Origin of the sequence: Flavobacterium procerum (assembly GCF_042431625.1) — a bacterium.
GTDB classification, from domain to species: Bacteria; Bacteroidota; Bacteroidia; order Flavobacteriales; family Flavobacteriaceae; genus Flavobacterium; species Flavobacterium procerum.
Genome location: NZ_JBHLYW010000007.1, coordinates 115343 through 230685 on the forward strand (window position 1 = coordinate 115343; position 115343 = coordinate 230685).

Annotated in this window: 124 protein-coding genes and 2 pseudogenes (2 of these 126 running past the window's edge); 51 read left to right on the forward strand and 75 right to left on the reverse strand. The window is 34.5% G+C overall.

The window, feature by feature from the left end; translation table 11 throughout:
* Both ACFFLS_RS05995 and ACFFLS_RS06000 read right to left on the reverse strand, forming a co-directional pair.
* Positions 1-365, reverse strand: partial view of an amidohydrolase family protein gene (locus tag ACFFLS_RS05995; RefSeq protein ID WP_379685635.1) — the beginning only. It extends 943 nt beyond the left edge of the window; only the first 365 of its 1308 coding nucleotides appear in the window; the start codon lies at positions 363-365; its stop codon lies beyond the left edge, outside the window.
* A 37-nt stretch (positions 366-402) separates the two neighbouring features.
* On the reverse strand, positions 403-3399 hold the full coding sequence (locus ACFFLS_RS06000) for an amidohydrolase family protein (protein WP_379685636.1): 2997 nt from the start codon (positions 3397-3399) through the stop codon (positions 403-405).
* A gap of 131 nt (positions 3400-3530) precedes the next feature.
* Between ACFFLS_RS06000 and ACFFLS_RS06005 the strand changes: the two genes are divergently transcribed.
* From ACFFLS_RS06005 to ACFFLS_RS06015, 3 genes and pseudogenes are all read left to right on the forward strand, one after another.
* On the forward strand, positions 3531-4505 hold the full coding sequence (locus ACFFLS_RS06005) for a Gfo/Idh/MocA family protein (RefSeq protein WP_379685637.1): 975 nt from the start codon (positions 3531-3533) through the stop codon (positions 4503-4505).
* Positions 4506-4582: 77 nt separating this feature from the next.
* A pseudogene (locus ACFFLS_RS06010) lies at positions 4583-5431 on the forward strand (YifB family Mg chelatase-like AAA ATPase); the annotation flags it as partial.
* A gap of 167 nt (positions 5432-5598) precedes the next feature.
* Positions 5599-6069 (forward strand): hypothetical protein, encoded by a 471-nt coding sequence (locus ACFFLS_RS06015; RefSeq protein ID WP_379685638.1) that lies wholly within the window; start codon positions 5599-5601, stop codon positions 6067-6069.
* 140 nt (positions 6070-6209) lie between these two features.
* Here ACFFLS_RS06015 and ACFFLS_RS06020 read toward each other — a convergent pair whose 3' ends face one another.
* Positions 6210-7187 carry a restriction endonuclease gene (locus ACFFLS_RS06020; protein WP_379685639.1) on the reverse strand — a complete coding sequence of 326 codons (978 nt, stop codon included), beginning with the start codon at positions 7185-7187 and terminating at the stop codon, positions 6210-6212.
* Positions 7188-7270: 83 nt separating this feature from the next.
* Here ACFFLS_RS06020 and ACFFLS_RS06025 point away from each other — a divergent pair, with 83 nt between their 5' ends.
* From ACFFLS_RS06025 to ACFFLS_RS06130, 22 genes are all read left to right on the forward strand, one after another.
* Positions 7271-7930 (forward strand): sigma-70 family RNA polymerase sigma factor, encoded by a 660-nt coding sequence (locus tag ACFFLS_RS06025; protein ID WP_379685640.1) that lies wholly within the window; start codon positions 7271-7273, stop codon positions 7928-7930.
* An 82-nt stretch (positions 7931-8012) separates the two neighbouring features.
* Entirely contained in the window at positions 8013-8432 is a 420-nt protein-coding gene (locus ACFFLS_RS06030) for a terminase small subunit-like protein (RefSeq protein ID WP_379685641.1), read from the forward strand.
* Positions 8407-9612, forward strand: coding sequence for a phage terminase large subunit (locus tag ACFFLS_RS06035; protein WP_379685642.1), 1206 nt, complete (start codon positions 8407-8409; stop codon positions 9610-9612). Before ACFFLS_RS06030 ends, ACFFLS_RS06035 begins: the two co-directional genes overlap by 26 nt.
* A gap of 14 nt (positions 9613-9626) precedes the next feature.
* Positions 9627-9866, forward strand: a complete 240-nt coding sequence (locus ACFFLS_RS06040; RefSeq protein ID WP_379685643.1) for a hypothetical protein — start codon at positions 9627-9629, stop codon at positions 9864-9866.
* Positions 9867-10250, forward strand: coding sequence for a hypothetical protein (locus ACFFLS_RS06045; RefSeq protein WP_379685644.1), 384 nt, complete (start codon positions 9867-9869; stop codon positions 10248-10250).
* A 50-nt stretch (positions 10251-10300) separates the two neighbouring features.
* Entirely contained in the window at positions 10301-10507 is a 207-nt protein-coding gene (locus tag ACFFLS_RS06050) for a hypothetical protein (protein WP_379685645.1), read from the forward strand.
* A gap of 19 nt (positions 10508-10526) precedes the next feature.
* Positions 10527-10979 (forward strand): hypothetical protein, encoded by a 453-nt coding sequence (locus tag ACFFLS_RS06055; RefSeq protein WP_379685646.1) that lies wholly within the window; start codon positions 10527-10529, stop codon positions 10977-10979.
* Positions 10973-11395: an HK97 gp10 family phage protein gene (locus ACFFLS_RS06060; protein ID WP_379685647.1), complete on the forward strand. Its 423-nt coding sequence runs from the start codon at positions 10973-10975 to the stop codon at positions 11393-11395. Before ACFFLS_RS06055 ends, ACFFLS_RS06060 begins: the two co-directional genes overlap by 7 nt.
* Positions 11367-11744 (forward strand): hypothetical protein, encoded by a 378-nt coding sequence (locus ACFFLS_RS06065; protein ID WP_379685648.1) that lies wholly within the window; start codon positions 11367-11369, stop codon positions 11742-11744. Before ACFFLS_RS06060 ends, ACFFLS_RS06065 begins: the two co-directional genes overlap by 29 nt.
* Entirely contained in the window at positions 11737-12942 is a 1206-nt protein-coding gene (locus ACFFLS_RS06070; RefSeq protein WP_379685649.1) for a hypothetical protein, read from the forward strand. Before ACFFLS_RS06065 ends, ACFFLS_RS06070 begins: the two co-directional genes overlap by 8 nt.
* Positions 12942-15434, forward strand: coding sequence for a hypothetical protein (locus ACFFLS_RS06075; protein ID WP_379685650.1), 2493 nt, complete (start codon positions 12942-12944; stop codon positions 15432-15434). Before ACFFLS_RS06070 ends, ACFFLS_RS06075 begins: the two co-directional genes overlap by 1 nt.
* A gap of 29 nt (positions 15435-15463) precedes the next feature.
* Entirely contained in the window at positions 15464-15985 is a 522-nt protein-coding gene (locus tag ACFFLS_RS06080) for a hypothetical protein (RefSeq protein WP_180856508.1), read from the forward strand.
* A gap of 2 nt (positions 15986-15987) precedes the next feature.
* A complete protein-coding gene (locus ACFFLS_RS06085; protein ID WP_379685651.1) occupies positions 15988-18315 on the forward strand; it encodes a coiled-coil domain-containing protein in 2328 nt (775 codons plus the stop codon).
* Between the two features lie 54 nt (positions 18316-18369).
* The gene (locus tag ACFFLS_RS06090) at positions 18370-19494 is read left to right on the forward strand and encodes an XkdF-like putative serine protease domain-containing protein (protein ID WP_379685652.1); all 1125 of its coding nucleotides are present in this window, start codon (positions 18370-18372) and stop codon (positions 19492-19494) included.
* Positions 19495-19507: 13 nt separating this feature from the next.
* Positions 19508-20524 carry a hypothetical protein gene (locus ACFFLS_RS06095; RefSeq protein ID WP_180856505.1) on the forward strand — a complete coding sequence of 339 codons (1017 nt, stop codon included), beginning with the start codon at positions 19508-19510 and terminating at the stop codon, positions 20522-20524.
* 70 nt (positions 20525-20594) lie between these two features.
* Entirely contained in the window at positions 20595-21146 is a 552-nt protein-coding gene (locus ACFFLS_RS06100; RefSeq protein WP_379685653.1) for a hypothetical protein, read from the forward strand.
* A gap of 69 nt (positions 21147-21215) precedes the next feature.
* Positions 21216-21554: a hypothetical protein gene (locus ACFFLS_RS06105; RefSeq protein ID WP_379685654.1), complete on the forward strand. Its 339-nt coding sequence runs from the start codon at positions 21216-21218 to the stop codon at positions 21552-21554.
* Positions 21514-22716, forward strand: a complete 1203-nt coding sequence (locus tag ACFFLS_RS06110) for a hypothetical protein (RefSeq protein WP_379685655.1) — start codon at positions 21514-21516, stop codon at positions 22714-22716. Before ACFFLS_RS06105 ends, ACFFLS_RS06110 begins: the two co-directional genes overlap by 41 nt.
* Complete coding sequence (locus ACFFLS_RS06115) at positions 22716-23198, forward strand: DUF6712 family protein (protein WP_379685656.1); 483 nt, start codon at positions 22716-22718, stop codon at positions 23196-23198. The genes ACFFLS_RS06110 and ACFFLS_RS06115 overlap by 1 nt, the downstream gene beginning before the upstream one ends.
* A 6-nt stretch (positions 23199-23204) precedes the next feature.
* Positions 23205-26234, forward strand: coding sequence for a beta strand repeat-containing protein (locus ACFFLS_RS06120; protein WP_379685657.1), 3030 nt, complete (start codon positions 23205-23207; stop codon positions 26232-26234).
* 74 nt (positions 26235-26308) lie between these two features.
* A complete protein-coding gene (locus ACFFLS_RS06125) occupies positions 26309-26563 on the forward strand; it encodes a hypothetical protein (protein ID WP_379685658.1) in 255 nt (84 codons plus the stop codon).
* Positions 26563-26772 (forward strand): hypothetical protein, encoded by a 210-nt coding sequence (locus ACFFLS_RS06130; RefSeq protein ID WP_180856499.1) that lies wholly within the window; start codon positions 26563-26565, stop codon positions 26770-26772. Before ACFFLS_RS06125 ends, ACFFLS_RS06130 begins: the two co-directional genes overlap by 1 nt.
* Before the next feature lie 206 nt (positions 26773-26978).
* Here the strand turns inward: ACFFLS_RS06130 and ACFFLS_RS06135 are convergent, their stop codons facing one another.
* Genes ACFFLS_RS06135 through ACFFLS_RS06145 form a run of 3 tightly spaced genes read right to left on the reverse strand, consistent with a single transcriptional unit; the run spans position 26979 to position 28303 of the window.
* Complete coding sequence (locus tag ACFFLS_RS06135) at positions 26979-27419, reverse strand: hypothetical protein (protein WP_379685659.1); 441 nt, start codon at positions 27417-27419, stop codon at positions 26979-26981.
* A 60-nt stretch (positions 27420-27479) separates the two neighbouring features.
* A complete protein-coding gene (locus tag ACFFLS_RS06140) occupies positions 27480-28109 on the reverse strand; it encodes a hypothetical protein (RefSeq protein ID WP_180856497.1) in 630 nt (209 codons plus the stop codon).
* A 44-nt stretch (positions 28110-28153) separates the two neighbouring features.
* The gene (locus ACFFLS_RS06145) at positions 28154-28303 is read right to left on the reverse strand and encodes a hypothetical protein (protein WP_180856496.1); all 150 of its coding nucleotides are present in this window, start codon (positions 28301-28303) and stop codon (positions 28154-28156) included.
* Positions 28304-28445: 142 nt separating this feature from the next.
* Here ACFFLS_RS06145 and ACFFLS_RS06150 point away from each other — a divergent pair, with 142 nt between their 5' ends.
* Positions 28446-29162, forward strand: coding sequence for a hypothetical protein (locus tag ACFFLS_RS06150; RefSeq protein WP_379685660.1), 717 nt, complete (start codon positions 28446-28448; stop codon positions 29160-29162).
* Here ACFFLS_RS06150 and ACFFLS_RS06155 read toward each other — a convergent pair.
* The 4 genes from ACFFLS_RS06155 to ACFFLS_RS06170 all read right to left on the reverse strand — a co-directional run bounded on the left by ACFFLS_RS06155 (position 29159) and on the right by ACFFLS_RS06170 (position 31543).
* The gene (locus ACFFLS_RS06155; protein ID WP_379685661.1) at positions 29159-29743 is read right to left on the reverse strand and encodes a glycoside hydrolase family 19 protein; all 585 of its coding nucleotides are present in this window, start codon (positions 29741-29743) and stop codon (positions 29159-29161) included. The two genes, ACFFLS_RS06150 and ACFFLS_RS06155, sit on opposite strands and share 4 nt — an antisense overlap.
* Before the next feature lie 6 nt (positions 29744-29749).
* The gene (locus tag ACFFLS_RS06160; protein ID WP_379685662.1) at positions 29750-30229 is read right to left on the reverse strand and encodes a hypothetical protein; all 480 of its coding nucleotides are present in this window, start codon (positions 30227-30229) and stop codon (positions 29750-29752) included.
* A gap of 116 nt (positions 30230-30345) precedes the next feature.
* The gene (locus tag ACFFLS_RS06165) at positions 30346-30789 is read right to left on the reverse strand and encodes a hypothetical protein (protein WP_379685663.1); all 444 of its coding nucleotides are present in this window, start codon (positions 30787-30789) and stop codon (positions 30346-30348) included.
* 22 nt (positions 30790-30811) lie between these two features.
* Positions 30812-31543 carry a hypothetical protein gene (locus ACFFLS_RS06170; protein WP_379685664.1) on the reverse strand — a complete coding sequence of 244 codons (732 nt, stop codon included), beginning with the start codon at positions 31541-31543 and terminating at the stop codon, positions 30812-30814.
* Positions 31544-32064: 521 nt separating this feature from the next.
* Here ACFFLS_RS06170 and ACFFLS_RS06175 point away from each other — a divergent pair.
* The 3 genes from ACFFLS_RS06175 to ACFFLS_RS06185 all read left to right on the forward strand — a co-directional run bounded on the left by ACFFLS_RS06175 (position 32065) and on the right by ACFFLS_RS06185 (position 34489).
* Positions 32065-32952, forward strand: coding sequence for a DNA cytosine methyltransferase (locus ACFFLS_RS06175; RefSeq protein WP_379685665.1), 888 nt, complete (start codon positions 32065-32067; stop codon positions 32950-32952).
* 182 nt (positions 32953-33134) lie between these two features.
* Positions 33135-33551 (forward strand): hypothetical protein, encoded by a 417-nt coding sequence (locus tag ACFFLS_RS06180; RefSeq protein ID WP_180856489.1) that lies wholly within the window; start codon positions 33135-33137, stop codon positions 33549-33551.
* Between the two features lie 83 nt (positions 33552-33634).
* Positions 33635-34489, forward strand: a complete 855-nt coding sequence (locus ACFFLS_RS06185; protein ID WP_379685666.1) for a DUF5131 family protein — start codon at positions 33635-33637, stop codon at positions 34487-34489.
* A gap of 184 nt (positions 34490-34673) precedes the next feature.
* Here ACFFLS_RS06185 and ACFFLS_RS06190 read toward each other — a convergent pair whose 3' ends face one another.
* On the reverse strand, positions 34674-34979 hold the full coding sequence (locus tag ACFFLS_RS06190) for a hypothetical protein (RefSeq protein ID WP_379685667.1): 306 nt from the start codon (positions 34977-34979) through the stop codon (positions 34674-34676).
* Between the two features lie 118 nt (positions 34980-35097).
* Here ACFFLS_RS06190 and ACFFLS_RS06195 point away from each other — a divergent pair, with 118 nt between their 5' ends.
* Both ACFFLS_RS06195 and ACFFLS_RS06200 read left to right on the forward strand, forming a co-directional pair.
* Positions 35098-35739, forward strand: a complete 642-nt coding sequence (locus ACFFLS_RS06195; protein WP_379685668.1) for a hypothetical protein — start codon at positions 35098-35100, stop codon at positions 35737-35739.
* A 325-nt stretch (positions 35740-36064) separates the two neighbouring features.
* Positions 36065-36715, forward strand: a complete 651-nt coding sequence (locus ACFFLS_RS06200; RefSeq protein ID WP_379685669.1) for a recombinase family protein — start codon at positions 36065-36067, stop codon at positions 36713-36715.
* Between the two features lie 148 nt (positions 36716-36863).
* Here the strand turns inward: ACFFLS_RS06200 and ACFFLS_RS06205 are convergent, their stop codons facing one another.
* Both ACFFLS_RS06205 and ACFFLS_RS06210 read right to left on the reverse strand, forming a co-directional pair.
* Positions 36864-37865, reverse strand: a complete 1002-nt coding sequence (locus ACFFLS_RS06205) for a hypothetical protein (protein WP_379685670.1) — start codon at positions 37863-37865, stop codon at positions 36864-36866.
* A gap of 14 nt (positions 37866-37879) precedes the next feature.
* Positions 37880-38539, reverse strand: a complete 660-nt coding sequence (locus ACFFLS_RS06210) for a hypothetical protein (RefSeq protein ID WP_379685671.1) — start codon at positions 38537-38539, stop codon at positions 37880-37882.
* A 309-nt stretch (positions 38540-38848) separates the two neighbouring features.
* Between ACFFLS_RS06210 and ACFFLS_RS06215 the strand changes: the two genes are divergently transcribed.
* Positions 38849-39415 (forward strand): hypothetical protein, encoded by a 567-nt coding sequence (locus ACFFLS_RS06215; protein WP_379685672.1) that lies wholly within the window; start codon positions 38849-38851, stop codon positions 39413-39415.
* Positions 39416-39555: 140 nt separating this feature from the next.
* Here ACFFLS_RS06215 and ACFFLS_RS06220 read toward each other — a convergent pair whose 3' ends face one another.
* Positions 39556-41337 carry a recombinase family protein gene (locus ACFFLS_RS06220; protein ID WP_379685673.1) on the reverse strand — a complete coding sequence of 594 codons (1782 nt, stop codon included), beginning with the start codon at positions 41335-41337 and terminating at the stop codon, positions 39556-39558.
* Positions 41338-41387: 50 nt separating this feature from the next.
* Between ACFFLS_RS06220 and ACFFLS_RS06225 the strand changes: the two are divergent.
* Positions 41388-42092 (forward strand): annotated as a pseudogene (locus ACFFLS_RS06225) (YifB family Mg chelatase-like AAA ATPase); the annotation flags it as partial.
* A gap of 10 nt (positions 42093-42102) precedes the next feature.
* On the opposite strand, the gene ACFFLS_RS06230 reads toward ACFFLS_RS06225, so the two are convergent.
* The 30 genes from ACFFLS_RS06230 to gltB form a co-directional block, all read right to left on the reverse strand.
* Entirely contained in the window at positions 42103-42228 is a 126-nt protein-coding gene (locus ACFFLS_RS06230) for a hypothetical protein (protein WP_379685674.1), read from the reverse strand.
* Positions 42229-42533: 305 nt separating this feature from the next.
* A complete protein-coding gene (locus ACFFLS_RS06235; RefSeq protein ID WP_379689247.1) occupies positions 42534-42830 on the reverse strand; it encodes a hypothetical protein in 297 nt (98 codons plus the stop codon).
* Between the two features lie 153 nt (positions 42831-42983).
* Entirely contained in the window at positions 42984-43343 is a 360-nt protein-coding gene (locus ACFFLS_RS06240) for a hypothetical protein (protein WP_379685676.1), read from the reverse strand.
* A gap of 31 nt (positions 43344-43374) precedes the next feature.
* The gene (locus ACFFLS_RS06245; protein WP_379685677.1) at positions 43375-43584 is read right to left on the reverse strand and encodes a hypothetical protein; all 210 of its coding nucleotides are present in this window, start codon (positions 43582-43584) and stop codon (positions 43375-43377) included.
* A 492-nt stretch (positions 43585-44076) separates the two neighbouring features.
* Positions 44077-44595, reverse strand: coding sequence for a hypothetical protein (locus ACFFLS_RS06250; protein WP_379685678.1), 519 nt, complete (start codon positions 44593-44595; stop codon positions 44077-44079).
* Between the two features lie 54 nt (positions 44596-44649).
* Complete coding sequence (locus ACFFLS_RS06255) at positions 44650-45516, reverse strand: alpha/beta hydrolase (protein ID WP_379685679.1); 867 nt, start codon at positions 45514-45516, stop codon at positions 44650-44652.
* A 130-nt stretch (positions 45517-45646) separates the two neighbouring features.
* Positions 45647-46150, reverse strand: coding sequence for an SRPBCC family protein (locus tag ACFFLS_RS06260; RefSeq protein ID WP_379685680.1), 504 nt, complete (start codon positions 46148-46150; stop codon positions 45647-45649).
* 30 nt (positions 46151-46180) lie between these two features.
* On the reverse strand, positions 46181-46684 hold the full coding sequence (locus ACFFLS_RS06265) for an SRPBCC family protein (protein ID WP_379685681.1): 504 nt from the start codon (positions 46682-46684) through the stop codon (positions 46181-46183).
* On the reverse strand, positions 46674-47000 hold the full coding sequence (locus ACFFLS_RS06270) for an ArsR/SmtB family transcription factor (RefSeq protein WP_379685682.1): 327 nt from the start codon (positions 46998-47000) through the stop codon (positions 46674-46676). The genes ACFFLS_RS06265 and ACFFLS_RS06270 overlap by 11 nt, the downstream gene beginning before the upstream one ends.
* Before the next feature lie 253 nt (positions 47001-47253).
* Entirely contained in the window at positions 47254-48438 is a 1185-nt protein-coding gene (locus ACFFLS_RS06275; RefSeq protein ID WP_379685683.1) for a hypothetical protein, read from the reverse strand.
* Between the two features lie 200 nt (positions 48439-48638).
* Complete coding sequence (locus ACFFLS_RS06280) at positions 48639-49367, reverse strand: hypothetical protein (RefSeq protein ID WP_379685684.1); 729 nt, start codon at positions 49365-49367, stop codon at positions 48639-48641.
* A 30-nt stretch (positions 49368-49397) separates the two neighbouring features.
* Positions 49398-49763, reverse strand: a complete 366-nt coding sequence (locus ACFFLS_RS06285) for a hypothetical protein (RefSeq protein WP_379685685.1) — start codon at positions 49761-49763, stop codon at positions 49398-49400.
* A gap of 91 nt (positions 49764-49854) precedes the next feature.
* Positions 49855-50322 carry a DinB family protein gene (locus ACFFLS_RS06290; protein WP_379685686.1) on the reverse strand — a complete coding sequence of 156 codons (468 nt, stop codon included), beginning with the start codon at positions 50320-50322 and terminating at the stop codon, positions 49855-49857.
* Between the two features lie 30 nt (positions 50323-50352).
* Positions 50353-50910 carry a hypothetical protein gene (locus tag ACFFLS_RS06295; protein ID WP_379685687.1) on the reverse strand — a complete coding sequence of 186 codons (558 nt, stop codon included), beginning with the start codon at positions 50908-50910 and terminating at the stop codon, positions 50353-50355.
* Between the two features lie 70 nt (positions 50911-50980).
* On the reverse strand, positions 50981-51466 hold the full coding sequence (locus tag ACFFLS_RS06300; RefSeq protein ID WP_379685688.1) for a hypothetical protein: 486 nt from the start codon (positions 51464-51466) through the stop codon (positions 50981-50983).
* On the reverse strand, positions 51463-51873 hold the full coding sequence (locus tag ACFFLS_RS06305; protein WP_379685689.1) for a hypothetical protein: 411 nt from the start codon (positions 51871-51873) through the stop codon (positions 51463-51465). The genes ACFFLS_RS06300 and ACFFLS_RS06305 overlap by 4 nt, the downstream gene beginning before the upstream one ends.
* Positions 51866-52279: a hypothetical protein gene (locus ACFFLS_RS06310; protein ID WP_379685690.1), complete on the reverse strand. Its 414-nt coding sequence runs from the start codon at positions 52277-52279 to the stop codon at positions 51866-51868. The genes ACFFLS_RS06305 and ACFFLS_RS06310 overlap by 8 nt, the downstream gene beginning before the upstream one ends.
* Before the next feature lie 10 nt (positions 52280-52289).
* Complete coding sequence (locus ACFFLS_RS06315; RefSeq protein WP_379685691.1) at positions 52290-53195, reverse strand: hypothetical protein; 906 nt, start codon at positions 53193-53195, stop codon at positions 52290-52292.
* Between the two features lie 21 nt (positions 53196-53216).
* Positions 53217-53681 (reverse strand): hypothetical protein, encoded by a 465-nt coding sequence (locus ACFFLS_RS06320; RefSeq protein ID WP_379685692.1) that lies wholly within the window; start codon positions 53679-53681, stop codon positions 53217-53219.
* Positions 53682-53689: 8 nt separating this feature from the next.
* Positions 53690-54322, reverse strand: a complete 633-nt coding sequence (locus ACFFLS_RS06325) for a hypothetical protein (protein WP_379685693.1) — start codon at positions 54320-54322, stop codon at positions 53690-53692.
* A complete protein-coding gene (locus ACFFLS_RS06330) occupies positions 54319-54681 on the reverse strand; it encodes a hypothetical protein (protein WP_379685694.1) in 363 nt (120 codons plus the stop codon). The genes ACFFLS_RS06325 and ACFFLS_RS06330 overlap by 4 nt, the downstream gene beginning before the upstream one ends.
* A gap of 82 nt (positions 54682-54763) precedes the next feature.
* Positions 54764-55294 (reverse strand): hypothetical protein, encoded by a 531-nt coding sequence (locus ACFFLS_RS06335; protein ID WP_379685695.1) that lies wholly within the window; start codon positions 55292-55294, stop codon positions 54764-54766.
* Positions 55295-55354: 60 nt separating this feature from the next.
* A complete protein-coding gene (locus tag ACFFLS_RS06340) occupies positions 55355-55804 on the reverse strand; it encodes a hypothetical protein (RefSeq protein ID WP_379685696.1) in 450 nt (149 codons plus the stop codon).
* 38 nt (positions 55805-55842) lie between these two features.
* Positions 55843-56655 carry a hypothetical protein gene (locus ACFFLS_RS06345; protein WP_379685697.1) on the reverse strand — a complete coding sequence of 271 codons (813 nt, stop codon included), beginning with the start codon at positions 56653-56655 and terminating at the stop codon, positions 55843-55845.
* A gap of 182 nt (positions 56656-56837) precedes the next feature.
* Positions 56838-57785, reverse strand: coding sequence for a phosphatase PAP2 family protein (locus ACFFLS_RS06350; RefSeq protein ID WP_379685698.1), 948 nt, complete (start codon positions 57783-57785; stop codon positions 56838-56840).
* A gap of 425 nt (positions 57786-58210) precedes the next feature.
* A complete protein-coding gene (locus ACFFLS_RS06355; RefSeq protein ID WP_379685699.1) occupies positions 58211-59122 on the reverse strand; it encodes a hypothetical protein in 912 nt (303 codons plus the stop codon).
* A gap of 130 nt (positions 59123-59252) precedes the next feature.
* The gene (gene dgt / locus ACFFLS_RS06360; protein ID WP_379686376.1) at positions 59253-60626 is read right to left on the reverse strand and encodes a dGTP triphosphohydrolase; all 1374 of its coding nucleotides are present in this window, start codon (positions 60624-60626) and stop codon (positions 59253-59255) included.
* A 231-nt stretch (positions 60627-60857) separates the two neighbouring features.
* Entirely contained in the window at positions 60858-62135 is a 1278-nt protein-coding gene (gene lysA / locus ACFFLS_RS06365) for a diaminopimelate decarboxylase (protein WP_379686378.1), read from the reverse strand.
* A gap of 757 nt (positions 62136-62892) precedes the next feature.
* Positions 62893-64347, reverse strand: coding sequence for a glutamate synthase subunit beta (locus ACFFLS_RS06370; protein WP_379685700.1), 1455 nt, complete (start codon positions 64345-64347; stop codon positions 62893-62895).
* Between the two features lie 123 nt (positions 64348-64470).
* Positions 64471-68988 (reverse strand): glutamate synthase large subunit, encoded by a 4518-nt coding sequence (gltB, locus tag ACFFLS_RS06375; RefSeq protein WP_379685701.1) that lies wholly within the window; start codon positions 68986-68988, stop codon positions 64471-64473.
* A 416-nt stretch (positions 68989-69404) separates the two neighbouring features.
* Between gltB and sucC the strand changes: the two genes are divergently transcribed.
* Positions 69405-70598: an ADP-forming succinate--CoA ligase subunit beta gene (gene sucC / locus ACFFLS_RS06380; protein WP_379685702.1), complete on the forward strand. Its 1194-nt coding sequence runs from the start codon at positions 69405-69407 to the stop codon at positions 70596-70598.
* A gap of 512 nt (positions 70599-71110) precedes the next feature.
* Here sucC and ACFFLS_RS06385 read toward each other — a convergent pair.
* The gene (locus tag ACFFLS_RS06385) at positions 71111-71908 is read right to left on the reverse strand and encodes a DUF5694 domain-containing protein (protein ID WP_379685703.1); all 798 of its coding nucleotides are present in this window, start codon (positions 71906-71908) and stop codon (positions 71111-71113) included.
* 221 nt (positions 71909-72129) lie between these two features.
* Between ACFFLS_RS06385 and ACFFLS_RS06390 the strand changes: the two genes are divergently transcribed.
* Both ACFFLS_RS06390 and ACFFLS_RS06395 read left to right on the forward strand, forming a co-directional pair.
* On the forward strand, positions 72130-73170 hold the full coding sequence (locus ACFFLS_RS06390) for a sensor histidine kinase (protein WP_379685704.1): 1041 nt from the start codon (positions 72130-72132) through the stop codon (positions 73168-73170).
* A 3-nt stretch (positions 73171-73173) separates the two neighbouring features.
* Positions 73174-73881, forward strand: a complete 708-nt coding sequence (locus ACFFLS_RS06395) for a LytR/AlgR family response regulator transcription factor (RefSeq protein ID WP_379685705.1) — start codon at positions 73174-73176, stop codon at positions 73879-73881.
* 287 nt (positions 73882-74168) lie between these two features.
* Here ACFFLS_RS06395 and ACFFLS_RS06400 read toward each other — a convergent pair whose 3' ends face one another.
* Complete coding sequence (locus ACFFLS_RS06400) at positions 74169-74633, reverse strand: DUF1456 family protein (protein ID WP_379685706.1); 465 nt, start codon at positions 74631-74633, stop codon at positions 74169-74171.
* A gap of 114 nt (positions 74634-74747) precedes the next feature.
* Positions 74748-75758 (reverse strand): dipeptide epimerase, encoded by a 1011-nt coding sequence (locus tag ACFFLS_RS06405; protein ID WP_379685707.1) that lies wholly within the window; start codon positions 75756-75758, stop codon positions 74748-74750.
* Between the two features lie 162 nt (positions 75759-75920).
* On the opposite strand from ACFFLS_RS06405, the gene ACFFLS_RS06410 reads away from it, so the two are divergent.
* Positions 75921-76331 carry a TerB family tellurite resistance protein gene (locus ACFFLS_RS06410; RefSeq protein ID WP_379685708.1) on the forward strand — a complete coding sequence of 137 codons (411 nt, stop codon included), beginning with the start codon at positions 75921-75923 and terminating at the stop codon, positions 76329-76331.
* Here the strand turns inward: ACFFLS_RS06410 and uvrB are convergent.
* The 14 genes from uvrB to trmD all read right to left on the reverse strand — a co-directional run bounded on the left by uvrB (position 76328) and on the right by trmD (position 90250).
* A complete protein-coding gene (gene uvrB / locus ACFFLS_RS06415) occupies positions 76328-78319 on the reverse strand; it encodes an excinuclease ABC subunit UvrB (protein WP_379685709.1) in 1992 nt (663 codons plus the stop codon). The genes ACFFLS_RS06410 and uvrB overlap by 4 nt on opposite strands.
* A gap of 15 nt (positions 78320-78334) precedes the next feature.
* Positions 78335-79303 (reverse strand): alpha/beta fold hydrolase, encoded by a 969-nt coding sequence (locus ACFFLS_RS06420; RefSeq protein ID WP_379685710.1) that lies wholly within the window; start codon positions 79301-79303, stop codon positions 78335-78337.
* A 158-nt stretch (positions 79304-79461) separates the two neighbouring features.
* Positions 79462-79629, reverse strand: a complete 168-nt coding sequence (locus ACFFLS_RS06425; protein ID WP_379685711.1) for a uroporphyrinogen decarboxylase — start codon at positions 79627-79629, stop codon at positions 79462-79464.
* Between the two features lie 94 nt (positions 79630-79723).
* Positions 79724-80026, reverse strand: coding sequence for a type II toxin-antitoxin system RelE/ParE family toxin (locus tag ACFFLS_RS06430; RefSeq protein WP_379685712.1), 303 nt, complete (start codon positions 80024-80026; stop codon positions 79724-79726).
* On the reverse strand, positions 80011-80241 hold the full coding sequence (locus tag ACFFLS_RS06435; protein ID WP_379685713.1) for a hypothetical protein: 231 nt from the start codon (positions 80239-80241) through the stop codon (positions 80011-80013). Before ACFFLS_RS06435 ends, ACFFLS_RS06430 begins: the two co-directional genes overlap by 16 nt.
* A gap of 57 nt (positions 80242-80298) precedes the next feature.
* Positions 80299-81249 carry a 23S rRNA (adenine(1618)-N(6))-methyltransferase RlmF gene (gene rlmF, locus ACFFLS_RS06440; protein ID WP_379685714.1) on the reverse strand — a complete coding sequence of 317 codons (951 nt, stop codon included), beginning with the start codon at positions 81247-81249 and terminating at the stop codon, positions 80299-80301.
* 101 nt (positions 81250-81350) lie between these two features.
* Positions 81351-82013: a thiamine diphosphokinase gene (locus ACFFLS_RS06445; RefSeq protein WP_379685715.1), complete on the reverse strand. Its 663-nt coding sequence runs from the start codon at positions 82011-82013 to the stop codon at positions 81351-81353.
* 136 nt (positions 82014-82149) lie between these two features.
* Positions 82150-82596 (reverse strand): DinB family protein, encoded by a 447-nt coding sequence (locus tag ACFFLS_RS06450; RefSeq protein WP_379685716.1) that lies wholly within the window; start codon positions 82594-82596, stop codon positions 82150-82152.
* 2 nt (positions 82597-82598) lie between these two features.
* Positions 82599-83081, reverse strand: a complete 483-nt coding sequence (locus ACFFLS_RS06455) for a GyrI-like domain-containing protein (RefSeq protein ID WP_379685717.1) — start codon at positions 83079-83081, stop codon at positions 82599-82601.
* Between the two features lie 2 nt (positions 83082-83083).
* A complete protein-coding gene (locus ACFFLS_RS06460) occupies positions 83084-83914 on the reverse strand; it encodes a DUF4249 domain-containing protein (protein WP_379685718.1) in 831 nt (276 codons plus the stop codon).
* 28 nt (positions 83915-83942) lie between these two features.
* A complete protein-coding gene (locus tag ACFFLS_RS06465; protein ID WP_379685719.1) occupies positions 83943-86324 on the reverse strand; it encodes a TonB-dependent receptor in 2382 nt (793 codons plus the stop codon).
* Positions 86325-86471: 147 nt separating this feature from the next.
* Positions 86472-88694 carry an NADP-dependent isocitrate dehydrogenase gene (locus ACFFLS_RS06470; RefSeq protein WP_379685720.1) on the reverse strand — a complete coding sequence of 741 codons (2223 nt, stop codon included), beginning with the start codon at positions 88692-88694 and terminating at the stop codon, positions 86472-86474.
* A 281-nt stretch (positions 88695-88975) separates the two neighbouring features.
* Entirely contained in the window at positions 88976-89326 is a 351-nt protein-coding gene (rplS, locus tag ACFFLS_RS06475; RefSeq protein ID WP_057124480.1) for a 50S ribosomal protein L19, read from the reverse strand.
* A 243-nt stretch (positions 89327-89569) separates the two neighbouring features.
* The gene (gene trmD, locus ACFFLS_RS06480) at positions 89570-90250 is read right to left on the reverse strand and encodes a tRNA (guanosine(37)-N1)-methyltransferase TrmD (RefSeq protein ID WP_379689249.1); all 681 of its coding nucleotides are present in this window, start codon (positions 90248-90250) and stop codon (positions 89570-89572) included.
* Positions 90251-90448: 198 nt separating this feature from the next.
* On the opposite strand from trmD, the gene ACFFLS_RS06485 reads away from it, so the two are divergent.
* The 7 genes from ACFFLS_RS06485 (at position 90449) to ACFFLS_RS06515 (ending at position 95682) form a co-directional block, all read left to right on the forward strand.
* Positions 90449-90808 carry a hypothetical protein gene (locus ACFFLS_RS06485; RefSeq protein WP_379685721.1) on the forward strand — a complete coding sequence of 120 codons (360 nt, stop codon included), beginning with the start codon at positions 90449-90451 and terminating at the stop codon, positions 90806-90808.
* Between the two features lie 40 nt (positions 90809-90848).
* The gene (locus ACFFLS_RS06490) at positions 90849-91721 is read left to right on the forward strand and encodes a sugar phosphate isomerase/epimerase family protein (protein ID WP_379685722.1); all 873 of its coding nucleotides are present in this window, start codon (positions 90849-90851) and stop codon (positions 91719-91721) included.
* A 12-nt stretch (positions 91722-91733) separates the two neighbouring features.
* Positions 91734-92600 (forward strand): Zn-dependent protease, encoded by an 867-nt coding sequence (locus ACFFLS_RS06495; protein ID WP_379685723.1) that lies wholly within the window; start codon positions 91734-91736, stop codon positions 92598-92600.
* A gap of 6 nt (positions 92601-92606) precedes the next feature.
* Positions 92607-92948, forward strand: a complete 342-nt coding sequence (locus ACFFLS_RS06500) for a cupin domain-containing protein (protein WP_379685724.1) — start codon at positions 92607-92609, stop codon at positions 92946-92948.
* A gap of 197 nt (positions 92949-93145) precedes the next feature.
* Positions 93146-94300, forward strand: a complete 1155-nt coding sequence (locus ACFFLS_RS06505) for an MFS transporter (RefSeq protein ID WP_379685725.1) — start codon at positions 93146-93148, stop codon at positions 94298-94300.
* A gap of 43 nt (positions 94301-94343) precedes the next feature.
* Entirely contained in the window at positions 94344-95276 is a 933-nt protein-coding gene (locus ACFFLS_RS06510) for a peptidylprolyl isomerase (protein WP_379685726.1), read from the forward strand.
* Between the two features lie 97 nt (positions 95277-95373).
* Complete coding sequence (locus tag ACFFLS_RS06515) at positions 95374-95682, forward strand: cytochrome c (RefSeq protein WP_379685727.1); 309 nt, start codon at positions 95374-95376, stop codon at positions 95680-95682.
* Between the two features lie 105 nt (positions 95683-95787).
* Here ACFFLS_RS06515 and ACFFLS_RS06520 read toward each other — a convergent pair whose 3' ends face one another.
* From ACFFLS_RS06520 to ACFFLS_RS06530, 3 genes are all read right to left on the reverse strand, one after another.
* Complete coding sequence (locus ACFFLS_RS06520) at positions 95788-96183, reverse strand: GreA/GreB family elongation factor (RefSeq protein WP_379685728.1); 396 nt, start codon at positions 96181-96183, stop codon at positions 95788-95790.
* A gap of 378 nt (positions 96184-96561) precedes the next feature.
* Positions 96562-97116: a thioredoxin family protein gene (locus ACFFLS_RS06525; RefSeq protein WP_379685729.1), complete on the reverse strand. Its 555-nt coding sequence runs from the start codon at positions 97114-97116 to the stop codon at positions 96562-96564.
* Between the two features lie 127 nt (positions 97117-97243).
* Positions 97244-98137: an alpha/beta fold hydrolase gene (locus ACFFLS_RS06530; RefSeq protein WP_379685730.1), complete on the reverse strand. Its 894-nt coding sequence runs from the start codon at positions 98135-98137 to the stop codon at positions 97244-97246.
* A gap of 135 nt (positions 98138-98272) precedes the next feature.
* Here ACFFLS_RS06530 and ACFFLS_RS06535 point away from each other — a divergent pair, with 135 nt between their 5' ends.
* A complete protein-coding gene (locus ACFFLS_RS06535) occupies positions 98273-98608 on the forward strand; it encodes a tRNA-binding protein (RefSeq protein ID WP_379685731.1) in 336 nt (111 codons plus the stop codon).
* 90 nt (positions 98609-98698) lie between these two features.
* Here ACFFLS_RS06535 and ACFFLS_RS06540 read toward each other — a convergent pair whose 3' ends face one another.
* The 4 genes from ACFFLS_RS06540 to ACFFLS_RS06555 all read right to left on the reverse strand — a co-directional run bounded on the left by ACFFLS_RS06540 (position 98699) and on the right by ACFFLS_RS06555 (position 102475).
* The gene (locus tag ACFFLS_RS06540) at positions 98699-99244 is read right to left on the reverse strand and encodes an RBBP9/YdeN family alpha/beta hydrolase (RefSeq protein ID WP_379685732.1); all 546 of its coding nucleotides are present in this window, start codon (positions 99242-99244) and stop codon (positions 98699-98701) included.
* A 23-nt stretch (positions 99245-99267) separates the two neighbouring features.
* Complete coding sequence (locus tag ACFFLS_RS06545; RefSeq protein ID WP_379685733.1) at positions 99268-100092, reverse strand: alpha/beta hydrolase; 825 nt, start codon at positions 100090-100092, stop codon at positions 99268-99270.
* A 165-nt stretch (positions 100093-100257) separates the two neighbouring features.
* Positions 100258-100626 carry a PUR family DNA/RNA-binding protein gene (locus ACFFLS_RS06550; protein WP_379686379.1) on the reverse strand — a complete coding sequence of 123 codons (369 nt, stop codon included), beginning with the start codon at positions 100624-100626 and terminating at the stop codon, positions 100258-100260.
* A 70-nt stretch (positions 100627-100696) separates the two neighbouring features.
* The gene (locus tag ACFFLS_RS06555) at positions 100697-102475 is read right to left on the reverse strand and encodes an ABC transporter ATP-binding protein (RefSeq protein ID WP_379685734.1); all 1779 of its coding nucleotides are present in this window, start codon (positions 102473-102475) and stop codon (positions 100697-100699) included.
* A gap of 205 nt (positions 102476-102680) precedes the next feature.
* Here ACFFLS_RS06555 and ACFFLS_RS06560 point away from each other — a divergent pair, with 205 nt between their 5' ends.
* The 3 genes from ACFFLS_RS06560 to yajC all read left to right on the forward strand — a co-directional run bounded on the left by ACFFLS_RS06560 (position 102681) and on the right by yajC (position 105357).
* Positions 102681-103787, forward strand: a complete 1107-nt coding sequence (locus ACFFLS_RS06560) for a Glu/Leu/Phe/Val family dehydrogenase (protein WP_379685735.1) — start codon at positions 102681-102683, stop codon at positions 103785-103787.
* Between the two features lie 303 nt (positions 103788-104090).
* Entirely contained in the window at positions 104091-105002 is a 912-nt protein-coding gene (nusB, locus tag ACFFLS_RS06565; protein ID WP_379686380.1) for a transcription antitermination factor NusB, read from the forward strand.
* A 67-nt stretch (positions 105003-105069) separates the two neighbouring features.
* Positions 105070-105357: a preprotein translocase subunit YajC gene (yajC, locus tag ACFFLS_RS06570; RefSeq protein WP_379685736.1), complete on the forward strand. Its 288-nt coding sequence runs from the start codon at positions 105070-105072 to the stop codon at positions 105355-105357.
* A 200-nt stretch (positions 105358-105557) separates the two neighbouring features.
* Here the strand turns inward: yajC and ACFFLS_RS06575 are convergent, their stop codons facing one another.
* From ACFFLS_RS06575 to ACFFLS_RS06595, 5 genes are all read right to left on the reverse strand, one after another.
* Positions 105558-106145: a YdeI/OmpD-associated family protein gene (locus ACFFLS_RS06575; RefSeq protein WP_379685737.1), complete on the reverse strand. Its 588-nt coding sequence runs from the start codon at positions 106143-106145 to the stop codon at positions 105558-105560.
* A gap of 1 nt (position 106146) precedes the next feature.
* Positions 106147-107424, reverse strand: coding sequence for a peptidase T (gene pepT, locus ACFFLS_RS06580; protein WP_379685738.1), 1278 nt, complete (start codon positions 107422-107424; stop codon positions 106147-106149).
* Between the two features lie 116 nt (positions 107425-107540).
* A complete protein-coding gene (locus ACFFLS_RS06585; protein ID WP_379685739.1) occupies positions 107541-108677 on the reverse strand; it encodes a formylglycine-generating enzyme family protein in 1137 nt (378 codons plus the stop codon).
* 100 nt (positions 108678-108777) lie between these two features.
* The gene (locus ACFFLS_RS06590; RefSeq protein WP_379685740.1) at positions 108778-109725 is read right to left on the reverse strand and encodes a DUF6515 family protein; all 948 of its coding nucleotides are present in this window, start codon (positions 109723-109725) and stop codon (positions 108778-108780) included.
* Between the two features lie 86 nt (positions 109726-109811).
* On the reverse strand, positions 109812-111032 hold the full coding sequence (locus ACFFLS_RS06595; protein ID WP_379685741.1) for an OprO/OprP family phosphate-selective porin: 1221 nt from the start codon (positions 111030-111032) through the stop codon (positions 109812-109814).
* Positions 111033-111231: 199 nt separating this feature from the next.
* Between ACFFLS_RS06595 and ACFFLS_RS06600 the strand changes: the two genes are divergently transcribed.
* A complete protein-coding gene (locus ACFFLS_RS06600) occupies positions 111232-112266 on the forward strand; it encodes a quinone-dependent dihydroorotate dehydrogenase (RefSeq protein ID WP_379685742.1) in 1035 nt (344 codons plus the stop codon).
* Here ACFFLS_RS06600 and ACFFLS_RS06605 read toward each other — a convergent pair.
* Both ACFFLS_RS06605 and ACFFLS_RS06610 read right to left on the reverse strand, forming a co-directional pair.
* Positions 112252-112965: a DUF3307 domain-containing protein gene (locus ACFFLS_RS06605; RefSeq protein WP_379685743.1), complete on the reverse strand. Its 714-nt coding sequence runs from the start codon at positions 112963-112965 to the stop codon at positions 112252-112254. The genes ACFFLS_RS06600 and ACFFLS_RS06605 overlap by 15 nt on opposite strands.
* Positions 112962-113573, reverse strand: a complete 612-nt coding sequence (locus ACFFLS_RS06610) for a SatD family protein (RefSeq protein WP_379685744.1) — start codon at positions 113571-113573, stop codon at positions 112962-112964. The genes ACFFLS_RS06605 and ACFFLS_RS06610 overlap by 4 nt, the downstream gene beginning before the upstream one ends.
* Positions 113574-113779: 206 nt before the next feature.
* On the opposite strand from ACFFLS_RS06610, the gene ACFFLS_RS06615 reads away from it, so the two are divergent.
* Complete coding sequence (locus tag ACFFLS_RS06615; RefSeq protein WP_379685745.1) at positions 113780-114646, forward strand: hydroxymethylglutaryl-CoA lyase; 867 nt, start codon at positions 113780-113782, stop codon at positions 114644-114646.
* 168 nt (positions 114647-114814) lie between these two features.
* Positions 114815-115343: the 5' portion of a hypothetical protein gene (locus ACFFLS_RS06620; RefSeq protein WP_379685746.1), read on the forward strand. 23 nt of this gene lie beyond the right edge of the window; the window shows 529 of its 552 coding nt (coding positions 1-529); the start codon lies at positions 114815-114817; the stop codon falls past the right edge of the window.

The following is a 115343-nucleotide window of genomic DNA, read 5'->3' on the forward strand; positions in this document are numbered from 1 at the left end:
ACATTTGGGTTAATGCTTCCGATTTCTTCCTCATCATCAGACGATTTTACAGCGTCAATTTCTACTAGACCCAGAGTTGAGTTTGGTGCAATAAAGCCAGGATAAATGTGTTTTCCGGTTGCATCAATTGTTGTGTCGTATGCATTGTCTGCAAGTCTGATTGTCGAAGCGTCTGCAACAAGAGTCAGTTTTCCGTCTTTAAATCCTATGGCGCTGTTTGGTATAACGGTTCCGTTTCCTAAGTGTGCAGTCGCGTTTAAGATCAGAACAGATTTTGATTGTTTTGGTGCGGGTATTTGCTGTGCGGACAGCTGAATAGAAGCGCAAAACAATAATAGAAGTTTATATATATTTTTATGTATCATGATGTTTTTCTTTATCATTTAGAATTTTCCAAAGTTTTTAAAACTGCTCTAAAGTATCACAGTGATATTCTTTTTTCTCTTTTCTTGTTGGTGCTTGCGTGCTGTTTCCTTTGTTTTTTTCTTGCAGCATCTGCCCAATCAGCATATTTCTCTCTTTGGTTACAGCTTGTTGTTTTTGCTCATCTTTTTCGATGTCAAAATACACTACACCTTCAATGATTGTTTTTTCAGCTTTAGCATAAATAGATAAAGGGTTTTCGCTCCATAAAACTACATCAGCATCTTTTCCTACCTTAAGACTTCCTACTTTGTCATCAATATGTAATAGTTTTGCTGGATTAAGTGTTACAAATTTCCAAGCATCTTCTTCAGAAACATTTCCGTATTTTACAGCTTTTGCTGCTTCCTGATTTAGTCTTCTTGACATTTCAGCATCATCAGAGTTATAAGCTACTACCAATCCTTCGTTGTGCATAATTGGCCCGTTGTACGGAATAGCATCGTTTACCTCAAATTTATACGCCCACCAGTCTGAGAATGTAGAAGCGCCAACACCATGTTGTTTCATTTTGTCAGCAACCTTGTATCCTTCAAGAATGTGAGTAAAAGTGTTTACTCTGAAATTGAATTTTTCTGCAACATTCATCAGCATTAAAATTTCAGATTCTACATAAGAGTGACACGTAATAAAACGCTCTTTATTTAAGATTTCAGCAAGTGTCTGTAATTCTAAATCCACTCTTGGTGCTTTTCCTTTTTTAGAAGCATTGAACTTTTTCCAGCTTTCGTCATATTCTTTAGCCAATTGGAAATAGTCGGTAAAGACTTGCTCAACTCCCATACGAGTTTGTGGAAAACGTGTTGGGTTATCAATTCCCCAGTTGGCTTGTTTTACGTTTTCACCCAAAGCAAATTTGATAAATTTAGGCTGGTTTTTATACAGCATTTCTTCAGGAGATTGTCCCCATTTCCACTTTACGATTGCAGAACGACCTCCAATCGGGTTAGCAGATCCGTGTAGTAATTGCGAAATAGTTACACCACCCGCTAAATCTCTATAAATATTAATGTCTTCTGAATTTACAACATCCTGAATGGTAACTTCGGCTGTCGAATTGTGTCCGCTTTCGTTTACCCCTTTAGAAATTGCAATATGAGAGTGTTCGTCGATAATACCGCTGGTAATGTGTTTACCTTTTGCATCAATTACTGTTGCAGATGCATCTGAAAGGTTTTTGCCCACAGCAGCAATTTTTCCATTTTTGATCAAAACATCTGTTTCAGTCAAAATTCCTTCTTTTTCATTGGTCCAAACCGTTGCGTTTTTGAACAATAAAGTCTGCGCAGTCAGTTTTTTGTTTTCTCCAAAAGCAATATTTGGATAAGTTACAGGAAGAATAGCATTTGGCTTTTCTGCTTTTGCCGTATCTTTTACAGCAACAAATGCGCTTGTCCTTACAGCATTCCAAGCCACTTCTTCTCCAGTAGAAAGAACAGCTTTTCCTGATAAGTTAGGTGTGTTTTCTGCAAGTCCAGTCAAACGTGTAAAGTTTGATTTAATAGTATCTGCAGGTTTGATTACAAGTGAAATCCAATTTTTAGAAATAGCAAAAGTGCTTTTTACTTTTTTAGAATCTGCTGTAGTAACCTCTGATTTTTGTGCTTCCGCAGTTCCGTCAATTTTCCATTTGTAAAGATCTTTTCCGATTGTTAAATCGTAGTTTCCACGAATGTCTTTTGTAGTCATGTCGTTAACTACAAATTTATTTCCAAGAACCCAGTTTTCATATAATACCGTTTTTTCATCAAAATAATCACCAGATGTGATAATGAAATTGGCATAGCTTCCCACTTTCAAACTTCCCACTTCATTGCTTTTTCCTAAAATTGCGGCAGGGATAGTTGTTAGAGCTTCAAGCGCTTTCGTTTTGTCAAAACCATATTTTACTGCTTTAAGCAGATTCGGTTTAAAATCGTCTATTTTTTTTAGTTTATCTGTCGTAAGCGCAAAAGTAATTCCGTTTTCAGACAATACTTTTAAGTTTGTAGGCGCTTGGTTCCAGAAACGCATATCTGCCAATTCGATTTGGTTTGACAAATACGGATTAGAAACATCATAAGCATCAGGAAAACTGATCGGAATGATGAATTTTGCATTGGTTGCTTTTATTTCTTCAATTCTTTCAAATTCATTTCCGCTTCCTTTCAGCACATAATTCAAGCCAAATTCTTTAGCAATTTTAGCAGCTCTCAAACTGTTTAATTTGTCTTCTGAAGCAAAAATTTGAACTAGTTTTTCATTATTTGCCAAGGCTTCCAAAGACAAATCTCTTGTTTCAGAATTTCCTTTTTTGTACCAATCCAAATCAAGATACATTTGACGAAGTAAAGCCATCATACCCATTAGCGAACTTGGATATGCCTGATTGGTCAAAGCGCTTTTGGTAAATGCAAAATGATTGGTTAATTTATTGGCAATCATTTGTTTGCTGTTTTCTGTGCTGTTTAGTGCAACCAAAGCACCAGATCCTTGTGCAATTCCGTCTGGTATGTGCGTTCCCACAACACCAAAACCAGCTTTTAAAAATTCATCTGCTTTTGGTTGGTCGTATTTAAAAGCTTCATGACCATTTACTTCAGGTCTTACACTTTCGTTCCAGTAATAACCAGTTTTTTTAGTATCGTATAACGGATTTCGGTTTCGGCCGGGAGGCATATTGCTTTTTGGTTTTTCAATTCCAAAATTGGTGTAAATATCAATGAATGAAGGATAGATTGTTTTTCCAGCCAAATCAATACTGATTGCATTTTTCGGAATAGTTATGGAATTTCCAACTGCAACTACTTTTCCGTCTTGGATCAGTAAGCTTGCTTTTTCAATTTTTTGGGTTGGAGTTACATAAATCACGGCATTGGTCAAAACAGTGTAATTTTTGTTTTTGTTATGCACGCTTTCATTTACGGGAAAGTATTCCTGAGCGTAGGTTTTTGTTAAAAAAACACTCAAAAAAACTAGTAATAGGGCTTTTTTCATAGGTTATTTACAATTTTGCTGCTAAAAATATGAAATATATGTTACATGAGATTTATTTTTTGTTAATGTTTTTCTTTATTTTAGTGGGTTTCGAATAAAGTCTTTATTTTTTAATGAATAGATAATTTTTTATGATGAATGTTGAAAAACTAAAATGGGGAATTGTGGGACTCGGAAATATTGCCCATCAGTTTGCTGCCGATTTATTGCTACTCGACAATATGATTTTGTCAGGATGTGCTTCGAGAAACATCGAAAAAGCAAATGAATTTGCCTCACAGTACAATATTTCAAAAGCTTACGATTCGTATGATGCCTTGTTTGAAGATCCAGAAATCGAGATTGTTTACATTGCAACGCCTCATGATTCTCATACTGAATTGACCATCAAAGCGCTCAAAAGCGGCAAACATGTTTTATGCGAAAAACCGCTGGCGCTTTCCTATACAGATGCTGTAAGAATGATTGAAGCATCTCAAAAACACAATAAATTTTTTATGGAAGCTTTTTGGACGCGATTTATACCAGCTGTTCAAGATATTTTGCAGAAAATCAATGTGGGAACAATTGGAAACATAAATTATGTAAAAGCTGATTTTGCCTTTCACGGAAGTGAAACAGAAAACAAAAGACTTTTTGATAAAAATTTAGGCGGAGGCGCTTTGTTTGATATTGGCGTTTATCCTTTATTTCTGTCTTATATGCTATTAGGAAAACCAAATGAGATTATCGCAAAAGCAATCAAACATAAAAACGATATTGATTTGCAAACTTCTATGATTTTGCAATACGAATCTGCTCAATCGATTTTGCACGCATCAATAGTTTCAGAATCTGATATGAAAGCATCAATATCCGGAACAGAAGGACGAATCGAACTAAATTCGCCTTGGTACGTTGCAAATGGTTATTCTTTATTTAAAAATGAAGAAGAAACGGTTTTTAGTCTGCCTACTTTGGGGAAAGGTTATACTCATGAAGCGGTTGAATGTTTTAATTGCATTCGTAATAATCAGATTGAAAGTAAGTTATGGTCACATCAGAATAGTTTAGATTTGAGTAGGATAGTGGAAGAGATTAAAAGTCAGATTGCACTTTCTTTTTAGTTTTATATTTTGTAGTAAAAAAGCTATATTTTAAAATATTTTTTGTTAGTTTGAAAAATATTTTAATGATAAGTTTTATGCTTGTAAAAGTTTACGGAAGCGCCGTTTTTGGAGTTGAGGCCACTACTATTACAGTAGAAGTGCATATGGATAAAGGAATCGGGTATCATTTGGTCGGCCTTCCTGATAGTGCTATTAAGGAAAGCAGTTTTAGAATTGCGGCGGCACTTAAAAATAATGGCTATGCGATGCCGGGAAAAAGAATTACGATTAATATGGCTCCGGCGGATCTCCGTAAAGAAGGTTCTTCCTATGATTTGACTCTTGCAATGGGAATTTTAGTAGGCTCAGACCAAATAAAAGCACCTGAAATTGAACGGTATATTATTATGGGCGAGCTTTCGCTTGACGGAAGTTTACAGCCCATTCGTGGCGCATTGCCGATTGCGATAAAAGCAAAAGAAGAAGGTTATAAAGGATTTTTTCTGCCAATTCAAAATGTAAAAGAAGCCGCTATTGTTGCCGGTTTGGATGTGTATGGAGTAACAAATCTAAAGGAAATAATAGATTTTTTTGCCGGAAAAGATTCTCTTAAGCCAACTGTAATAGATACGCGTTCAGAATTTTATAAAACCCTAGATTTTCCTGAATTTGATTTTTCTGATGTGCGCGGACAGGAGAGCATAAAACGTTGTATGGAAATTGCGGCAGCAGGAGGCCACAATATTATTTTAATCGGTCCGCCTGGAGCGGGAAAAACAATGCTTGCAAAACGTGTTCCGAGCATATTGCCACCAATGACACTTCGTGAAGCTTTAGAGACTACTAAAATCCATAGTGTTGCAGGGAAACTAAAAGAAGTTGGATTAATGAATCAAAGGCCTTTCAGGAGCCCGCATCACATGATTTCTAATGTTATATTTATTTAATGTGTGGATGTAAAATTAAGATAAATTAAAGTACCAAAAGGAAAATTAAATTAATTATTTATGAATAAGCAATCAAAACTTATGTTTAAGTTAATAATGTTGATAAGTGTTATTATTATAATCATTCAGATATTCTATATTTATCAAAAAATGATTTAAAATCTATGGAATATCTAATTAATTATAACAACGAAACAACAGAACAACTTGTTGATATGGTTCATAAAATGGATGGTTTGCCTTTAAAGGAAATGAAAATTAAAGATTTAGTTTATCATAATGGGAAGCCAATTTATACGGGTAACGGTGTTTATATTTTTAAAAGTCCTGTAAGATATTATTATGTTGGTAACTGTGTTGCAAGGAATTTTGTAGAAAGGATACCTGCTCATTTTGATATTCGAAAAAGTGGGTGGTTTAATAGTCTTTTAAAAGCTATTATTAAGGATGAGAAAAAAGTAAAGATTGAGATTACAGACCTTTTATTAGAATCAGCAGCTAGTTTTGCTTTTGAAAATTTAAATTTAATATTGATTAATTTTAATGAATATAATAGAACAGAAATTAATAATTTAGAAAATATATTAGGTAAAACTTTAAAGCCACTAAATAATAGATTTAATAGACTTCGATAAAATCAAGTGGTAAAGAATATTCAAGAATCTTCTTTCGGTTTTATTATATATGTAGATTGGACGTTTGTTTTTAAAAGGATTTTGTCCGCATATTGTCAACAGTAATTGTTGTGCTTATTTAATGTGAGGTGTTTTTTATTCTAGCATTTTCTAATTTCTTTTGTTTTGGGGTCATATTTAAAAAGCTTTTTAAGTTGTGTAGTTTCTTTATTCTCTGTATAAAACAAATTAAAATCATTATCAGGTTTAATAATAAGTTCACTTTCTGATTTATTGTCATTTTTAAGTACAATAGAATGGGCTTGAATAGAATCATCTTGATTTTTTATAACTCGCCCAGATACTTCACTAATTATTTCCACCAATTTGATTGAAACATCAAATCTAAATTCTGTCAAATTAACTCTATTTCCTTTAATATCATTAATATAATACTTAGAAAATGGAAATGTCATACCTAAACTCACTGGAAATGCTGGATTTTCTTCAAGTGAGTTTTTGAATTTGACGTAATGTTTTAATGCTAAGGCATTTATTGCTTGTCCAGCTGCATCAATTGTCTTTTTTATCAGCTCAACAACCCCTAATTCTTTACCTGTTTCACTTTCATAGAATTTAGTCTCAAGATTAATATCAATATTATTTAAGATATCTTCGTTTTGAGAAGCAATATTATATCTGTAATTATTGATATCTATGATTTTTAAGTTATAATGTGAAATTTGAGTCACTAAATCATTTAAATATTCAGTGCTAACTTCTTCAGCTGTCATTAGTTCAATGCCAAAATTCTTTGCCTGTACTACAGCACCACTTTGAAAGCCTTTAGGACTTACAATGACCATTTTGTTTATTTCCTTTATACTATCACATTTTGATTTAAATTGTTCAACTATACCAACTGCTACTTTTTTTCCGTAATCTTTACATTCCATTGCGATGCAAATATTCATTCCATTGACTTTGGATTTTATTATAACATCAAATTCTCTTGTTAATCCATTTGGACAAATTATTTTATGGCTTGGGAATACTTCGGTATGTTCAGAATCTTTAAAAGTTTCCTGAATTAATCTAATAGTTCTCTCTAATGATTTACCATCATTTCTATTTCCCATTACAAGTATTTTTTTAAGTTAATACAATTACAATCTTTACTCTTGAGGTTTTTAACTTATAGTTGTTTCATAATTTATATAAAATGATTAAACAACTATATAATGAAACGCAAAGGCTAGCGGTTGTTATTCCTTATTCGGAGCAACTGGAGTTATTTAAGGAGCTTCAAATTAACCCAAACCAGCAAACCAAAGATATATTATTCAAAGCAAATATTAAGCTGGTATTTTTCATTTCTAAAAAATTCAATTCAGCAAGCATTGAGGATGCAGAACAGTTCGGTTTCATAGGTTTGATTAATGCAATAGAAAATTTTGACCCCAACAAAAATATAAAATTTTCAACGTACGCAATTAAATGTATCACCAACGAAATACAAAGAGGATTAAAGCAGGTTAACAATATTGTTAGCGTTCCAGTATCACAGGTAGCCAAAGAGAATTACATCAAACCCAGCTTTTTAAATATTGACGACGTTGAACTTGACAGCGAAAACGAAAGCGAGTTTGACATTCAGTTATTTTGGATAATCGTACAGCAGATTTGCAGTGAAGAAGAAACTGATATACTTCTTAAACGCTTTTGCTACGAAGAAAAAATGACGCTTGCCAAGATTGGCAGTAATTGGAATGTTGCACCCGATACTTTGAGCAAAGCACCAACCCAATTGATGTGGAAAAAGCTAAATGGCATACTTAAAAAGCTAAGGAGCAATGAAACACTAAAAAAATACTACGCTTAGGTTTTACTTATTTCAAACCTCATACTATAATATCAGTATGAGTAAATACAAGAAATACACAGAAGAAGAAAAGCAAGACGCAGTGCGTAGGATTTGCGACGACATTGCAAGCGGAAGCCCTTTAACGGTAACGTTGCAGACATACGGGGTTGTATCACCTTCAACGTTTACAATGTGGTTAAAGAAAAATCCTGAGTATAACGATATGTATAAAGAGGCACAAAAGCACAGGGAAAATTTTTTGTTTGATGAAATGATGCGAATCGCATTTAGCGACAGCCCGAAAGAAATAAAGAAATACCGAGGCGGTGAACTTGTGGAAACCATTGTTAAAGATTCGGTTGACGACAGACGTTTAAAAATCAATACTCTTAAATGGATGCTTGGGAAAATGAACCCAGCTAAATATGGTGAAAAGGTAATCGTTGACGATATGACAACATCACCGATAACGTCGATTAAATTTATAGATATTAATGCAGCTGACGATAGCACCGCTTAAACACCAAAAAGAGTTTCTTTTATCTAATGCGGTACACACTGCTTTAATTGGTGGATATGGTGCGGGAAAGTCACACGCTGGGGTCTTAAAGACAGTCATTAAAAAGATTGAGTATAACGGTTTAAACGTGGCGTATTATCTGCCAACGTATGCACTTATCAAAGATATTGCTTTGCCTAAGTTCAGCGAGATACTGACAGAATTTGGTATCAGGTTCAAAATAAACAAGCACGACAACACGATAACAACAGATTACGGTAAAATTCTGCTTCGTAATATGTCCGACCCGAACAAAATCGTTGGTTATGAAGTGGCTTATTCAATGATTGACGAAGCCGACACACTACCAAAGGGCAAAATGTCCGATATATTTATCAGAATCCTAGGGCGTAACAGGTTGAAATTACCAAACAACCAGCCTAATTGTGTTGATACGGTTTCAACGCCTGAGGGTTTCGGCTGGCTTTATGAGTTTTTCGTCAAGGAATGGACAACAAACAAGAACGTAATTAGAGCAAGAACATACGACAACCCGTTTTTACCTGAGGGATATATCGAAACTTTAAGGGAATCTTACAGCGAGGCGTTATTTAATGCCTATATCAACGGTGAGTTTGTCAATTTAAACAGTTCGAGCGTATATAAATCGTTCAACAGAAAGGTAAATCGTTCAACTGAAACCATACAGGCGGGAGATTCTTTATATATCGGGCTGGATTTCAACGTTACAAAAATGAATGCGGTTGTACACGTACTTAGAAACGGTGTTATACACGCGGTTGATGAAATTACAAACGGGTTTAATACGCAAGATGTTTGCGACATTCTCAAAGAGAGATACAAAAACAATAAAATATACGTCATACCCGATGCGTCAGGTGCATCGAGAGCAAGCAACGGGGCAAGTAATTTCGATATAATAAAATCAAACGGTTTCAACATTGACGCACCACGTAAGAACCCATCAATAAGCGACAGGGTAAACAGTGTTAACCTAGCTTTTGAAAACGGGCAGTACTACGTAAACGATACGACTTGCCCAAACTACACCGAAGCACTGGAAAACCAAGTTTACAAAAACGGTGTTCCTGATAAGTCGGGTGGTTATGACCACATCACCGAGGCGGGCGGTTATGCTGTGTTTAAAAAGCTTTACGGTATGAAATCACAAGTATTATAAAACACTAAATTATTATGGTAAAAAAACAACCTTGCACGACGTGTAAACAACAGCCAGCAGACCACAACGAAATGAGTATTAAGATGCTGGTTAACATTTTTCCATTCCTGAAAAACGTCTACAGAGAATTGAAAGAAACGGAACTAGAGAGCGAAGAGGTTTTCAAAGAACTATTCAGCGATAACGACATTGTTGATTTTGGATTGCTTAAAGCAGTATACAAATTTCAGCAATTAAAAAATATCAGCAAATAAATGCCGAGAGTTACAGACAGAATTTACAGAACTAAAAACGATATTCCTTACTTAACCTTATGCAAGTTTAGCGAGGACATAAAAGGAAACGAAACCGATGTTGAACTTATTAAACGCAAGGTTAAGGAGTACTTTAAAACAACTGATTTAGACGCATTCAATAAAGCAATGCACACCGACCCGAAACGTGTTAAGTTCAGATACAAGTACGACGGTGATTTAAGCATAATAGACAAGTTCATCGACGTTGATACATTCCAGCGTGAAAACGATTTTGAGGCACTTCTTAAAATCCTGCTTAAACCTAAGTATAAGCTTATCCCAGTTGACATAAACAAAGTAAGCCTTGCCGAAGTTGAAGTAATTACAAAGTCTTTCTTGTAAGCTTGTTAAGCTATAAAGAGCGATACCCGTATATATTCAACCCGCCTTATATGCATCAACCGCCAGCGGAAGAAACACAGGGCTTATACGAGCGTAAAGCGTTTAACGAGCATTACGGGGGTTATCCTGAAATGTATTATTTGATAACAAACGGAGACTTAAGCAAATACAAAGAGGTTGACAAATGGAAAACAGACGATTTTTTCTTTTGGGCTGAATATCTATTGCGTAAAAGACTGGTAGAAAACATAAAGTAGTATTAACACTAAAAACTAAATGAATGAAATATATCTATTAAACGACTGGCTTATCAAAGAATTTCAAAAGAATGAACTGGTAAACACAATTTCAACGTTGCCAAGTCTTCAAATTGATACCCAGCTAGCCAATATTTACCCGCTGGTGAACTTGGATTTGCAAGATACGGACATTACAGAGAGCCAAATCTTAGCAAGTTATCGTATTACGATAGTCCAACAACGTGATTTTAAAACGTCGCAAACAGATAACAAACTCTTAACCGATTCGAACTACATCGACAACGTAAGCGAGACACATTCAATTGCGCATAAGCTATTAAATAAGCTGCTTAGAGACCACAACGAATGGAATATTGAAATTACATCACAATCAACGCTAAGACAACTTAAAGACTGGTCACGCAATTCACTAGACGGTGTGCAATTTGATTTAGAGTTGGCAATCCCTAACCAAGGCACGATATGTTAAGCGACGACGAAGTAAGAAAGATTGCACAACAGATTATTGACGAAGCCAAAGCAACTGCACACGTTGACCAAGGAACGCTTAAACGTTCGATAAGCTACACGGTGACAAACGGTAAGTACATCTTTAGACAAATGTATTACGGGTTTTACGGAGAGGACAACCCAAGTGGTATTAACTCGAAACTTGAACAGATAGCCCGCAGGTTGATGCCTAGGGGTGTCGAATATCAGGTTATCGGTACAGACTTCAACGGCAGGATAAAAGAAAGAACCGTAAAGAAAAGCGGTAGAGCAATTGAGAAAAACCCGACACCTGCACTAAGCAATAAACAGACAACATCAAACCTTAAGAAGCTTGTCGAGACACTAAAAAAGTTACGCAAAAACGATGGCGATTCAGAGAAAACGAAGAACTAAGGAACAAATAGAAGCCGATAAGATTATCAAGGAAGAGCTTTTAAAACTAGGTGAGATTATTTACGAAGAAGCAAAACATAATTCTAGGGTTGCGCAGGACACTTTTTACAAGACCGACCGAGTGCGCCCAGCTGGAAGCCTGAACAAGGCAGGGGGTACGCTCAGAGATTCGATAAACTACAGGGTTGAGGGCAATACAACGCTTTGGCTTGGACAGGTTTATTACGGAGCGTATCAGAAGCCAAACGAATTAATGCAGTCGGTTGACAGACATATCGACGAAGCAACAAAAACAATTGTAACACAAATAACGGAAATACTCATACAACCATTTACAACAAATGCCTGATTTAACAAACGACTTAAAAACAGTTATCGACGCACCCGATAAAATCCAGTTTTGCAACAGTCCAATTCATATTAGACAAACAGCGGTTAACGTTGGTAATCAGATAAAAAAAGTAACGCATTATCTTTGGATTTGGAACGCTGACCAAAGCACTGAATTAGGGGAAGCAAACCAAATCTTAGTAAAGGAAATCGTTAGCCGTTCAGACGAATATATCACAATCAACATTGCCGACTTAATCAAATCATATTTAGTAAGTCCTGAGAATGCACCAAATACAAATCAACCGCAATTTGCTTGGAATCCTTACGCATTGCCAGCACAAACTGGACAGGGTGTATTTTTCCAAATCATAACCGAAGTATTAGAACAAGAACCCGTAACCGACGCTATCGTATCAACTACGCTTGTAAGTTCTACTTGTTTTGCAACAATGGGTTATAGATGGAACTACGAACAGAACTCAATGGTAACGAACGGAATTACACCGAACAAATCAGACATATTCAAAGCGGCCCCGCTGAGATACTACAACCAATACGTTGATAACTATTTCGAAAACACTTTCAACTTCGGTCAGGCAGTAAGTGCTTGCACTAGTGGTAATATGATTTCACAAACCAAAATCACACCGCCAGCACGACAAAGCTTTTGCGCAAAGGATAGCTATTTGATTGTGTTTTTGAATAAGCTGGGTTTATGGGATTATTTTACACCATTCGGTAAAACGATAATTTCAAGCAAGACCAGTGTAACAAATTCAAATAGAATGTTTAGAGACCCAAGCAGAATTAATAACTCGCAGATACATTCAACGCTTAGGGACACAATAGACGTGACACAGACATACACAATTAACACGGGGCATATTGACGAAACGGCAACACAATTGATTGAAGAACTTATTTACAGCCCAAAGGTTTATTTAATCCGTTTCAGTGGTGAAAGAACATCGACAGAGCTTACAGGTATCACGGTCGATAATACTTATATCACGGTTGACGATACTACAATTACGGTTGATAATGATACAGTAACAGCTGAAAGCTTAGGTTACTTTTCAACGTTCCAGCAAATACCCGTAATCATTTCAAACCCTGAGGAACTTGTTAATATGACAAGGCTAAACAATAAAGTTAACATCGAATATACAATTAAGTTCGACGAAACTAACAACAAGATACTAGATATTAAATAATGCAACAGGTAGTTACCGAAATTTATATAGCACCTTTCAGCGGTTCAACAGATTACGTTAAACTTGACATTAGCGAAGACGAATCAATCAACGTAAAATATACGCAAAAGGATTTAACAGATTTAAGCAAAGTATTTGCGCCTTATTCTTTATCGTTTAGCATTCCAGCAACACCGAAGAACCGCAAGGCTCTTTTGTTCTTTGGTGATACGGACGTACAGAAAGCCAACATTACTGGCTCTTTTCCCTGCAAGATTTACAGTGACGGTAATTTAAACCTAACAGGAAACTTCAACGTTGAAGAGGCGAAATATGATAATAACGGTATGACCTCAATACAGGGAAGTTTTGAAACAGATTTTAAAAGCCTTAAAGAGCGAATCGGTGAGGACTTAATCAGCGATTTGGCAACAGTCTTAACAGGTTCAACCAGCTTACAATTTACACCAACAGTTGCAAGAGATTCTATACACGCAAAACAATTATTGTACAAGGAACTAGATTACGTTAACAGCGGAACAACCAGCGCAAACGACATTGTAATTAACTACATAACGCCTCTTGCATCAACTAGCCGAGTTTGGACTTATAGCCAAGTTGAGGACTTAAACGACAATATCTCATATACTGCAAATTTCACAGGTGCAACGCTAAGCCCTATCGAAACAACTGAATTGAAGCCAGCAATTAGTTACAGGGCACTCGTTGAAATGATGTTTAAGAAATACGATTTAAAGGTAAACTTGCCGCTTAGAAATGACAAGCTGTTTAATGAAATGTATGTTTGGATTAATGGTGCGGTATCTGAGGAAAAACTAACAAACAACGACGTTCTAAAATTTGCAAGAACATTCAACAATACTTACCTGCAATCTTTTGCACTTACTGGTTATATTGCTTTAGAATATCCAACACAACCAAGCAACCCGATTGACTGGCTTGTGCTAGACGGTTCAACACCTAACAAATATAAAACATCGTCTTATACACGTAACGGTTACGACATTATTAAAGTCAATATTGGTGATAAGGCAACGGGAACAATGCCTGCACCAGCTAATTTTAACACAACTAGCAAATATATTCGTATAAACGTTAGGCTTAAGAACTTCGTTTCACAATCAACAAACGGAAATATAACAATTTCATTGCGCAGACCCAACGGGAACAAAGCACCAGCCGATTGTGAGGAAATACTTAGCTCAACAATTGCGTTCAATGACCACGATAACGACGTTTTTATCGATGTTCCTGACACAGCATTTAACGATTACACACTAAACTATGAGTTGTACCCAACGTTAGAGGCTTATATCTTGTTTAAAGCAGACCTTGCAACTTGGGAAGAAACACAAATATTTACTCAATATATGTTTACCGAACAATACACGGGTATGTTAGATAACTATGCGGGTGTATATACTCAGGACACAATAAGCGACGGTAACGAAAGAGCCGTTTCGAGTGGTAAAATTGACGTTGTGGCATCACTGCCAAAGGTTAAAGTTGTAGATTTCTTTCAATCATTCCTTAAGACATTCAACCTATCGATTTACAACCCGATTATTGATTCAAACGAATTACAGATTTTAAGTATTGAGGACGTTAACGAAGAACATAAGATTTACGCCAAACGTGAGGTTGATTATACGCCATACGTAAACACTGATAGCTTTACAAAATCGGTACAAGATAAGTATACCAAATACAACTTTAAGCACGCAACGAGCAAATACAAATCCAACATTGATTATGCGGCAGGTAATACGCTTGGGTTGGAGTATGGACAAGTAAGCGAAGACAACGGAGCGAACAAGAAAAACGAATATTCAATAGCTACAACTTATACCATTATCCCGCCCCGTACAGTGGTTAATACAAACTTAGTAACGTATTACGGATTTAGTAACGAAGCAGCTGACGAAGAAAACAGATATAAGCCAATCAACAATGAGCTAGTTTTATTTGTGAATAATGGTTTAACGTTTTTATCAAGCGGTTTACAGGTTGGTTTTTTACTGGCTGAAAGTACCGTAACACCCCTTAGCAGTTATATGTTAATGTTGCCTTGGTTCGCAAATACTAAACAGTCTCTAGGTTTCAGCGTGCTAATTGACGACGTGAGCGGTGACAACACAAACAAAGACAAAACCGAATCATTGTACCAAAGATATTATTCGGCTCAAACGACAAGACTTTTAAATGTTAATTCACTTTCGCACAAGTTCGATTTATACTTACCTAGTTCCGAAATCTATGTTAACCCAACAAGAGGGAACGAACCGCCAACAGGGTTTAGACTTCAAAATGATATTATCATCGGTGAAACCCGTTTCAGCGTGTTAGATGCGAACATCGATATTACGACAGGGAAGACAAAATTAACCTTGTTGAATTATATAACACTAGACGATTTAAACAACGGTATTGTTCCGACTGAATACAACTATAATCCGACGGGTTACGATTCAACACAATACCAAATACTATAACGAAAAAAGAAAAAATATGATTTTAAACAATGGCTTTAACCATCGAAGAATTAAAAGAACTTGTAAACACAAATTTAGCTGATAACAGCAACATAGAACCTGCTGAGCATAGAGCAGTTGAACTAGCTTTAATTGATTACTTGGAAACACTTCAACCAGTATCAACAAGCGGGCAGCCTCTTAATCGAGGTATGATTACAGCCAACAACGGGAGTTTTGGAGGTGTTGAGGTTGGTATCGAATTAGGTATTCAATTATCCGACCGTCTGCGCCACTACGGAAATACTAACAGTGTTTCGTGTGTGTCAATGCCTAACAACACTGTCATTACGGTTAACCTTCAAAACTCACACCCAAACAATAACTACATCGTAAAAAGCTGGTACGAACAAGTGCCGACAAGTTCGGTATTGCTTCAAAACGGGTCTTCATTAGGTAAGAACGTCTTTAAAATTATTTCACCGTCTCAATTTCAAATCATTTTAAAAGAATGGACTGGTGAGGTACAAGCATTACGATTACACTTTGAAACAGTGAGTTACGATTACTAAGAATGGCAGAACAAAACGAGAACATAGAACAAAATATTAACCTGAATTTCAACACCAATGCAAATGAAATACAAAGAACGGTTAACAACCTAGCCGACGCAATCGACAATACAACCGACAGCGTAAGCGACAATACGAGCGAATCGGAAAAGAACGCCAAGGCTCAAAAGGAACTTAAAGCGCAACTAGATTTAGCAGTTAAAGAACTTGCCAAAATGGCAAATCAATACGGGGCAAGTTCAAAAGAAGCCATAAACGCAGCCAAAGCGGTAAGCGATTTACAAAAGCAAATCACCGCAACGGCAGACAGTACGAGAGACTTAAACGCAACCTTTGAGGAAGTTTACGGAGAACTGCAACCGCTTACTACACGTATGGGTGAAGCCGAAGACCGTCTTTACGAATTGGCGCTTGCTGGACAACAAGCCAGCGAAGAGTACCAAGGATTATTACAGGTTGTTGGTGAGTATAGACGTACGCAGGTTTTAACAGATGCGGCAGTCGATGCGGCGGCAGCAACCTTTAAGGATAAGTTAGGAGCAGCTACACAAATTGCGGCCACTGGGATAAACTTTGCGGCCAGTGCGATTGGTGTATTGGGTGTTGAAAGTGAAGATGCAACCAAGGTGCTTGCCAAGATGCAAGCAGCTATGGCTTTCGCTGAGGGTTTAAAAGGACTTGCTGAACTTGGGGAACAGTTTAAAATTGTACGTATGGCAATTATTGCCAGCGCAGCTGCTACAGAAGCACAAACAGTGGCTGAAGAAAAGAACATTATTGCAAAGGGTCTTAGTGCTGTTGCTTCGGGTATTCTTACAGCGGCCCAATGGGCGTATAACGTTGCTTTGGCAGCCAACCCAGTTGTTGCAATCGCTTTGGCGGTGGCAGCTCTTACGGCAGGTATTTGGTTACTTGTGTCAGCACTGGCGGCCAATGAAGAAGCAGAAAAGAAACAGACCAAAGCGGCCGAAGATAATCTTAAGGCTCAAAAGAAACTTACCGAAGCTAGAAAAGAGGCTTTCAAACAGTTGGAGCGTAACAACAAACTTGAAGAAGACCTTGCCGAAGCCAGCGGAAAAAGCGCAAAAGAGGTTAACGCCTTGGCTAATGCACATATTAACGAAGCCAGTCGATTAAGTCAAAAGAACGCAATGATTGCGAAGACCAACTTTTTACGTGAGCGTTCAATCCTGTTAGACCTGAAAGAAAAAGACGCAAGCGAAGAGGCTTTAAAAGCGCAAAAAGAAGCAATGCTTAACGCTTACAACGAATTGCAGGACTATAACAAGAAAACCAACGATTTAAAAGAGGAACGAATTGACCTAAATAACCAGTTTTTAGTTGATGAAACCAAAAGGGAAACGGACGCAAGAAAAAAGGCTTACGACGAACAGCTTAAAGCGCAAGAGGATGCCAATAAAAAACGTCTTGACGAGATTAAAAAAGCAGCCGAAGCCGAAGCCGAACTTAAGAAGAAAATTGCTGAGGACTTAAACAACCTAGAAATACAGACATTTCGAGCAAATCAGGATATGAACGCAAAGACAGCCCAAGAAAAGCTAGACTTGCAGAAAGAAAGAGACTTTGCAGAGCTGGAAGCGTTCAGACAAAAGGGTGAAGACACGGGAGACCTGCAAGCATTGCTAACTGAGAAGTATAACACGCTTCAACTAGAGTTAGACAAAGAGAGCAAAGAGGCTCAATTGAAGCAAGACACCGAATATTGGGCGGCTCAGGCAGATTTAGCCAAAGCAAATGCGGATAAAGAGAAAGAAATCGCAGACAAAAAACTTGAACAGAAGAAAGCAGAGCAGGACAGTATCAATGCTTTAGGAACTGCGGCCCTATCTGCTGGTAAATCGTTATTCGAAAAGAACAAAGCTGTACAAAAAGGTATCATTGTCGCAGATGGTGCAGTTGCTTTGGGTAAGGTAGCTATTAACACGGTTGAGGCTGTTTCGCAAGATATGGCAAGCAGCCCGTTAACCTTCGGTTTGCCTTGGTCAGCGGTTCACATTGCAACTGGTGCGCTTGGAGCGGCCAGCATTATTGCCAATACAAGTAAAGCATTAAAAGCCGTAGGGGGTGGGGGTAGTGCTGGAACTGCAACAGATATGCCGACAAGCCAAACGTCAAGCGGTGGAGGAACAAGAACACAGGCAACCGCAGCACCTCAGGTGAGTTTTCAAGCATCTAGCGAGAATCAGATTGCCAGTGCTGTTGCTAAGAATTCGCAAAACCAAGCACCAATTAAAGCTTATGTTGTAAGTTCAGAAGTTACGACACAACAAACATTAGACAATAAGAAAGTTGAAGCTAACAGCTTCTAAAAATAAATAACCCATAACGTTTACTTTCAGTGCTTTTCAATCTATAATATTCATATGAAAAAGTATGAATTAGTATTTAGTAAAGACCAAGAGGGTGTATTTAGAGTTTCACTTGTGAAAGACCCAGCACTCGAAACTACTTTACTACACTTCAACGCTGAAAAACCTCAAATTTTCCACTTCACGGAAGACGAAAAACAAATCGTTTACGCACCTGCAATGATACCTAACAAGTTAATCTTTAGAGCAGACGTAAATGGTGAAAACGCACAGGTTTTCTATACGTCAGACACAATCGACCAGTTGCAAAAAAACTACTTCAAAAACGGTCACAACTCTACAACCAATATCAACCACAACCAAAAAGAAAACATTGAGGGGGTTTATCCTTTCGAATCTTGGATTGTTCAAGACCCAGCAAATGATAAATCTAATGCAATGGGTTTCAACTTACCCGCAGGTACTTGGATGATGGGCTATAAAATCGATAACCAAGAGGTTTGGAACGAGGTAAAAAACGGAAATCTTGACGGTTTGAGCATCGAAGCCCGCCTTGGGTTCAAAGAGGTTAACAATAATGAGAATTACAATAAGCAGACAATGAACAAAAAAAGCATTTTCAAATCAATCAAGGATTTTTTTATGGCTAATGAGGACAAAAAAGAGTTCGCAAGCGGTGATAAAAAAGTATTTGCGATTGAATTAAAAGAGGGTGAAATCTTGACAGACGAAGCGGGTGAACCAATGGCAAATACAGAGGTTGAAATCGACTCAAAAATCTATAAAACGGACGATTTAGGAACGATTACAGCAATTGAAGACAAGCCAGCCGAAGAAGTACCAGCAGAGGACACACCAGCTGAAGAAATGGCAGACGAAACGCCAGCAGATGCACCAGCTGAAGACCCAAAAGCAGAGGACGCACCAGCTGACGAGCCTGCAAAGGACGACCAAGGAGACCTAAAAGCGGAAAACGAGCAGTTGAAAAAAGACTTGGCAACAGCCCAAGAAGAACTAGCGAAGTTACAGGCTGAAAAAATCAAAGCGGATGCAGAACTAACAGAAATGAAAGCGCAAACGCCAGCAGCGGAAGCAATTAAAAACATACCGCCAGCAACCACAAAATCATACGACGAAATGAGCAATTTCGAAAAAATGCAACATAACAAGCAAAAGTAATATTAACTAAAAAATGGCAATAAATTATGCAGGGGGGAAGAAAAACCCTGATTTAGAAGAAATTCAATCAGAATTATATGCAGATTCTAAAACGCTTAGAGATAGAGTAATCGACATTCAAGAAGGTTTTAAATCAGGTGCGGACGTTTACGAATCTAAAGTAAGCGTAACAATGAAAGCGGGTTCAACAGATGCAGTAACAGCTGACGGAACTATTGACTTAAGCGCAATCAAAACAGGTGTTGCGTTAAAATCAATTGAATATAGTGACGTTATCGACGACGCTGTTTTATTCGGTACAAGATTTGAAAAATCAATGGCTAAAGGTGCTTTCAATCAAGTATCTGACGAGTTCGACAAAAAAGTTCTTATCCAAGTTGCGCCAGCAATCGGGGAAGACTTAGAAAGCCACTTATGGAACGGAGCAACAACAGCTACAAAATCAGCAGTTGCAGCTTTAACAGGATTATCAGCTTCATTCAAAGCAGCAGTTGCAGCAATGCCAACAAGCGAATTCGATTCAATCCCAGTAAGAGCGTTATACAACGACTCAAACAGCAAAACGGTTGCGGGTGCAGGTATTGCTGACACAGTTAAATTAACTGGTACTACATACACAGCGGCAAACATCGCAGCTGAATACGGTAAATTATACCTTGGTGCGCCTGACAAAGTAATCAACGCTACAAGTTCAGAACCTAGAATCTTCGCACCATTAGCACACAGACAATTAATCAAAATCGCTAACAACTCAGTTGGTGCAGCTTCAAATATCAACTTCCTTGTTGAAGGTTCAGGAGCAAACGAGGTTATCTCATACAACGGTGTTAAAATCGAGTTTCACCCAATGGTAGGAGTTGTAATGTTAACATTACCTGAGTACTTAAAAGTTCTTTTAGACTTAAGCGGTGACGCTTCTTACTTAGAAGTTGACAAAATGGCGAACGGTGCTCAAAAAAGATACATCAAAAACAAACAATCAATTGCAACGTGGGTAACTAACCAAAGATACATCACAATTCAAGGATAAAAATAACAATAAGGCTGGTCGTGCTTAGGTGCGACCACTCTTATAACCAAAAGAAAAACAGTATATAAAAATGGGTTGTACATCAATTTCAAAAAGCCGTAAGTTAGCTTGTATGTCAGGTATGGCAGGGGTTAAAGCGGTGGGGGTTGCATCTTTTGACAGCTTAAACCGTCTTTCTGTAACTGGTGCGGGTGTAACTACTCTTGCAACAGTATTCAGCGGTTCAACTATCGCAAGGTTAGAACTTAAAAACACAACTGTTAACTATTTAGAAACTGCAACAATGGGGGGTGACAACCGCTCAACATCGGTTGTTGGTGATATTCCTTGTGTATTCAATGTTGCAAAAGGTACAGACTTAGAAACAGTAAAATTAATAAATGAACTTATCAAAGGTGAGGTTGTTTTGTTCTTAGAAAAGAATGACGGGTCTATAGTGGCGGCTGGTTCTCAGTTCGGAGCGGTAGCGACTACAGCCACAGACCAAACGGGTGGAGCTATCGCAGACTTAAACGGTTTTACGGTAACATTCCATACAGAGGAATCAGAGTTTTCAAGAAACTACGTGCTTTCTTCAACTGCTTTAAGCGACTATGCAACAGCAATCAAACCTTACGTGTAAGCTAAATAATTAATCTAATAAAATAAGGCAGGCAATTAATATGCCTGCTTTTTTTTTAATAAAATCAATATGAAAGTTATCAAATTAAACCAGTTGGAGCAATTCAACTGTATACCTAGACAATATCCAAATTCAACGGACGAATTAAGCGTAAAGCTTAAGAATGAGTTAACCAATACTATGATTGATTTGGTGTTTACTTTTTCGGTTACAGCTTCATATTTAAGTATAGCAATTACAGACGTTCCCGCAGATTTTGAAAGCGGTAACAGGTACGAGATTACTATAAGTAACATAACGAATAACAACAACTTGGTTTACTTAGGTAAGCTATTAGTTGTTGACGAAAATACGGACGTACAAAACTATGAGTACAAACAACAAAGCAACAGCCGTTACGAGTACTAACAACTTCGCTTTCGAGGCAAACGTTTTAATGTCGGCTTTTCAGCCAATCGACATAAAGCCAGCTTACGGGCGCAAATGGGTAACGAACGGTATAAATAACGGAAACTATAAACGTTATATCGATGCTTACGACGACAGCCCAACCAATGCAAGTATCATTAACGCTTTTGTTAACTACATCTACGGTTGCGGATTATATGATATAAACGGGCAAAACATAAAGAAATACATATCAGATGAAGACGTATTGCTTTTATGCCAAGATTACAAGCTATTTGGCGGTTATGGAGTGCAGATTATTTGGTCACTAGCAAAGAAACCGCTTAGAATCGAACGAATTGACATTGCAAAGCTTGCCGTAAACCTAGATGAAAAGAATAATATCAACGGTTATTGGTATTCTTGGGACTGGTGTGCACAATACAAGTACCGCCCTGTGCTTATACCAGCTTATACTGGTGTTTACAAAGGTAACGACTTAGAAATACTAAGCGTTAGAAGACCATCGAGAGAGCCGTTTTTCCCAGTTCCTGACTACTTGGCGGGTATTCCTTGGGCTAACGTTGAAGGGCAGCTTGCTAATGCTGGTAAAAACCACTTCTTAAACGCAATGAGCGTGTTAACGGTGGTAAACTATAATAACGGTCGTATTCACGAAAAAGAGGTTGCAGAACAGCAAGCAAACAACGTAAGAAACAAAATCGTAGGAACTGACAATCAAAGTGGAGTTTTAGTATCATTCAACGAGGGACTAGAAGAGGCTACAACAGTTGACCAGCTTTCACCGCCTGAGCTTAACCAGCAAAACGTTTTTTATTCAGAAGAAGCCGAAAGAAAGCTAATTGTTGCGCATTCCGCACCACCTATTTTATTTGCTGGGTCAAACACTGGTAACGGATTCAGTTCTAATGCTGACGAAATCGCAACGGCAACCCGTGGTTTATTCAGAAGACATATTAACCCAATGCGTGAGGTAATACTTAACGGGTTGAATAAGGTTTTTAATGTAATCGATTCAAGTATTGAGCTGGATTTTGAAGACTTCAAAGAAGAAACCAAACTAGAGAACACCAACAATTCTACACGTTCGCAGGACTTGGAAAATATCAACCTTATTAATAAACCTGAAAACAATAACGAAGCGCCTAAAATCATTGAATAATGGCAAAGCAAAAGATATTAATCAAACCTAACACTATTAGTGAAACGGTGGGCTTTGGTGGTAACATCGACCCTGACCAGTTAGCACCAAGTATTGTTATTGCCCAAACTACGCAGTTAAAGAGAATCTTAGGAATAGACTTATACAATAAGATTTCAACTGACTATGCAGCTGGAACACTTGACGGGGTTTACTTAACGATTTACACCGATTACGTAATCGATATGCTATCGTTTTTCTCTTGCAGTATTTATTTATCAATAAATGCAAGCAAGACAACCAACGCAGGAACTTACAAAGTCGGTGCTGAGGGTTCGAGCAACACACCGCTAAATGAATTATCGATAATCGGCAAAACATACGAATCAATCGCAATAAGCTATGAACAGAACTTTTACAAGTTCATAGAGAAAAACCCAGTACCTGAGTACGGACAAAATAACGAAGACAAAAACACAACCAACCTAATTGGCTGGTACTAATATTTTATGGCTCAAAAGCATATTAATACATCAACACCGAACGACAACTTAGGTGATACACTTAGAGACGCTAATATCAAATGTGAAGACAATTTCACAGAGTTATACACCAATAAGGTTGATAAAATCAGCAGTAAAGGTCTTAGCACAAACGACTATACTACAGCCGAAAAAAACAAGCTTGAGGGTATTCCAGCAGATGCTGAAAAAAACGTACAATCTGATTGGTTAGATAACGACACAGCAAGCGACGCTTATATTAAAAACAAACCTGATATTCTTACGTCGGTTGAGTGGGGTGATATTACGGGCGATATTACAGACCAAGCCGATTTACAATTGGCTTTGGATTATAAACCATCATTCGAATACGTTGACGCTAAGATAACACAGACAATCAACGAGGCTACAACAGGATATGCACCAAGTGAGGATGTTGTTTACAATGCTTTATTATTAAAACAAGACATAAGCGAAAAAGACCAGGCTAACGGTTACGCTGGGTTAGATAGTGCGGGCAAAATCCTTACTTCGCAGTTACCTAATAGCGTAATGGAGTACAAAGGAGTTTACAACGCTTTAACAAATACGCCTACGCTGGTTGATGGAACAGGAAACACAGGAGATGTTTACCGTGTTACGGTTAGCGGTTCAGGAGTGAACAATTTAAATTTCGTAGTTGGTGACTATGTTGTATATAACGGTACGACTTGGGAGAAACAACACTCAGGAGCGGACAACGTAGTTAGCGTGTTCGGTCGTGCTGGTGTGGTTACTGCTATGTCAGGCGACTACACAACTGCACAAGTAACTGAAACAACAAACAAGAACTACCAAACAGATAACCAAAAGTTGTATAATGATGCGACAAGTTCAATTCAAACACAGTTAAACGGTAAACAGGCAACTATTACAGGGACAACAAACGCAATTCCAAAGTTTACAGGACTTTCAACATTCGGGAATTCGGCAATTTCTGACGATGGTACAAACATATTGATTACGCAAAACACAAGGATTACGGCTAGTATTCCAACTTTGTCACTTGTAAACTCGGCATCTTCACCAATTAACAAACGTTGGGACGTAAGAGTTAGCGGGAGCGATTTATTTTTTACTGAGGCAGGAGTTAGCAACCCTATGAGCATACAGGCAGGGGGTAACGTTGGTATCGGTACAATCACGCCAGTTGGTAAACTGAATGTTAACACAGGTCTTTCAGGTATTACGGTTGATGTGTCAGGACAAACAGAGGGTACAATCTCATTTGCCAATGGTGGTGGTAGTTCAGCAGTTCCAACACTTGTTGGTAAATCGTCAAATAATGCAGGATTACAAATTATGGCGGGTGTAAATGAAAGCAACCCAAGTCCTGATATGATTTTAAATACTAGAAGCACAACAGGTCTTGACTTTACAGGTACAACAGGAACAGCGTTTCGTTTTACAAGATACGCAACATCTTTGGTTGATATTATGCGTAACGGTAACGTTGGTATCGGTACATCTTCGCCAAGTGCAAAATTACATATCGTCGATGTTAGCGGTGGGACTTTCTTTGATGGTTCAAACGCAACATATAACCGTTTTAAATCAACTGGGGTTGCTTCAACAACTGGTAAAGATTTATTGATTACTGCACAAAGTGGCGGTACAAATCCCGACTTATATTTAACAACTAACGGACGTGTAGGTATTGGCGTTACTTCACCAGTTGGAAGGCTGGATATTAACACGGGTGCTAGTGGTTTATTTGACGTTTCAGGACAAACAAACGGTAGTGTCTCAATTGGTAATGGAAGTTCGAATAGTTCAGTTCCTATTATCGTGGGAAAAAGTAATGATTCGGTAGGTTTGTGTGTTATGACTTCAACTAATAATACAAACGCAAACCCTGATATGCAGTTTGATATTAGAACAAATGCGGGTGTTGATTTCTCAGCGACAACCTCAGTAGGTTGGAGATTCTCACGATACAACAATACACTTATTGATATTCTTAGAAATGGTCAGACAACGTTTAGCGGCCCAGTATTTGCACCGACAGCAGCGTCAGGAACTAACAACACACAAGTTGCAACAACTGCGTTCGTTTTGGCAAATTCAAATAGTATTCCACACTTGGAGTATAACATAACAGACAAAACAGTTTGGAACAACGGAAAAGCCAACAACGCAGGTGATACTTCTTTTGGTGAAGGTGCTTTAAAATCGTCAACAACAAACGTAAATTCATTTAACACAGCTTTCGGTTACAATGGTCAAACACTTCTAACAAGTGGTCTTATTAATACGTCAGTTGGTTACAATTGTATGAGCTCTTTAATAACTGGTACAGAGAATACAGCAGTTGGAGGGAACGCATTAAGAGATGTAACGGGAAGCGGTAACGTTGGTATTGGTTCGTCTGCTGGTCGTCAGGTTACGAGCGGTTTCGGTAACGTTGCAATTGGTGCGCAAGCATTATCATATAACGCAACTGGAGGGCAGAACATTGCGATTGGTTCAAGTGCTGGTCGTTATGCTGGTACTGGTACAAGTGTTACAAATGGTAGTAGTTCAGATTCTATCTTTTTAGGTGCAAATGCGGCCCCAGCAGCTACAGGACAGACAAATCAAATCGTTATTGGTACGGGTACAATCGGTAGCGGTAGCAATACAACTGTAATTGGTACAACTTCAACAACTGATACTTATATTTATGGAAGACTTAACGGTATAAAAAAATATGTTGCTTTGATTACTCAAACAGGTACAAGCGCACCGACGGTAACAGTACTTGAAAACTCAATCGGTGCTATCGTATGGACTAGAAACGCAACAGGTACTTACTACGGAACATTAACGGGAGCTTTCACAACAAACAAAACTGTGATGAAATTAACAATGGGTATTCCTTTAGGTTCTAGTACAGCAGAGACGTTACACGCTTACTATACTAGTGCAAACATTATTACTATAAATTCAAGACAAAACGGTACTTCGGCTGATGGTATGCTGACACAGGCAAACGTTGAAATTTCGATTTACCCATAATCTATAAAACTTTAACACGGGCGGGCGTTTACGTTCGCCTTTATTGAAACTATAATAACCATAAACGAAAACAAATGAATATAGAACAACTAGCGTTAACGGTTATTTCTTTGCTAATCTCAGTAATTGGATATTTTATTAAACAATTATTTGAAAAGATACAAAAGCACGATACTATGATTAACGAACACACAACATCAATCAAAGTAATCGAAACCGAACATAATACACTTAACAACCGTATAGATGATTTATTTACGGCAATAAAAGAACTTAGCCAAGAGATTAAACAACTCTCAAAAGAATTAAGCAAGAAAAAAGATTTATAATGATATTCCTAAACTACATAAAGAAACTAATTGAATACAACTCGAATCCATCTAGTAAACGCTTTATTGGTTTGGTGGCTGGATTAAGTTTATGCGCTTATATGTTTGTTTTTCCAAATGAAGCTGCCAATAATTCGGTTCTTATACTTGCATTAGGTGCATTGGGAATCAACGCAGCTGAGAAACTAATAAACATCAAAAAAAAGTAAATGAAGAAAGAAATTTCAACGGAAGTAAAAGACCACTAAAGTAAAGCGGCCCAAACTTAAGCAGACAGCCCAGCAACAACAGATGCGTAGTAAGTTCGTAGATTCTTTACAAAGTTTCTAAGAATTGAAATCATAATCAAAATCTTTGTTTATAAATTAAAAATAACAAAGTCCGGCACTCGCCGGACTTGTTTTTAAATATGTATTTACTCTTGATTTTCCTGCGAATTTTTGGCAATTAGATGTTCCGTTAGTTCATTTACTTTATTAATTACACCATTTGAAATATCTGCGTGTTTATTTTGAGTTACTAATAAGTTAGTTAAATCTCTAAATATTTCTGTAATGAGTCTTAATAATATCGTAAAAGTAAAAAAGAAACATAATAATAAAAATGGTAAAGTCTCACCAAAAGTCAAAGTCTTATAATAATTAGCTATAATAAAGTTAACTATTGTAAAAACTGGAAAAATATAATAGATAGAGAAAAAGATAATTTTTCCTAATGTAATTGATGCAATATAGTTATAAGCTTTATTAATCGACTCTATTTTTAAGCTTAAAAGCTTTGTTATTAATAAAAAAACTAGACTGCTCAAAACCCCTGTTATTATTGTGTCAGCATTTTTTAAAAACCATTCTGCCATAATTGTTATAAAGTATTTAGTTGTAATTACAATAGTACAAATCTTATATGAATTTTAAAATTATAAATTAGCTCCTAAGAGTTCTCGAAATTCTGTTCTTATCGCAATCATTATCGGTTGAATGTTGTTGTTAAGTCTTTGATAAGATGATACCGTATTCTTTTTAACTTCTCTATGAGGAAATACTAATTTGTTAACAGGATGGTTTGGGTTATAATCAATAGAAATTTGAAAAGATTCTTCTAAAAACTCAGCAAGCATTGATTCAAGATTTTCACTAAAAAAAATTAAATTATCATCGATGTATCTAACAACCTCCTCGTTAGAAGCTAAGAAATTTTTATGTAATTTTTCCTCGTTTTTTTCAAACGTTGTATCTCTAGGGATAAGTTTAATTTCAGCAACGAAAAGACCCAAATCGTTTCTACACTTATTTAGTAATGCGTAAGTTTCTTTTAATACCTTAAAACGCTCTTCGTGTAATTTGGTAAACTTGAAATTTTCCTTTGCTTTTAGTGAATCCAACTCACTTTGAAATTTTGCGATTTCTAATGAATGTTCTTTTTTGACGCTTTCAAGTTTCTTGTCAAAAGTGCTTTGAATTCTTCCTTCAGTAATTCTTGTTACAATTCCTGCAACCAAAGTCGCAACAATTGAAGAGCTGAGAATAGTAGTTAATACGTTTTCCATACTGCGAGATTTTTAACAAATATAATCAATCAATTTAAGTTAAATTATAGCCAAAACAATAAGACCGAAGAAAACAAAGTGACTAATGCTTTAAGAGCTGCCATTTCAATTTTTGATTCCTTTTCCATCTCTTTGAAATGGTTCTGCATTTCTACTCTAATATCTAAATATTGTTCTTCAAGCGATTTTTTCATTTTTACTCATTTTAGAAATATAAAGTAAATAGCAAAATTTTTAAAATCATTACGGTTTTACGTAACCTTAAAAAGAAGTATTAAAAAATGAAAGTGTTATTTTAATTGTTTTTCTTTGGAGAAGCTAAAATTTAATCTACTTATGAAAATAAAAGGACTTACAGTAATCTTTGTTTTAACATCGATAATTACATTTTGGATAAACTTTATAGATTTTAAGTTTAATGCATTTTGGATATTTTCAAATAAAGCTGATAAAGCTGAAACGGTAATTGATAATCTTTGTTTGTCCTATATTGCGGGTTATATTTTTTATTTCTTAAATGTTTATTTAGTTGAGAAACAAGAAAAAAAATCTATTTTACCATATATTTCTTTTAAAACTAATCTTATTATTAGCAACAGTAATCATATTATTAAAGTCTTGAAACAAGATGTGCATTTAAAAGAGTTTTATCCAGCCCTGAAAGAATTTGAAGAACTTTTAAAATATGATAATGTAAAGGATTTAAAAATATACAATTATGAAAATCATAATTTAGTATCGTTTTTAATGATTAGAAGAAATTCTACCGTGAAAACGATTAATAAAATTTTGAAGTCAGGAAAACACGTTGACGATGAATTAAAATCAATTTTATTTAGTTTAAAAGATTCTTTATTCTTGAAAAAAGGTTTTGCTTTTAATTTACCAACATTTGACATTAAAAAATTTCCTGACTACGACTTAGTATTTTTTAAATATTTCCAAGATATTGAAAGGCTTGATTTGTATTTTCATAAGAACTTTAAAAAGTATTATTTGTTGAATTATCCTAAACACTATCGCAGAAAATTAGCTGGCAAACTTAAGTGTTAAATAAGTTTAAGTTTGCTTACTTCTTTGAACAGGGTAGCACGCTCTGCTAAGCCTAGTAGCCCCCCGTTGATTTTCTTCGTAACCCGCTTGATACTTAAGTTGTTGTCATCATCTATGACAGCATTAATCTTATTCGTTTGCCAGTACCATAATGCGCTTACCAACGCATTAATTTCGCTTAATAATGTTTCGGGTTCTGTTAGTATTTTTTCGTCCTTTAAATGCTTAGAAAACGCCTCATAGTTATTGCGGCCAGTTAGCTGGATAAACCCACGACCACGATAACGCCAGCCGTCGCCGCTTTCAACGTCACCGTTTTCCATACGGTCAGCATAAACCAAGTTTGCTATCTTTTCGGGTTGGCGTTGATATTGCTTTGCCATCTCTAAATCTTTAAAGTATTTAGGAAAAATTTTTAAAAGCCGTTCAGCTGAGTAGCTGAGGTTTTCGGTTCTTGGCACAAGCTTGCTTTCGTGGTAAAGTTGCGACCAAAAGTGTGCTCGTCTGATTTGGGTATCTACACCGTAACGATTAAGTACGCTATTGTATTTGGTGTTTAATTGTTGTATTAATTCATTCAATTGTTTTTAAAGGTTAATAGCTTCGTTATTTTTTAGCATCATTGAAAGCTTATCTATTATTTTAGCATTTGGGTCGAATGAGTTTTTAGGATAGCTGTTGCTTTCAAAATCAGGAATTAGGTTTGTAATATCCCAAAACCTTGGTTTGTCCGTATTGTTGTAAAAATTGATGTAATGAATGTAGATAGATGCATTTGGATATTTGAGTTGTAAAAGTCTTTTGGTTTCAAATAATCCTCTGATTTTTATTTCTTCAAGAATCCAAGTGTCGTACTGATTGTCGCTTTTGCTTCTGTTTTTTATTTCGCCAATTACCATATCTCTAGTTGTTCCAGTATAATAGCTGACATCCCAAGAAGCTGATGTAGTTTCTGAAAATTTGTTTATATCCCAGTCAGGTTGTTGCGTTATTTGGAAGTCACTGAATCTTGCTCGTCCAATTGCTTCATCTTTCGAGATGCTTCGGTTTATTTCGTTTGCTGTCATAATCTATCGTTTATTAATAAATATATGCTACAAACGAAAAAATTAAATAGTAAGCGAAATTTTTTTAAATGAAATCTAAAATAAAATAAGCCAGTAAATAAATGCTGGCTTATTTATTATATGGAATTGAAAAACGATGTTATTGCAGTGAAGAAAGTCTTTTGTTTTTCTTGACGTGTTGGTTCGGCTGGTTTACTTTCGGTAACACCTGAGCTAACAACGTACGCAAATGTTTGATTGTTGCCTAATTTTGGTTGGCTGGCATCAGACCCGACAACATAGATAGGTGGGGTAGGTGCTGGCGGTTTTCCTGCGTGTGAATCTTGAATATCTTGTATCAACGATTGGCGGTTTTTGTTTTCCCACACCGTACACCCAATTAACGTACCGTTGATGTATTTGTATTCTAAGCAGTTATTGTTTTTAAAGATGTACTTGTAAACGATTCCAGTTTCGAAATACATTGCAATCATACTTTTGTAGTATCTTATTCTAATTGTTTTGTTGTGGTCGTTTAATACATAAGTTACGAGCTTGTTCTTGTTGAATTTTCTTTTCATTCATACCTTTTATTATTTTTCGTTATTGATGTGCCTGCTCGGTTGATAGCAGGTCTTTTTTTAACTCTTGAACCTTTGACCAAAAAGCGTCAAAGTTATCAGCTGGCAAGCCCATAACCCTAGATGTTACTTTGGGCAAGTCCATAAACCGCCTATCGGTTAGGCTGTGAAAATCGGCTGGTGTCATTGTATCGCCAGCTTTAGAATAGTAAAACTTAGATTTGTAGCGTTCGAACATTAAAGTCTTTTTTGGGTCGGTCTGTGCTATCTCAACTTTCTCAGGCTCTTTGGTTAGTTCTTGTGTTTCGGCAGGTGTTGATTGTTCTATTACAACTATTGGTATCGAATCAGGTTCTTGGGTATGCTCAGTCGTTGAAGCAGGTTTACTTTCAGCTGGGGTTTTAATCATAGCTATCAATACATCTAAATCGACACTTAATTTTGTAGAGCTACCACCATCAACACCGTTAAAGTTTGATTTGTGGTTGGTGATGATTATTTTTTCTTTGCTTAGTTTGGTAACTCTGTTTTTTACGGTTTGATAGCTTATGTTTAGAATATCGGCTATAGTTTCGTATTTCATTTGAAAAGGTTTGCCGTTATCTTGGTAGGATAATATCAACTCGATTAATTGCCTATCGGTAGGTGAAAGAGTTTTTATGTAGTTTAATATTGGATAGCTTCTAATAAATCGTATTCCGTTATGTTGTTGTTGAAGCTGTTCTAACTTGGTTAGTTGTTTTTGTGTTGTCATTCATTTTTATTCTAGTATTTGTGTTATGGTCTAGTTTTTTACTTGGACTAGAAGCTGGCGGGAGCTACCCACCAGCACCAAGGTTTTTGAAATCTTTGCTGATTTTTACAATGGTACTTCTTAAATTTCAATAAGTCAATAATTTCTAACTATAATATTTTATTATGTTGTTATAATATATAGTTATGGTTGGAATTGTTTTGTTTCTTGTCTTAAATAACTATTTGTATTTCGAGGTACTCATTTGAGTACTTGTTGTTTTAATCTCGGTACTTGTTAGAGTACCTGTTTTATGTCTTGGTACTGATTTGAGTACCTCTTGGTACTCATTTGGGTACTGGTTGGTACTTGTTTGAGTACGTCATAATAAGATAACTATATAAGAAATAATAAAATACTATATAATAAATATACACTAGTTGAAGAAAGTTCAAGTTGTTTTATAGATAAAGGAAAAAAATATACTTCAACGATAATCTTTACTTCAACGCAAAGCTGGTCGATACTTGTCATAAAGTACTATGACAAACAAACACTTCAACGTGCTGAGCCTATTCGACGGTATGAGCTGTGGACAATTAGCGTTGCACAAAGCAGGAATAACACACTTCAACTACTTTGCAAGTGAAATCGACAGATACGCAATACAAGTAACACAATCCAACTTTCCAAATACTCAACAGCTTGGAAGTGTGCACAACATCAACGCAAAGGACTTACCCAGCATCAATTTACTGCTTGGTGGGTCGCCTTGCCAAAACCTAAGCATTACCACCATCAACAATATTAAACACAACGGAGGGCTTGCAGGTGATAAGTCTAAGTTGTTTTACGAGTATCTGCGAATCCTCAACGAGACCAAGCCCAAGTATTTTCTCTTTGAGAATGTTGCTAGTATGACGAACGCAAACCGTGACGTAATCAGCCAAGCGCTAGAGTGCGAACCAATCAGGATTAACAGCAATCTGACAACTGCCCAAGACCGTGACCGCTATTATTGGACAAACATACCAGTTGCGGCCCAGCCAATAGACAAAGGGATTGTTTTAGCGGATATTGTGGAGCAAAACCCAGCATCCAAGTATTGGTACGCTCAAAGCTTTGATTATCTTGGAGACAACGAAAAGGTACAAGCTACATTGCATATCAAAGGTCACGACATCTTAAAACGTGTTTATAATCTCAAAGGCAAATGTGGAACGCTTACGTGCTTAAAAGGCGGAAATCACCAAAAGAAAGTATTGCAGGACGGAAAACCAAGGAAATTGACACCGTTGGAGTATGAGAGACTGCAGAACGTACCCGAGGGTTACACGTCAGGGGTCAGCGATACCCAGCGTTACAATATGTTAGGAAACGGCTGGACAATCGATGTGATAGCCCATATTTTACAGGGGTTGGTAAAATAATATAGGAAAAAGTTGCGTATTTCGGATAAAATACGTACCTTTGTTGTATTCGAATTAAAAATTTATAGAAAGCGCACTATAAGTCCGAGACAAAGATATATAACTTAATTGAGTTACCAAAAGAAATTCATATAAATTTATATAAAAAATAAAATTTTAACATTTTAAACCAAAAATAAAGTATGAGTGAAATTAAATTGAACAAACATCAAGAGATGTTTATCGCAAATTTGCGAAAAGGAAAAACATTTGAAATTCCAAATGTTAAGCATTATATGGAACAAGCAGAATTAAATGATTTGTCATTTTACGAAACTATTAGGAATTATGGTGGTAAGCCGATTGTAAACCAAAACTTTGAGGATAAAGTAACTTCAATGATTATCAATTTCAATAGTCCAATTGTGAAGGTTAAATCTGATTTTTCAAGAATTACGAAGAGTCGTGTTGAAGAAATGGTTAGTGCGGTATATGGTGGTAGTTATCATTTGAAAGGTGAAGATATGGCGAAGGACAATCATATCGTTATAACCAACGATGATAAAGAAGAAAGTGTTTACTTGGGAAATTTGATAAGTCAGTTTCTTTTTAAAGATTAAATCAATTTGCAAGGTCTAAAAGCCTTGCTGGTTGCAAGGGCAGTAAAACTGCAAAGTAAGTATTATTAATTAAAATTAGATAAATGGCAGAAAACAGTAAGATTGAGTGGACAAACCACACTGCAAACCTTTGGTGGGGATGCACAGAAGTACACGAAGGGTGTACAAATTGCTATGCGGGTAAAATCGCAAAGCGAGTAGGTAGCGACGTTTGGGGAAATGATAAACCTAGACGAATGATTAAAAGCGTTTGGACTGAATTTGAGAGATTTCAGAAAGAAGCTGAAAAGAAAAACGAAATACATAAAGTTTTCGTTGGGTCAATGATGGATATTTTCGAAAAATCGATGTCATTGGTAGACCACAAAGGCAATCCTTATGTGGAAGGTGAGGCAGAATTTTGGAATACAGGACAGTTAAGAGATAAGTTCTTTAATGAAGTTGTTCCGAATTCGCCAAATTTGATGTTCTTGTTATTGACCAAAAGACCGTCAAACATTAGTAAGTACATTCCTGAGAACTGGAAGCAGAATCCACCGAAAAATGTAATGTTTGGAACGTCACCAGTAAATCAAGCAACTGCTGATAAGCTTATTATTCAATTATCAAAGGTAAACGGTCAGAGATTTTTATCTGTTGAACCTCAATTGGGTAAAGTTGATTTAATGGCAAAAGCTAATGATGGAACAGATAGAGTGCTGCTTGATTTGGTGGACTGGGTAATCTGTGGAGGTGAGAGCGGAAATAAGAGAAGACCGTTTAATACAGACTGGGGCAGAATTTTGCGAGACGACTGTAAAGCAAAAGGAGTTCCGTATTTCTTTAAGCAGATTGACAAGGTGTTGCCAATTCCTGAGGATTTAATGATTCGGGAATTTCCGAAAAGTTTTGAAATTCAGGAAATCGATGAATCAGAACAGGTTAGATTAGCAAGCTAATGCAGTAATCAAAAGGAGAAAGAACCATCTCAACCACTCAATCGAAAAGCAAGCCAAGCAATTAATTAGTATTAATTAAAATTATTGAGTATGGCAGAAAACCCAACAGAAGATGAAATAAGTCACGAGCTGGAATAGAAATTCCAGGAATTAAAAGAGCTTCGTAGGAGATAAAATGAGTAAGTTAGTATTTGGGCTTATCTTTGAAAATATCTACCTTATGAGATTCGTTTAATCCGATTCTAGTTATTTCGATAATGTTCTTATCCACTGCAATTTCAAATTTTTCATCAAAATCATAAAATAAGTTTCCAAGATTATTAATGAAACGTTCTATTTCGTTAGCAGAATAGTTTTCTAATTGAACATTTATAGTTTCATCTAATTTTAAATCGTTTTTGATGTAATTAAGAATTTCAATATTAAATTGTATTCCTGTATTTTCGAAATTAATTCTTTCTTTTTCAGTGTAATGAAAGGTTCTTCTCATTTTTTTTAAAATATTATTATTTATATCTGCAAATTTAAAGTTTAATATTTATACTACAAAATCTATGAAATTTCCTGTAATAAAGATTAAATTTGATGACAACTAAAAAAGATAGCCAATGTTACAAGACCTAAAAATCCAAAAGTTAATATCTAAGTTGCAAATAAGCAGTAAACCACAATTGTTACCAGTTAAGGTTGAATCGTTTTCTATGTTTTTAAATTGCTATGGAAATGTGGAGCAGAAAATCAAAAAAGATGGCGGAAGAATTCGTTATGGCTGGCAAATACATTTGAAAGAGCTTTTATGTGAGGCAGAACATCACGCAGTTTGGGAAAATGAAAAAGGTCAACTGATTTGTATCACTCCAAACCAAGATAATAAAGAACAGATTCTTTTTTTCTTAGATGATGAAAAGGTTTGGGAGGGCAAAAATATTGGAAATGTAAGGGTTAATGCGACAAATAATGAATTGGTTGACGAATTTATAAAGGTATGTGATGCACTTGATGTATTGTATAATTTTTCAAATCGTGTAAATGATTTTGAATTAAAGATTAAACCCGATATAGCAAAAATAATAGCCGACTTTGAATATACAAAAAATGTATACTATACCCGTATTGTCTATGGTGATACTATTAATAGTCCTTGTTTTTGTAAGAGCGGAAAAACCTATTCTAATTGTCATAAGATTGCATTACCGTCGCTTATTGAGCAATATATGATAGATGTCAAACGGATTTACGAAAACAATTAAAGTTTTAAAATTATTTTTTTTCTTCACCCGAATATTTACTTTTTTGGTTTTGTAAACTATAATTTTATAGTTGAAGTAGAGTTTTAATTCATAAACCGCTTTAAAAAAGATTTATAGAATGATGTGCCACAATACGGTGCATTTTTTTATGCTTTTTATGTGTGCTATACAGGATAAATACAAAGCATACAATTTAAATGCCAGTAAAACCGCTGACAATAAGGATTGACAAAGGAAATAATTGTTTGTTTTTTAGGGTAAACCCTAACACGATATAGAAGTTATTTATAACTTTGTTTCAATTCAATCAAAAAATGAAAAAGTTATGATTGCTAAATACATTAGAATCTCAGATAAGAGCCAAAATATAGAGCGACAAGCCAATGATACCGACAAGTTGTATATTGATGTTATAAGTGGTAAAACTAAGTTTACAGACAGACCAAAAGCCCAGCAGTTAATGCAAGATATTGAGGCTGGTTTGGTTACTCAGGTGACGGTGCACGAGGTGTCGAGGCTTGGGCGTAATCTGCTGGACATACTCGAAACACTAGAGTATATGACCAGCAAAGGCGTTAATGTCTATGTTCATAATATTGGAATGCATTCATTAATTGATGGTAAAGAATCGGGAGCGTTTAAGATGGTTGTTACAATCTTAGCTAATATCGCAGAGCAGGAACTGAATACACTCAGGGAACGACAAGCAGAAGGTGTGAGATTGGCTAAGGAGAAAGGTGTTTATAAAGGCAGGGAAGCAGGTAGTAAGTTTACGCCAGCAGAGTTATGCGGTAAGCATCCCGATATTATCAAATATCTTCAACGTAGAGCTAAACAGAAAGGTAAGTCTTATAGTGTTCGAGAGATTGCCAGCATCACCAAGAAGAACCCAAGTACTGTACAAAGAGTATCTAAAGCGTTCCAAGAGCTAGGTGGTAAGTTCTATTATAATAAACTGGTTGACCCGTTCGCTTAACTAGCATACTGAACATCAAAATAAAAAATGAGTCCTTAGCTGGGCTTATTTTGCTTCAAGACTTTGGTGATTTCGGTGTTTTCGGGATTTTGGAACAGGCATATAGCTCAATCCCGCCAAGTAATAAAAATGAAAAAATTTAGTACTGTTACAATTTTCTTTTATCTAAATTGTCTGGAACTTCGTATATCTCGACTTTTAGTTTATTTTTATTCCAAGAGTAAAAACTATCGTATCTTTTCCATCTGTTTATATCAAATTCAGTTTCAGAGAAGTTTTCTCTTTTTTTTAGCATTTCAATATAAGTTGACGATGCATTAAAAAGCCCATATCCTTGCATATGTACTTTAAAAATAATCGAATTAAACTCTTCATCGGTTAAAATATAATTATTGCAGAGTTCCGCTGTTGCTTCGCTTATGGTTTGAATTGATTCATTCCATCTTGAATCAGTTGAAAAAGTTGCAAATACTTTAGTGAAATAATCTTCCAGTTCATTAAAGGTTTTGCTTCGAAGTTGCAATTTCTTTATTCTTTTATCTATTAATGGGATTAGGTTATTCTTAATTAACTTTCCTCCTTTTGATACACTTAGACCTATTTTTTCATCTTTTATATTTGTAATTGAAAGTAGTCCCCAATTTAATAGTTCTGCATCAACACTAAAATTACGACCAAATTTGTCCTTAACAAATCCTATTAAATCTTTTATTATACATCTTTCTACTATTGAACAGCACAAAAGAAATTCATCATAAGAAATCTTTGCTTTTAAATACTGATTAAATAAACAACCAATTATTTCAGATTTGTGGTGGTCGTCGCATTTGTCTATTATATATAAAAGTTTTTCACCAACTTTTATATTATATTCATCAGAGGTTTCAATATCATTAATCATTTTTTGTCTTTGCTCAGCGGTAGTTGAATCTAAGCTGGATAAAAAAGACCATATCTTTTTTAGAAATAGTTTATCTCTAATGTCGCCACCTACTTTTATCAGACCAGTTAAAGTTCCTAGGATTGGAAAATCTTTCAGTAGTCCATCTTTTAGTGCTGAATCAATAGATAACTCAGTTAGCTCTTTTGTAACATCCTGTAATTTTTCATTTTTAATGACTTCAACTAATGCGGTTCCAATATTCTCCATTTACATTTTTTTAACTAATTGGTAATTACAAATGTTTTAATAAGCTCTTTTACATCTTCTAAAAAACTTATGTAACCGAGAAGAATATCTTCTAGTGCAAGCTTGTAAGAATGAGTTGTATTATTATTCCGATTCGTTGGATATTGCAAAGCAAATACTATTGGCTCTTTTGCTCCTTGTCGATAATGGTCATCAGAATTTAATATTGAATGTTTATATGCATTTGCCACATCATTTAAAACTTTTAAATAATCTTTGTGCTCGGATAGAAGCTCGTGGAAGGAATGTGGTTTGTTTATAAAATGTCCTATGCAATCAATTTCCAATTCTTCAGGAAAAATTGAGTTATTTCTTTGATAATCTAAAATGTATAAAATCGTTGATAATTCGTCAGCAGATTTTTTTAACCAATAAATAATCTGTTCAGTTAAAAATTTATGTTTATATATAATTTTACTTCTTGCAAATGGTTTGTCAACTGTACTTTGTGGTAATTCAACTGGATATAAGTTTTGCAATTCAACAATTAAATCATTTACATTGTCAAATCTTTCAATCAATTGAAGCCATTTTAATTTAAAGTCACCAAAAGGTGTTATTGGTAAATCTAATAGGTCAGATTCTTTAGTTTCATTATTGTGTTGCTTTAAATTTTCAATAAGTGATAATTTCATAATTTCAATTAATTTTTATTATACAGGAAATAAAGATACAAATGATTAACTCAATATGTTATAATAAAAAATCCCGATGGCTAACGTATCGAGATTTTTGATAACATAAACTTAAATATGAAACTAGGTTATAAGAAACCCAGTTATTCAATTATAATTCAATGATTCATTTTGTAAACTAAAATCAAAAAGTTTTTACCTCACTTTTTTCATTAATGAAGTTAGTAGAAAAATTTGAAATATGATACTCAAGAAATTGAAAAAGAAGTAAAAGTAAAACGTTAATTTTGCATTTATAAACAAAAATGTATGAATGAAGAAGAACAAAGAAATATCGAGAATATAATAAAACGTAGCATTTTAAAAGGTGATAAATTTTTTAGTAATCGAGGTGAAGTACCTAAAAATCTATCTAAAGAATACACTGATTTAGTGATGAATTTGTTAATGAAATCAAACAAAGGAATTGCCAAAATTGACACTTTGGTGCTACGAGAAAATTCTATTCACGTTAGTATTAAACGTTTTTTTGAAATTGAATATTCTGTTAAAACAAAGCATTCAAAGATACTAGAGAAAACGGAACGTTATTATATTTTAGAAATTACAGAAAGTGGTAAAAGGGCTTTTGAATTGAATGCTACATATACAAACTTTAAAGTTCCAAGTCGTTTTAAAAGGTTTAGAGTTTGGTTTTCGAAAGCAAAAAAAGTAATTGGTAATTTTATGTTTACAAGTTTACCAAAAGGAGTGAAAACATTTTTAGATAGCGCTTTTGCTAAATCTATTTCATATCTAATAACGCTAGTCTCAATAACAGTCGCATTTATTGTTAACTGGGATAAAATTAAGGATTTTATAGATAAGCATTTCTAAAAAATATTTAAGCTATAAAATGATAAAACCCCTACAGCACTATAGGGGTTTATTTATAACAAGTGCTTGTTATAAAGAGAAAAAGCAACGCACTAGACGGGCGAAGTCTTTAAGCACGATTCAAAAATAGTCAAATCAATTTATTTTCTTTTAATTGAATAAAAATTTTCAATTAGGATTAAATTTTCAGTTGGAATATTTATAATATAAAAATCATAAACATCGCCACCTTCAACATAAACGTTTTTGTTTTCTTCAACTTCCATCAATAACTTTGCTGGATTATTAAGTAAAATATTGTTTCTATATATTGGTCTGTAGTCCATTCCAATAACTGATACATATTCATATTTCATTGGTCTTGAAATTAATCCTCTAATGTTTAAAAATAATTTAATGGGGTGTGCAATTTCTTTGCCTCCATAAGTTATAAAGACGCTTGCGAGAACTGTTTTAGCATCTAACTTGTTTATAATAATCCTCGATATAAATTGATTAAAGAGAGTTTTAAGCTCAGTTCTATTGTCTTTCGCATCGATAAGCATTTGTGTTGTTGTTTGCTTGTCGCTTTGTTTGTCCAATATCTTCTTATTTTGAAATATTTCTTCTTTTAATAAATCAATCTTAGTAGTAAGTTCAAATTCACTTTGATTAATTTCAGACTGTTTTTTTTCAAATGCATTAGAATCGATTTTATCAGCAAGATACAGGTCAAGTAAACGTTTCTTCTCGTTTTCTTTTTTTGCAACATCAGATTGAGCAATTTTTAAATCAATTTCAAGTGTGTTTATTTTTGTTTTTAACTCTTCAAAAATATCAACTTTATTCATTTGAATATAATTAGCTAACCTGCCGCTGCTTATAAACTCTTCATATATTGCAGATTCCAGCAGAGAAATATTAACACCAATATTACCACAATTGCCACCTTTGATAAGTCTTGAAGAACATATATAGACTTTATCGCCACCTTCAACTGGCTTAAATTTTGCAAAGTAATTGCGACCACAACAACCACAAATCAATAAGTCTTTAAGCAAATATGTATACGTAGTAAGATAGTTTCTATGCGTTTTTGTTACTGTAATTTCGTTGCATTCTCTAAAAAGCTGTTCTTCAATTATTGCAGGAGCTGGGTAAAGGTTTCCTTTAAATCTTCTTTGCCCATAATAGATTGAATTTTTAATTATCTTGTCGATTGCAACGTCTGTCCAAGTTACTTTATCTGCTGTTTTTTCCGTTTTATATTTCATTAACTGGTTACCAAAAGCCTTTTGTGTCCTTGTTGGAACTTCTTTGAAGTTTAAAATATTTGCAATTGCCTTAAATCCGTTTCCTTGCTTGTAAAGGTTGAAAATTTCTTTTATGATTTCTGCTTCTTCATCATTAATTATTAGCTTTTTGTTTTCGTCTTTAGTATAGCCATAAGGCAGGTTTTTTGAACCGCCAGCATTTCCATTGATAACGCTTTGTAGCAATCCTGATTTGCTACGTTTCTTCATTGTTTTGCTTTCGGAATCTGCAAACTCCATTAATACCTGCAAAATGATATTCATAGTTGAATCACGTTCTCCATTTTCATCAAGTGTTTGCTTGTTTATTGAAGTAATGAAAATTGGGATTTTCTTATCTGTTAGATTGTCTATAAGGCTTCTTGTTGCTCTAGGGTCACGACCAAGACGAGATATTTCTGTACAATAGATTTTTGAAAAATAAGTAGCATCATTTTCAATGATTGAAAGTAGTTTGCTCAACTGTGGTCTCGCTTCATTTTCTTTATATCCTGAAATTTGTTCAGCAAAGATTTCTATGTTATCTTCGGTATATAGATTTCCAATTGCAGTTTTGCAGTCACTTATTTGGCGTTGATAATCTTGTTTATCAATAGTTGAAACTCTAGCATATATTGCACATTTACCCATAAGTATCTATTTTATAGAAACAAATATAAACCACACATTTTACTTAAACAACAAACGTGGCGCTGGTAGGCGGCGGGAGTTATCCGCAACCGGGAGAAATTTCCATGGCGCATAATGGCGTTTTGTTTTTGGACGAATTGCCAGAATTTAAACGAGATGTTTTAGAAGTCATGCGCCAACCTTTGGAAGATAGAGAGGTTACGATTTCGCGCGCCAAATTTACGATTACGTATCCGTCATCTTTTATGCTGGTAGCGAGTATGAATCCGAGCCCGAGTGGATTTTTTAATGATCCAAGTATGCCAAATACTTCGTCGCCACACGAAATGCAGCGTTATATGAGTAAAATTTCAGGCCCGTTATTAGATCGAATTGACATTCATATCGAAGTGACACCCGTTCCGTTTGAAAAACTTGCCGATGATCGAAAAGCAGAAAGCAGTATCGAAATTCGCAAAAGAGTAACAGCAGCACGTGAAATTCAAACCAGTAGATTTCAGGAAATAGAAAATGTGCATTACAACGCTCAAATGAGCAGTAAACTCATTCGAGAATACTGCGTTCTTGATGATCAATCGAAAGAATTATTAAAAACAGCAATGGAAAGGCTTAATCTCTCCGCCCGTGCATACGACAGAATCCTGAAAGTTTCCAGAACAATCGCCGATTTAGATCATTCTCAAAACATTAATTCATCACATATTGCTGAGGCGATTCAATATCGAAGTTTAGATAGAGAAGGTTGGCTGGGATAATCTTTTCAAATTAAGATTCTAGTTTTAGCCACCATTTCATAGTTTTTAAGTTATCAATTTCGATTTGAGATAAATTTTTGGTTTCGTATTCTGTTAATACTTTTTTTAAAGTTGGGTCGCCATAGTTTTTCTGCATCCAAAATGAAGTTCAGGAACTTAACATCTAAAATGATTAGTGACGTGCTTGCCAATGTGAGTCAAATTTAAAGGGAAGTTAGTAAAAAGCTTCAGTCACAAGGAATTAAAATTGCTATTGCACAAAGGAAATTTAAGGGCAGGGTTAAACGTTCTTTTGCAAGTGAAGAAGTGTTGAATAAATATAAAAGCGTGGTAAAAGCGGTAAAGAAACCCTTGGGTTATCTTATAGAAAGATTGCCAGCATTGCGGATGTCAGTCTTGATACAGTACAAAAGGTGAAAGCTATACTAGAAAAATAAATGGTTACTTTGCATAGTATTCAAAATCATTTGCTACATAAGGCTTGGTTAAAACTCGGCCTAGTACTATTTGGTGAAAATTAATGTTTTGCTGGTTGCAAAATGCTATCATACCTTTTACAGCATTATCATAAGTTGTTGCTGTAACGGCGTATAAAATTTCATCTTCTAAGACAGTTTTGTTAAATTTTGTAATTCTAGTGTTATACTCTACAATTAACCCATCTTTAGAAACATCTTCAATGAAAAAATGATAGTCATTGTATTCTTCATTTGCCCAACCCTTTAATAAGTACTTCATAGTCTTTTTTTGTAAAGTTAAAAAGAATAACTGCTGATATTTCAAATGTCCTTCATTACTATAATTTAGATGGAAGTGGACTTCTTTTAACAATATCTGTTTTATTAGAACAGCATTGATAATCAGATTTGATAATGATTCTTCTTATTTGATTTATATTTTCGTTGAGCCTGTACTAATGTAATGTTCCAGTTCCAGAAATACTTCTCTAGTTGGTATGCTATCAAAATAGAATCCAGATATAAATTTAATGTCTTCATCAATATTAAATTTTTCTATTTCTAATAAACAATAAAAAAAAGTAGTCAGTTCTTCCTGGCTGTTAATTTTATCTTTCGATAGAATATTTTCAACAAAAAGTGTTTTCTGTGGTGTTCCCTTGTATAAGACGATTGTATACAAATTTGTTGAATAGAATGTTTCACTACCTGCAATTTCAATTATATCAATGATTAGTAAAAAGTCTGTTGCCTTGCTTTTAATTGTTCCTGTAATACAATAGTTTATAGTCATATCTTATAATTTATTGAGTGTTTGGTAGTATTTATAATACTACATTAAAAGTAACTATTGCTCTAAAACCATTTCTTCCGCCGTGTGCCTCAATTGTATTTGTAATTGATTGTCTTGTTGCATCATCAATTTCACCTTCAATATTGTACACAAATACATTGCTCAAGTTAGTAGAAAATTTTCTGCTTCTGGGAATAGTGATATCATTCTCTACTTCAGCAATTATTTCTATATCTTCCATAATTTTTTTTTAATTTAAAGTTAATTACTTTTGTTTTGTTCGATACTACAAATGTATTTTAAAGATTTCTTTTGTAAGGTATTGTATATGTGAAAAGAATGACAACACACACACACACACCAAGCTTGCTTTTGAGTATTTTAATGTAAGAATTATCTCTTTTTTTGCCTTTGCGGAAATTGAATAAGTATTTTCAATAAGAATTAGATTTTCAGTAGAAATGTTCATTATGAAAAAGTCATAAACATCGCTTACTTTCAACACATACTTCTTTATTTTCTTCAACTTCTAACAATACTTTAGATGGATTTTTAATATTTTTTTTTTCAATATAGTGGTCTGTAATCCATTCGACCGATTCATATTTCATAGGTTTTGATATTAATCGCATAGTGTTTAAAAATAATTTGAATGAGTGTTCTATTTCTTTTCCACCATAAGTTGTAGAAGTACTTGAGTTAATGTCGCAAGGTTTTCTAGGTCAGTTTTAGATTATTGCGAAATTATTTTTGCCTGTAAAATTTGCTCTAAATCTTGAATGCTTTTTTTGCTTTCTGCCTTAAATCCAAATGAAACCATTGCAGTACCAAAAAGCAACATTCCCAACGGAATTAACAATCCAGGAAGCGCTTCAAATATTGACTCATTACTAAATAGAACACTAAAAATCACTCCTAATAATGCTAGAGAAACACCACCAAGCCAAACAATCATAAACACTTTTACAAAAGAGTGCAACTGCATTTTTACATTTATCTTAGTGCCATTTATATCTTCTCTGATTTCTCCTGTTATAAGTGGTAAAAAAGAATTTCTATAAGTTATATTTTTTTTGATTTCGAATCTGTAATCGTAAATTTTTCCGAGATAAGGTTTTGAATAAGAATTATTGAATCCAAAACTAAATGATTTTTCAGGCTCGATTTCGTTCTGAAGATGTGTTGTAAGTTCTTGTCTGTTTAATGAAGAATGGTAGACTAAGTGTTCAAAAGGAAGTAGTTTTTTTAGCATATAGAATAAGAGAATTTATAGTATACAATTGAATGATAGATGGGGCAATTTATGCTATTTTCTAATTATTGGATAAAAGAATTTGAAAGCGTTTCCAACTGCAGGATGCAGAATTGATCCGTGATTTTCTTCTGGAAAATAATCAAAATAGACTTTAATGTTTTTGCTTTTTGATGCTTTTATTTTTTCGACTAATAAATTTGCATCTACTTCCATAACTCTCGGAATTTCAGTTGGAGTCAATCCTTCTTTTCCAACTGCGATATAGATTTCGGTTGGCTGTTCAAAGTTTTCCTGCAGGATTTTCGAATCCAGATTTAGCAAAGAGCCATTGTCCCACCATAAACTTGGACTAACAATAACATACTTGTTAAAAAGTGAAGGGTTTTTTAATAAAATTTCAGTTTCTAACAATCCTCCCAAAGATTGTCCGATGATAGTTTTAGACTCTGATGTTTTGAATTTATTATTGATAAAAGGCAGTAATTCTTTTTCTATAAAAGCGATAAATTTATCAGAATGTCCTGTTGTCGGAAAACGTTTTTTATCGTTTTGAACGGTTGTCGGAAATGTAAAATCTCTTTTTCTATCTACCGTTGCAATACCCACTACAATTGATTTAGGAACCTGATTTATCCATTCGAAACTATTAAACTGAACTAAACCAGTGATATGAATAAAATCTTCGTTGGCAGAACCATCCAATAAATATATAACAGGATATTTTATGTTTTCAGTAGGATTGTATCCTTCTGGAAGATAAATGTTTAGAATTCTATTTTCTCCTAATTCTTTTGATTGAATTTCTTCTATAAGACCCAATACAAATGGTTTGGCAGTTTCTGTGGTTTTAGTTTTCTTTTGGCTGAAAAGTAAAGATGAAGTGAGGAATAAAAAGGTAAAGGCAAGTAAACGATTCATTTAATTTGAGTAAAAGCGATTATGAAACGAAAATACGAATTTAATTACGTTTGACTTCTGATTTGTTTGGTAATCGCAAAAAAATCCCGCTTCATTTGAAACGGGATTATGTATTTTCTAAAATTGATTTTTATTTTGATTTTTCTGCAAAAATAGCATCCAAACCTTCCAATGCAATGGTAAAACCTTCTTTGAAACCCATCTGAATTGTCATTTCCAAATCAGATAATTTTTCATGTTTAATTATAACGTCTACAAAGGTAGAACCGTCTTTTTCAGAGAAATTTACATCCCAGTCAGAACGCGGAAATTCATTGTTTATATTTCCTTCGCTGTCGCAGAAAGCATCCAGCCATTTAAAATTTGTCTTTGGACTGATTGATGTAAAATCGGCCAAAGCCCAATGTTCTTCACCTTCAGGACCTACCATTGCATACAATCTGCGTCCGCCTTCTTTAAAATCCATGCTTTTGGTTCGTGATTTCCAGGGAGCGGGTGCCCACCACTGGTCTAAAATTTCCTGTTCTGTCCAAGCTGACCAAACTGCCGAAAGACCAGCATTAAATTCACGTTTTACATGTACCGTACTTGTTTCTTTGTTTACAGTAAAATCCATTAAAAGATTATTTTTCATAGTCTTATTATTTTAGGTTCGTTACAAACTTTATTTCTTTTTGTCTTCAAAAATTTTATCTAGACTTTCCATCGTTGCTGTGATTCCTTCTTTAAAGCCCATTTCTATAATTTTTTCCAATTCTTCCAAACTATCACGTTTAATTGTGATATCAACTAGAGTCAAATCACCTTTTTCAATAAAGCTGATATCCCAATAAGAACTTCCAAACTCTGAATTCGGATTTCCCTCGGCATCGCAAAAAGTGGTCGAATGTTTAAAATTTGTTTTCGGAGAAATCGAACTGTATTCAAAACAACTCCAACGTTTCTGACCATCTGGGCCAACCATAGTGTAAAGTCTTTTTCCTCCTTCTTTAAATTCCATTATTTTAGTTTCCGATTTAAACGGAGCCGGCGCCCACCATTGATCAAGAATTTCTTGTCTTGTCCATGCCGACCAAACATCTGAAAGCGGTGCATCAAATTCGCGTGTGATGTTCACCTTTTTATTTTCTTTATCAACCGAAAAATTCATTACAAGATTATTTCCCATTTTCTTTAGATTTTAAGTTTAATAATACCTGATCCAATTGACTAAAACGCTGTTCCCAAATCTTTTTAAACTGTTCTAGCCATTGATCAATTTCTTTCATTTTATCAATTTTTAATTGGTAGTAAATTTCCCTTCCCATTTTTTTTTCTTCCAGTAAATCACATTCACTCAAAATTTTAATGTGTTTAGAAACCGCCTGTCTTGTAGTGTCAAATTTTTCGGCAATCGCATTTGGTGTTAATGCGCTTGACGAAATTAGCACAAGAATTGCTCTTCGGGTCGGATCGGCTATTGCCTGAAAAATATCTCGCTTCATTTTTTTTAACTAATTACGCAACCAATAGGTTGCAAATATAAGCAACTTTTTGGTTGCGTTTCAATTTTTTATGATTTTTTTTTTTAACGTAATGAAAACAACTCGAACTTATGGTGTTGAATGCGTGAGGGATAGAAGCGGAAAGCCCACAGCCTGACGGAGGAAGGCGAGGACTTGTAGCGGATAGCCCGACCCGGAGGGACACGCCCAAAAAAAATCCCATTTGCTTCTCTACAAATGGGATTTGGTATTTTTATCGCCTAATCTGATTTTGAACAATAATACTTTTGAGTTTGGCTTTTAAATCTTCTCCTGTATCAAAAATCATTTGTTCGTTGTTTGGGAAAGCAACCGAGCCTTTACTGAAATATCCCATATAATCTTGGTCGCAGGCGCTTCGGTCTCCTTTATAGGTCGAATAAATATTTTCGAAAACATATTCGCTCGTTACCGGAAAAGTCTGCACAAGCTGATTGGTTTTCAAATCTACATAATCGACTTTTGCAGATACAAAACACGATTTAAACTGTCTTGACTCGTAGACATTGGCACGTAATGTTTTGTAATTGTCGACTTTTATTTCTTTTCCTGAACTATCTTTTACGGGTTTGCCACGACTGTCCAAAAGCGTTTTTTCACCATCTTTTATCTGTTTTTCTTTAATAAACTCACGTTCTTTAATTTGTTCTGGAGAAATAGCGATTTGCACAAAATTGATGATCAGGCTGTAATCGTAAACTATGTTTTTTTGTCTAGCGCTATGATAAACCGTCCATTTGTCGTTTAGTCCGTAGGTTTTAAAATCCAATAAATCTTCCTGTAGCATTCTCGGAATCACCAAATCGGTTTGGTTGGTTGCATAAACGTCTACATAGTCGGTTCCTTTTGCCAGTGCGCTCTCCATCAGTTTTTTGGCGTCTTTGTAATTTGGACTCAGATTTTCCAAATAAGCTAAATCGTCATAGGCTTTTCTGAAATCAAGTTTGTTTTTTGATTTTAAAAGTGCCTGAGCATTCTCATACAAATATTTTGCAAAAGCATTTTTACTCTTTACAATCTGATCCGAATAATTATCGAAGACAAAAACAGCCTCTCTTCCTTGCTTTAATAAACGAAGTGGCAATATCGGACGTATTTTTTCTTGACGGTTGTTGAGCTGCAGATAGGTATTAAAAATGCTTTTTAAGTTTGCCTTATTCTGCTCTTTTTCCATCATATCAATATTTCTCAAATCACGTTCTTTGGCTTTCGCAAAAGCTTCTTCGAGCATATACACGTACTCCTGTTTTCCTTTTGAATCTTTTTTGGTTCGCAAGGCTTCTACAGAACGTTCAATAGCGGCATCATAATTTCCGTCGCTCAGCAAAGACTGCGTAGTTTTGACACCGCAGGAAACAGCAAGAAAAAATAGAGAAAACAGTAAAGTAATTTTTTGCATAAGACTCAGTTTTGAAGGTGTAAATATATCTTTTTTAACATTCAACAACTATGCCTTTTTCCAAATTTATTTTAAGAAGCAGCAACTATCATTTTCATAATCGCGCGCAGTCCCGCTTTCCGCTGCAATCTTTTGTGGCCTCGTTAAAGAAACGAGGCCACAAAAGGATTTCCGCTTCAATCGGGGCTATAAAAGGAAGTCTATTTTTCAGAAGAAAACTCAATATTTATCAACTTGAACATTTTAGCAGCTGGGTCAAATTCATAATTCATTGTATTTCCTTTAAAACAATCCTTGTATTCTTCTAGATAATAATTGTGTACTTTTATCTTTTTGGTGCCAATATAGGAGTAATCAAATAGAAGTCGGTTATCGTTAAAATATTCCATGCATTTTTCATCGTCTGGATCAATTAACAACTCGGTTGTAGAATGATCAAATAAATCGTTGAATGGGATAGCGGTAAGTTGGCCGTTTTCATATTCAAAAGCACGAAAAGTGCTGCCGTCTCCAACTCTATTTTCTGCTAGTACAATATAATTATTCGTTTTAACTTTATAGATAGACAAAACCCAAGATCCGTCTACTACCGCAATTTGGAGCGCATTGGGAGTAATTAAGGAGTACTTCCATAAAAAACGGGTAGCGACTATATAATTGTTTTTCTTTACTTTATTTACCAATTCGATTCGGTCGTTTTTTGGCCATTCCCAGCTAGAAAAGCTACTGTCGGGCAAAATGGTTAAAATAGTAAATAGGTTTTTATGTTCGTCGTACTTTATTTTTAAAGTATCTGGCACATCTGGAGCGTTTTCATCAGTTTCTACATTTGCCTGAACTTCTTTTTGTGGAATTTGGACTTCTTTTTTTTCTTCTTTTTTACAGGAAAATAAAACAAGAGCTACAAGGCATAAAAGAGGATATTTCATTTTAGAGATTTGGTGTAGTTATTTTAAAGATTAATCAGGTATTTTTTTATACTCAAAAGTTCCAACTTGAGGAGTTGTTATTATACGTTTTTGACTATCAAAATAATCTATTTTGAAGGTAACGGGAAGTATTACAGAAATTATAGTTAACTCAGAATTGTCTTGAGAAAGTTTCCATTTTGCTTTGTGCGATTCATTTCCGATAACGCTTTCAAAATCGCCATTTTCTTTAAAAACCTGAAAAACCTGATCGGTCTTAAAATGTTTCTGAATGTCTTTTTCTTTTCCATTCTTGGTCCACTTCACTAATTGCCATTTCCCAATGAGTTCTTTTGAAGTTTGTGCAGATGCTGTTAAGCCAAGAAGAATAACGAAAACTAAGAGTAATTTTTTCATTTTGAGTGGATTAAAGTTCTAAATAAATGTACGATTTTTTTTATTTTAGAATACAAAATGATATTAAATTCAGCCTGCAATTTGGATTACTTTAATTAAGCAACAGTTTTTTAATCAACACAATTTGTCCTAAATGATAATAACTGTGCTCAATCATACAGTCAATATTTCTTCTGTAAGAGCCATATTTTTCGTCTACAAAACCTTCTTCGAGTTTTTCGTCTGGCATTTGTTCAACTAAATTGGCAAATTCTTCAGCACTGTTCCAAAATTTGGTTAGAAAATTTCCCCATTCTTCCTGCGAAGAAATAGGAGGAAAGTCAAAACTGAATTTATCCTTTATGTCTAATGCGCCTCCTTTAAAAACGGTATTTATTCCGTCAATATAATAATGAATATGTTGTGCCAGAACTGCAATAGTATTGAGATTTTGAATAGGAGTTACCGCAATTTTCCAATCCAAATTTTCGAGCTGATCTTTGTAATTGGTATTGGCAACCCAGGTTCCGTTTAGGATAATTTCTCTAAAACGATTTGCAATTTCTGTGGTACTTTTCATATTCAGAATAAGTTAGAAGTGATCATAATTTTATTCCTGCTGAATCCATTCGTATTTGCCATTTTTCAGATAAATAACCCCTCCGCCGCAGCTTTCATCAGCGTGAATAAAGATACCATCATTTTGAAGTTTTATTTTATCTTCTTCTTTAATATCTTCTTCGCCGATAATTTCACCTTCTTCATTTACATTATTAAAGTAAACTTCATTTTTTGGTGCTTTTTCAAAAATGCCAACCCAGTCAATTTCATCAAAACCTTGCAGGAGAATATCATTTCCAAAACCAAGATAATCGGTTTTTTTCCCGTTTCCATACGTAATTCTCAGGCCGCTTTTTTGATTTTTTGTACTTCTGAATATTTCTACAGTTTCATCCAGATTATCTCCGTCAAGATCGCATAGAATCTTGTTGGTTTTATGTTTTGTCGAAAGCGCAATGGTATCTGTTTTTGGTGTTTCAGGCTTTTCTTTTTCGTTAACTTCTAGTGTATCTTTTGAAATAATTTTGGCAGTTTCGACTTCTGTACTTGTTTCTTTTTTGCAAGAAATAGTAATTAAAGATAATGCAAGTAGAATTTTAGTTTTCATAGAAATGATTTTGGCTGATAAAAATTTTGAGACCATAAATATAGATAATTACTTACGGAATCATGCCGATTTATTGAATTCTCGACTTATTTTCTATATTAACGCCATTATGTTCAATTTTAAGTATCCAGAAAGCATATTTGGTATATTCGATTTCGATTGTATCGCCAACATTTATAGGATCAAAGGCTTTTTTCGTGATTTCATAATTTTTAATATCTTCCGAATTAAAATCAATATAATAGGAGTAACTGTTGTTGCTTTTGCTATGGTATTTTTTGATTACTGTAAATTGATCGGTTACTTTAATTCGTTGTTCAATATCTTTTTTTGCAATGTTCAATTTTTTGACAATATCTATAAAAAGTACTATAGTAATAATTACAAAAGCAGTCGTAAGTATGGTCGTAATTAGCGAAAATGAATCAGTAATTAAAAGCCATAGTAAAAAAGAAGTAATCGCAGTAAAAACAAACAAAAAAAGCATTGATTTGATGTTTTTATGTTTTACGATTTTAACTTCTGCCGCATTCATTGAGGCTTCTGTTCGGTTCATTTTGATTTGGTTTGTATTTTGTTTTTCAGCAGGCCATAAAAAATAATGCTATTTAATACGATTAAAAAAAACATTATTGTGAGTGGAATTTCTTCTCCACTTTGATTTTCGTGATTTTGATAAAACTTCCAAATACCAATTAATGTATAAAGTAAAAACAAAATACTCAATACATTTATAATCATAATGCAGATTCGGATTGTATTTTTATGCGAAATCGTATTGATGTAGACAAGCATCAAGAATGAGGTTAAAGCGACAAGCCCGAATACAAAATAATCCTCTGTTGTGGACTGTGGCGTATGTCCTGCAGCACCTACTAAAAAACGCCCAACAAGAAATAACGGAATCAGTGCCAATAAAAAAGCACGATATACTATAAAACTGTATTTGTAAATTTTACTCATTTTTCAATCTGATTTTTCCTAATTGTTCGCATCTTTCTATGTTTTTCTGTGTACCGCTTTTTCGTTTCTGGTCCGAATTAAAATCAACGGCAATAAAATGAGTGCAGTTTTCGATTACAGCCGCATCTCTTTGTTCATCATTTTCGAAACCGCCAATAATTTTCCAGCTTCCGGCTTTTGTTTTAAATTTATCGACCATATATCTTGGTCTTTCGCCAATATGAAAAACAGAAACATTTGGCGTATTGCATTTTAAAAGTTCCATTGCCAAAGTATCTGTGCCTTTAAAATCGCAGACTAAAAAGTTGACATCATTCTGATCAAAATATTTTAGAATAACGGTTTCGTAGTGTTTTCTAAAATCATCAAAACTGATGTTTCCGTTTCCAAATATGTAAATATTCATTTTTTTAATTTTAAATCATACTGATTCCGTAATTCATCATTAATCCTATCGAAAACGAAATTACATTACAAAGCAAAGAAATCCAAAATGCTTTTTTGTATTCTATTTTCAATAATTTACAAATAATTACAGATTCGATCATTACTGCAAATACTTCGCTGGTGATTATATATGGAAATTGAGAATGAATAAACGCCGGAAAAACAAACCAAACATACGGCAACGTCAGGAACGAAGCGATGATTCCCGTAAAAAGTAATTGCTGTTTTTGGATGTTTAAATTCTTGTATTTCGTTTTAAATAATAGGAATAAAATAAGTGTTTCGATAAAAATGGTCAGCAGTAAAGCAGTCAAAAAATCCAGTACCATTCTACTTGGATAAATCCCGTCAATTTGACCATTATTTATTTTTGTTTCAATCCTCGGATAGGTTTTAACAGAGATAGGACTTCCATCATTAAAATTGACAATCTCTTTATATTTGTAAAGTATTAATTCGGTTTGGGTAATGGTTATGATTTTGTAATACTCTTCAACAGCAGCAACTGCCGTATCATTGCTTACGATTGCTTCGTAAGTGTCAACGTCAATGTTCGATTGGAGTACATTTTTATCGTGAAGCCAATCGATGCTGTCTAATACTTTTCCTTCTAAATAACTTTTTTTGGCAGCGACTATGTAAGGACGATTGTATCTGTAAACTCTTTTAATACAATCATACGGATTAACAAGCGAAGATTCGTTTCTTCCTTCCATCGCATCCAACGAAAAGAGTACAATCCTATAATCTGGAAAATCTTTTATATTGGTTATTTTAACGCATTTTCCAACTCTATGCGAATTTGGAGGTATAACATCGCAATACGCTGTCTGAAACAACAATAAAAAAGGCAGTATAAAAAAGAGTTTTTTCATGTCTATTTTTTTTGAGATTAGTTATTTCCAGCCTGGGCCATTTTTCTCTGTGCAGGAATTTGCGATTTTACTCCAATCATTAAATTCCATTGGAGGTTCGTTATTCTCGGCAAGTTCAAACATTTTGTAAAACCTTTCGAAATAATCAAAATCTAATGGAGAATAGGCAGTTCCTTCATTTATGAATCGAATTCTTCCATTTTGAATCGCTTTCCAGAAAAGGTTCTGATTTTCTTCCGTTAAGCTTCTAGTATCCAAATGGCGGTTTATAAAATCGTTGGTTCTTTCATTATAAAATCCATAACAACTGTCATTTTCTATTTCTTTCTCTAAAATAGGAATCTGTAATTCGAGCCAGTCTGCAAGCTCTTTTCCGTCGTCAAGAAGAAGAAGTTCTTTAATTGCAATTTTGATGATTTCGTCATATCCAGACCATCTTTTAGAGAAACATCTTCCATCTTTGTAAATGATAAAACAACTTGCCATAATTTTTGTTATCGGATTGTAATCCATTCTGATTTTGCATTCATTTTTTTTGGTACAGACGGAGTTTCAAAATCATTATAAGTTCCTATTCTATTTTCTTCTGTAGTCATAAAAACAAATTCCCAGTCATTTTTTTCATCATAAATGTCTTCCCATCCCATCATCAGATTTTGATTGATTTGAATTTTAGGATATAGTTTTTTGATTCCCTGAATGGAAGATTTAGGGTGCAATCCGTTAATGGTTTTCAGATTTTCGCTTAAAGCAACAATCGCTAGAATTTCATCAGCATCTCTTTTCGGAATAAGAGCCAGAACAAATTCACCTTCAAAAGAATACAGATACGCTTTTCCGCCACCGTCAAATCCGAAATCATAAGCTTCGGCTTCGGTTTTGTTGAGATTTTTTAAAAACGTTTCAGCTTCATTCATTGTCATTCCAATTGTAATGTTGCCGATTTTTCCTTTTTCAATTGTAAATTTTTCAAAATCGAATTTTGATGTTTTTTTTGCCTGAAATTCTGTTTTTTGAACGGTTTCTTTTTCAGGAACCTTATTTAAAACTTCAGTTTGCTTCTCCGTTTTTTCATTACAGGAAATCATCAAAAGAAAGACGATAAGGAATGAAAGTTTTAATTTCATGCTTTTCTTTTTTTGATTTGATATACAATTTCCCAAAAAATAACTGAAAACAGAGCGTTAGAGAAAATGGCTGTTTTTATATCGTAAGGATCATAATTGGAGAATAAATGTAAATCTGAAAATTTTACAGCCATAAACAAGGCTAAAGACGCAATTATAAACGAACAAATTATATTAAGGAGCGGTTTCCATCGTAATACAGCAAATGCATAAATGATATTCAAAAGCCCAAAACCACAGCCTAACGTTATGTATAAATCGGTTTCTAATTTCTGACGTATGGGCAACAGAAGAAATGTTGAAATGATATACAAGAAAAACAATGTTGAATAAAGCAGGATTCGTATTTGTGGTTTCATTTGATATTGTTTAGTATTATACTTTTTTTTCATATGAACATACTACTTAATGTCTTAAAATGTCGTTAGAATAATTTTGAAACTATTTCCAAAAATTCTTAATTGCATTCATATGCGCTTCATCGTGATTTTCTGAGTCGTATTTATATAAATTATCCCAATAAATTACACCTCCACTTTTAATAAATACTTTATAGTACCCTTCTGCAAGAGTGCTAGTATTTAACCTAGGATTACTTGTAGATAATCCGCTAAGCGAAAGGGCTGATCTTAAAATTATAGTTTGCTCGCTATATAAATTGCTATTTAAAACAGTACTGAAGTTAAAATCCTGATAAATTTTTTCTGCTTTTGCAGATACAAACCATACATCTGTCACATTTTGTTCTGCTAAAATATAGGTAAATTCATTTGCAGGGTTAGGATAAAGTACAAACCTTTGATTTGCTAAACTGTTTGGATTTCCTAACTGTAATCCTGTATCATCTGCAGTATCTCTAAAAGTAACACCGGTAACTAAACTGATAGAAGTTTTATCGGTTTTTGGACTATCGTCGTCATTGCTACAGCTTATTGCTAAAAGAGATATAAGTATAAAAAGTGTTTTTTTCATGCTTAATTTATACATCTAAAGTTTTTGAAAGTTAGAGAATTAAGTATTCTGGTTCTTTTTTTATTGTAAAAGATTTGCAGCTTTAGCCTCTGATTTTTCTTTCAACAGACTATCAGCATGCAAGTTCCATATTATCAAGAATTTTCCATTTGCAATATATTCTTCCGGATGTTCGTCAGTAGGTTGGCCGTCTTTTCCCCAAAGCAGTCCTTGCAGGAATCGATCGCCTTTAAAAGTGTGCTCAAATTCAAAATACATAATAGAGCCACTGTCGCCTTTACGTTTAAAATTCTGAATTGCTTTGCTTTTTACTTTTCCGACAATGTTGCTATAGGTTTCAATATCGTTGTAAAAAGTGCAAACTTGCGGCGTAATGCAAATATTACCATCGCTAGCTATGTAGCCTTTCGGAATTTCTTTTGGTTTAAGTTTTAAATCGGCTAGGGTTTGGCTGAACAAGTTTGTTGTAAATAGTAGGAATAGTGTTGATAGGGTAATTGTAATTTTCATTGATTTTGGGTTTGATTTGGAAGGCTAAAAGTAGGTTTTTATTTTATTATAATCTTTCCGTTTAATTCATAATTAAAAGTCCAAATTACTATACTTGTATAAATTAAATCATCATTACGATATTGACTTTCACTATATTTTCTAAAATTGTTTTTTGAAAGTGAACGGTAAAAAAATTCGTCTAGTAATTGAAAATCCTGTAATGGATTTTCAGCTTTGTCATAATCTTCAAATGTTCGTATAATTTTTTCACCTTTATCTATACCATTATGTTGTTCTAAATATTCAGCTTTTGTCAAATTACCATTTAAATCGTAGTAAAACTGTTCTACATTCGTCAAAATATAGTGTGTAGGATCTGTCGCATCGTAATGCCTATTTGGAAAAGTTGTGACTATTTTTACAAGTTTATTTTCGCTATAGGTAAAAGTTTGCTTTTTCGATTGATAGTTATAAGACAAATTAGGAATTTCTCGGGTTTCAATTTTGTTTGAAGCGTTCAGAGTTAATATTCTTGTATCTTTTGGGATGCTAAAATCAGGAGAATTAGAAAAATTTTCGATAGTGATATTTTTACCATTGTAGGTAAGAATGGTATAAACATCGTTGCTATAAAATCCTCCAAAACCAATAATAGGAATAGGAGCTACAAATCCGCCATTTTTTTTAATAAGTCTTTTATTTGAGTCATATTCAAAAGCCATTTTTAATCCATTTGATAAACCGGAATCATATATATAAGGATTTATTTCTGTGACCGGAGATTTGTTTTCAAAATTGATTTCAGTAGAATCTTCACTAGAGCAGGAAGTTGTGATAAGGGCAATAAATAAAACTTTAAATAATTTCATTAAGATTTTTTTGTTTAAAATGATTTTTTTTGATTTCGCTTTACAAAAAAAGCACAAAATCTTAAAATATTTATGCTTTTGTAAAATTTTTATTGTTAGAAGTTGTTTTTCATTCCCATCTCAAGCTTATCCTACAAGTTCCTCAACTTTTGGGAACAGGAAAAATTGCAGTCATTCAGAGTCTAAAAAGTTCCAATAAAATGGAATCCAACCATAGAATTTGAAATTTGAGGAATTAATTGTTTGTGCATTTTAACCTTTTTAGGATTATAATTGAAAGCATTAGATTCATTTTTTGTTCTTTGTTTGCGACTGCTGATCACTATAGAGCGACCAATTATTGTACCTACTAATCCACCTACCAATAAGTCTGAAACCCAATGTTCATGACTTTTTATATCTGATAGAAATACTACTGTTACAAAGGTGTAAGGTATCCAATAGTTATTGTACTCCATTTGGAATACTTTTGCAACAGCAAAATAGGAGGTTGCATGAAAAGAAGGAAATGAAGTACCAGTTCCACCATGTCCAAAGTGAATATTGTCGTAGTTTCCAAAATCCCATGGATTTTTTGTCCAGGGCTCTACGACTGGTTTGTCATCATTTATTTTTCTTTGAGGCCTGTTTCTTGATGTCATCGTTTTTAAAACGATTTGAGTTATAACATAAGAATAGGCTAAAGATTTAGCCGCATTAACAGCCACAACTTGGCCTTTTTCGTTGTTAATAATTAATGAACCTGCATATAGCCCAATAATGGGGTAAACAATGTAAGAGTCGGTTCCAATTACATGAGGTATTGTACTTTTAATTTCTGGTAAACTATAATCAATATTGGGTTCTATCTTATCATGGAGAAAGCCAGTGGTTTGTTTGTCAATAGCTATTAAGCCAATTATTCCTGCGGTATAAAGAGCTGTTCTTTTCCAGTCGCTTGATAGGGTATGTCCCATTGCCGAAAAATCACCCGGAACACTAAGAAAACTGTCTCCAATTACAGAACCAGCTACTTTGAATCGATTCTGTTTTTTTACCTTTAGACTATCATGTTTTATATTTAAACTGTCATGCTGAGAAAAGCACGGAATTGAAAATATACTCAAAAGAATTGTAGTGTGGTATTTCATAATAAAACAATTTTGAATTGTATTTATTTGACATGTGTTTCGGAAAAACTTTGTCAAGGCTTTAAAAATCAAATCGTTAAAGTTGTTTTATAAATATAATAAAAAATATTTTACAGCTTGAGTGTTTTTAATTATGAATAAGAATAATGGTATTACAAAAGACAAAATTCACTCCAAAACCTAATTCTGCTGAAAGCACGGCCCGAAGAGAGATGCCCATATTTTTTAAATTCTAATTTTTAAACTTTGAGTGGAATTCGACTTTGCTTGGCTTCACAAAATATGCGAAATGAATCTGCAGAATCTTTGAGAAACAAACACAAAAAAATCCTCGTTTCAATAAAGAAACGGGATTAAATATATATTTCCTCAGCTAGCACGAGCGTCTCGCTCGTGCTAGCAATTTTTAGATTTCAAAACAATATTTATTTAAATAAATCATTAAAGTTAACATAGATGTTTCCTGTTTCACTTGCTTTTCTTCTTTTTTTAAACAGCAAATCATGTAGACTAATTCTATTATCTAAAATTGCAAGTAAGTCAATTCCGTCCATTATAATGATTGATTTAAAATCTGAGCAAATTGCTTCAGAAGTTACACCGTCTATAGAAATTAATAAGCCTACAGTGTTTTTTAATTTGGTTTGTACTTTGAAACAAAAAGTAGCTAAATCACTTCGATTAACCTCAATTGCCCACTTTGCTTCAAGTAAATAGTCTGTATTTTGAAATGTAAATGCACCATCAATTTGCTCTCCATTTATTTTGAAAGAACCTTTTGGATCAAGATCGAAGAGCAGAAATAAACTGTAAAGAAATTTTTCAAATTGAAAACCGCGTTGCTGAAAATTTTTATTTATAGCTATTTTATTAAATTCTTCCTTTAATTTATATAGTTCGTTTTCCAAGGATAAGGCTTTTTTCGTTGATTGGTCAGCTTTTGCTTTTCTCTCTTTAGCCTCTTCTTGTTCTTTGGTTATTTGAATAAAGCCTTTTGAATAATTTCTTAAGTTATTTACGGCTTCTTTAGCTTTTTTAGTTTTGGAACCATCATCGTCCCAATATTTTAGGTTACTAAAATCATTAAAATCCGTAACAGCTAAAATTAAATTCATAAGATCATTCTCAAATAGATCTAAACGATTTGTCATCCTATTAAGTAGTTCTTTAACAATTTCTCTTTTAGTTAGAGTCCAATTTATAGTACCAATTATTAGAGTATCATCAAGAGTTAGTTTTATAAATTGTTGTAAATCTTCTTTTCTCCAAAAAATAACAGATAATGCTTCTTGTAATGATAAAATAGCTTGAGGAGAAATTTTTTTATTTGGTTGCATTTTTATATCTCGATAATTATTATACTTTTCGATCTCAATTTTTTCAATTTAAAAAGGATAACTCTAAATTGTTAAAGTGTATTATTTAGGTTGTTTTAGCTGGTTTACATTCACATTCAGCTATAAATTGCTAAATTTCAATACCTCTTAAATTTCTATATAACTTCAAGGCAAAAATATCAGTCATGCCTGATATAAAATCTATGATATGCATAACTTTTATATATGGAGTGCTAGATTCATCAAATGAAAATTGTTTTGGTAATAGTTCAAGAACTTTTTTTTGCTCTTTATCTCTTGTTTCTTTAGGAGCTAATGCAGCAGATACAAAGTCTTCAACCAATCCAGACATAATTCTAAATCCGGCAATTTCTAGCTTGACAACTTTTCTAGCATTATAGATTTTTTCTGTTGAAATTTTTTCAATTTTTGACATAATTGATTGAACTTCGGGTATATCATTTATCAAACTTTTTTCATATACACCTTTTAGAATTTTTCCTTTGTTTTTCCAGAAAACATCAGCACACTTGTAAATTAGTGTATTGATTGATTTAGCTCTTAAGTAAGCTATTGATTCATTAGGATCTCCTTCCAAAGTTTTAGCTTGTTCTTCGACCCATGTTATATCGTCATTTGGATTTTGTTTAATGATTTCCAGAAAAGTTTCCTTTACCTCGTTGTATGTCAAAATTCCTAATCTATGTGCATCTTCAAAATCAATTATATTATATGAGATGTCATCAGCCGCTTCAACAAGATATACAAAAGGATGTCTTTTGTATGTGATTCGAGATTCAACATTGTCAGGGATCATATTTAATTCATTAACAATATCTAAAAAAACCTTTTCATCAATTTTGAAAAAACCGTATTTTTTTCTGTGTAATATTTTTTTATCCGAAGCTAGTGATTCACAAGGATATTTTAAAATTGATCCAATTGTACTGTATGTAAGCCTAAATCCTCCTTTATTTCTATCATGTTGCTGCATTGTTAATACTCTCAAGGCATTTGCATTTCCTTCAAAAGTTATGAGATCTTGCCATTCGGCATCTGAAAAGTTACTTTTAAATTTAATGTCTTCAGGGTTTTCCGTATCTCTTTTCATGAAGTATTTTGAGATAGCTTCCTCTCCTGAATGTCCAAAAGCAGGATTACCTAAATCATGAGCTAGACAAGCTGAAGCAATAACATTTTTAAGACTATTTCTGTAAAATGCCCTAGCTTTATCATCATTTTTTACATTCTCAAGATCTGATATTTTTTTGCCAATTATTTTACCTAATGATCTGCCAACACTAGCAACCTCTAAAGAATGAGTTAATCTATTATGAACAAAAATTTCTTCAGGAAGTGGAAAAACTTGAGTTTTGTTCTGAAGTCTGCGAAATGGACTTGAAAAAATAATTCTATCCCAATCTCTTTCATATTCAGTTCTTACATCTCCTAATGTGTTTTCCATACCAAATCTTTTGGAAGAAAAACAATTATTCCAAGTCATTTCCATATGTTAAAGTTTTTTTATTTTGATAAAGTTTTGGTTTTCAAACAAGTAATTTTGTTATATATTTTCAAATATAATATTTTTATTATTAAAAATGTCTTTTGTATAAGAGCCTTTTGTGAAAGGATAGGAAAAGTAATTATTGAAATGGGATTTTGAATCTAAACAAAAAAAATCCCGCCTCAATTAAGAAACGGGACTTCGGTGATATTCCTTTTTTTTCTATTGTTAAACCGCAGCAGCAACTTCTTGTGGCAACGGAATTTGATTTTTAAGTAAATCTTCGAAAGTTTCGGCTTGGCGAATTAAGATTCCTTGACCGTTCATCCATAAAACTTCGGCTGGTTTGTATCTTGAATTGTAGTTCGAAGACATGGAGAAACAATATGCTCCAGCATTTCTAAAAGATAAAATGTCTCCTTCAGTAATTTCTTGAATTCTACGGTTGTTTGCGAATGTATCGGTTTCGCAAATGTATCCTACAACGGAGTAAAAACGCTCTTTTCCTTTTGGATTAGAAATGTTTTCAATATGGTGTGAAGATCCGTACAACATTGGACGAATTAAGTGGTTGAAACCACTGTCAACTCCAGCAAAAACTGTTGAGGTTGTTTGTTTTACTACGTTTACTTTTACTAAGAAATGACCTGCTTCGCTCACCAAGAATTTTCCTGGTTCGAAAATCAAGGTTAAATCTCTGCCGTATTCTGTACAGAATGCGTTGAATCTTTTAGATAATTTTTTACCTAATTCTTCGATATCTGTTTCGATATCGTCTTTTTTGTAAGGAACTTTGAATCCGCTTCCGAAATCTAAGAATTGTAAATCTTTGAAATGTTTAGCGGTATCAAACAAGATTTCAGCAGCGTACAAGAATACTTCGATATCTAAAATATCAGATCCTGTGTGCATGTGAATTCCAACAATACTCATTTTTGTATTTTCAACAATTCGCAAGATATGTGGAATCTGGTGAACAGAAATTCCGAATTTACTATCGATATGTCCAACAGAAATATTAGCATTTCCGCCCGCCATTACGTGTGGATTGATACGAATACATACCGGAATGTGTGGATGTTTTGTTCCGAATTGCTCTAGAATAGATAAATTGTCGATATTGATTTGTACACCCATTGCGGCAACTTCTTCGATTTCTTCTAAAGAAACGCCGTTTGGTGTAAAGAAAATTCTTTCGGGTTCATAGCCAGCATGAAGTCCTAACTGAACTTCCTGAATTGATACAGTATCTAAACCAGACCCCATGTTCTTTAATAACTGAAGAATCGCAACGTTAGACAATGCCTTCATGGCGTAATTAACTCTTAAGTTTTCTACCTTAGAGAAAGCTTTAGTTAATCTGTTGTACTGAGATTGGATTTTTTCGGCATCGTAAACATACAATGGACTTCCAAATTGGTCTGCTAACTGCAGTAAATCTTTTGCTTGCATTTTTAAATCATTTTGGGCAAAGTTATTACACTTTTGATTACCAGCAAATAAAATGCAGAAAAATAACAAATTGTAACAAATTGTTTGTTTTTAAACAAAAAGTTGCTTGTTTTCGAATTTTGTAACGTATTAGTGGGTGCAAAGGGACAGAGATACAAAGATACAAAGTTTTTTAGCCCCGAATTTCAATAGTTTATAAATGCTGTTTTGAATTTTTTGCCACAGATTGCACAGATTAAATGGATTTTTTTTTATTCCAATTTTTTTAAAAGAAGCCAAATGTTTGGATTTAGCCCCGATTACTTCACTAAAAATATATTTTAATTTGTGTTCAGTGAACTTCGTTTGAGGCGGTATCCTCGTAGTGAAACGGAGAGATATAGCCGAAAGCGGGAATTATGTTTATTAAAATGCCAATTGTGATGCTTCAAAATATTTTTTTTAGCCACAAATTACACGAATTTTCACGAATTATATTTTTTCGCAAAATGCTCAAAACATAGCCCGTGGTTGAAACCACGGGAAACGTTATGAATTGGGCGTAATCATATATTGCGTTCCCGGGGTTGAAACCATGGGCTATATTTGAAATAGAAATCGACCAGCAAATAAAAATTTGTGGAAATTTGTGTAATTTGTGGCTGAGCAAAAAAAAACATTTAATCCATATAATCTGTGGCAAAAAACAAAACCCCTGAATATAAATTCAAGGGTTTGTTAGTAGTTATGTTGTTTATCGGAATAAAGATTTAATAAAATGCTAAGAAAAAATCTTAGTATCTCAGAATCTTAGCGACTTAGAGTCTTAAATTTATAAGCTCGGTAAATCTCCTTTTCCTTTAGTAGGCAAGTTTGTAGATCCCATAAGGAATAAATCTACTTCTCTTGCTGCTTCGCGACCTTCTGAAATAGCCCACACAATTAATGATTGTCCTCTTCTCATATCACCAGCAGTGAAAATGTGAGGAACGTTTGTTTGATAGTTATGCGCTTTGTAGTTGCTTCTCATATCAGTTTCGATTCCTAACTGCTCGCTTAATGTTTTCTCCGGGCCTGTAAATCCAAGAGCCAATAAAGCTAAATCGCAAGGCCAGATTTTCTCAGAACCTTCTTTTTCGATTAATTCTGGACGCTGACCTGGAGTCATTTTCCAAGCTACTTCAACGGTTTTTAGTCCAGTTAATTCGCCTTTATCGTTAGAAATGAATTCTTTGGTATTGATTAACCAGTTTCTGTCGCATCCTTCTTCGTGAGAAGAAGATGTTTTTAACTGCAACGGCCAGAAAGGCCATGGAGTTGATTCGCTTCTTCCAACTGGAGGTTTTGGTAAAATCTCAAAGTTAGTTACCGATTTAGCTCCGTGTCTGTTTGAAGTACCAATACAGTCAGAGCCTGTATCTCCACCACCAATAACGATTACATCTTTTCCAGTAGCTTTAACTTGGTCTGGAATTGATTCTCCAAATAAAACTTTAGTTTGCTGTGTTAAGAAATCCATTGCCTGAACAACGCCTTTGCTTTCGATTCCTTTAGTTGGCAAGCTTCTTCTTTCAGTTGCTCCACCGCATAAAACGATAGAATCAAATGCGTTTAATTCTTCTACGCTGAAGTTAACTCCAACGTTTACATTCGTTTTGAAAGTGATTCCTTCTGCTTCAAGAACAACTACACGACGGTCAATAATTCCTTTTTCTAATTTGAAATTAGGAATTCCGTAACGTAATAAACCTCCAATGGCATTGTCTCTTTCAAAAACAGTTACCGTGTGACCCGCTCTGTTTAATTGCTGCGCTGCTGCAAGACCTGCAGGTCCTGAACCAATAACGGCAACTGTTTTACCAGTTCTTGTTTTTGGCGGCTGCGGTTTGATCCATCCTTCAGCGAAACCTCTTTCGATGATGCTTTTCTCGATGTTTTCAATAGAAACCGGATCTTTGATGATTCCTAATACACATGATTTCTCACATGGAGCAGGGCATAAACGACCTGTAAATTCAGGGAAGTTATTAGTAGATTGTAAAATCTCTAATGCGCTCTGCCATTCTTCCTGATGCACCATGTCATTGAAGTCAGGAATTAAATTTCCTAACGGACAACCACTGTGGCAAAAAGGAATTCCACAGTCCATACATCTTGATCCTTGTTCTTTTAATTTATCTTTTGGTACCGGAATAGTAAATTCGTTGTAGTTCGAAACACGTTCTGCTACTGCTAAATTACTTTCATCGGCTCTGTTATATTCTTTAAATCCGCCTATTTTACCCATGACTTTTAAAATTAAATTCCAATTTCTTTAAATTCCAAATTCCAATCCTTCGACTTCGCTCAGGACGACATTGCCATTGATATTGACATTGGAATTTGGAATTTTATTTTTTGAAATTGATTTTTATCCCGCTATTAATTCTTCTATTTGTTTTTCTTCTGCAATTCGTTTTAATGCTTTTTTGTAATCAGTAGGCATTACTTTTACGAAGTGCTGTTGTTCATTTTCCCAGTCTGCTAAAATTCTTTTTGCTAATGGACTGCTGGTGTACAATGAATGGTTTTTGATCAGTTTTCTTAGTTTAGTAACGTCCTCTTCTTCCATCGGATCGAATGCAACCATTTCCATGTTACATACTGTCGAATCGAATTTCTTGTTTGGGTCATAAATGTAAGCTACACCACCGCTCATACCAGCAGCGAAGTTTCTTCCAGTTTTTCCTAAAACTACAACTGTACCACCTGTCATGTACTCGCATCCGTGATCTCCAATTCCTTCTACAACGGCTGTTGCTCCAGAGTTTCTCACACAGAAACGTTCTCCTGCGATACCATTAATATAAGCCTCTCCGGTAATAGCTCCGTAAAGGGCAACGTTTCCGATAATGATGTTGTCTTCAGGTTTGAAAGTCGCAGTAGGAGGTACTTTTACAATTAGTTTTCCTCCAGAAAGACCTTTTCCTAAGTAATCATTACAGTTTCCGTGAATTTTAAATGACAATCCGTTTGTTGCAAATGCACCAAAACTTTGTCCGGCAGAACCTTCAAAATCAACTAAAATAGTGTCAGCTGGTAATCCTTGTGCGCCATAAATTTTTGAGATTTCGTTACTCAAAATCGCACCTACAGAACGGTCTGTATTTTTGATTTTGAATGTAACTCTCGTTTTCTCTTTTCTATAGATAGACGGAATTGCTTCTTTAATGATGTCAAAATCCAATACGTTTTCAAGAGCATGATCTTGAGTTGTTGTATTATGATTTGGAACTGTTTTAGCTTTTTCCGGTTTGTATAAAATAGTCGATAAATCTAAACCATTAGCTTTATAATGTTTGATAGCTTTGTCTACGTTTAATTTTTGAGACTGACCTACCATTTCTTTTAAAGTTCTGAAACCTAACTGCGCCATGATTTCTCTTAATTCTTCAGCAATGAAATACATGAAGTTGATTACGTGCTCTGGAGTTCCTTTGAAATTTTTTCTCAATTCAGGATCCTGAGTTGCAATACCAACTGGGCAAGTATTTAAGTGACAAGCTCTCATCATGATACATCCAGAAGCTACAAGTGGTGCAGTTGCAAAACCGAATTCCTCAGCTCCTAATAAAGCTGCTATCGCCACGTCACGACCTGTTTTCAACTGTCCGTCACATTCAAGAACTACACGGCTTCTCAAATCGTTTAAGATCAAAGTTTGCTGTGCTTCAGCTAAACCAAGTTCCCACGGAATACCTGTGTGCTGTAAAGATGTTAATGGTGCAGCTCCCGTTCCTCCGTCATAACCAGAAATTAAGATAACGTCAGCTTTTGCTTTGGCAACACCGGCAGCGATGGTTCCAACTCCAACTTCAGAAACTAATTTTACGTTAATACGAGCTTCACGGTTTGCATTTTTCAAATCGTAAATCAACTGAGATAAATCCTCAATTGAGTAAATATCGTGGTGAGGAGGAGGCGAAATCAAACCTACATAAGGTGTAGAGTTTCTAGTTTCAGCAATCCAAGGCACTACTTTTTCTCCAGGTAACTGACCACCTTCACCAGGTTTTGCTCCCTGAGCCATTTTGATTTGGATTTCTTTAGCGTTTGTCAAATAGTTGATCGAAACACCAAAACGTCCCGATGCCACTTGTTTGATCGCACTGTTTCTTGAATCTCCGTTAATTTCTTTCTGAAAACGTTTTGGATCTTCTCCACCTTCTCCAGAATTACTTTTTCCACCGATTCTGTTCATTGCAATCGCTAAATTCTCGTGTGCTTCTCTAGAAATAGATCCGTAAGACATTGCACCCGTTTTGAATTTCTTTACAATTTCTGTCCAAGGTTCTACTTCGTCAATAGAAATTGGATCTAGGTTGTTGAATTCAAATAAACCTCTAATGGTCATTAAGTTTGAGCTTTGCTCGTTAACGGCATTAGAGTATTCTTTATAACTTTCAGGGCTGTTTAAACGAACCGCTTGTTGTAATTTAGAAATAGTGGTTGGGTTAAACATGTGTTTTTCACCGCCACGTCTCCATCTGTAAATACCTCCAATTTCAAGAGAAAGCAAACTTGCCACTTTTGAATTTGGGAATGCTTTTTGGAAACGTTTTTTAACCTCTTTCTCCACTTCCATTAAACCAATTCCTTCAATTCTTGATGGAGTGTAAGGGAAGTATTTAGATGTAAATGTTTTATTTAAACCTAAAATCTCGAAAATCTGAGCAGCTCTGTATGAATGTAAAGTAGAGATACCAATTTTGTTCATGATTTTTACGATTCCTTTCGCAATCGCTTTGTTGTAGTTTACAACTGCATAATCCGCTTTTACTTTTGTAATGAAACCTTTTTCAACTTGATCGTGAATAATTTCATTAACCATGTAAGGATTGATTGCACTTGCTCCGTATCCGAACAATAAAGCAAAATGATGAGGTTCTCTTGGTTCAGCAGATTCTATAATGATTCCGAATTTAGAACGAACCTGTAAAATGTTCAAAGAGTGGTGAATATAAGAACAAGCCAATAACATTGGGATTGGAGCAAATTCCTCACTAACACCTCTATCAGATAAGATAATGATGTTACATCCTTCTTCAACCGCTTTAAAAGTAGCCTGAACACATTTTTCAAGAGCTCTTTCTAAACCGTTAACTCCTTTTTCTATTTTATATAAAGTAGAAATAGTAGCCGATTTGAAATCTGCGTGATCGATATTTCTGATTTTATCCAAATCCTCATTAGAGATAACCGGATTTTGGATTTTTAATTTTTTACATTGTTTAGATTCAATTTCGAAAATATTGAAATCTCCTCCAATTGCTAAACTGATATCAGTAATAATTTCTTCACGAATACCATCCAACGGCGGGTTAGTAACCTGAGCAAATAATTGTTTGAAGTAATTATACAACAACTGAGGCTGATCTGAAAGAACTGCCAAAGGTGTATCGTTACCCATAGAACTGATTGCTTCAGCTCCGTCGCTACCCATTGGGTTGATAATCGTTTTTAAATCTTCAATAGTATAACCAAACAAACGCTGTCTTGTTAAGAAATCTAATTTTTCAACAGGAGTAAGGTTGTTTGTGTAAGGAACTTTGGCAAGAGGCAATAAGTTTTCGTCAACCCATTGTTGGTAAGGACGTTTTGTAACTATCGCTTTCTTAACTTCTTCGTCTTCGATGATACGGCCTTCGTTCATATCAACTAAGAACATTTTTCCTGGCTCTAAACGACCGTGCTGAATTACATCTTCTGGATCGATGTCTAATACACCAATTTCAGATGACATAATTACGAAACCACTCTTAGTTAAAGTATAACGAGAAGGGCGCAATCCGTTTCTGTCTAGTAAAGCACCAATTACGTTTCCATCTGTAAACGGAATAGAAGCTGGACCATCCCAAGGCTCCATGATACAAGCATTGTACTCATAGAAAGCTCTTTTTTCCGGAGACATTGTCTGGTGTTTTTCCCAAGCTTCAGGAACTACCATCATCATTGCTTCTGGAAGCGAACGACCTGTCATTAATAAAAGCTCAATCACCATATCCATAGAAGCAGAATCTGATTTTCCTTCTAAGATAATTGGGAATAATTTTTTGATATCATCGCCAAAAACTTTGCTCTGCATAAGCTCTTCACGAGCACGCATACGGCTTACGTTTCCACGAAGTGTATTGATCTCACCATTATGACACATGTATCTAAACGGCTGAGCTAAGTCCCAAGATGGGAATGTATTTGTAGAGAAACGTTGGTGTACAAGTGCTAAACGCGTCACCAAGTCTGGATCTTTCAAATCTATATAATAACGGCTGATGTCTTCCGGCATCAATAGACCTTTATATATTATAGTAGTTGTCGATAAACTAGTAAAATAAAACATGTGGCTTTCTGAGGTTTTAGATCCTCTTACGGCATGTTCAGCAATTTTTCTAGCTGCAAAAAGTTTTGCATTAAATTCTTGTTCAGTTAATTCCTGTCCGTTTTTAGAAACGAAAACTTGTTTAACAGTTGGTTCTTTTTCTGCGGCGATTTGCCCTAAATTTTCAACGTCAACAGGCACATCTCTCCAACCTAAAACTTTTAAGTTTTGATCTTTGATAGTTGCTTCAAATGCATTAATACAAAAAGAAACCTGGTTTTTGCTTTTTGGTAAAAAAACCATTCCTACTGCATACTCACGCGCTTCTGGGATTTCAAAGTCACAAACTTTCTTAAAGAAATCATGAGGAATGTCGAATAAAATTCCGGCTCCGTCACCAGTTCTTCCATCAGAACTAACGGCACCACGATGTTCCAATTTTATTAAGATGTCCAATGCTTTGTGAATAATATCATTTGATTTAATACCATTCAAATTACAAATAAATCCTGCACCACAATTGTCGTGTTCAAATTCAGGCAGATAAAGCCCTTGTTCTTTAACTTTCATTCTTGATATTTTTTTTACAAAAATAAAGATTTCGTTAAACATAATGTATTGAATTTATGCTTTTGCTTTCATTTTTGTTGTAATATTAGAAAAAGGGTTCTTAATTATTAATATTGTCGTATAAAGCATTGCGAATTGATAAAAATACAATTCCGCTTAAAATATATTAGGAAAAATCATCTTTCAGCTATTGATAGCGTTGAAGTTTTTGTTAAATATCAAACTTTTTGACATTGTTGTGTTAACATTTTAGACACAATTGTTTAATGATTTTTTTTCTTTTGCTTAAAACAACACCGCAATCTCTTTTTAAAGTCTTTTTTAATTGAAAAAAGATTTTACTATTAAGTTGTATTTTGTTACTTTTGTCGCACTTTTATTCTGAAATAAATTCAGAACCAGACAAATTCTATATTATGAACATACACGAATATCAAGGAAAAGAAATTTTAGCGAGTTACGGAGTACGCGTACAACGCGGAATTGTGGCTAACAATGCGGTTGAAGCTGTAGCTGCTGCAAAACAATTAACTGCCGAAACTGGTACAGGGTGGCACGTAATTAAAGCACAAATTCACGCAGGTGGTCGTGGAAAAGGTGGTGGAGTTAAGCTGGCAAAAAACTTACAACAAGTTGAAGAGTTAGCAGAACAAATCATCGGAATGCAGTTAATTACGCCTCAGACTCCGCCTGAAGGTAAAAAAGTTAACAAAGTATTGGTAGCTGAAGATGTTTACTATCCTGGAGAAAGCGAAACTTCTGAATTTTATGTTTCTGTTTTATTGAATAGAGGTACTGGACGCAACATGATTATGTATTCTACTGAAGGTGGAATGGATATCGAGGAAGTTGCTGAGCACACTCCACACTTGATTTTTACAGAAGAAGTTGATCCTAATGTTGGATTACAAGGTTTCCAAGCTAGAAGAATTGCTTTTAATTTAGGTCTTTCTGGAAATGCTTTCAAAGAAATGGTTAAATTCATCGATGCATTATACAATGCTTATATTGGTTCTGATGCTTCTATGTTTGAAATCAACCCAGTTCTTAAAACTTCTGATAATAAAATCTTAGCTGTTGACGCTAAAGTTAACATCGACGATAACGCTTTATACAGACAACCTAAATATGCTGAAATGAGAGATGTCCGTGAGGAGAATCCAATCGAAGTTGAAGCTAAAGAAGTGGGTCTAAACTATGTTGACCTTGACGGTACTGTAGGATGTATGGTAAACGGAGCTGGTCTTGCAATGGCAACTATGGACTTAATTAAATATGCTGGTTTTGAGCCTGCTAACTTCCTTGACGTAGGAGGAACTGCTGATGCAAAACGTGTTGAAACTGCTTTCAGAATTATCTTGAAAGACCCAAACGTAAAAGCTATCTTAATTAACATCTTCGGAGGTATTGTTCGTTGTGACCGCGTTGCTCAAGGTGTTGTTGACGCTTACAAAAACATGGGAGATGCTATCAATGTGCCAATTATCGTTCGTTTGCAAGGAACAAATGCTGAAATTGCAAAAGAATTAATTGACAACTCTGGTATGCCAATCTTATCTGCAGTTCAATTCCAAGAAGCTGCTGATCAAGTAAAAGCTGCTCTTTCTTAATTTAATAAGAAATCAATTTATATAGAAAAACCATTCCGAAAGGAATGGTTTTTTTTGTGATTTAACCGCAAAGCACGTAAGGATTTTTGACCAAGTATTGTGAATACAAACGCAAAGTTCGTAAAGCTAAATCAATAAAATTTTACGGATTTTATTTCAATATAGCCCGTGGTTTCAACCACGGGGACGCTAAGAGAAGCATCGTATTATATGCATTATGTTCCCATGGTTTCAACCACATGGGTGTTTCGTAATATGCAGATTTGATAAACAGATTGTTGATGTGCATTGTGTCCCCGTGGTTGAAACCACGGGCTATGTTTTAAAATTAGGAACTTTATTAAAATCTATTGGTAACAAAAAATTCGTAAAGCTGTATGTTTAAAATTTTAGCCACAGATTATACAGATTAACATAGATTTTTTTAATCTTTCTAATCCTAACAATCTGTGGCTAAAAAAAACTTTGCGAACTTCACGTAATCCTTTGCATGCTTTGCGGTTAGAAAAACACTATTTCAAAACAGTTGCCAAATCTACAATTTCAAATGTAGGATCATGTGCAATAAATTCTCTAATCAGTGCAGCATGACCAGCGCCTACTAAAATCATTATTTTGTTATCTGTGCTTTCAGTTAATTTCTGAATTAAAGAATACATATACAAATTTCTCTGATACCATTTTGAAACTAATGAAGCTCCTGAAAAATCATCTGGATTTCCGGCTCTATTCGCTACTTCCAAATACCATTGAATGTTTTGGTTTTCTGTTTCTTTTTTGTTGTAATACAGCATCATATCGGTCAATGAACTTTTAATAAGTCTTTGGTTGTGTTGATTTTGGAAAGCTTCTGTTGATTCGGTGTTTTTCTTCATCAAATCTTTTTGATTGGCTTTTTCCATGCTCATCATTAAACTGTCGTATGGAAAATTATTACGATAGTCCATTCCATATAATTTTTTATGATTCAGTTTTTTAGCTGTTCGTAATGCAAGCTGCGTAATTTCATTTGCGTCTTTTTTAAGCAAACTGTCTGTGTTTTTGTTGTAAAATTTATCTAACTGTTCTTGTTTGCTGTATTTCCATTCTACAAATATTTTATCTGGGCCAAATTTTTTGATTTTATCTGTCATTATTTCGAGTTCTTTCTGGCTTTTCTCAGACATTACATTAAAAGTATTTACTTGAGCAACGTCACGGCCAGGATTTTCATAATGAAAAGTTCCAATCAATAAGATTTGTTTTTTCTTAGTTTGGGCAGAAGTAAGGTTTAGGGTAAAAAGAACCAGTAATAAAATGATTTTTTGCATGATGATTTTGTTTTTAAATTCATTGCAAATGTATCGTCAGATTAAATTCTTTATTTTGATTTTTGATAAAGACTGTATTTCATTGGACTAACTGTTGAAATTTTATTTTCAAAATATTCATGTAAAGTTTTCAATCGTTCATCCTTAAAAAATGAGGTTTCATATAAATACCGATTTGTTTTAAATGCATAATCGTATTTTTGAATTCATAACTGACTTTTATGAAACTTAAAATACCGTTTTACTACCATATCATTCTTTTCCTCGGATTGTTTTTAACCTATTTTTTGTGGGATTTTGGAATAAATAACAGAATGGCGATAGTACAGAAGACCAAACTTTATTTTTGGGTTACGTCTACTTTTATGTCTTCGGTTTTTGTGGTTTACATTCTTAATTTTTATACGGTTTGTGATTGGTTTCTAAACAAAAGGAAAATTTATTTTTACTTTTTGAGTATTCCATTTTCTTTGTTGATTTTCGCGGGAATCCGATATCTTTTTCAGGAAATAATTATGTTTCAGATTACAGGATTTCACAATTATTTTAAGGAAGCAAGGGAGGTGAGTTATTACATAAAAGACAATTTTTTCTTTGGACTGCCTGCCGTAATTTTCAGTGCTTTAAGCTATTTATTTTGGCAGTCTCAATATTCGCAGAAACAAAATCAGGAATTACTTTTGGAGAATAAGAAAGCTCATTTTCAAATGCTTAAAGCACAGGTGAGTCCGCACTTTTTGTTTAATACGCTGAATTCTTTTTACAGTCAATTAGTTTTGAAAGAAGACGAAATGGCTGATGATATTTTAGTGCTTTCTGATTTGCTTCGATATGTTATTACCGAAACGGACAAAGACGAAGCAGTGCTTTCAAAAGAAATTCAGTTTATTGAAAATTACATTCATTTGCAAAAGAAAAGATTTGAAGACCAAATGTTTTTGGATTTTTCTGTTGAAGGAATTTATTCAAATGAAAAAATTCTTTCTTCGGCTTTAATCCATTTTGTTGAGAATGTTTTTAAGCACGGAAAGTTGAATAACGAAAAAGAGAAGGCATTCATTTCAATCAAAATAAAAGCAGGATGTTTAGAGATTTCGACTTTAAATTACAACGTAAATGGCGAGAATTATTCTTCTACCGGAATTGGTTTTGAGAATCTAACCAAAAGACTCGAATATATCTATAAACACGAATTTGTACTCGAAAAAACGGAAGAAAACAATACCTTTAAAACCTACTTGAAAATACCGCTAAAAAACTAATCTATGGCTTTTAAATGCATTATTGTAGATGATGAACCGCCTGCAACTCGAATATTGGAAAATTATATCGGAAAAGTAAATTTTCTAGAGAAAGCTGAAGTTTTTAATGATTCATTAAAAGCATTAGAATTTTTAAATCTACAAAAAGTAGATGTAATTTTTCTGGATATCCAAATGCCTCAGTTAACTGGATTACAGCTTTCAAGAATTATTTCGAAGAATATAAAAGTCATTTTCACAACTGCTTATCCTGACTTTGCTCTAGAAGGTTTTGAATTAAATGCAGTCGATTATTTACTGAAACCTATTTCATTTGAACGTTTTTATCAGGCTGTTTCAAAACTGAATTCGGAGCCCAAAACAGTAGTTTCCAATCAAAGTAATCTGCCAGACTTTCTGTTTGTTAAAACGGATGGAAAAAATAAGTTTCAAAAGATTTTTTTAAGCGATATTCTGTATGTAGAAAGCCTGCAGAATTATGTTTGCATTCATACCGAAAGACAGCAGATTATTACGCATTCTTCTTTAAAAAATGTAATTGAATCTTTGCCTGAAAATGATTTTATTCAGATTCATAAATCGTATGTTGTTTCATTAAAACATATTGAATCAACCGATAATTTTTCTGTTTTTGTAAATGGAAAGGAACTGCCGATTGGAGCAACTTTTAAAGATGCTTTTTTTGAAAAAGTAGAAGGGAATAAGATATGATTTTATTTAAACACAAAGTTCACAAAGCTAAATCAATAAAATTTTTCAACTTGCATTCAATATAGCCCGTGGTTTCAACCACGGGAACACAACGAATATTAAGAGATCTGTGTTTTATGAGGGTACCCGTGGTTGAAACCACGGGCTATATTTGAAAATTAGATCGTAATTTGAATCTTTTTAAAACGCAAAGTTCACAAAATTGTATCTATCATACAGCTTTGTGAACTTTGCGTTTGTATTAGCCATCTTAAGTTAAATTCTTAGCGTCTTTTGCGTTAAAAGAATTATTTCTTATTCTTCCCGTTTTTAAAAACCACTTTCTCTACAACAACAGGTTTACCATTTCCTTTTGGGAATGCTTTCTTTTTAGGTTTTCCAGCTGATGAACCTGATTTTGATGGACTTTGATCGCCTCTATGTTTTTCAGAATCTTTTACGCTAGCTTTAAATTCTGGTCTTTCTTTAGAAGTTTCTCTTTTTGGAATTTCAGCTTTATGTTTGGCTAAAACTTCATTCGGATTTTTTGGATTTTCTTTAGTTCCTCTTAAGTGAATGACCAATCCGTTTAGAAAGTTTCTTAAAATTTGATCGCCACATTCTACATAATTCGGATGATCTTCGGCTCTAAAGAAAGCTCCAAGCTCAGATTTTGAAATTCTAAAATCTACTAATTCTAAAATTTCAACTATTTGGTCGTCACGGAGCATAAGTGCCACGCGGAGTTTTTTTAATATATCGTTGTTTGTCATTTTTATATTGTTTCAGGTTTTAGGTTTCAAGTTCCAGGTTTTTGCTGTCGCTGTGGTTTCCTTATATTGTTTGTTTTTATTTGTTGCAAAGGTACACTATTTTCAAAGTAAATATTACAATAAAATAACGCCGTTTCCGATTCTGTCGGGATAAAATGTTTTTCCGTTTACGATTTTAACGCCATTTGCAATATCTTCAGCTAGTAATAAAGCGCCATCCATATCAACATAATCCAGTTCTGGAAGCAAATGTGCGATTGCAGCAATGCCAACCGATGATTCTGTCATACAGCCCATCATCGTTTTTAAACCTAGTTTTTTGGCTTCGCCAATCATTCTTCTTCCGGGAGTGATGCCGCCGCATTTCATCAATTTGATATTTACACCGTGAAAATGATTATGACATTTGACAACATCATCTTCGCTGATACAGCTTTCGTCTGCGATTATCGGGAGAACAGAATTTTTATACACTTCACGCTGGCCTTCCCAATCCTCCGCTTTTAAAGGCTGTTCGATAAATTCAACGTTTAGTTTTTTGAGTTCTTTGGCGTTTTCAAGTGTTTCTTGAACAGTCCAAGCACAATTGGCGTCAACCCTGAAAATAGAATTGCTGTGTTTTCTAAGTTCTTTTACAATCGAAATGTCATCGGGAGTTCCGAGTTTGATTTTATAAATAGGCCACGGAAGTTCTTCCATTTTTAAAACCATATTTTCTACAGTATCAATTCCGATGGTATAATTTGTCAACGGATTATTGTGAATCGTGTAATGCCATAATTCATACATTTTTTCGCCTTTTTTGCGGGCATATAAGTCGTTATAGGCATTGTCAAGTGCGCATAAGGCAAAAGGATTGTCTTGTAAAAATGGACTTATTTTGGACCAAAACTCTTCAGGTGTTTCACTTCCGCTTTCGGTTATAAGATTTTTGATTTTCTGAATGTCTTTTTGAAGAATATCAATCGTAATATTATAGTACGGATTTGATGTAGCTTCGCCATAACCTGAAAAACCAGCATCTTGTAATTCAACAATTAACGATGGTTGAAAATCGATTGTTTTTCTAGAAATTCTAAAAGTATGTTTGAGCTTAAGATTGTATGATTTGAGGATTAATTCCATGTTGAGTCAGAAAATTGATTTATTCCAGCTGCAAAGGCTTGGTAAATTTGTACTGGAGTTTGTTTTTTCATTCTATAATTTTAAGCAATCAAAAAAGAATAAAATCCCTTTCAGCATTCCTATTTTGTATTTATTTTTAATTGTGATAATTTAGCTAAAAATATGAAATTGATGAATACTGACGCAGAAAAAAGAAGCTTACTTTTAGAAATGATATTGTTTGCAACTGTAGATGGACATTTGCATAAACGTGAGCTTGATTTCTTGAGAATTGTAGCAAATGAACTCGGTATCAACGAAAATGAATTTCATGATTTATTTCACCAAGAAACAAAACCGCTTCCGATAAAATCTGAAATGCAGCGCATCAATCAATTTTACAGATTGGCTTTATTAATGCATTGCGATGGCGTGTTACACGAAAAAGAATTTAAGGCGATACAGCAGATTGCATTAGAAATGGGATTAAATCCAGTTGCTGTAAAAAGAGTTTTGGAATTAATGAAAAAAGCACCTAATACGGTGCTTGATCCAAATGTTATAGTAAAAGTTTTTCAGGAACAGCACAATTAAGGCAACTGTTCCTGCAATTTTTTGATGTCGTCACGTAATTTTGCCGCCTGAATAAAATCAAGTTCTTTAGCGGCTTTTTCCATTGATTTCCTTTTTTCTCGAATCATTTTTTCTAACTCTGCTTTAGACATATAAGCTGTTTCTGGTTCTGCTGCTTCTGGCATCGTGTGGCCTAATTCATATTCTACAAGAGAATTTTTTGTAAATGCGCTTTCGATTTTTTTGTTTAATGCCTGAGGCACTATATTATTTTCTACGTTAAAATTGATCTGTTTTGTCCTTCTATAATTCGTTTCGTCTATTGTTCTCTGCATGCTTTCTGTAATTTTATCAGCATACATAATAGCTTTTCCGTTTAAGTTCCTTGCGGCACGTCCGATAGTTTGTGTCAACGATTTTCGGTTACGAAGAAAACCTTCTTTGTCGGCATCCAGAATTGCTACAAGGGAAACTTCCGGTAAATCCAAACCTTCACGAAGTAAGTTTACACCAATTAAAACATCAAAAAGCCCTTTTCTTAAATCCTGCATGATTTCGATGCGTTCAAGAGTATCAACTTCAGAATGGATGTAACGACAACGTATATTTACTTTAGTCAGGTATTTAGCCAGTTCTTCAGCCATTCTTTTGGTTAAAGTAGTAACAAGAACCCTTTCGTCTAATTCGCAACGAACCTGAATTTCCTCAATCAAATCATCAATCTGATTTAAACTCGGACGAACTTCAATAACAGGGTCTAATAATCCAGTTGGGCGAATAATCTGTTCTATGTAAACTCCGTCAGACTTTTGCAATTCATAATCAGCTGGAGTTGCCGAAACGTAAATAACCTGGTTTTGCATGGCTTCGAATTCTTCGAATTTCAATGGTCTATTGTCCATTGCGGCAGGCAATCGAAAACCGTATTCTACCAGATTTTCTTTTCTGCTTCGGTCGCCTCCGTACATGGCATGAACCTGAGAAACCGTTACGTGGCTTTCGTCTATTACCATCAGATAATCACTTGGAAAATAATCTAATAAACAGAAAGGTCTTGTTCCGGCTTCACGTCCGTCAAGATAGCGCGAATAATTTTCAATTCCGGAGCAATAACCCAATTCACGAATCATTTCCAAGTCAAAATTGGTTCTTTCCTCCAGACGTTTAGCTTCCAAGTGCTTTCCTATTTCCTTAAAATAATCAACTTGTTTCACTAAATCTTGCTGAATTTCCCAAATTGCTCCTTGTAAAACTTCGGGAGAAGTCACAAACATATTGGCCGGATAAATCGTCAATCGTTTGTATTTTTCGATTACTTGAGAAGTTTTCACATCAAAAGATTCGATTTCTTCAATTTCATCTCCAAAAAAATGAATTCGATAAGCATCGTCAGCGTAGCTAGGATATACCTCAACAATATCACCTTTTATTCTGAAAGTTCCCGGATTAAAATCGGCCTCGGTTCTGGCATATAAACTCTGAACGAGACTGTGAAGTAATTTGGTTCTCGAAATAACCTGATCGCGATAAACTTCAATGACGTTTTTCTTGAATTCTGTCGGATTACCAATACCATACAGACAAGAAACAGAAGCTACTACCAAAATATCGCGTCGCCCAGAAAGAAGTGACGAAGTAGTGCTTAAACGCATTTTTTCGAGCTCTTCGTTGATAGACAAATCTTTCTCGATGAAAACACCAGTTACTGGCATAAATGCTTCCGGCTGATAATAGTCGTAGTACGAAACGAAATATTCGACTGCATTGTCTGGGAAAAATTGTTTGAACTCAGAATACAATTGAGCGGCCAGTGTTTTGTTGTGTGCCAATACCAAAGTAGGTCTTTGGACTTCCTGAATTACATTGGCAACCGTAAATGTTTTTCCGGAACCTGTAACTCCCAGTAAAGTTTGGTATTTTTCTCCGTCGACTACACCTTGAGCCAATTTTTGTATGGCTTGAGGCTGATCTCCTTTTGGACTATATTCTGAGGAAACTTGAAATTTCATTTTGAATGCTGAAAATTAGTTTTGTAAAGATACGAAGTTTGAATTCGAATCTAAAAAATTAATGACAGCATCATTCGTAATTTTAGATTGATCGATGGTTAAAAAATGGCCTGCATCTTTTATGATTTTCGTTTTGCTTCTAGGTAAGAATTTCTGCGCTCTTTCTACGCTTTCTTCAGAATTAATAACATCTCTATCTCCAATTACGACCAAGACAGGATTTTCAATCATTTGCAATTCTTTGTCTGAGAAAGGAGTCATTTTGAGCATGCTAGAATTTGATTTAGCATACTTATTGGCCAAATAAAATTGTCTTTTGTAAATTGGACTTATTTTTTCAGGATGAGTCGAAAAAGTTGATAAAGTTTTTCCGAATTTCTTTTCGTTAGGAAAAAGTTTCAGCATTAAGGCTGATGAAGTTTTGCCGACTTTGTCAATAAACTCAAAAGTCTGCGCTGGACTCAGTAAAAGAACTTTATCAATTGAATTATTTTTTTGAGTGGCCAACAATGTTGCAATCCATCCGCCTCGAGAAGCTCCGACAATATCAAATTTCTTTAGTTTGTAATGGTCGAAGATTTCGTTGTACCAAGTCACGATTTCTTGAGATGAAAGCGGTTTGGCCGTCAAATTGGACTTGTTTGGTTCCATGATAAAATCGATGGCATAAATGCGATGGTTTTTGGATAGAGCTTTGATATTAGGATACCACATAGTAGAACTGGCATCCATTCCGTGAAGCAAAACCAAATCTTTTGCGTTTTTCGGACCAGCAATAATAACATGAGCGGTTCCAAAACTTGTTTTTACATTTTCTTCCGTATAAGGAACATTCCAAAGCTTTAAAGATTTGTCGTAAGCATTTTGGTATTTGACTTCTTCGCTTTTGGTTTTAAAAACATAATCGTCAAATTTGGCTTTTTTTGAAGCACAGCTTGTCACTACGAAAAGGACAACTGCTAAGCGTGAATATAGTTTTAACATGGCAAATAAAATTCAGTTTTCAACTTAAAGTTACGATTATCGAAAGCGAAAACGGTATCAGAATTTTATTTTAAAATATCATAATTATAAGGTTGCATTGTTATTCTTGGAGGTCAAATAATATACCTGTACAAAGGCTAAGATTGCATTTGGAATGATTACGGGTAAAGCCACTGCCTAAAATCGCTGTAGTCATTTAAAAAAATGCCATAGATTACAAAGCAAATACAGCCGAACATATTTATGAGCCGAATTGTTCTGAGATTTTTCAGCATAAAACCTCCAACAATAAAAACAGATGCAAGGTAACCAATATATTCTGCCATGATTTTGATTTTTAGTAGTTTATAATAAATGTAACAAAAGTAAATTACAAAATCACATTTTGGTTTTGAAAATCAGGGTTTTAGATTCTGTAGCTTAAAACTTTTTAGGATTACGGCTTGTATGGCGAATTCTCAAAATATGTATCTCATTTGAAGTTATTTTATAAGATATTCGATAACTATAAATTTCAAAAGCTCGATAATTTCCAGTGTTTGAAATCTTCATTTCATCTAATTCATAAACTTCCCAGTTTGTTTTTAAGATAGTAACGGAGTTATAAAGAGTATCAATTACTTTATTTGAAACATTTTCACTTTTGGATTTTTTAAACAAATGAAAGTAAATTTTTTCTAGTTGGTTTAGAGCAGTTTTAGACCATATTATTTCTTTTTCCATTGCTCAATTTTGTCCTTAACCTCATCATGAGAATAAAAATTGCCACCTTGAATATCTTCTTCAGCAACTTTTAAATCGTTGTTGTATTCTTCTGGATAATTTTTAGGAGAAGTTTTTCTGCTGTCTAAAATGGTTTTTAATGCAGATAAAAAAATATCGTCATCTATTTTCTCAATTTCAGAAATCAAGATATTTTTAAGTTGAAGCGTATTCATAATACTGTAATTTAATCGAAGTTACAAAACAAATTTAATTCTAAGATCTAGAAAATCTTAAAATTTCCAATTTTTACCTTCTGACTCGCTTAAAAAACTCCAAGCCACAATACGGCTGTTTTTCTGACCCTGAGACATCTCAATTGTTTTAACAGATGCAGCGTTTACTTTCTTTAAAGTTTTATAAATCGATGAAAGATTTTCTTTTTTAGAAACCAAAGTAGTAAACCATAAAACCTGTGAAGTATATTTGGCGCTTTCGTAAATCATTTGGGTTACAAATCCGATCTCGCCGCCATTGCACCATAATTCTGCATTTTGTCCGCCGAAATTTAAAACAGGATTCGTATTTCTTTTTTCTCTTGGATTTAGATTGGAAATTTTTCTAGATGCACTTTTATTGGCTTCTTCTGCAGAAGCGTGAAAAGGAGGATTGCACATCGTGAAGGCAAAACGGTCTTCTGGCGTGATAATATTTTTGAAAATAAAGCGAGGCTCCGTTTGTTGTTGCAAGCTAATAGAATCAATCAATTGTGGATTGGCTTCGATAACTTTCGAGCAGTTTTCGATTGCTTTTTGGTCAATATCAGTTCCGACAAAACTCCAATTATAGACAGCATTTCCTAATATCGGATAAATCAGATTTGCGCCCGTTCCGATATCCAGACCTAAAACTGTGGATTCGGACGGAATAATTCCGTTATTGGATATTGCCAGTAAATCGGCGATATAGTGAATGTAATCTGCACGTCCGGGAATTGGCGGACAAAGGTAGTTGGGCGGAATATTCCAGAAATCAATATGGTAATACGTCTTCAGCAAAGCTTTATTAAGCACTTTTACAGCTCCTGGATTAGCAAAATCAATAGTTTCAAATCCAAATTTATTGATAGTTACATAGGATTTCAGTTCTGGACAATTCGAAATTAAAAGTTCAAAATCATAACGATTTCGATGTAGATTTCTTGGATGTAAATTGCTTTTTTCGGAATTGTCTTTTGTTTTCATTTTTATTGAATTTGAAAGCAAAGATAGGGATTCCGTTTTTGAAGAGACACTTGTTATAAAAATGAATGTCTTTAGTATGATAGAAAGATAGAGGACGGCTTCTAATCAAAACACTCCATCAGCAATAAATCACCATCAGAATGGGTTATGGTTACAAGACCGTCTTTTTCAACAGAATTGCTGCTTCCGGTTCTGTAGCCCATTGTAAGCGTGTCGTTGTTTAATTCGTATTTCAGATTGGTAGAAGAAATTCCGTTTACGATGCCAATCGGAATAAGCGAAATAGGTGTTTTTGCAGTGTACCATTTCTCAAACTTTGTTGGCAAAAGGAATATTTTAGAGTGGTCGTCAAGAATTACGATTTTCAATAAATTTCTATAACGAACAATATTAGTTAGGTTTGTTATGGTATGATCCGCGCGTTTTCCGGTGGCCCAAACAACATTTACGGCCGGAATTTTTCTTTCGATTAAATAATCAAATGCTTTTTCGAGGTCGGTTTTGTCCTGATCAGGCGTATGAACAATTTCGATTGGATATTGAGAAGTTTTGTAAAATTCAGGATCAAAACCACGGTCAAAATCTCCTAATAATACATCGACTTTGATACCTAAATCAATCACTCTTTCTATAGCAGAATCTAAAACAATCACTAGAGGAGACCATTCAAGCAATTGCCCTAATAATTCTGGATCGCAAGCAGCGCCATTGGCTATAATTAAAGCTGGTTCTTGATCGTCTCGGACTATATGGTGTGATGACATTTGATTTTTTTAGAATTAGTACTGCAAAAGTACGGCTACAATTTTAGATTTCAGAATTCAGATTTTAGATTTTTTGCCACAGATTTTTCAGATTAGAAAGATTAATCAATAAAATCCTTTAATCTGTGGCAAAAGATTAAAAATCAAGCAATCTTCTATGGTAATTGATTTGTCCTAAATGATAAGCCAAATGCGTCGAAAGATGAATTAAAAAGAAACCAGTTGTCATTTCTTCTTCAAAAACAATTTCAGGGTAAATGGCTTCCAAATCGTCTTGGGTTAAAGAATCAAGAACAGTATTAACCATTACAATGGTATTTTCAATTTTGTCTATTAATGCTGTTTTCGGAATGTCTTTCAGTGAAAATTCCAAAGGACGATTGCGCACATATCCTGTATTACCAAGCTGTTTTCCAATGTAAGTATTGATGTTTCCCATTAAATGAAGGCATAAATTTCCAGCAGAATTAGAAATGTTTTTGTCAATCATCCAAATTGCATTTTCGTTTTGATACGATTCAATTTCGACTTTAAGTTTATTCAAATCTCTATTGAAGAGCATTTTTAAGGCTTCAGTTATCATGATTACTTTCTGTTTTTGATTGGAATCCAGATTTTTTCCTCAGAATCGGGATCGTCTTTTTTGTATTTTTCATCCATTATGGCAAAATGTGGCCTGTCGTCTACTACGTATTCAGAATTCGGAAGCCATTCCGTAAAAATGGCATGATAAGTATTATGAGCTTCAGAGGCGGGTCCTAAATGATTAAAAACGGCATAAAGTCCTGTCGGGATAATTAAGGTTTGCATTTCCATTGGCACCTCTTCAAATTTAGACACTTCTATAGCGGCCCATTTTTGAAAAGTCGAAGCAGGATCAAAATTGTCAAAATGAGAAGTCGGAAAAACTTCTAGTGAATATAAATTGTTGTTCAGCGAATTTTTTATTTCTTTTCGCTTTGGCATAAAGCCACTCCATAACTGAAAAGTCTTATTGTCTGTAAAAGACATTTCGAGATACTGCCCTATGAGTTTTTTTTCTTCTAAAGTTCTAATTTCGGCTTTCATAATCATATTTTTGGTGCAATAGTAAATATTTTTTCATCGGTTTCACTTAGAGAAAAATATCCTAAAGGGTAATTACTTTTGTTAGTTGTGTTAATAATGTTTCCTTTTACGGTTGCAGGAGGCGTTTGAAAAGGACCGCCAACACTGCTTCCGGCAATGCTGACTAAGATATTCATATAATTGTAATATTGTTTTGAAATTCCGTAATGCGTAATCTCGATTTCATTTCCTGGTTTTAAATCTTCTTCATCAGAACGGCTGAAAATTTCATTTCCTTGATAAAATCTATCATCAGAAACATAATAACTCGAAGTCACTTTGTTTGAATATACATATTTGAATAAATAAAAATTTTCTTCTTCGGCAGGATCTGTAAAAAAGACTTTAACTTCTATGTCTTCTCCAGCAAAACCTCCTTCATTATTTTGTTCGATTCTCGTAATAGGAGCAACAGGCTTTAGGATTTCCGAAGCCATATAAGTATTGCCTCCACTAACAACAGTAAGCGTGTAATGCTCGTTTAATACGGGTTTAAAAACGCTACATACATAACGGCCAGTACCCGAAACTTCGTTAAAATTGAATCGTTCATTTTTACTGTTTCTAATATACACCACAGCGCCAGAAACAGTAGGGACACTATTTTCGTAGTAACCTGTTGTGGTTGTCAGTTTTACTGCCTGTTGTTTGCCCGAGGTGCCTTTCTGCCAATTTATGGCAGCCTCAATTACTAATTTAGGAGCAGCGGTATCTAAGTCAACTTCTACAACTTCTTCACAGCCCGCAAAGAAAAGCGGTACTAAAAATACGATTGCTAAAAATACTTTTTTCATGAATTATATTTTAGGTTATGTGAATTTTTTAAAATTTGAAATTATACGTTACAGATGGCACAACTCCAAAAATGGATAATTTTACGGCTTCATTTTCGCCTGTATCTACATTCTGGCGGAAATTAATCGATGCCGCGTTCATTCGGTTATAAAGATTGTAGATGCCGAAAACCCATTCCGTTTTCCATTTCCGCTCTTTGTTTTTTCTTGGCGTCAAAGTTGCCGAAATGTCTAAATGATGATAAGTCGGAAGACGATTTTCGTTTCGAAGACCATAACTCGGAACTGTGATGCCTAGATATTCATACTGTCCATTTGGATACGTAACTGGCTGTCCGGATTGGAGCGTAAAGTTAGCGGCAAACGACCATTTTTCGTTTAGATTATATGATGAAGTAACGGCCAGATTATGAGTTTTGTCATAAGCAGAACTGTACCATTCCCCGTTATTAATTCCGATTTCCTGTGGAGTTCGGCCAGGAGTCTGCTGTTCAGATTTTGATAGGGTATAGGAAATCCAGCCGTTAAAGCGTCCTTCGTTTTTCTTTACCATAATTTCAAGACCATAAGCACGCATTTGACCATTTAAAATCACCTGCTCTACAGCATTATTAGCGATTAAATCGGCACCGTCAATATAATCTAAACGGTTTTTAATTTTTTTATAATAAGTTTCAACTTCTAGCGAATAAGCGCCGTCTTTGATATTTCTGAAATAACCCAATGCCCCCTGATCCGCGATTTGAGGTTTGATGTAATTGTCGCTTGGCATCCAGACGTCGAGCGGTGTAGGAGAGGAAGTATTGGATATTAACTGAAGATATTGCGCCATTCTGTTATAACTCGCCTTAATGGATTGATTGTCGTTTAATTGATATGAAACTGAAAAACGAGGTTCAAAATTGCTGTAATCCTGAATTACCTTATTTTTTCTAAAATATTTTGTTGAGGTCGGAATTCCTTTTTCGTAAATCTGCATGTCTTCATCAAAGGTAACAGACTGATTATTTTCGTAATAATTAATTGTCGAAGTTCCTAAGCGATAAAATAGACTATATCGGAGTCCGTAAGAAAGGGTTATTTTTTTTGAAAGCTGATTCTCGGCATCCAAATAAAAAGAAGGTTCAAAAGCGTATTTTTTATCTAATTGATCGGGATTTATCCCAGAATCTTCGCCTTTGGGTTTGATGGTTCCGGGATTAAATTCGTAATAAATTCCGTTTAAGCCATAATTCAGTTTGAATTTATCTGAAATATAATGTTTGAAATCGTATTTGATATTATAGTTTTTAATGCCAGAATCCCATTTGAAACCCACTACATCAAGTTCTAAACCGTAATAATAATCACTATAAATCAATGATAGATTAGAAAAAAGCTTGCTTGAATATAAATGATTCCAACGCAGGTTTAAAGTCGAATTTCCATAGATATTGGTAAAGCTTTTGTTAAGACTGAAAACGTCTCGTCCGAAATAACCAGATAAATACAAGTTGTTGTTTTCGTTTATTTTGTAACTCAGTTTTGCATTGAGGTCATAAAAATATGCGGCATTGTCTTTATCTTCTTCAGAAAATTTGAGAAACAAATGAGCATAAGAAGTTCTTGCACCAATGAGAAACGACGCTTTGTCTTTTACGATCGGACCTTCAGCAAGTAGACGACTCGAAATTAATCCAATTCCTCCATTTATATGAAAGTCTTTGCTGCTTCCGTCTTTTTGATAAATATCCAAAACAGAAGAAACTCTGCCGCCGTATCTTGCCGGAATTCCTCCTTTAAATAATTTTAAATCTTTGACAGCATCGGGATTAAAAACAGAGAAAAAACCAAAAACATGAGAGGGATTAAATATTGTCGCTTCGTCTAATAAAATAAGATTCTGATCGGCACCGCCTCCGCGGACATTGAAGCCCGAAGCTCCTTCGCCTGCATTTGTAACGCCAGGAAGCAATAAAATCGATTTAATGACGTCGACTTCTCCTAAAACAACGGGCATTTTTTTTATGGCTGAAATAGAGAGTTTGTTTACGCTCATTTCAGGAGATTTTATATTGATTTTACTGCGGTTGTCTTTTACGATCACTTCCTGAAGTTCTTCTCCGCCTTCTTTGATGGCAAAATTCATTTTAGTATTCTGGTTCAAAACAATGCTTTTCTGAATCGTCTGATAACCTATAAAACTGATTTCGATTTCGTATTCGCCCTGTGGTACAGAAACGGAATAAAAACCATATTCGTTGGTGGCAGTCCCGATTTTTAAAGCTGGAATATAAACGTTAACACCAATAAGGGTTTCATTGTTTTTGCTGTCGCTGATGATGCCACTTAAAGTGAATTTTCCCTGCGAAAAGCAATTAAAAACCGTAAATGCAACAATCAATAAAGTATATAGTTTTTTAGAAAGCATTACATTGATTTTGATTTACATAAATAAATAATTTGCGCTAAATAGGAAAAAGAATGATTGTTAAATTACGGCTAAGATAAAAAAAAGGACAACCTTGCGAGTTGTCCTTTTATTATATTGGAGATACACAAAAGTGTTTTTCTGCAATTATTTAATTTTAGCAATAATAGCGTTAAATGTTTCGCTTGGACGCATTGCTTTGCTCACCAATTCAGGAGTTGGCTGGTAGTAACCTCCAATATTTTGAGCTTTTCCTTGTGCTCCGATTAATTCAGCATCGATTTTAGCTTCATTAGCTTCAAATTCAGCAGCAATTGGAGTGAAGATTGCTTTCAATTCAGCATCTTTAGTTTGAGCAGCCAAAGCCTGAGCCCAGTAGAATGCTAAATAAAAGTGAGATCCACGGTTATCAATTTGTCCAACTTTACGAGCTGGAGATTTGTCGTTTGCCAAGAATTTATCGTTAGCCTGATCTAGAGTTTCAGATAAAACAATTGCTTTAGCATTGTCTAAAGTCTGTCCTAAATGCTCTAATGAAGCACCAAGAGCTAAAAATTCTCCTAATGAATCCCAACGTAAATATCCTTCTTCTGTAAATTGCTCAACGTGTTTAGGAGCAGATCCTCCAGCGCCAGTTTCAAACAATCCACCACCATTCATTAACGGAACGATAGACAACATTTTAGCAGAAGTTCCTAATTCTAAAATTGGGAATAAATCTGTTAAATAGTCACGTAAAACGTTTCCTGTTACAGAAATAGTATCTAAACCTTTGATGATTCTGTCTAAAGTAAATTCAGTTGCAGCAACTGGGTTTAAGATACGGATATCTAGGTTTGTAGTATCGTAGTCTTTAAGGTATTTTTGAACTTTTACGATCAATTCTCTGTCGTGCGCTCTGTTTTCGTCTAACCAGAAAACAGCAGGAGTATCAGATAAACGAGCTCTGTTTACAGCCAATTTAACCCAGTCTTGAATAGGAGCGTCTTTTGCCTGACACATTCTGAAAATGTCGTTAGCTTCAACGTTTTGCTCCATTAAAACAGTTCCGTTTGCATCGACAACACGAACAACTCCGTCAGCTTTCATTTGGAAAGTTTTGTCGTGAGATCCGTATTCTTCAGCTTTTTGAGCCATTAATCCAACGTTAGGAACGCTTCCCATTGTTTTTGGATCAAAAGCACCGTGTTTTTTACAGAAATCGATAGTTGCAGTATAAATTCCAGCATAAGATCTATCAGGAATAACAGCAAATGTATCTTGCGCTTTTCCTTCTTTGTTCCACATTTGTCCAGAAGTACGGATCATTGCTGGCATAGAAGCATCAACAATTACGTCTGAGGGAACGTGTAAGTTTGTAATTCCTTTATCAGAATTAACCATTGCCAAGGCAGGACCGTTTTCGATTGCCTGTGCAATAGCAGCTTCAACTTCTGCTTGTTCAGGTCTTCCAGCAATTTTAGCGTAGATATCTCCTAAACCGTTTCTTGTGTCAACGTTTAATTCTGCAAATAAAGATTCGTATTTTTTGAAAACATCTGCAAAATATACTTCAACGATAGCGCCAAAGATAATTGGGTCAGAAACTTTCATCATTGTAGCTTTCAAGTGTACAGAAAGTAAAACTCCTGCAGCTTTAGCGTCAGCAATTGCCTCTGCAGCAAAAGCTTTTAATTTATTTACACTTAAAACAGAGCTGTCGATAATTTCGCCTGCTTTTAGAGGAGTGCTTGCTTTAAGTACAGTTGCAGTTCCGTCTTTAGCAACGAATTCAATTTTTACATCATTAGCTTCATTTACAGTCAATGATTTTTCACTTCCGTAAAAATCACCGTTTGACATAGAAGCTACTTTAGTTTTTGAGTCAGCAGACCAAGCGCCCATCGAGTGCGGGTTTGCTTTTGCAAAGTTTTTAACTGCTCTTGGAGCTCTACGGTCAGAGTTTCCTTCACGTAAAACAGGGTTTACAGCAGAACCTAATACTTTTGCATATTTTGCTTTAATTTCCTTTTCAGCATCATTTTGTGGATCTTCTGGGAAATTTGGTACGTTATATCCGTGTGATTGTAATTCAGCAATAGCAGCTTTTAACTGTGGTACAGATGCTGAAATGTTTGGTAATTTAATAATGTTAGCTTCAGGTTTTGTTGCCAATTGACCCAGTTCGGTCAATGCATCTCCGATTTTTTGAGCATCTGTTAATACTTCAGGGAAATTTGCTAATATTCTTCCTGCAAGAGAAATGTCTCTGGTTTCGATTTCAATTCCTGCTGTAGCTGTAAATGCTTGAACAATTGGTAATAGAGAATAAGTTGCCAATAAAGGCGCTTCATCGGTTAGGGTGTAGAAAATTTTTGATTTTTGTGTCATTTTTTTTTTTTTTTTATAAGCGTGTCGTCAAAGAATGGCGATGTGAAAAGTATAGTCGTCTCAAAACGAGCGGAGCAAATATAATAAAAACAGTCCGAAAACGGTGTAGTTTTGTTTCGAAATAAAGGATTTATCAGATTGTTATTTCGTGCTCGTTAAATTGTCAAATCGATGGTTTTGATATTAAAAAATTACAGTTTTGACAGTAAAAAAAATAAAGCATAAAAAAAACTCGTTTCAAAGTATATGAAACGAGTTTTTTATAACATTTAGATAAATAATTATCTTCTTTTATCTTTAATCTTAGCTTTTTTACCAGTAAGTTCTCTGAAGTAGAAAATTCTAGCTCTACGAACTGCACCTTTCTTGTTGATTTCGATTTTTTGCAAAGCTGGCAAGTTTACTGGGAAGATACGCTCAACACCAATAGCTCCAGACATTTTACGAATTGTAAAAGTTTCTGTGTTACCAGAACCTCTTCTTTGGATAACAACTCCTTTAAAGAACTGAGTTCTTGTTTTTTCACCCTCTTTAATTTCGTAGAATACTGTGATAGTGTCTCCAGCTCCGAAATCTGGGAAATCTTTTTTAGCAACGAATTCGTTTTGAACGAATTTTAATAAATCTGCCATGATATATTTTTATGATTATAGTTTATTTAAAGCAACATTCACGTGTTTCGCCAGAGGTTGGTCTAATTCGGGTGCAAATGTAGTTAAAAAAATCAATAAACAAAATCCAAATCCCAGTTTTTTAAATTGCTGATAAAATGAAAGTTAGTTGTAGTTTGCAGTGTTCAGTTTTTTAGTATTCAGTTTTTAGAATTACTTAAAATTGCTTCGGTAGACTGAATACTAAAAAACTGAACACTGATGCTATTTATCTTCTAGCAAATCTGGTCGTCTGTTTTTTGTATGTTCATATGCCATGTCTTCGCGCCATTTATCAATTTTTGCGGCATGGCCACTGGTTAAGACTTCAGGAACTTTCCAGCCTTTGTAATCAGCAGGTCTTGTGTAGATTGGTCCAGATAATAAATTATCCTGAAAACTATCGGTTAAAGCTGAAGTTTCGTCGCTTAATACTCCAGGGATTAAACGTATTAAAGCATCAGATAATACAATCGCCCCCAATTCTCCTCCTGATAAAACATAATCGCCAATTGAAATTTCTTTCGTAATAAAATGATCTCTCACTCTTTGGTCGACTCCTTTATAATGTCCGCACAAAATAATAATGTTTTCGTACATCGACATTTTGTTGGCCATTTTCTGGTTCAGCGTTTCACCGTCAGGAGACATATAAATAATTTCGTCGTAATTGCGCTGGCTTTTCAAATGTGTTATGCAGTCGTCTATAGGCTGTATCATCATTACCATTCCTGCTCCGCCTCCAAATTGATAGTCATCTACGCTTTTCTGTTTGTTGGTTGTGTAATCACGCAGATTATGAAAATGAACTTCAACCAAACCTTTGTCAATAGCACGTTTCATAATCGAAGCTTCAAAAGGACTTCTCAGTAATTCAGGTAAAATTGTTATAATGTCAATTCGCATTTTATTCAAAACTTTAAGGGCCAAAGATACAAACTAAAAATGTAGAAGCTTTCGCTTTTAAAAAATGAATAGCGAAAGTTTGAAAACCGTATAAAATTTAATACTATAATAACGTGTTTTATTTTGAATTTTGAATTTTAAATGTGTAATTTTAAAAAGCTACAATGCTAATTTTTAAAAAATTAAATAAAAAATCATATGAAAAACGCAATACTTGTCGGATTTTTACTTGCCTTGCTGGCTTCTTGCGCTACTAGCTCTAATGCCTCTGAGCAATGGGTCGGTCAGACTAAGCAGAAAATGATTACAAAATTTGGAACTCCTCTTAGAACTTTAACAGATAATCGTGATGGAGAGGTTCTTATATATGCTGAACAGTTTTTTGTTACCAATGAAGGTCAAAACGGTTCTAGGATTGCCGGACCTTCTTATTGGAATTACAATTATATCTTTGTGAATAAAGAAGGAAATATTTACTCATGGAAAAGTGAAAAGCAAAAATTTCCGCCACAGACTATTGACAGTAAAAAAATGATAGCAATTAGTGCGCTAAAATAATTTACTTTGTTTAATTTGTGTTCTTTAATTGAAGAAAGAAATGATTTCAAGAAGAGCATTTATGATAAACAGTACTTTAGCAACAGTAGGGATTTTAGCAATGCCAGCAATGGCTTTTAATTCACAAAAAAGAGATATTGGCCTACAGTTGTACACGCTTCGAAATGAATTATCGAAAGACGTAAAAACTGTTTTAGAAAAAGTTTCTAAGGCAGGATTTACGTCTGTAGAAACGTATGGCTTTTCTACTAAAGATCAGTTTTGGGGTGTTACTCCAACTGAATTGAAAAAAATGCTTGACGCTAATGGACTAAAAGCCGTAAGCGGACATTATAACTCTGGTTCCTTTTTAGTAGACGGAGATCTATCTGAATTAAAGGCTTCTATTGAAGCCGCTAAAATCCTAAAAAGTAGATATCTTACCATTCCGTGGGTCGATGAACCATTTCGGAGAAATCTTCAGGATTATAAAATCATTGCTTCAAGGTTAAGCCAAGCTGCTGTATTGTGTCGGGAATCAGATTTACAGCTTGTTTATCACAATCACGATTTTGAGTTTCAGAAACATAACGGGATTACAGGATACGAAATTCTTCTTAGCGAAACCGATAAAAACTCCGTTTATTTTGAATTAGATTTGTACTGGGTTATTCATTCTGGAAATGACCCTCTTAAGCTATTTAGAGAAAATCCAGGAAGGTTCAAATTATGGCATGTAAAAGACATGGATAAAAATAATCCGACCTTAAATACAGAAGTAGGCAACGGCAGCATCGATTTTAAAGCTATTTTTGAAGAAGCTTCATTATCGGGCATGAAATATTATTTTGTTGAGCAGGAAAATAATTTTGCTCTTGATTCTTTCCAGTCCATAAAAAGCAGTTGTGATTTTATTTCTAAAAACTTAATCTAGTAAATTTGATTTATGAAGAGATTTGTTTTGTTCCTTTTATTGCTTGTTTGTTCTTGTAATTCGAAGAAAAGTGATTACTTCGATAGTATTGCAGAAAATGATATTAAACTTTTTCCTCCAAAGCCTGGTGATTGGTTGTATTCTCGAAAAGAGAAAGGACAAACTTTTGAGCAATTCTCTAAGTCAAAACATGTAATTCCGACAAAAGAAAATAACATTATTTATTTAAAGCCAATAGGTGAATTCGATTCGCTGCAGATTCGGCAAATTGAATTGGTTCGTCAGTATCTAGAAATATTTTTTCAATTAGAAACAAAGGTTCAGAAAAATGCATCAAATGCTATTATTTCAAAAGAGGCTAGAAGAATTGGTACGGAGAAACAGGAACAATTTTTAGCGGGTTTTATTTTGGATAGTGTTTTGAAAAAAGAAAGACCCCAGAACGGAATAGCATTAATGGCTTTAACAGAAAAAGATTTGTATCCAAAACCAGAATGGACGTTTGTTTTTGGGCTAGCTTCGTATCGAGATAAAATAGGCGTAAGTTCGATTTATAGACTTCAGGATAAAAGCTTAAAGGGTAAAGATTTTAATTTATGTTTAGAAAGATTGCTTAAAATCTGTTCTCATGAAATCGGACATATGTTTGGTTTACATCATTGTATTGATGCAGATTGTGTTATGAATGGAACGAATAGTTTGAGTGAAACTGATGAACATTCACTTAGATTGTGTTCAATTTGCCAAAGGAAATTAAATTCAGGATTTAAATACGATAATCTAAAAAGGCTAAAAGAATTAGAAAAATATTTTAAAGAGAATCATTTGACTGATGGCTTAGCTTTAATGGAAAAAGATCTGGAAGAAATTAAAAAATAAATAGAAATGAAAACAAGTAAAGAATTTATAAAAGGAGACGAAATAGAGTGGGAAGTAGTTGGTGAAGGAATAAAACGCAAGATTTTGGCTTTTGACAAAAGTGTAATGCTTGTCAATGTTCATTTTGAAAAGGGAGCAGTAGGTGTTTTACATGAGCATTATCACACACAGGTTACGTATATAGCAAGCGGAAAATTTGATGTTACCATAAATGGAGTTACGCAAGCTCTAAAAGAAGGCGACAGTTTTTACATTCCTCCTCATGCGATTCATGGAGTTGTATGCCAAGAAACCGGAATGCTGACAGATGTTTTCAGTCCTGCACGAGAAGACTTTTTAAATTACTAAGAGGTTTGAAAAAAATAACCATATAAGTGATTTAAGAGAATTTAAGTTTAATTTACAGATTCTCAAAGATGTTAAATGAACTTATATCGCTTATATGGTTTATAAAAATCTTAAAATTTATGTATTTTTTAAAGTTTTGCTAAAGATTAGAGTGGTATTTTTGCAGCATGAATTTATCCAAAACAAATGTACTTTTTATGGCAGTTTGCACTGGTCTTATAGTTGCAAATCTTTATTACTGCCAGCCTTTGATTGTTTTAATTGCCAACGAATTTAAAATTCCTGAAGCCAATGCCGGGACAATAACCTATCTTACTCAGGCAGGTTATGCGATTGGTTTGTTTTTTATGGTACCGCTTGGTGATAAAATAGAACGAAAAAGGCAGATTCTAATGACTACTTTTGCAACGGTATTGGCGCTATTGGTTGCCGCAACAGCCAAGAGTTTTCTAGTATTGCAGATTGCTTCATTGCTAATCGGGATCACTTCAATCGTGCCCCAACTGATTTTGCCTTTGGCAGCTTCATTAAGTGCTCCTGAACAAAGAGGGAAAGTCGTTGGAACTATTATGAGTGGTCTTTTAGTTGGAATTCTGCTTTCGCGAACTTTAAGCGGATTTATTGGTCAGGTTTTAGGCTGGAGGTCCATGTTTTATATCGCGGCCGGAATTTGTCTTTTGATCTTTTTTGTCATTCAAAGTAAATTTCCAGTTAATAAACCTCAGTTTCAAGGTACTTACGGACAGTTAATTCAATCTTTGTTTACACTGATAAAAACACAGCCAGTTTTGCGCGAAGCAACGGCAATCAATGTTTTTAGTTTTGCCCAATTTGGAGCGTTTTGGACAACAATGGTTTTATTGCTTTCTGGAGAACCATTTAACTTCAATAGTGCTACAATTGGTTTGTTCGGAATTGTAGGCGCTTCTGGAGCTTTAGCTGCGCCTTTAGTTGGGAAACTTGGAGACAAAGGAAATTCAAGAATTGCAGTGGGTTACGGTATTTTATTGATTCTAATAAGCTTCTTGATTTTTTACTTTTCAATTGAAAGCGTAATCGGAATTGCAATCGGAATCGTATTTATTGATATTGGAATTCAAGGTGTCCATATTTCCAATCAAACACGTGTTTATTCTTTAATGCCAGAAGCTAGAAACAGATTAAATACTGTATTTATGTCGCTTACTTTTTTAGGAACTGCCGCTGGATCTGCGTACGGATTATTACTATGGAAATTAGGAGGATGGCACGCTGTAACAATAGGATGCATGGTTTTATCTTTGCTGTCATTAGCAGTTTACGGACTAACCTATAAATCAAAATCTAAAAAGCAAAAAGCACAAATTGATTAAAAAATTAATTTGTAAATTTGCGTTCAAATTAAAAATTACAACAATGGAAAACGGAATATACGCTAAATTCAACACTAGCAAAGGTTCGATTTTAGTAAAATTGACACACGATTTAACACCAGGAACTGTAGGGAACTTTGTGGCTCTTGCGGAAGGAAATATGGAAAATAAAGTAAAGCCTCAAGGACAAAAATTCTACGATGGTCTAAACTTCCATAGAGTTATTGCTGATTTCATGATTCAAGGAGGATGTCCTAAAGGAACTGGAACTGGAGATCCAGGATATAAATTTGATGACGAGTTTCATCCAAGCCTAAAACACGATCGTCCAGGAGTTTTGTCTATGGCAAATTCAGGGCCAGGAAGTAATGGTTCTCAATTCTTCATCACACATGTACCGACTTCATGGTTAGACGGGAAACACACTGTTTTTGGTCATGTTATCGAAGGACAGGATGTTGTTGATGCTGTTGCTCAAGGTGATGCTTTAGATACTCTAGAGATTATCAGAGTAGGTGAAGAAGCTCAAAAATGGAATGCGATTGAAGCTTTCATCGGTTTAAAAGGTGCTCGTCTAAAAAGAGAAGCAGCTTTAAAAGCAGAATCTGAAGCAAAAATGGAACAATTAGCAGCTGGTTTTGATAAAACTGAAAGTGGTTTGCGTTATAAAATGATCCAAAAAGGTGAAGGTAAGAGAGCGGAAGCAGGAAAAACAGTTTCTGTTCACTACGAAGGATCTTTAGAAAACGGAAAAGTTTTTGATTCTTCTTACCCACGTAAAAAACCAATCGAATTCAAATTAGGAATTGGGCAAGTTATCGAAGGATGGGACGAAGGTATTGCATTATTGCAAGTTGGAGACAAAGCTCGTTTTGTAATTCCATCTGATTTAGCTTATGGTCCATCTGGAGCAGGAGGGGTTATTCCACCAAACGCAACTTTAATTTTTGACGTTGAATTAATGGACGTAAAATAAGAATTTAGACCAATTATAAATTGTCTTGATATTAAATCCCATTCGGCCTGCGAATGGGATTTTTTTTATATTTACTCAAAAAAAACAGAGACAATTAATGAAATCAAAAATTTTAATTTTAAGTGCTGCTACAATTGTATTATTCTCTTGTGGAACACAAAAAACGGCAGTTGCTGAAGCGCCACCAAAGAGCATAGAAGTGAAAGAAGAGGTTGCTTTAACTCCAGAATTGTTGGAAGGTAAAAATCTATACGAAAACAGCTGTGCAAAATGTCATAAATTGTATGAGCCGAAAAAATTTGATAAAGAAAAATGGGCTCCAATTTTGGTAAGAATGCAGAAAAAAGCGAAGTTAGACGATGTGAAAATGGCTTCGATTACCAATTATATACATTCACAATTGTAATTGTGACTTTAGAAAAAAGCATAAAAAAACTGTTCAATCGAACAGTTTTTTTATTTTCAGATAGATATAAAAAAAACACCGTCAAAGAATGAGGTGTTTAAAAAGTTAAGAATGCGAAACAGCCGAATTATCTACAGCTATTACTTTTAAAGTCTTTATTCCAGCTGGAAGTTCCCAATCAACTTCATCATTTTCTTTGAAGCCGATAATAGCTACGCTTAAAGGTGCTAGAATTGAAATTTTAGATTGTTTGATGTCAGCAGAAGATGGTAGAACAATTTGAATTCTCATTTGTTTATTTGCTTTTACATCTTCAATTGTTACTATAGAATTGATTCGGATTACAGAACTGTCCAATTCGCTTTCTTTACTGATTACTGCACGGTCTAATTCCTGCGAAAGCTGATTGGCTTCTTTAGTATTTGTTGAGTTTTTACTTTTTAAAATCAATTCTCTTAAAAATTGATAATCTGATTTACAGAAAGTGGGTGTTGGTTTCATATCTATATTGAATTTATTGTTATACTATTTAAGTAATTTTTTCTTCTTATGGATTTATAAACAAATGCATTTTAATCTTTAAAAAAAACAATAATCGAAAATGCTTAAATTGGAAAAACAAAAAAATATCTGACCAAAATTGATTTTTGTCAAATAAATAAATGTTTAAGCTTGATGTAAATCCTCCGTCAAAAAGAAGAAAATTGAAGTAGACGGAGGCCTAATTAATAAAGGCCTTATTATGTGAAATAATTACAGCGTCAAGCGGTTTTGCAAAGCAAAACGACTTTCTAGAGGCTGTAAATGGTATTTTATTTCCCATAAGGATGATTAAATTGATTTGCAAAGATAGGGAATCTTTTTGAAAATAAGCAATTGTTATTTCCATTTGATGCTGCAGCCAATGCTTGGCTTCTGCAATTCTTTCAAACTTCTGTTGTAAATTAGGGCATCAATGGCACCTCTAAGGTCGCTTCCGCTGAGTGGAATTCCGTTTCCAGGTCTCGAATCATCTAATTGGCCTCGATAGAATAATTTATCTTGGGTATCAAATAAATAAAAGTCTGGAGTACAGGCTGCTTGATAGGCTTTAGCAGTTTCCTGACTCTCATCATACAGATATGGAAAATCGATTTTGTTTTCTAATGCAAATTCTGTCATTAATGCTGGAGAATCTTGTGGATATTTTACAATATCGTTGCTGGAAATAGCAATTATTCCAATTCCCTGAACACGATAATCGTTGGCAATCATTGCAATTTCTTTGATAACGTGCAATACAAACGGACAATGATTACACATAAAAATCACTAAAGTCCCTTGTGATCCTTTTAAATCTGCAAACGAAAAAGTGTTGTTTGAATTAGTATCTTTCAAAAAGAATTCAGGAGCTATTGTTCCCAAAGGAATCATGTTTGAAGGTGTCTGTGCCATTTTCAGTCAGAAATTAGATTTTCAAAAATAGAACTATTATTCTGTAAATAAAAGCGCACAAGTGTAAAAAAATATCCGGAGAATCATCAGTTAGTCAAAACGCAATTCTCCAGATAATATGAAGGGTTTATGAATTTAGAAAGTCAAGTAAATCTTCATTTAATTTTTCTCTTTCGGTGTAAAATAAGCCGTGTGGCGCACCTTCGTAAACAATATAAGTGTTGTTAGCAATAGATTCTGAAGCTTTTTTAGAAGTCAGTTCCATCGGAACTATTTTGTCGTCATCTCCATGAATAATTAGAGTTGGGACTTTTATTGAACTCAATTCATCTCTAAAATCGGTTGTATTTAAAGATGCTGCACATTGCAATGTTGCTCTAGGCGAAGCTACAGAACATAAATTTCTGTAGTATTCTAACAGCGGAGTGCTTAAGGGTTTGTTGATAATATTAACACCAAAAAAGATTTTGCCAAAATTATCTAGAAAACCAATTCTGTCTTCATTTATAGATGCAGCTGTGCTTTCGCTTTTTTCTACTGGACGTCCATCAGGATTGTCTTCAGTTTTTAATAGAAACGGAATGATAGAGGAAACTAGAACGGCTTTTGCAACGCCTTTTCCGTGATGTCTGCTAAAGTAACGAACGACTTCGCCACCGCCCATCGAAAAGCCAACCAAAGTTGCTTCTTCTAATTGAAGTTGTTCTATAATTTCGCTCAAATCATCAGTAAGAGTGTCAAAATCATAGCCGTTCCAAGGTTGTGAAGATTTTCCAAAACCTCTTCGGTCATAAGCGATTACTCTGAAATTGTTTTGTACCAAAAATTCAATTTGGTATTCCCACATTTCATTTGATAACGGCCATCCATGTATTAGGATTACGGGTTTTCCTTTGCCGTAATCTTTCACATAAAGTCTTACGTTTTGAGCTGTTTCTATATATTTATCTGTATTGTGTTGTCTGATATCAAAATCATAATCTCTTAGAGATGGACTGGCATTCATTACACTATTTTCCATTTTCTATACTTTTAATGTTAGTTTCAATTACAAGTCCCGTAAAATTAGAGCCGTAGTTCAAAAAAAGGGTTATAGAATTATACTACTTCATTACAAAATTTATAGGTTTGTAATTAAATCTTAATTTAGAATAGAATGGATTTAACTTGGAATGAATTTGAAAGAACCGATATGCGAATTGGGACAATTGTTGAGGTAAACGATTTTCCCGAAGCCAGAAAGCCAGCTTTTCAGCTTACAATTGATTTTGGACCCGAAATCGGAATCAGAAAATCATCGGCTCAAATTACTAAAAGGTATAAAAAAGAAGATTTAGTGAACCGCCAAATTGTATCGGTTGTAAATTTTCCGAAGAAACAAATCGGAAAATTTATGAGTGAATGCCTTGTTTTGGGAGCAATAGGAGAGGACGGAGACGTGATTTTATTGTCTCCAGATTTTAAGATTGAAAACGGACTTCGAATAGGTTAGTTTTCAGTTTTTAGTTTTTAGTGTTCAGTTTTTTAGTAATCAGTAAAAAGACTGAACACTAAAAAAAGACTGAACACTGACCACTTTTTTCTAAGTTATTCTAGAAAGAAAATCACGTAAAATAGTTTGTCCTTCTTCCCAATATTTTAGGTCAGAATCGGAGTTGATGTGTCCTTGTTGTCCAACATTTACAAAATCGCTTCCCCAGGCTTCTGCAAAGTGTCTTTTTCTTTCGAAAGAAGCGTAAGGGTCATTTTCGCTAGCCACAACTACCGATGGAAAAGGTAATTTATAAACGGGCATCGGGGCAAAATTCCGAATACTATCAGGTGTATGTTCCGGAGAATCAACATCTGCAGGAGCGACCAAAAAAGCGCCGATAATATAAGGATTGTTATGTGCTTCTGCCCAATGTAAAACAAGAGAAACTGCCAAGCTGTGTGCAACTAAAATAGTTGGTTTGTCAAGTTTTAAAACGTGTTCGTTTAACCTCGCAATCCATTCTTTGCGAATGGGTTCGTCCCAATTATCCTGTACAATACGAATTGAATTTTCAAATTTTTCGTGCCAGAAAGTCTGCCAGTGTTTTTCGCCCGAATTTCCAAGTCCGGGTAAAATTAAGAGTTGTGTTTCCATTGCCGTGGATTTTTATTTAGTGATTATTTTTTAAGTTCTTTCAGTATTCGGTTTACTTCATTTACCAATAGCGGAAAAGCAGGTTCTGTCATTCCGTGACCATAACCGTCGAGTTCGTAAAGTTTAGTTTGTTTGTGTCCGTTCAATTTCATCATTCTGGCCAAGTATGCGTTTTCTTCATAACGGCCTAACATCTCCAGCTCACGGTCGCCTGTAATTAGTAGCAAAGGTGGAGCGTCTGCACGAGCATGATAAAGCGGTGCAAAAGCATCAATTATTGGTTGTTTTTCTGGAATTCCGTTTTCTCTTCTAATTTCAAAATGTGTGATGCACTGTCCGCTAAACGGAATTAAACCTGCAATTTGATTGGCATCGATAGTCTCTTTTTGAAGCCATTTTTTATCCAAACCAATCATCATGGCCAAATATCCTCCAGCAGAATGTCCAGAAACAAAAATAGAAGACTTGTCTCCACCATAGCTGGCGATATTGTTAAATGCCCAGGCAACTGCAGCGGCAGCGTCTTCAATTGCTTTTGCGGCCTTAACTTTCGGCGAAAGCCTATAATTTACTCCAATTATGGCAAATCCCTTATTTTTTAAAGCGTCTGGAATTTCTTTGTTTCCTCCCGTCAGTCCGCCTCCGTGAAACCAGACAATTGTTGCAAATCCTGTTTTGTTCTTTGGATAATAAATATCAAGTACACATCTTTCGTTTATATACTTATCAGATTTATTTACAGATGCACTATAATATTGAATGTTGTTTTTCGTTTCATATTCTACATTCTGTGCAGATAATGAAATCCAGCAAAGAAAGAAACTTAGAAGAAGGACTATTTTTTTCATTTTTTTTTGGAAATTAAATGTAACAAGTCGAGAGTTATAAGTTTATAAGGATTTAGAAATAGACATTTAACATCTAACATCTAGCGTTAACTCATAACTAAAATTATAAAAAAAGTCCAAAATGCGGAACAAATTGGACTCGTACTTTTTTCAAGTTATGTTTGATTATATATCGTCAAAATCAATGTCAGTAAAGCTTGATCTTGGGCTTTCAATCTTATCTGAACCGTATTCTTTTTTGAAATCTTTTTGATGTCTTTCAGAAATTACTTCCTCGCCTTTGTGGTTTAAGACATATGAAGTCATTTCTTCTAGTATTTCTGCAAAGGCACCAAAATCTTCTTTGTATAAGTAAATTTTGTGTTTTTTGAAGTGAAACGAACCATCCTCTTCTGTAAATTTTTTGCTTTCGGTAATTGTGATATAATAATCGTCAGCTTTGGTTGCTCTTACATCAAAGAAATAAGTTCTTCTTCCGGCTCGTAATACTTTAGAAAAAATCTCTTCTTTTTCTAACATGTCATTTTCTCTCATAATACGTTCTATCATTATTTTGGAATTAATAGTAATCAAAAATCATAAAAAAATATCTATTACGCAACAATTAAAGTAATTCTTTTTCCGAAAGTTGTTTTAAATATAACGATGCATAATAGCCCTCCTGATTTATTAATTGATTATGAGTGCCTTGTTGAATTATCTTACCATCTTCAAGAATAATAATTTTGTCTGCGTTCTTTGCAGATGAAACCCGGTGACTCACAATTATCGTGGTTTTATCTTTGCAGATTTCAAATAAATTATTCAAAATAGTTTCCTCCGTTTCGGTGTCTACGGCCGATAAACAGTCATCAAACAAAAGAATTTCGGGATTTTTGATAATGGCTCTTGCAATAGAAACTCTCTGTTTCTGTCCGCCTGACAATGTGATTCCTCTTTCTCCCAAAATTGTCTCATATTGTTTGTTAAAAGCAATGATATTGTCATGAACAACGGCATTTTTTGCAGCCTCCATAACTTCTTCATCAGTAGCTTGCTGATTCCCGAATTTGATGTTGTTTTTGATTGTATCAGAAAAGAGAAAAGCATCCTGAGGAACAATTCCGATACTGTTTCGAAGGTTGTTTAAGTTTAAGGTGCTGATTTCTTTTTCATCAATCAAAAGCTGTCCTTTTGTTACGTCGTATAGTCTTGAAATTAATGAAAGTATGGTCGATTTTCCAGAACCGGTTTTGCCTAAAATGGCCAATGTTTCTCCTTTTTTTATTGTAAAAGAAACATTTTGAAGCGCCTCTATGTTGGTGTCGCTGTAGGTATAGCTCACATTTTCGAAAGTAATTGTTCCTTTTATTTCAGATTTTCCTTCGTTGTTGTTTTTGATTTCTGGTTCAATTTTTAAAAATTCATTTAAACGTTTTTGAGAAGCTTCGGCCTCCTGAACCATCGACGAAACCCAGCCAAGAGAGGCAACCGGCCACGTCAACATATTGACGTATAATATGAATTCTGCAATCGTTCCGATGTTTGGGATTGAGCCGTTTATGTACATTACGCCACCAAAATAAATAACAACCAAGTTGCTGATTCCGATTAGGGCAATCATCAAAGGACCAAAAAGAGATTGCACTTTGGCCAAATCAAGACTCTTGCTTTTGCTTTCTTCTGCCAGCGCCACCATATTATTCTGATGCTGATTTTCTAAAGAATAAGCTTTGATTACACGGATTCCAGAAAATATCTCCTGCGTAAAACTCGAAACTTTTGATAAGTACTGCTGGAAAGTAGTGCTTCTTTTATTGATTTCGGAGCTCAGCTTAAAAATACAAAATGACAAGATTGGAAGCGGTAAAATGGTGTATAAAGTAAGCAGCGGCGAAACACTGTACATGAATATGATCACAATGATAAAACGAATTGCCGTATTGATGGTGTACATTACCGCTGGCCCAACATACATACGGACTTTAGAAACGTCTTCGCTTATTCTGTTCATTAAATCTCCTGTACGGTTTTGCTTGTAGAAATTCTGTGATAGTATCTCATATTGCCTAAAGACTTCATTTTTTAAATCAAATTCAATATGACGAGACATTACAATTAAAGTCTGACGCATCAAGAATGTCAGGAAGCCAGCTACAATCGTTGTTCCTATGATTAACAATACGTTATGAATTAATTCGTTCTGAAAAAGATTTATTGCTGTCGACGAAGATTGTTCTGCAGGAGATAGTTTGTCAAACCTTTCTATGGCATCAAAAGACTTGCTTACAAGTTTCGGCGTAAACAAGGAGAATATTTGTGCGATAATGGTTGTTAAAATTCCTAAAGAAAAACTGTATTTGTATTTTATGAAATATTTGTTTAAATAGCTTAGTTCTTTCATTTTTTTAAGAAATCTTATGTTGAAACTAATTGCGTTTTATAAAAAACTTTGAATTAAAATGATTGTAAAGCACAATTTAGTTAAAACAAAACGATTGTTGTATTGTTATTTTATGGATAAAAAATTAGCACATGTGTATTTTTTAATTATGTTTGAGTTGTCTTTTTGACGAATTCATAAATTTTAACAAATAAACAGCAGTGCTATGAATGCAACTTTTGCAACTGGAAAGGAACTTCAAAAAATGGATCCTGTTTTTGGCCAGTTATCTTTTGACGATCACGAACAAATTGTGTTTTGCAACGACAAAGATACGGGTTTAAAAGCAATTATTGGTATTCATAATTCGGTTATGGGGCCAGCTTTGGGCGGAACCAGAATGTGGAACTACAACACAGAATGGGAAGCTTTAAACGATGTTTTACGTCTCTCTAGAGGAATGACGTTTAAATCTGCTATTACTGGACTTAATATTGGTGGAGGTAAAGCTGTTATTATTGGCGATGCTAAAACTCAAAAAACTCCTGAGCTGATGCGTAAATTTGGTGAATTTGTTCATTCGCTTAGCGGAAGATATATTACTGCTGAAGATGTTGGAATGGAAACCAAAGATATGGATACTGTAAGAGATGTAACTCCGTATGTAACTGGTATCTCTGAAGAAAGAGGCGGTTCTGGAAATCCATCTCCTGTAACAGCTTATGGTGTTTACTTAGGAATGAAAGCTGCAGCGAAAAGCCAATTTGGCTCTGATGTTTTGGACGGAAAAAAAGTCTTAGTTCAGGGAATTGGACATGTTGGAGAAACTTTGGTTGACTATTTGACTAAAGAAGGAGCGCAAGTGACGATTTCTGATATCAACGAAGAAAAATTATACCAGGTTGCTTCAAAATATAATGCAACAATTTATACTGGCGAAGATTTATATACTGCAGACGTTGATATTTATGCACCATGTGCAATGGGAGCAACAATTAACGATGCTACTGTAGATAAAATTAAAGCTAAAGTTATTGCAGGTGCGGCTAACAACCAATTGGCAGACGAAAATGTTCACGGTGCAAGATTACAAGAAAGAGGAATTTTATATGCTCCAGATTTCTTAATCAATGCTGGTGGAATTATCAATGTTTATGCTGAATTGGCAAATTACGATAAAGCTGAGATTATGAGTAAAACAGAGAATATCTATAACACCACTTTAGAAATTATAGAATTTGCTGCTAAAAACAATATTACAACTCACAAAGCAGCACTTACAATTGCTCAGAACAGAATTGATCAAAGAAGAATCGAGAATGCGGCTAAGTAATTAGTGTTGAGTGTTCACTTTTTTTAAGTGTTAAGTTTAAAGTCTCAATTTACAGTTTGATCTGTAAATTGAGACTTTTTTGTGTATGTTTTGGTACTGCTCACTAAACACTGATTACTGACCACTATAAGAGACTGATCACTATAAGAGACTGACCACTAAACAGCTGATTTCCGAATACTTAAAAACAAAGACTTTTTTGCGAATTAATTTTAAAATATACTTCAAAAGTTATACTTTTGCAGACTAATTTTTAAATGTTCTTACAAGGTGGTAAATAGAAGACACATACGCGTTAAGGTAATGCAGGCCATTTATGCAATGCATCAAAGCGGTTCTGATAATATGGAAAAAGAGGAGAAATTTCTTTTTTATAGCATAGACAATATTCAGGACTTGTATCTAGTAATGCTTTCGTCATTGATTGAAATATGTAAAAAAGAGTCTGTTTTTTTGCATCTATCAAGTAAAAAACATCTTGCAACTGCTGCAGAACGAAATCCAAACGAAAAATTTATCAAAAACAAGATTTTTCAGCTACTTGCCGAAAGCAACTCTTTGAGTATTGCTTTAGAAAATCGTAAAATCAATAACTGGGCTCTAAATGACGATTATATTTTACTGCTTTTAAATGATATTAAAGCTAGTGAAGTGTATGCAAAATACATGAGAAATAACGTGAACACGTTTGAAGAAGACAGACAGTTCGTTATTGATTTGTTTGCAGATGTTATTGTGCCAAATGAAAAATTGTACGAATATCTGGAAGACGATAAACTAACATGGGTTGATGATATTCCGGTGGTAAATACTCATATTATCAAGCAATTAAAAGCAATTAAAACGGAAGATTCAGACGATTTTAGAGTTCCTAGACTTTATAAAGATGTGGAAGACAAGGATTTTGCTAAAGATTTGTTTAGAAGAACAGTTTTGAATGAAACTGCGTTTGCAAAAGAATACGAAGATAAAACGCCAAATTGGGACAGTGATCGTATTGCGGAAATTGATACTATTATTTTGAAAATGGCAATCTGCGAGTTTGTTAAATTCCCTTCGATTCCGGTAAAAGTAACTCTTAACGAATATTTAGAAATTGCCAAAGAGTATTCTACACCAAAAAGCAGTATTTTTATCAACGGAATTTTAGATAATCTTGTTAAAGAACTTACTGCCAGCAAAAAAATGATTAAGACAGGCAGAGGATTGATGTAAAAAAAACAAGAGTAAAATCTGAAGACCTAAATTCAAAAAATAATTATATAACACAAAAACAAAGATTATGTCAGAAATAATGAAATTTGCTCCTTATTTATTAATGTTCGCAGTATTGTATTTCTTTATGATTATGCCTGCTCAGAAAAAGGCTAAAAGAGAAAGAGAATTTGCTCAGGCTTTAAAAGTTGGAGACAAGATTATAACAATAGGAGGAATTCACGGAAAAGTTGCTGAACTTTCAGAAACTTCTTTAGTAATAGAAACAATGTCTGGAAAGCTAAAAATTGAAAGATCTGCTATTTCTTTAGAAAAAACAGCAGCTTTGAATAACGTTGGTAATAAAAAAGCTTAAGCTTTTAAATTTTCAAAAAAAATATAAATCCCAAATTCTAAAATGGAGTTTGGGATTTTTTTGTTTGTCATTGTCATGAAAAAAAACTTTGTCAAGTTTTAAAACTTGACAAAGTTTTTTTTTCATTTGGCTCTTCGATTCTGTTAAGAATGACAGCAACGTTGGAATTTGGAATTTAAAAAATTGAAATTTTAGAAAAATTACCTGTATTTATCATTCAGACCAACATTGGCCAAAATCATTGGAATCACTTTTTCAATTCTTGAGATTTTGGTTTTTTCCTGTTTAGCAGATTCAATATATTCTAAAAACTCATATTGTTTGTAAGGTTTGAAACTCTCAAAAGCTTTTTTTAAAGCTGGATTTTGCTCCATTTCTTTATTCAGTAATTCTGAAATTATAGTTTCTTTTTTAGAAGGTTTTATTACTTTTCCGTGCTTTTCGTTTTCAATCGCTTCGTAAATATATTCTAAGACTTCTTTTTCATTTACCTCTTCCTTAGAAGTAAAACGCCACTGGCGTAACGATTTTGTTACTTCTTCTTGAGCATTTACCAGTTTCTTTTTGGTGTCTTTAAGAAAAACGCCATTGAAAAACCAAATGGTAAAATAATCTTTAAAACCGCCAATCCCGACGACATTTTTCTTTTCGTAAACATAAACTGGACCGCCCCATTTTGTGGTTTCGATTAGTTCTGTTTTGTCAAGAATAGATTTAAGAAAAAGCAATTCTTCTTCCCATTTTTCACTATACTTCCAAATGCCTTTATTTTCGGATTGATGTTCCAAATTAACCTCTTTTTTTAGTTTTTTCTGATGCGTCAAAAATTCCTGGAATTGCTGTTAATTCAGCAATTTTCACAATAACATCAGTCGCTTTCTGAATGCTTTCTGCCGGAACATATTCGTATTTTCCATGAAAATTATGACCACCAGCAAAAATATTCGGACACGGCAATCCCATATACGAAAGCTGCGAACCATCAGTACCACCACGAATAGGTTTTATGATTGGCTTGATGCTTAATTCTCTCATTGCTTTTTCGGCAATATCAACAATATGCTTTACAGGAAGAACTTTTTCTTTCATATTGTAGTACTGATCTTTTACTTCTGCAATTACAATGTCTTCACCGAATTTTTTGGCAAATTTCTTATTGAATTGTTTTGCCAATTTATGAATTAATTCTTTTCGTTTTTCGAATTTCTTTTTATTATGATCGCGGATAATCAATTCTAAAACAGTTTCTTCTATATTTCCTTTTATGTGGTGAACATGAAAAAAACCTTCATAACCTTTGGTTTCTTGAGGTGTTTCTCCTTTCGGAAGTTCGTTTATAAATTCATTTGCCAAAAGCATCGAATTGATCATTTTTCCTTTTGCATAACCAGGATGAACGCTTTTTCCCTTAAAAGTGATTTTTGCTCCTGCGGCATTAAAATTTTCATATTCTAGTTCGCCAATTTGGCTTCCATCCATGGTATAAGCCCATTGTGCACCAAATTTTTCTACATCAAAATGATGTGCGCCACGTCCGATTTCTTCGTCAGGAGTAAAGCCTATTCTGATTTTTCCGTGTTTAATTTCTGGATGCTGAATTAGATATTCCATTGCCGACACAATTTCTGTTATTCCGGCTTTATCATCGGCGCCTAACAGCGTTGTTCCGTCAGTGGTAATGATGGTTTGTCCTTTATATTGAAGTAAATCTTTAAAATAATTTGGCGATAAAATAATGTTTTTTTCTGCATTCAGAACGATATCTTTTCCATCGTAATTTTCAACAATTTGAGGTTTTACATTGGCACCACTAAAATCTGGGGATGTATCAAAATGAGAGATGAAACCAATTGTCGGCACTTCGTGATTTACGTTGCTAGGAAGCGTTGCCATGATGTATGCTTTATCATCAATAGTGACATCTTCTAATCCGATTGATTTTAGTTCGTCAACTAATTTATTAGCAAGATTCCATTGTTTTTGAGTACTTGGTGTTGTTTGAGAATTCGGATCTGATTCTGTATCAATTGTTACATAACTGATAAAACGATCTATGATATGTTGCATTTTTTTAGAATTTTAGCAAATATAGAAAAAATATTCTGCTGTGAAATTAGCCTCAATTATCTCGTTTAATAAAAAAGGGATTCTTTAAAGAACCCCTTTCGATTGTTTTGAAGTTGTTATATGCTTTTTACACATCTAAAACCAACATGATTTGCGGCTGAACGATATTCTCCTTTTCCTCTTGTGCCAACCATGTAGCGTGTACAATATTGGTCGGTGCATAAAAATGAACCTCCTCTGTGTACACGTTTTATTTCTGTTGGATCATTTGGGTCATAATAAGCATCAGGCCCTTTTGGATTTTTTGTCGTTTTACCACTTTCGGCCAATGATTTGTAATAGTTAACACTATACCAGTCGTTTACCCATTCCCAAACATTGCCTGCCATATCATAAAGGCCGTAAGCGTTTGGAGCATATTGGGCAGTTGGCGCAATTCCTTTAAATCCGTCTTCTCCAGTATCGCCGTCTTTTATTGGGAAGTGCCCCTGATAGATATTGGCCTGAAATTTTCCTTTTGGTTTTAAATCATTTCCCCAAGCATACAAGTTTCCGGTTTTGCCTCCACGCGCTGCAAATTCCCATTCAGCTTCGGTTGGAAGCCTTTTTCCTGCCCATTTTGCGTAAGCGACCGCATCTTCGTACACTACATGAACTACAGGATATTTTTCTTTTCCTTTAATAGTGCTCTGAGGCCCGTAGGGATGTCTCCAATCGGCTCCAGGTTCGTAACGCCACCATTGCAGAAAATTATTCAAATTAACAGCCGATGGAGTAGGAGTAAAGACAACGGAACCTGTGATTAAATCCGCTTCATTTGCAGTCGGAAATTCTTCTTTTGTTGGTTTTTGTTCTGCTACAGTTACATAACCCGTTGCTTTTACAAATTTTTCAAATTCTTCGTTCGTAACTTCTGTCTGATCCATATAAAATCCGTCAACATGAACACGATGGATCGGAGCTGCGTCTTTGGTAACACCTTTTATGCTGCACAGGCTTTCATCTTCAACATTGCTTCCCATCGAAAATTCACCTCCAGGAATCCAGACCATTCCTTTTGGAACTTTTCCGGCTGGTTTAGATTTATTTTCAATCGTCGGCTTAAAATCAGAACCTGCATTTGTATTAGGAATCTCAGTACAGTCCTGTGCAATTGTTTCTTTTTTTGGATTCGCAAGTTTGGTAAAACTATAAGCAATTGATATTATAGAAATTGTCAGTAATCCTAAAATCCATAGGGTTTTGTTTTTCATGGTATTTCGTTTTTGGGTCTGGTGTCAGTTATCAAATAGAATGCGCTAAAATTATAAAAATTACTTTTATTATTATACTAATTCTATAGGATTAATAAATTTATTTATCTTCTTCAACCAGAACAACTTCGTATTTGTTCTTTCCATCTACTTGAACAGGCTGGTAGTATGTTTCTCCAAATTTGATGTATTTTATATTGCCTATGGTAACCTCTTCGCCTCCTTCGGGTAGGTTGTCGACCAATGTTCCTGCTGTCGGAGGCACTACTTTGTAATTGCTTCCGTCTTTTTCGTAGAAAGTTCCTCCGTAATAATAATTATTGACAGTTCCTGTATTGACAGTTTGAGCGCCACTCGGAATATTATTTACTGTCCCGCCAACTGGAGCCGAAACAACTTGATAACCACCATTGTTTGGAGCATACCAATTTCCCTGGTCGTAATGATATTGGGTGTTTTCGACGCTTACGACAATTGCGGTAACTGCAAGGGTAGTAACAAAAAATCCCCATGGATGCCAAACTGGACCCCAATAAAAAGGACGGTAAGGATGATAGTAATAAGGATGATATCCGTAATAGCGATACCCGCCGTAAACATAGGGAGGACGTGCATAAACAACAGTATTTCTTCTTACTACAGTATTACGGTTGTTGTTGATTGTAATGTCTCTACTTCGGTCAACATTTCGAGTATTTCCGCTGATGTTGGTGTTCCTGTTGCCAGTTCTATTGTTGTTGTTTCTATTTGTGTTTGCTGGTCTGGCAGTTTTGTTGTTGGCATTTGCAGGTCTGCTAATTTTATTATTTGAATTAGCAGGCCTAGTTTCTTTATTAGCAGAATTAGCAGGTCGTTGAACGCCACCTCTGTTAGAATTGGGTCTTGTGGTTTGTGTAGGTCTTGTATGTGTCGCACCGCCGATGTTGCCGCCTCTATGTGCGCCACCACCGCCACGACGCTGGGCAAAACTGTCTATTGAAATTAGAAGAACAGATGCAATCATACACAATAGTGATATTTTTTTTAGTGTTTTATATATGTTTTTCATTTTCAGTTGTTTAAGTGAATTAAAGTTATGAAAAAATAAGATTATTTTGGAAATAAATCAAGAAAAATGAATTTAAAAGGATTGATTTACAGTGATATATCCCATTGAATTCTGAAGCGCCAGCCTTGTTCCAGCGGAAGCGTCTTGTCTTGAAAACTGAAATAGCTTACTTCTGAGGTCAATTTGTTTTTATGCCCTTTAAAAAACCAGTTAAATGCCAATGTCGATTCTGCTTGTCTGTTTTCTCTAATTGAATAATCAGGTCTGTATGAAGCGTGTCTTGCTGCCATTTCTAAATGTTTTGGCCACCATTGAAAAATGGTATGAAAAAAATACCCCGCCTGAACATAATAGCCTTTCATAACAGTCATGTAATCGTTGTTGTATTTGTCTATTACCTCTTTGGTGTGCCATTCGCTCTGCCATGAAAAACCTTTGTACATAAAAGCAGTTTCTAAATTCCACTGATTAATTCTGTATTGACCTGCCAAACCATCTTCGAAGCCGTCTAAAGAACCACCGCCCGCTTGTGAAAAACGTGTGTATGGACTTCGGTTGGTTATAGTTGAGAAAGCAATAATTGGAGTTGGTTTTTCATGAAATTCTAAGTCGCAGCCTTCAAAATCCAGAAATCTTCCTAAGAAATTCCATTGTATCCTTCCAAAGTACATTAAATTGCCATCATCATTTGAGGTACTTCCTCGTCCGGTTCCGGTTAAAGCGGCAAACCAATAATTAAAATCAGCAATTCCACTACCTTTTAGATGACCGTAAACTTCAGCTCCTAATTGCCTGTCAACAGTAAAAGGTCTGTTTATTAGAGATCGTTCCACCATTTGCTGTTCGCCACTGCTGATAAAACGCTCGCGGGTGAATTCTGTTTTCCATTGCCCGACTTTAAAACTCAGAAAATCCCATTTTTCAATCATTAATCTAAAATCAAGTAAATTGGACTGACTTAATTCGTATTCCCAATAATAGTTAAGCCAAGGTTCAAAAGCATGACCGCCTATTTTTAATCTGGCGCGGTTTATCTTAAAAGTAGTTTTGGCATCTTGACTATAGTCATCATAAGTGAGAGGGTCTGTATCATAAGGAGTTGAAAAACGAAATTGCAATCTGCTATTCAATTGAAACAAAAACTTATTATCATTTGTTCGCAGTTCAAATCCTTTATCACCGTAGCGGACACTCATTATTTTTGTAGTGTCTTTTTGTTCTTGGGATGTTCCTTGCAAACTAAATAGCAATAGCAGGGTCAAAAACAGTATCTCAGATTTGTTGATTATTTTATTTTCTTTATACATATAAAATTATAGTTTGTATAAAAGATTGTCTAATTATTTCAAAATTAAATATTTAATATCAGAGAGGGAATTTTTGAAGTGTTTGAAGTTGTTTCATTTTATAACTTGCAACCTCTTATTTATTAGTTTTCTGTAAAAAAGCACCTTTTTAAACTATAATATCTAAATTTGCAGCCAAAATAACAACAACACAACTCTTATGTATAAATTGATAATTCGTCCGATACTTTTTTGGTTTGATCCTGAAGAAGTGCATTACTTTACTTTTTCATTCGTTAAATTCATTTCAAAAATCCCAGGTGTTTCGGCAATTATTAGATCAACTTATGAAGTAAAAGACGCTCGATTAGAAAGAGAAGTTTTCGGAATTAAATTCAAAAATCCGGTTGGACTAGCTGCAGGTTTTGATAAAGATGCCAAGTTGTATAAAGAATTAGGTGATTTTGGTTTTGGTTTTATCGAAATCGGAACCGTAACTCCAGTTGGACAAGAAGGAAATCCTAAAAAACGTTTATTCCGTTTAAAAGAAGATCAGGCAATTATTAACAGAATGGGATTTAATAACGGCGGTGTTTTAGAAGCCGTTGAACGTTTGAAAAAAAACTCGGGAGTTTTAATTGGAGGAAATATCGGAAAAAATAAAGTAACTGATAATGAAGATGCAGTTAAAGATTACATCATTTGTTTTGATGCTTTGTATGATCATGTTGATTATTTTGTGGTGAATGTAAGTTCGCCAAACACACCAAATTTAAGAGCATTGCAAGATAAAGAGCCTTTAACGGCTTTATTACAGACTTTGCAGAATAGAAATGTCGAAAAACAAAAAACAAGCACTCAAAAAGTAAAACCAATTCTTCTAAAAATTGCTCCAGACCTTACAGACGAACAGTTATTAGATATTATCGATATTGTAAAAACGACTCAAATTGCAGGTGTAATTGCAACCAATACGACAATTTCTAGAGAAGGATTGCAATCTGCTAATCAGAGCGAAATGGGAGGTTTGTCTGGAAAACCATTAACGAAACGTTCTACAGAAGTAATTCGTTTTCTTTCTGAAAAAAGCAATAAAGCGTTCCCAATTATTGGAGTAGGAGGAATTCATTCAGCAGATGATGCTATTGAAAAACTAAATGCAGGAGCAAGTCTTGTACAGCTTTATACTGGTTTTATTTATGAAGGCCCAGCTTTGATAAAAGCAATCAATAAAAAAGTTTTAAGACAGTTGTAAAAGCATCTGAACCAATAATCCGGCTAGAATTGCAATTCCAAAACTGATTAAAGTACCGATTAAAACATATTCGGTTAGTTTTCTGTCTTTGGCTTCTTTTAAATCTCCAAATCTGAAAATAGATTTAGCAGCCAATAAAAAGCCAATTGCTTCAAAGTGATTGGTAAGGATGAATCCGAAAACAAATAGACGTTCCAATATTCCGATATAATTTCCGGCAGCAATTAAAGAGTTATCCAGATTATTGATTCTGCTTTCAGGTGCCCAAATTGAAATGATTGTTTTTATAAAAATAGATGTTGGTTTAGTAAGCAGTAAAATGCCTGTTGCGAAAATCCAAAACACATTATCTTGCCAAAAATAAGGAAGACTTTTGTTTTCGTATAAAAGTACCACAGCAATCAAAATTAGAATATGTGCCGTTTGATCGATAACAAACCAAGTGCGCTTGGTTTTGTTTTTCTGAAAATTTAGTTTAATCAAATCGATGATGCCATGTGTCACTGCAATTAAAATGGCATAAGGAATAAAACGGATTTCGGAGACTAGAATCGCAGTTAAAACTCCATGAAGCACACTATGGATGTATAAGTAAATACTTTTGTGTTTTTTGGCTTCTTTATCAGCTACCCAAGTTCCAGGTTGCCAGATAAAATCACCTAATAAATGCGCTAAAAGTAGTTTTACGAATAAAATCATAAGTCGGTAAGTTGTTTTATTTGTTTTCTAAAATAGGAATCTAAATCTATAACGAGGTCAAAATGAGCACGTTTCTGCCTTCTGCTCACAGCAGCCTGATTGATGCCTAATTTCTGTCCTAATTCTTCTTGCGATAAAGTCGGATTTTCTATGGCAATAGCAATAAATTCGGCAGCTTGCACCAGCCAGTTATCCATAAAAGTCAACGCCAGTCGTATCATTAAATTTAACTTTGCATCAATCGCAGTATCGCCAGTTCTCAATGCCAAAGTGACTTTTTGTTTTTTTAAAGTCTCAAAAAGCTCTCCCGAATTGACAAAAGCCGAACCATTGCTTTCTGATATTTTTTCAGAATTATGGGTTTTATCTCCAAAACCGATGCTCATTCTAGCATCATATTTTAAGACCCTCAAATGGGCTTTTATCAAAATAGCGGTCAGCAACGCGTCTTCAGGATTTTTGATTTCAACCTGAAATTCGTCTCCCCTGTAAACTTCCCATTGACTAGGCGTATTGCCAAATTGGGTTAAAATCTTTTTTAACCCTTCAACCCAATGTTCAGATTGTTGTCTCGAACCAATTATGTCTCCTGTAATAACGCTTGTCATAATCAAATATAAATAAAAATCATAAACTTTATATTACAAATATAAGTAATCTTTTTCAGTATTACGTTTTTGTGTAATATTATATGTTATTACATATATTTGTAATATTTTATAATGTGACAAAGGTATGTACTCTTTCGATTCTAAAAATTATCTTTTATTTTTTTAAAAAAGGAACTAACTTAGCGTTTGTTAAAGAGTAAGCTTTGAATAAAGAAATCAAGATTATCGAATGTCCGCGCGATGCCATGCAGGGCATAAAAACGTTTATACCGACAAAAAATAAAGTTACTTATCTGCAGGCCCTGCTGAGAGTTGGTTTTGATACAATTGATTTTGGTAGTTTTGTATCTCCAAAAGCGATTCCGCAGATGCAGGATACGGCTGAGGTACTTTCGCAGTTAGACCTTTCACAAACTTCGAGCAAACTTCTTGCTATAATTGCGAATACACAGGGTGCAGTATTGGCAGCTGATCATGAACCGATTCGGTATTTAGGTTTTCCTTTTTCCATTTCTGAGAATTTCCAGATGCGTAATACGCACAAAACCATTGCAGAATCTTTGGTGACCTTAACAGAAATTCTGGAAATTGCCGATAAAAAGAATAAAGAAGTCGTAACCTATCTTTCGATGGGTTTTGGTAATCCTTATGGTGATCCGTGGAATGTCGAAATTGTAAGCGAATGGGCAGAGAAACTGGCAGGAATGGGAGTGAAAATTTTATCGCTTTCAGATACTATCGGCAGTTCTACACCAGATGCAATTACGTATTTGTTTTCAGATTTGATTCCGAGATATCCCGAAATTGAGTTTGGAGCGCATCTCCACACCACGCCCGACAGTTGGTTCGAAAAAATTGATGCAGCGGCAAAATCAGGTTGCAAACGTTTTGACGGTGCGATTCAAGGCTTTGGAGGCTGTCCGATGGCAACAGATAAATTAACAGGCAATATGCCTACAGAAAAACTGATTTCCTATTTTACGGCCAATAAAAAAATAACTGGACTTAATTCTTTAAGCTTTGAAAGTGCTTATAATGAAGCCTCAAAATTGTTTGGCAAATTTCATTAATAAATTTCAGAATTGATTATGACTCCTTCTAAATGATAATGATTTTTTAAAGTATAAACCTTACAATACTTAGGGAATTTCATTAAAAATTGACTATATTTACTACACCCAGATAATAATAACCTATGACCTTGAGTTTTAAATTATTGTCAACCATAGTATTTTGTCATGAAATTAAACTTCATAAGCAGAATTTCAAGAATCCTATTTTTAGCCTTTTTCCTTTTTTCCTGTTCAAGTGATTTAGATTTTGACCAAGTCGAAAATTTGAAACTAGAGCCAGTTTTTGTGGCAAATCTGGCCTATTTTGATGTTCCTGCCAATAGGCTTGTTGATAATGGGGGCAATCAAATTGTTTATGATACCCGCGATTTTGATGTCTTTAGAAATAAATTTTTAACAAAGCATTTAAAAAAAGCAGAGTTTGATGTTCAGATTGAAAATACCATTGATAGAGCTTTTGCAGTCAATATTTTGTTGCTGAGCGCAGATGGTAGCGTTCTCGAAACTATTCCATACGTAGTTCCTTCCTACAACGGAAGTACGAATATCGTTAAATACCCAACACAGATTTTTGAAAATCAAAGGCTTGAACTGCTCAAGCAAACTGTAAAATTAGGCTTTGTGGTGCTTGTTGCAGCTGGACCTCCGTTAAATCAAAACAGTGTTGGAGACCTTAAATTAAAATCAAGTGGAA

Coding starts and splice junctions, on each gene's coding strand:
- ACFFLS_RS06020 (WP_379685639.1), bottom strand. CDS start 7,187: ATGGGAAATAGAAATGATGGTAAATCATTAGAGAGAACTATTAGATTA.
- pepT (WP_379685738.1), bottom strand. CDS start 107,424: ATGCAACATATCATAGATCGTTTTATCAGTTATGTAACAATTGATACA.
- ACFFLS_RS06200 (WP_379685669.1), top strand. CDS start 36,065: ATGATTGCTAAATACATTAGAATCTCAGATAAGAGCCAAAATATAGAG.
- ACFFLS_RS06355 (WP_379685699.1), bottom strand. CDS start 59,122: ATGCAACCAAATAAAAAAATTTCTCCTCAAGCTATTTTATCATTACAA.
- ACFFLS_RS06275 (WP_379685683.1), bottom strand. CDS start 48,438: ATGCAAAAAATTACTTTACTGTTTTCTCTATTTTTTCTTGCTGTTTCC.
- ACFFLS_RS06045 (WP_379685644.1), top strand. CDS start 9,867: ATGCCGAGAGTTACAGACAGAATTTACAGAACTAAAAACGATATTCCT.
- uvrB (WP_379685709.1), bottom strand. CDS start 78,319: ATGAAATTTCAAGTTTCCTCAGAATATAGTCCAAAAGGAGATCAGCCT.
- gltB (WP_379685701.1), bottom strand. CDS start 68,988: ATGAAAGTTAAAGAACAAGGGCTTTATCTGCCTGAATTTGAACACGAC.
- ACFFLS_RS06610 (WP_379685744.1), bottom strand. CDS start 113,573: ATGACAAGCGTTATTACAGGAGACATAATTGGTTCGAGACAACAATCT.
- ACFFLS_RS06070 (WP_379685649.1), top strand. CDS start 11,737: ATGCCTGATTTAACAAACGACTTAAAAACAGTTATCGACGCACCCGAT.
- ACFFLS_RS06405 (WP_379685707.1), bottom strand. CDS start 75,758: ATGGAATTAATCCTCAAATCATACAATCTTAAGCTCAAACATACTTTT.
- ACFFLS_RS06350 (WP_379685698.1), bottom strand. CDS start 57,785: ATGAAATACCACACTACAATTCTTTTGAGTATATTTTCAATTCCGTGC.
- ACFFLS_RS06055 (WP_379685646.1), top strand. CDS start 10,527: ATGAATGAAATATATCTATTAAACGACTGGCTTATCAAAGAATTTCAA.
- ACFFLS_RS06130 (WP_180856499.1), top strand. CDS start 26,563: ATGATATTCCTAAACTACATAAAGAAACTAATTGAATACAACTCGAAT.
- yajC (WP_379685736.1), top strand. CDS start 105,070: ATGTCAGAAATAATGAAATTTGCTCCTTATTTATTAATGTTCGCAGTA.
- ACFFLS_RS06175 (WP_379685665.1), top strand. CDS start 32,065: ATGACAAACAAACACTTCAACGTGCTGAGCCTATTCGACGGTATGAGC.
- ACFFLS_RS06170 (WP_379685664.1), bottom strand. CDS start 31,543: ATGACAACACAAAAACAACTAACCAAGTTAGAACAGCTTCAACAACAA.
- ACFFLS_RS06595 (WP_379685741.1), bottom strand. CDS start 111,032: ATGTATAAAGAAAATAAAATAATCAACAAATCTGAGATACTGTTTTTG.
- ACFFLS_RS06135 (WP_379685659.1), bottom strand. CDS start 27,419: ATGGCAGAATGGTTTTTAAAAAATGCTGACACAATAATAACAGGGGTT.
- ACFFLS_RS06120 (WP_379685657.1), top strand. CDS start 23,205: ATGGCTCAAAAGCATATTAATACATCAACACCGAACGACAACTTAGGT.
- ACFFLS_RS06195 (WP_379685668.1), top strand. CDS start 35,098: ATGTTACAAGACCTAAAAATCCAAAAGTTAATATCTAAGTTGCAAATA.
- ACFFLS_RS06505 (WP_379685725.1), top strand. CDS start 93,146: ATGGCAGTTTGCACTGGTCTTATAGTTGCAAATCTTTATTACTGCCAG.
- ACFFLS_RS06085 (WP_379685651.1), top strand. CDS start 15,988: ATGGCAGAACAAAACGAGAACATAGAACAAAATATTAACCTGAATTTC.
- ACFFLS_RS06560 (WP_379685735.1), top strand. CDS start 102,681: ATGAATGCAACTTTTGCAACTGGAAAGGAACTTCAAAAAATGGATCCT.
- sucC (WP_379685702.1), top strand. CDS start 69,405: ATGAACATACACGAATATCAAGGAAAAGAAATTTTAGCGAGTTACGGA.
- ACFFLS_RS06005 (WP_379685637.1), top strand. CDS start 3,531: ATGATGAATGTTGAAAAACTAAAATGGGGAATTGTGGGACTCGGAAAT.
- ACFFLS_RS06270 (WP_379685682.1), bottom strand. CDS start 47,000: ATGAAGCGAGATATTTTTCAGGCAATAGCCGATCCGACCCGAAGAGCA.
- ACFFLS_RS06160 (WP_379685662.1), bottom strand. CDS start 30,229: ATGACAGCAAACGAAATAAACCGAAGCATCTCGAAAGATGAAGCAATT.
- ACFFLS_RS06370 (WP_379685700.1), bottom strand. CDS start 64,347: ATGGGTAAAATAGGCGGATTTAAAGAATATAACAGAGCCGATGAAAGT.
- ACFFLS_RS06110 (WP_379685655.1), top strand. CDS start 21,514: ATGAGTACAAACAACAAAGCAACAGCCGTTACGAGTACTAACAACTTC.
- dgt (WP_379686376.1), bottom strand. CDS start 60,626: ATGACTTGGAATAATTGTTTTTCTTCCAAAAGATTTGGTATGGAAAAC.
- ACFFLS_RS06065 (WP_379685648.1), top strand. CDS start 11,367: ATGGCGATTCAGAGAAAACGAAGAACTAAGGAACAAATAGAAGCCGAT.
- ACFFLS_RS06400 (WP_379685706.1), bottom strand. CDS start 74,633: ATGACAAACAACGATATATTAAAAAAACTCCGCGTGGCACTTATGCTC.
- ACFFLS_RS06230 (WP_379685674.1), bottom strand. CDS start 42,228: ATGCAGAAAAACTATGGCGACCCAACTTTAAAAAAAGTATTAACAGAA.
- ACFFLS_RS06180 (WP_180856489.1), top strand. CDS start 33,135: ATGAGTGAAATTAAATTGAACAAACATCAAGAGATGTTTATCGCAAAT.
- ACFFLS_RS06410 (WP_379685708.1), top strand. CDS start 75,921: ATGAAATTGATGAATACTGACGCAGAAAAAAGAAGCTTACTTTTAGAA.
- ACFFLS_RS06260 (WP_379685680.1), bottom strand. CDS start 46,150: ATGAAAAATAATCTTTTAATGGATTTTACTGTAAACAAAGAAACAAGT.
- ACFFLS_RS06420 (WP_379685710.1), bottom strand. CDS start 79,303: ATGTTAAAACTATATTCACGCTTAGCAGTTGTCCTTTTCGTAGTGACA.
- ACFFLS_RS06280 (WP_379685684.1), bottom strand. CDS start 49,367: ATGAAATATCCTCTTTTATGCCTTGTAGCTCTTGTTTTATTTTCCTGT.
- ACFFLS_RS06515 (WP_379685727.1), top strand. CDS start 95,374: ATGAAATCAAAAATTTTAATTTTAAGTGCTGCTACAATTGTATTATTC.
- ACFFLS_RS06095 (WP_180856505.1), top strand. CDS start 19,508: ATGGCAATAAATTATGCAGGGGGGAAGAAAAACCCTGATTTAGAAGAA.
- ACFFLS_RS06240 (WP_379685676.1), bottom strand. CDS start 43,343: ATGACTATAAACTATTGTATTACAGGAACAATTAAAAGCAAGGCAACA.
- ACFFLS_RS06590 (WP_379685740.1), bottom strand. CDS start 109,725: ATGAAAAACATATATAAAACACTAAAAAAAATATCACTATTGTGTATG.
- ACFFLS_RS06105 (WP_379685654.1), top strand. CDS start 21,216: ATGAAAGTTATCAAATTAAACCAGTTGGAGCAATTCAACTGTATACCT.
- ACFFLS_RS06555 (WP_379685734.1), bottom strand. CDS start 102,475: ATGAAAGAACTAAGCTATTTAAACAAATATTTCATAAAATACAAATAC.
- ACFFLS_RS06000 (WP_379685636.1), bottom strand. CDS start 3,399: ATGAAAAAAGCCCTATTACTAGTTTTTTTGAGTGTTTTTTTAACAAAA.
- trmD (WP_379689249.1), bottom strand. CDS start 90,250: ATGCGAATTGACATTATAACAATTTTACCTGAATTACTGAGAAGTCCT.
- ACFFLS_RS06300 (WP_379685688.1), bottom strand. CDS start 51,466: ATGAACCGAACAGAAGCCTCAATGAATGCGGCAGAAGTTAAAATCGTA.
- ACFFLS_RS06050 (WP_379685645.1), top strand. CDS start 10,301: ATGCATCAACCGCCAGCGGAAGAAACACAGGGCTTATACGAGCGTAAA.
- ACFFLS_RS06490 (WP_379685722.1), top strand. CDS start 90,849: ATGATTTCAAGAAGAGCATTTATGATAAACAGTACTTTAGCAACAGTA.
- ACFFLS_RS06460 (WP_379685718.1), bottom strand. CDS start 83,914: ATGAAAAAAGTATTTTTAGCAATCGTATTTTTAGTACCGCTTTTCTTT.
- ACFFLS_RS06100 (WP_379685653.1), top strand. CDS start 20,595: ATGGGTTGTACATCAATTTCAAAAAGCCGTAAGTTAGCTTGTATGTCA.
- ACFFLS_RS06080 (WP_180856508.1), top strand. CDS start 15,464: ATGGCTTTAACCATCGAAGAATTAAAAGAACTTGTAAACACAAATTTA.
- ACFFLS_RS06290 (WP_379685686.1), bottom strand. CDS start 50,322: ATGAAAAGTACCACAGAAATTGCAAATCGTTTTAGAGAAATTATCCTA.
- ACFFLS_RS06215 (WP_379685672.1), top strand. CDS start 38,849: ATGAATGAAGAAGAACAAAGAAATATCGAGAATATAATAAAACGTAGC.
- ACFFLS_RS06340 (WP_379685696.1), bottom strand. CDS start 55,804: ATGAAAATTACAATTACCCTATCAACACTATTCCTACTATTTACAACA.
- ACFFLS_RS06310 (WP_379685690.1), bottom strand. CDS start 52,279: ATGAATATTTACATATTTGGAAACGGAAACATCAGTTTTGATGATTTT.
- ACFFLS_RS06320 (WP_379685692.1), bottom strand. CDS start 53,681: ATGGCAAGTTGTTTTATCATTTACAAAGATGGAAGATGTTTCTCTAAA.
- ACFFLS_RS06510 (WP_379685726.1), top strand. CDS start 94,344: ATGGAAAACGGAATATACGCTAAATTCAACACTAGCAAAGGTTCGATT.
- ACFFLS_RS06485 (WP_379685721.1), top strand. CDS start 90,449: ATGAAAAACGCAATACTTGTCGGATTTTTACTTGCCTTGCTGGCTTCT.
- ACFFLS_RS06140 (WP_180856497.1), bottom strand. CDS start 28,109: ATGGAAAACGTATTAACTACTATTCTCAGCTCTTCAATTGTTGCGACT.
- ACFFLS_RS06220 (WP_379685673.1), bottom strand. CDS start 41,337: ATGGGTAAATGTGCAATATATGCTAGAGTTTCAACTATTGATAAACAA.
- ACFFLS_RS06235 (WP_379689247.1), bottom strand. CDS start 42,830: ATGAAGTACTTATTAAAGGGTTGGGCAAATGAAGAATACAATGACTAT.
- ACFFLS_RS06535 (WP_379685731.1), top strand. CDS start 98,273: ATGGATTTAACTTGGAATGAATTTGAAAGAACCGATATGCGAATTGGG.
- ACFFLS_RS06395 (WP_379685705.1), top strand. CDS start 73,174: ATGGCTTTTAAATGCATTATTGTAGATGATGAACCGCCTGCAACTCGA.
- ACFFLS_RS06305 (WP_379685689.1), bottom strand. CDS start 51,873: ATGAGTAAAATTTACAAATACAGTTTTATAGTATATCGTGCTTTTTTA.
- ACFFLS_RS06285 (WP_379685685.1), bottom strand. CDS start 49,763: ATGAAAAAATTACTCTTAGTTTTCGTTATTCTTCTTGGCTTAACAGCA.
- ACFFLS_RS06330 (WP_379685694.1), bottom strand. CDS start 54,681: ATGAAACCACAAATACGAATCCTGCTTTATTCAACATTGTTTTTCTTG.
- ACFFLS_RS06600 (WP_379685742.1), top strand. CDS start 111,232: ATGTATAAATTGATAATTCGTCCGATACTTTTTTGGTTTGATCCTGAA.
- ACFFLS_RS06185 (WP_379685666.1), top strand. CDS start 33,635: ATGGCAGAAAACAGTAAGATTGAGTGGACAAACCACACTGCAAACCTT.
- ACFFLS_RS06450 (WP_379685716.1), bottom strand. CDS start 82,596: ATGATAACTGAAGCCTTAAAAATGCTCTTCAATAGAGATTTGAATAAA.
- ACFFLS_RS06390 (WP_379685704.1), top strand. CDS start 72,130: ATGAAACTTAAAATACCGTTTTACTACCATATCATTCTTTTCCTCGGA.
- ACFFLS_RS06550 (WP_379686379.1), bottom strand. CDS start 100,626: ATGAGAGAAAATGACATGTTAGAAAAAGAAGAGATTTTTTCTAAAGTA.
- ACFFLS_RS06015 (WP_379685638.1), top strand. CDS start 5,599: ATGGAATATCTAATTAATTATAACAACGAAACAACAGAACAACTTGTT.
- ACFFLS_RS06345 (WP_379685697.1), bottom strand. CDS start 56,655: ATGAAATTATTTAAAGTTTTATTTATTGCCCTTATCACAACTTCCTGC.
- ACFFLS_RS06435 (WP_379685713.1), bottom strand. CDS start 80,241: ATGAATACGCTTCAACTTAAAAATATCTTGATTTCTGAAATTGAGAAA.
- ACFFLS_RS06255 (WP_379685679.1), bottom strand. CDS start 45,516: ATGAATCGTTTACTTGCCTTTACCTTTTTATTCCTCACTTCATCTTTA.
- ACFFLS_RS06470 (WP_379685720.1), bottom strand. CDS start 88,694: ATGACACAAAAATCAAAAATTTTCTACACCCTAACCGATGAAGCGCCT.
- ACFFLS_RS06265 (WP_379685681.1), bottom strand. CDS start 46,684: ATGGGAAATAATCTTGTAATGAATTTTTCGGTTGATAAAGAAAATAAA.
- ACFFLS_RS06060 (WP_379685647.1), top strand. CDS start 10,973: ATGTTAAGCGACGACGAAGTAAGAAAGATTGCACAACAGATTATTGAC.
- ACFFLS_RS06445 (WP_379685715.1), bottom strand. CDS start 82,013: ATGTCATCACACCATATAGTCCGAGACGATCAAGAACCAGCTTTAATT.
- ACFFLS_RS06545 (WP_379685733.1), bottom strand. CDS start 100,092: ATGAAAAAAATAGTCCTTCTTCTAAGTTTCTTTCTTTGCTGGATTTCA.
- ACFFLS_RS06040 (WP_379685643.1), top strand. CDS start 9,627: ATGGTAAAAAAACAACCTTGCACGACGTGTAAACAACAGCCAGCAGAC.
- ACFFLS_RS06500 (WP_379685724.1), top strand. CDS start 92,607: ATGAAAACAAGTAAAGAATTTATAAAAGGAGACGAAATAGAGTGGGAA.
- ACFFLS_RS06205 (WP_379685670.1), bottom strand. CDS start 37,865: ATGGAGAATATTGGAACCGCATTAGTTGAAGTCATTAAAAATGAAAAA.
- ACFFLS_RS06335 (WP_379685695.1), bottom strand. CDS start 55,294: ATGAAAAAAACACTTTTTATACTTATATCTCTTTTAGCAATAAGCTGT.
- ACFFLS_RS06425 (WP_379685711.1), bottom strand. CDS start 79,629: ATGGCAGAATATATTGGTTACCTTGCATCTGTTTTTATTGTTGGAGGT.
- ACFFLS_RS06605 (WP_379685743.1), bottom strand. CDS start 112,965: ATGATTTTATTCGTAAAACTACTTTTAGCGCATTTATTAGGTGATTTT.
- ACFFLS_RS06525 (WP_379685729.1), bottom strand. CDS start 97,116: ATGGCACAGACACCTTCAAACATGATTCCTTTGGGAACAATAGCTCCT.
- ACFFLS_RS06455 (WP_379685717.1), bottom strand. CDS start 83,081: ATGAAAGCCGAAATTAGAACTTTAGAAGAAAAAAAACTCATAGGGCAG.
- rlmF (WP_379685714.1), bottom strand. CDS start 81,249: ATGAAAACAAAAGACAATTCCGAAAAAAGCAATTTACATCCAAGAAAT.
- rplS (WP_057124480.1), bottom strand. CDS start 89,326: ATGGCAGATTTATTAAAATTCGTTCAAAACGAATTCGTTGCTAAAAAA.
- ACFFLS_RS06090 (WP_379685652.1), top strand. CDS start 18,370: ATGAAAAAGTATGAATTAGTATTTAGTAAAGACCAAGAGGGTGTATTT.
- ACFFLS_RS06495 (WP_379685723.1), top strand. CDS start 91,734: ATGAAGAGATTTGTTTTGTTCCTTTTATTGCTTGTTTGTTCTTGTAAT.
- ACFFLS_RS06530 (WP_379685730.1), bottom strand. CDS start 98,137: ATGGAAAATAGTGTAATGAATGCCAGTCCATCTCTAAGAGATTATGAT.
- ACFFLS_RS06540 (WP_379685732.1), bottom strand. CDS start 99,244: ATGGAAACACAACTCTTAATTTTACCCGGACTTGGAAATTCGGGCGAA.
- ACFFLS_RS06465 (WP_379685719.1), bottom strand. CDS start 86,324: ATGCTTTCTAAAAAACTATATACTTTATTGATTGTTGCATTTACGGTT.
- ACFFLS_RS06035 (WP_379685642.1), top strand. CDS start 8,407: ATGCAGCTGACGATAGCACCGCTTAAACACCAAAAAGAGTTTCTTTTA.
- ACFFLS_RS06325 (WP_379685693.1), bottom strand. CDS start 54,322: ATGAAATTAAAACTTTCATTCCTTATCGTCTTTCTTTTGATGATTTCC.
- ACFFLS_RS06025 (WP_379685640.1), top strand. CDS start 7,271: ATGATTAAACAACTATATAATGAAACGCAAAGGCTAGCGGTTGTTATT.
- ACFFLS_RS06125 (WP_379685658.1), top strand. CDS start 26,309: ATGAATATAGAACAACTAGCGTTAACGGTTATTTCTTTGCTAATCTCA.
- ACFFLS_RS06210 (WP_379685671.1), bottom strand. CDS start 38,539: ATGAAATTATCACTTATTGAAAATTTAAAGCAACACAATAATGAAACT.
- ACFFLS_RS06190 (WP_379685667.1), bottom strand. CDS start 34,979: ATGAGAAGAACCTTTCATTACACTGAAAAAGAAAGAATTAATTTCGAA.
- ACFFLS_RS06165 (WP_379685663.1), bottom strand. CDS start 30,789: ATGAAAAGAAAATTCAACAAGAACAAGCTCGTAACTTATGTATTAAAC.
- ACFFLS_RS06150 (WP_379685660.1), top strand. CDS start 28,446: ATGAAAATAAAAGGACTTACAGTAATCTTTGTTTTAACATCGATAATT.
- ACFFLS_RS06295 (WP_379685687.1), bottom strand. CDS start 50,910: ATGAAAACTAAAATTCTACTTGCATTATCTTTAATTACTATTTCTTGC.
- ACFFLS_RS06115 (WP_379685656.1), top strand. CDS start 22,716: ATGGCAAAGCAAAAGATATTAATCAAACCTAACACTATTAGTGAAACG.
- ACFFLS_RS06385 (WP_379685703.1), bottom strand. CDS start 71,908: ATGCAAAAAATCATTTTATTACTGGTTCTTTTTACCCTAAACCTTACT.
- ACFFLS_RS06245 (WP_379685677.1), bottom strand. CDS start 43,584: ATGGAAGATATAGAAATAATTGCTGAAGTAGAGAATGATATCACTATT.
- ACFFLS_RS06585 (WP_379685739.1), bottom strand. CDS start 108,677: ATGAAAAACAAAACCCTATGGATTTTAGGATTACTGACAATTTCTATA.
- ACFFLS_RS06145 (WP_180856496.1), bottom strand. CDS start 28,303: ATGAAAAAATCGCTTGAAGAACAATATTTAGATATTAGAGTAGAAATG.
- ACFFLS_RS06075 (WP_379685650.1), top strand. CDS start 12,942: ATGCAACAGGTAGTTACCGAAATTTATATAGCACCTTTCAGCGGTTCA.
- ACFFLS_RS06430 (WP_379685712.1), bottom strand. CDS start 80,026: ATGGAAAAAGAAATAATATGGTCTAAAACTGCTCTAAACCAACTAGAA.
- ACFFLS_RS06315 (WP_379685691.1), bottom strand. CDS start 53,195: ATGAAAAAACTCTTTTTTATACTGCCTTTTTTATTGTTGTTTCAGACA.
- ACFFLS_RS06250 (WP_379685678.1), bottom strand. CDS start 44,595: ATGCTAAAAAAACTACTTCCTTTTGAACACTTAGTCTACCATTCTTCA.
- ACFFLS_RS06520 (WP_379685728.1), bottom strand. CDS start 96,183: ATGAAACCAACACCCACTTTCTGTAAATCAGATTATCAATTTTTAAGA.
- nusB (WP_379686380.1), top strand. CDS start 104,091: ATGCAGGCCATTTATGCAATGCATCAAAGCGGTTCTGATAATATGGAA.